The sequence below is a fragment of the Shewanella sp. 4_MG-2023 genome (genome assembly GCF_030548015.1).
GTDB lineage: Bacteria > Pseudomonadota > Gammaproteobacteria > Enterobacterales > Shewanellaceae > Shewanella.
This window is the reverse complement of record NZ_JAUORL010000002.1, coordinates 115,343-219,990: the sequence shown is the minus strand read 5'-3', so window position 1 is coordinate 219,990 and position 104,648 is coordinate 115,343. Positions and strand designations below refer to the sequence as shown.

The following is a 104,648-nucleotide window of genomic DNA, read 5'->3' as shown; positions in this document are numbered from 1 at the left end:
TTGGGATATCGCCAAGTGGTAAGGCACCGGGTTTTGATCTCGGCATCCCCAGGTTCGAATCCTGGTATCCCAGCCATTTTAAAGTAAGTAGACAAGATTATTGGGATATCGCCAAGTGGTAAGGCACCGGGTTTTGATCTCGGCATCCCCAGGTTCGAATCCTGGTATCCCAGCCATCTTAGGCAATGTAGCTCAGCTGGTTAGAGCACAGCATTCATAATGCTGGGGTCGCAGGTTCAAGTCCCGCCATTGCTACCATGTTTAAAGGTAGATTAGTGGGTAACGCTATGCTACTTAGTTAGAAAAGAGCAACAACAGAGTTTACACTATATATAATTAGTGTATATTCTGAGAAAGATTTGATGCGGGAGTGGTGGAATTGGTAGACACGCCAGATTTAGGTTCTGGTGCCGTAAGGTGTGAGAGTTCAAGTCTCTCTTCCCGTACCATCAAATTTTTTCAATATGTAAACCTTCCTTTATGAAAAGTTATACATAACCAATTTTGGGATATCGCCAAGTGGTAAGGCACCGGGTTTTGATCTCGGCATCCCCAGGTTCGAATCCTGGTATCCCAGCCAAATTTAGCCTCACGGTTAAAGCAAGAGCCCGTCTTATGACGGGCTTTTTGTTGCCTGAAATTTATGATTTATCTTCTTATATTTATCCATTATCACTTATCGATTGAGGCATATGATTATTTTTGTATGATGGATAAGTCATACGTTCCAAATTATTACTTTCTAAATTATTACATTCAGAGTCTGCCCAAAATGCCAATTAATCCAATTACAGAGTCAATGTGGCCTGAAATCTATAAACTCCAATCGCAAGTGTATGTGGATATTGAACCAGAGCCGCTCGAAGTCCTTCGGGATAAATGGCAGCATTCTGCTCACTGCTGTTTTGTCTATCAAAATGAAGAGCAAAAGGTAATGGCTTATCTATTGGCTCATGTTTGGGCTAATGAAACTCCTCCTAAGCTCTATCAGACACTTTCTGAGAAAAAGGAGGGTAATAAATTGTTTCTACATGATTTAGCGGTATCTGCTCTATTAAAAGGCTCAGGAGTCGGTAAGCAAATGGTTGAGCAGTTAAAATTAATTGCTAAGCAATACAATTACTCACAAATACAACTTGTGGCAATACAAGGCTCAGTCCCTTTTTGGCAAAAAATGGGCTTTGAGATTGATCATGAGCAGGCGGCTAACGCAAGTTATGGCCCTGATGCTAAGATTATGAAGCAAGTGCTTTAATCAGTTTTACTTTCTAAGCCTTAAGCAAATAAAAAAATACGGCCAATTGGCCGTATTGTTAACTGATAAAAATTAATTAATCATTTATCGCTTACTTCTGTCTAGCTGGGTAAGAAGTCGATCGCCCAAATGGTTGTCATTGTTGCAACATCTTCTGCTGGGAAGGTGATTGAACGTAACACAACCTTTAGTTGGCGCTCTAATTTGGCATTGTTAAGCTGGCTTGATTGAATATCAACCCGACTAATGCTGCCATTAGGCAGGATCTCAATCTCAAACATGACTTTACCTTTGAGGAAAGGGTCTTTACGCAGAGCTCGATTATACAAGGCATATAAACGTGCTTTGTTCGCCTCAAGTGTGCGGCGTAATGCTGCCTCTGAACGTTGGCTTCCCGCAGAAGCCAGTTGCTCTTCCTCGGCAATTGCCCCTTGAGTAGCTAACACCTCCTCTTCTGCCAACCTAATTTGTTGGGTGTTTTTAGTGCTTAAAGCATCTGACACAACGGTTTGATTGACGGTAGAGGTGGTTAAACTCTCACTTTGGGTATTGGCCGAAGCTGCTAACATCTTACGTTTGACTTTCACTTCTTGCGCCTGCGTTTGTTCAAGGGCACTTTGAGATGCCGGCTTGATATCAAACGCTTCACGCATTGAAAAAAGCTCATCTTTCATGGCTGCTAGCCCTGAAGTTTGTGCTTTTTCTTTTGCGGCCTCACGGGTCATTGTCGGCTGTACTATTGGCTTTTCAACAGGTTTATCGATAGGCTTCTCTTCAACCTTTTCCGGTTCTTTTTCAAGTTCTGGCTCAGGTTCAGGAATAACTTCTGGCTTTTCAGGCACTGGAAGTTGTTTTTCTTTAAGCATTATTTTCGCTAACTGCGGTGGTAATTGCTCTTTAACTTCTCTTGGCACTTCAACTTGCTCAAGTAAAGGCACACCGATGCCGAACACAGCGTAAATGACCAGTAGTAACACTAAGATCTGTTTAAATAACCTATCTTGTTTACTGGGCTTAAATAAATCACCTATGTCGTTAAAGCTATTACCATTTGGGCTACTGCCATTAAACGAATGGGATAAGCTTGCTGCTGTCATGCTAACTCTCCTCAGCCGTTTTACTGGCTTGGCGTTCCACGGCTAATGACATATTTCTATATCCCGTTTCAGCACAAGCAGCCATAATTTGCTTTAACGCCATATAAGGTGTGCTGCTATCGCCAATAATGGTGACGGCACGGCCTTTTTCCTTTTCTGACTCTGTTAACTCAGTACGTTTACTCGCTTGGTATGTAAGCTCAGTAGTCATCGCTTCGATAAACTCAAGGTTTTCTTGTTCACTGAAGTTAGGCTTATCAGCACTATTTTGCCAAACAGCTCGCTCTTGGATAAGCACTGTATCTTTAAGTACTGTGATAACCAGGTTTTCAACTGGCAGTTCTTCAGCAATAGAGACAGGTAACTTTATCTTTTCGATATTTTGTAGAACGCGTACTTCAGATTGATTCACAATCAAGAAGAATACCAAAATCGTAAAGATATCCATCAAGGCAACTAAGTTAAGTTTGCCACCTGATTTAAAGCGCTTATGGTGCTTAGCAAGTCGTTTAGCTCTGGGTGATTGCTTCATGATTTGCCTCCTGTGGTTTCACTTACTTGTGTTTCAGCAAGTGATTCTTCAGGTGCATCGCCTAATGAGATAAGCGGAAACAGTTCAGCATCGACTAGATTAGCCGCAACCACTGCTTTGTATGAACGCACGGTATCCATTGCAGTCACAATGGTCTGATAATCGATATTAGATTCAAGCAAAAGCACTATGTCATTTTTATCGATTTCTTGTTGTTGAAAAGTCAGTTTAAGGTCTTGTAAGTACACAGACAAAGCCTTGAAATCATAACCTTGTTCTGTTGTTTCAAAACGTTTAAGTAATATGCCCGCAGGGTAGTTGAGCTCAAGACTTTGCTGAGTAATGACCAGTTCCAATACTTTAGGTTCTTGATCATCTTCAGCTTGTTGAGATTCTGACATAACAGGCAATTGCAGATTTAGTATCCGTACTTGTGAAAATACCAAACTCAGTAATAACACAGGCACGAGCACGATCATCAAATTCATAAATGAAGTGATATCGAGTTCTGCATCTTCGGTATTAGGGCGACGACGGCGTCTCATAATTATTAGCCTCGGTCCGAATCCGCTTGCTTAGAAAATGACAGTGAATTAAGTAATTTAATGCCAGCCATTTCAATTGAATCAACAATAGTCGCAGTTTTAGTTTGCAGTGTTGAGTGAAATAGAATTAGCGGAATAGCGGTAATAAGACCAAATGCAGTGGTGTTCATTGCAACAGAAATACTGGAAGACAGCAGGTTAGCTTTTTCAGCTGGATCTGCACTGGCTACCGCAGAGAACGCTGCAATCAGCCCCATAATGGTACCCAGTAGACCAAGTAACGTAGCAATATTGGCTAAGGTAGCAATAAATGGCGTGCGCTTTTCAAGTCTCAACATGTACTCCATGATGGTTTCTTCCATGGCGTATTCCACATCTTCACGGCGATTAGCTTGTGAAATTCTGACGATACCAGATTGCAATACATCAAATACAGGGGCTTTATTATTTTGCGCATGTTGACTGATTGTCGCGACATCACCGCTTTTAAGTGCTTCTTTGATTAACGAGAATGCTTTTTGGTTAGTGCGATGAGCTGAACTGAGATATAACCAGCGTTCGATAGTGATGGCCAAACCGACGACTAATACTAGGGCGATAGGGTATATGAACGGGCCACCATTTTGTAAAAATGCAATAATATGGTCGGTAAAACTCATGATATTTTCCTTTTTATAGAGTCGAACGAAGTTGTTTTTGACTCGTCCTAAATGTAGTTATTTTTTGTTACTGCTTTTTTGTTACTGCTTCGGGTTAAACTTTTATCTTGGTGAATACACCCTTTATTGTTTTGATGAAGTATTCACACTGAAATCACGTACCTCTTGTTGGAACTTTTTAGGGTTAATCGGTTTGAATTGCGGCAAGATGATTTGCATATTGTTATCTTGTATTGCTACAGGGTTGGTTATGCCTTGCCAAGGCATGATGTAAAGCACTTTGGGTTGCTCTTGCGTGCCGGTCACTTTACTTTCAATTAATACGGGTTTGTTTGCTGTGCTGACGGTTTCAGCGGCATTAAGCTGGCCAATGCTAATGACTGATAGCAGCAAGAGTGTCATAACAGCAATAACCGCTGCGTTTACACGGTATGTTGTCATCGGGGTTAATGAACTAACCATCTTATCCTTCTCCTTCTTGCAAATTGAGCCCAGCGCGCTGAATTTTTATTTCAACGCCAGCCAACCATCGCTGGGCTTGAACATCATCAGGTTTTAGCAATAAATAGGATTGATAATAACGTCTCGAATCTAATAGTTTTCCTCGGTATAGCTCGAGCAAAATAGCCAGGTTAACTTGTGCTTCTGGATAATTAGGCCAAATAGATAATGCGGTTAAATAATCTTTTTCTGCCTGTTCAAATTGACCTTGCTTTCTTGCTACAAGGGCCTTCAACTGAAAGGCGTAAGGGTTTTTATGGTTAACGGCAATGGCTTGATTTAACAAAGATTCAGCCTGACTAAAGTCACTTTTATTAATGGCGATTAAGGCTTTGTTTACTAATGCACCTGATAGGGTTGGCTGCGCCAAGAGTACTTGATCGAATAATACATCAGCTTGATCAAATTGCTGTTGTTTCATCAGAGCAAGCGCATCTTGATACTGAGTTAACACCGTACTGGGTACATTGGCTAAACGTTGCTGTGCTTGCTCAGCATATAAGTTGTAATTGTTGGCTGTTATGTCATTTAAAGCGCCATTACTTGCCGTTTGCTTGTTCGAGCTGTTCCCTACAGAGCCATTTGCCACAGAGCTAGCATTGCCATCATCTGTGTTAACCATATCCACCATACTGCTATCTAGGGCATCAATACCGTTAGCTTCGGCGTTTTCACTCGCTTGATCATTAGTCATCGTTGAGCATGCAGACAAGATCATTAGGCTGAAACCCATTAATAACTTGATGGTGACATGAGCTGAGGAAAGTGTGTTATTCACTTTATTATTCACCCGACTGTTTACTCTCTTACTTAAAGGTTTAGTGAATTGATTCAACGACATCATGTGTCACCTCCTGTTTGTTATATAACGCAGGTGACAGTTCAGTTAAGGTTGTGAAACTTTTGCCAATCCATTGGTCATAGATATTTTGCCAAGCTCGCTCAGTGTTACTGATATGAATTTCAATAGCCTTTTCCTCAAATGGATAGGCGAGCTCTTCAAGCAATATTTCGTACTCTTCCAGCGCTAATTCATCTAGGTCACTAGGGCGCTCAGAGTCCATAACATCAGCCGCTAACTGGCGATACATTTCAGCTAAGTTAAAGGTTGCTTGCGGCACATATTGTGCTCGTTGAAAGTCCAACACTTGCTGGTAATAACCAATAGCTTGTTTCATCGCGTCTTGTTTACGCTTCAAGGTTTTATTTAATGGCGCGGTTAGCTTAATCGCGATAAATGTTTGCTGGTGTGCTTGGGCTAATTCAGAAGCTGCAATAGAGGCAATTTCAATTTCTCGCCCAGCAAAGGTATTCGCTTTAGCTTGCTGCTTGGCGTGGAAGGTTAATATCTGGCGATACCAGTAATATTCCTTGTTGGGCTCGTTAGAAACTTGATAAAACTCGCTCATTTTAAGGCGTACTTCTTGTGCTACATCAAAAGGCTCAGGGTAATCTTTAGCGTATGTTCGATAGGTTAAGCGGGCTTTTTCGGTTTCGCCTGCTTTGAGGTAGTACTCCGCAGCAGTATATTGCGCCTCACGCTTTAGCGCTCCTTTGGGTTCATTGGCAACAATAATCAACAGTTGCTCAGCAGCCAATTCCCATTGTTCTAATGCTTCATATGACTGAGCAAGTTTTGCTGGGATTGATGCACTGAATTGATGTTTAGGGTAACGCTTTTGAAATGGCACCAATACCGTAATAGCTTGTTGCCATTGCTGTTGCGAAAGCAAGATATTCGCCGCTTCAAACTCGCCACTGACTGCATATTTTGATTCAGGCACAGCTTTGCTAATCCGTAATAAATCGACAACAGCAAGTTGCGGATTGTCGTTCTTGTTAGCCTGTGCTTGGAAGTAAATGCTTGATGCTAATAAATCGCGCATTTCAACTCGTGATGTCGCTTGCTGCGCTGTCGGTGTTTGACTGACACTTAAATATTTTAACGCCAGATTATAAGATTGCTCAGCAAGGGCATATTGGCTTTGCTGATATAACCCGTGAGCATATAACTGAGTCACAAGTTGTACTTGTTTTAATTGAGTTTTAGGCAGCTGTTTACCGTGCTCTACTGGATTGATAACACTTGATTTATCTAGGGCGATATAAGCCTGAGGTTTTTGTACACTGGCTAATTCATCAGGTGTTTGTCGCGCTACTACCGCTATTTGTTCTGCACTTTTCTCAGAGGGTTGATTAATGACACCGTGAGTCACTAATACAAATTCGCTGAACTGGGCTAAATCCAGGTAATTTTTCGATGCAAATGAATATTGGGCGCCGTGAGTTGCAAGCTCTAGAGCGCGTTTATCATCTGGATAGTTGGCGATAAACTGTTTATCTAAGGCGACCCTCTCTTGGACAACGACCTGAGTGCTATCCAAATTTGCATTAGCTTGATTTTGCAGTGGCGTTAGGATTTCTCGAATTGTGATTGTGGTTGCATAAGCAGCCTGCTTTTTGAGGGCTATCTGCTCTTGGTTTAGCTGCTTATTTGGTTGGCTTAAGTGATCAGCTTGTTGGTTTGGCTGGTCTGCTTGAACCGAATCATCAATAGAACTGATTTCACCATAAGCGATAGTTTTATAACTGTTAAGTGCTTGTCTAAATTGCTTGGCTTCAAAATTAGCATCAGCAAACAGGTATTCATCAGTGTGAATATCTTTGCTGAGTAAGCTGCTTGCCTGTGGCAATTTTGCGAGTTGTAAGTAAGTACTTAATGCATTTGCAGCCGCTTTAAAAGCGCTTACTCGGCCAATGCCTGCAGGCTGATTTTGCGCGTTGGCGTAAACTCTGCGGCTATGCTCATCACTAAATGCCAGTAAATGAGGCAGTAACTCTTGTTGATGCTTTGCACTTGCTTGACTCCAAAAAGTGCTATTTAACCCGTACTGGTTAATATAATCATTTTTGAGTTTATGCATTGAAGCAAATTTACCTTGGCGCTGATAAAGCTCAAGTAAAGCCAATGAGTAACGAGCAGACCAAATGTTATCTTGTGCCAAATCGATATAGGCTTGATAGGCCAGCTCTGCATCATGTTGCAGCTCTTGTTTCAGTAAGAATTTTGCTAAGTTATCAAATAGAATATGTTGATAAATAGGTAAGTAACGCGTGTCTTGTTTTGATGTCACCAGTGCAACTAAGGATACGGATTGTTGCTGCTGACTGAGTGAAATACTTAAAACTCGCTGCGCATCAATTGCTAGGTTTTGCTCGCGACTGCTCAAACTGGCAAAACTGAAATCCGTTGCGGTTAACTCATTTTGCTTTGGTTTATGGTTAGCTAAAATCGTATCGAACACGGCTAAAAAGGTACTATCAGCCTCAGGTAAGCGATTCAGTTTAAACAGTGACCAGCCAGACATATAAATGCTGTTGAGTAAATATTTATCATTGTTATCAGCTGATTGAACCTGTTTATAAGCGCTTATCGCAGCAGGGTAATCTTGCAAGTTGTAATAGATTTCGCCGCGCCTAAAGTTAAGCTCCGCTAAATATTGAGTGTTAGGGTAGCGGGATAATAACGATTCCATCTCGATTAAGCTTTCATCTAGCTGGCCTTGCAAATCTAGCGCTTTTGCCAGTTGATACTGCAGATGCTCGTTATCAGCGCGATTAGGGTAGCGCTGTAATAGTGTTTGATACTCAGCGATTAATTTTACTAGCTGTTGATCGTTTTGCTTGAATTGTTGCAAAGCTTTTTGCTCTGCAGCTAACGGGTTAACCCCTGTATCTTCATCAAGAACTGTGGTTTCAAGCTCACCAAACATTTGCTCTTCAAGATTTTCAGTCTTAATTTGAACCAGACGATATTCAACGTGTGTTCTGACTTCTGGGTTGGGTTCTAATGTCAGTAATTGCTGATAAATTTGCGCAAGTTTTTGGCTTCGCTGCGCTTTTGTCAGAGCAAGTGAGTCCAATGAAACTTGGGGTTGTTGTTTGGCTAAATCAGTTAATGTCGCTCTTTTGGGATTGTTATTAGCTTGAGTATCTAGGGTGCTTTTACAACCGCTGACGCCAGCAATGATCATGCAGCTAACGAGTAGAGATAGCGTTGGTTTTGATGGGGTCATTATAATTTCTCCCCATTTATAACAGGTTGGGACATTTGCTCTAATACAGCCGCCATTTCATGGCGAGAGGCCAGTAATAACTGTTCAAGCTGAATTTGTTGCTCAGAAACAAAGGCTGAGATTTTTTGTTGAATTTGAGCTTTGGTTGAGGATTCAAGTGCTGCGATATTTTGAATTGTTGTAACCAGTCTCGTTTCTGCTTGAGCTTGGCGCTGCTCAAACGCAGTGGTTTGTTGCTGAGAATTGGCTAACTGAGCAAAGCGTTGTTGCTGCAGACTTACCAGTACGAGTTGTTGGTCGACTTGTTTAAGTAATTTTTTATGTTGCCATAATCTTTGAGGAAATTGCTGTTGCAACTCCCAGTTAAGGACTGCTTTAACGCGGTTTAGTCTTTGTTGATACTCTTCAGTGCTGCGCTGACCACGAATAGCCTTGATAACGTTTTCACTTTCATTGACGCGTTTAAGCCATGCTTGCTCTGCGTCATTGGCAAAAATATCTGCGTTTTCTTGTGCCTCAGCCTCAGTAATCATTTGTGCTAACAGCTGCTTTTGATTGGTTAACTGCTGAATCAATTCAGGATACTGGGTTTGGCTTTGCTGTTCGATGATGCGAGCTTGACGCTGTTTATTGAGTGTTAAGCTCTCTTTTATCCAGGCATTTTTTTGCTGCTGACGGTCAATACTGCTCGTTAACCGTGATAACTCAGATAAGGTATCAATATCGTGTTTCAGCTCTGGATTTTCTAAGGCTTTTTGCAGCCATTGACTATTAGCTCCCGTTTGAGCGTTTACATTACTGTTGAACAATAATGGCGTTAATTCGGTTTGCTTAATATCAGTATGAAAGCGTGCTAAGTCAGCTAATTGTTCAACATAGAGTTGCTCGGCTTGTTGATAGCTATACAGGCTCTCAGAAAGCGTGTTTTGCTGTTTAATTTGAGCAGAAATGAGTAATGCTGATTGCCAACCGAGCTGGGAGTATTGATAGTCACGTTTTAATAAATCAAGCAATGCCAGTGAAGTGTCATATTGCTTGACCTGTTGAGCTGAAAAGGCAAATAGAAATAGTGCAGACTCAGTGTAAGGACTGTGCTCAGGAAAATCTTGTAATTGATCGAATGCTGCTTGGTATAGACCTTGTTTAACATACAGTTGGGCTAACAATAATTGAGCATAATCATTAATGGCTTGCTGCTGGATTTGTTTGTCTGCCTTTAATTCATCAGCTGTCATTATGCTTATGTCAGTGATTTCTTTATTAACATTTTTACTAGAAACTTGAGCTCGTTGTTGTGGACTCTTTTCGGTAAATAAGCTTTGCCAGAAATTCGTTTCAGTTGCTGCTAAGTTTATGTTTTTAATGCGTACCAGCAGTGTTTCTGCGCGTTGATAATCCTTTGCTTGCATCAATTGCAGTGCTTGGTTAAGCATGACGTAAGCAGATAATGCTGACTTTGCAGTTAATTCAGTATCTGCTTGGTTTGATCCCGCGGCTGACTCATCAAGTATTTTCGCTGAAGGAGTCACAGATGCAGGCCAATATGCCAATTGATGTAGGATCTGATATTGCTCAGCATATGAAGCAGGCAGTTGAGTGATATTAGCGAGGGTTTGCTGGGCAGCACTGTGTTTACCTTGCTCTATTTGTTGTTCTGACAACTGTAGTAGCGCGATAAGCTTTAGCTCATCAGCAGAGGTGGCAGTTTTATTGCCTTGTTTATCTTCGGTTGGTGGCTCAATACCTGCCAACTTATCGTCTGCTTGTTGTTGAATTAATGCTTGCTCGAACGTGGCCAACGTCTCAGTAGCTTGATGATGTAAACCGATGGATACCTGTAAGCCAGCTTCAAACAAATGGCTTTTTGCGGTATCAGCATCAAAGCGCTGTCTGTTTAGGCTAACTTGGCTTAATGCGGCGTTGTAATCACCTTCAAAATAAAAGTATAAGGCTTGGCGATAAAGTTTATTGCGCAGGTTAGCTTGCTGAGCAAGGGTTAAATTAGTTGCAGCCGTTGCATTAGCAACTTCAATTGGTTGCTTATTTAGCTCATCAGTTGAGACGTCAGTGGGCATATCAGCACTGATAACTGCAGTTGAAAAACAGCCGCTAACGATAAGCAGTATTATCGCTTTTAGCTGAGGCGTTGCTACTGCATAGCGGCTAAAGTCACGGAAAGCTTGGTTAATATTAACTGGCATAACCGTTATAAAACCCACTCTTCAACTTTCACATCTGCACGATAACTGGATTCATTATCTTCAAGTTTCAATTCCACCATCACGGTTTCATCTGTCTTTTCAAATTGATGAGTCACTGCTCTTTGTACGGTGCGACCTTCTGCATCAACACCGGTAAAAATAGCGGTAAGCTGATGCTGTCCCATTTTCAAATTGCCCATATAGACTTTTTGAATGCCGCCTTTTTCCAGTGCTCGACGTTGGCGTTGGGTATATAAAAAACCGGCTACATTTTGCTGATTAATTTTTAGCTCGACACTGTCTAGGGTAAAAAAACGTCCAATATCCACTGACACAAATACAGCTATTTGAGTGCTTGCGGGGAACAATAAGTCTTCTTCAAGAATGAATAAATCACGATTTAATTTAATGACTTGGCTTTTAATATTTTCAAGTTCGCTTGCTACCTGACTCTGACTATCAGCGCTACTATTACCATTAGTAATTGCATTAGCACTCGCGTCATTATCAGTATTGGCTAACGCGGCACTTGGCTGCATCGCACTCCAGAATACGGCTATAAATATTCCCAAAGTGAGCCATATTTTAAAATTTGTAGATGACTTAACAGTGTTACCCTGCGCTGTACCTTGTCCAGTACCTTGATCTGTGTTGTTCATATTCCTACCTTGAAAATGGGCTAAATCGCTAACATTACGCAAAATGATTAAAAGTAAACGCTATAAAAAGCGCGGATGACGTTAGCGGAAAAATTGTAAAACGGTTCGTTACCTACGCCACCATCAGCAGTGGGATCTCTAAAGTTGTTGTAGTCGAAGGTGATGTAGTCCCATTGAATACTGGCTTCTGAACGAGTATCTACAAAAGATAAGCTTTCTGGCATTAAATAAGTGACACCTAGGCCTAAGGTTAAGTCATTAAAGTCACTTAACTCTTTATCGCGGGCTAGGTAGTTTTGTGCATCTTGATAAGGGAATAAGTCACTATAAAATTCAGCTTGAGTTTGCTGGTAGTAACGCACTTTAAATTCAAGTTCTAAGAAGTCACCAATAGGGTGGCGGTATCCGAGTTCGACATCATTAGCATCAATTTCCCAGCTGTCGTTGAAGTAGCGATAATGAAAAAATAACGCCGCGCGATAGGGCAGAAAGTAGCTTGCCGATAATTTGGTTGAAAACGAGTTACGAGTCTCTGGATAGATTTCAGACTGATAGCCAACACCGGATGGGTTAGTTGTATCTATGTAGCGTACCGTACGGTATGGGTTATTGAGGTAACCTTCGTCAGCAATGGCTTCAAAGTTAAGTTGCGCGGTTAAGTTGCGAGTTAAAATTTGACTTATGCCTGCGCGAATACGGTACTGCTGGCTTTGTTCTTCAAATTGGTCATCGCCATTGCGGCGTATTTCATTATCACCATATGACACACCAAGACTTAAATTGGTTAAATCGCCAAAGGTATCTTGAGATACATTAACACTAAAGGATTGTGCGAGGTAATCGTCTTCATCACTCTGGCGGGCATTAAAGGTCATTAAGGTCTTATCGTTGAGGTATTCGACCCCAATTTGGCCTTCATGGCGCTTTTCGCTATATGGACTTGCTGTACTGAGCACATCTACAGAGGCCGAAGAAATGCTATCGAGGTAGTAGTAGCCAGTAAACGCCAATGATTCTGAGGTCTTTTTTCGAAGCAATACCGAAGGACCGTCAATTTTCATCCCGCCGCCTTCATAGCTGTGATAAAGCACATCAGCGCGATCAGGCTCTAGCACTGCTGCTAGGCTGAGTGGCGAGCAGAGAATTAATCCTGTCAGTGTGGCTGTCTTTAATAAGCACTTGAGCATCTTAGTTACAACCACAGCCACCGCCTCCAGTTCCTTCTGCTCCGCGAGCAGACTCACGGGCCTCCAATACATGCGCTACGTGCATATTGGCAATGGGGTGCCTACCAAATCGCATAATAGGATCGGCAAGGTTTTGGCGTTCATAAGGTTTTACCCAAGGTTCTATGTCTAAACTTGAGCAGCCGGATATTATGAATAGTGACGACAGGGCCGTTATGAGCATGAGCATTTTTTTGATTGGATTCATCATAGGGTTACTCTCTGATCAGCTTTTTAATCGCAGCGGCGTATTTTTTCTCGTAACCGTCTTGATAACCTAAGAACACATATCGCACTTTGCCGTCGCGATCGACAATCACAGTCGTTGGCATGGCTTTTACATCGTAGGTCTCAGATAGGCTGTTTGTTTCGTCAAAAAAGATGTCAAAACTTAAATTAAGATCGGCTAGAAAGTCTTTACCTGCTTGGTTTTCTTGCTCAACATTGACGCCCCAAACGGCAACGCCTAAATCTCGATATTTGTCTTCAAGCTTTTGCAGTACTGGCATCTCTTTTCTACAAGGTCCACACCAAGATGCCCAGAAGTTAATCAGGATGATATTGCCGCGCTGCTCAGAGAGTTTAAGGTTCTCACCTTGCATGTTTTTTAAGGTGAAATCTGGTGCCATATCGCCTTCTGATAACGCATTGGCTTGAATCGATACACTTAAAGTAAATAGGGTAAACAGGGCAATGAACCCACGCTTAAATAACATCATTGATAATCCTTTTTTTCTTACTATTTAATTTTTGTTTAACTCTTTTTCGAGCTAGGTTGTGACCAACGGCTATAGATTAAAAATAAACAGCAATACCGGTAGAAAAGGTTAAATTGTGCGTCGTTTTTGATGAGCCTGTTATTTGAGTGTCAAAGATGTAGTCACTCATCGCCAGATCCCATGCAACCCAGTCATTGAGAAAAACACGGTAGTTAGCGGTTAAGTTCACCGTAAATTGTTCATCACCGGCAAACTCAGTGTTACCACCACCGACTTCAATGGAGAACACACTGTTAAAGACTAAATCTTCACTGAAAAATATTTCACCAGGCAGAAGGTTATAACCAATATTGAGGCCGTAGTAGGTCATTTCGCGCTCTTCATCTGTCAGTAAAGGCGCGGTATGAGCAAGCTTCTCAAAACTGGTATATCCGCCTTCAGCGACTGCATATCTGCCTTTGACATAAAAGTGTTCACTGATGTGATACCCCAGATGTGCACTAATCCAAGGGCTATTTTCAAAGTCCTCAATTGACATCAAGCCACCTTGAATACCGACCTCGAAATTTTCGGTATCCAATACATCATCGAGTACTTCGCGGCGCTCAACATCGGCTTTAACTCCGACGGTATTTGATTGGCTAGCTTCAGCTGAAAGTGCAATGGCGCTATAGCCCATGCCTAAAGTGACGATACTTAGGGTTAAACAAGATTTAATTGCGTTTTTTACCATGGTATTAATGCTTATTTTTGTTGTTATCGCTGTTTTCATCATTGCCTTCATTATTCCCATGCCCATTAGAAAAAGACGCTAAAGCCGACTTTCCAAGATTGAAGTTGTTCATTTTCATCTCTGTCGGTTAAGGCCAACGAGAGTTTATATTCGGCGCGTAAGATAAAGTTACGTGCGAGATGGTATTTAACCCCAGCCGCTGCACTCATTAAGGTGCTTTGACGTGATTCAGAATCCGCGATAACACTGTGAGGCTTAGTGTTGATAATGCCGCCACCTATGCCAATGTAAGGGACCAAGGTAAATTCAGGAAAAGGATGGCTGTTAAGCATGGCTTCAAATAAGTCACTATCAGAAATGCTACCTAAGGCTTTACCTGCAGATATTTCAGCACTAAAAACAGGGGTGAAAACATAGCCTAAGTGCACGTTATAAAAGTTAGCGCCTTCAAGGTCGCCATACATTACGCCCGATTCCCAGTCTCTTTGCATAAAGGCTTCAGTGCCAATGACATGCTGGTTAACCGCTTCACCATGTTGGCTGAGTCCGCGTAAGTCATCTTCATGAAACCAACCTTCAATGCCACGCTTATCACGGACTTTGAGCCAAGATGTTCGTTTGAGTAGTACACTGACCTGTTCATGTTGCTCAACAACATGTACGACGGGATAGCCTGCACTTGGGCCTGAATGAAGCTCAACAAAGGGAACATCAATGGTTAACTGCGCCGCCGAGGATTCAGCGTGAGCAAGGTTGGAGTTCAATAACGTTAAACAGAGTAATGTACCTGCCAACATGAATTTGAATGGGCAGGCGAAATTAAACATAGTTTCCTTTTTGTAACATCATCAGTCCTTGTTTATTGTTGTTTTTATTTGGCTTTTAACTTTGTTGTTATCAAGGTTTTTCTTATCAAGCCGTCTCTTACCAAGGTTGCTCTTATTATGGCGGCTGTTATCAAAAGTCTTTTCGACTAATCTTGAGCGTAAAAAGGGGTGTTGTAATACTGAGCCCCAATATCTATCCATTCGCTTAATAATTTAAGTTCGTCGGCTGTCAGCATATTTTGATGGGTTTCATCATTCATGGTATTAAAAAACCTGCTACTGGCTCTGGCACCATTAGTCGAGATAATTGCTGGTACATTCACTGTGGTTAATACAGGAATTGGATTACCTTCGGCATCGAGTATCAATTCACCATCGGCATCCAGTTGATAAACCACGTTACCATCGGCATCTAGCACTTCGACTAGTTTGTCGATAACGATCCCATCCACTTCTTCTTGTTCGACATCATTAAAAAATAACTCACGATAACTCGTTAGGTGAGCGATTTGATCTATTGATGGAGCTGCAATCAATTCAAGCTGACCAGCTGGCACCTGGGCAAGGTTATTATCATCGACATTGCTATGGCACACGGTGCAAGTGTTATCCGCAAGGACCTCTAAGGTGTCTTCGTCTATGGCTAAACGAGGTAAATCCCAAAGGGGCTGAATATGTTCTTCATAGTTGATTTGAATGCGGCAATATGGGGTCCAATTATTAAAACATTCACTGCCATTTGGTGCAGGGGTTGTTAAGTTTTCATAACTCAGATTCATACTCGGGTTTGGCGCTGAGATAGCTGGATTAGTCCAAATATCATCGTAACGTAGGCTCGCTGATAGCTCTGCAATGCCATTGACCATGGCATCGGCCTGCGCCATGGTTTGACCTTGTATTGGAATAATATTGCTGCTGGCATTAGGGTATGCAGAGCCACCAATCGCCCCTGTGTTAATGCTGTCTGCTTGGGCATCATAACGGCCATGAGGTAATTGGCTGTTAGCCGTGTGACAACCCATACATTGCAGGGTTTCACCGGCTTGTAAACTTATCCATTGGCTGTGGCGACCACCAATGCGTTGGCCGTTGCTATCTAAGACACTGATGGCCAATGGCACATTTGCAGGGACTTTAATTTTCACTGAGCCGTCTGGCTGAATTGGGGTGTAGCCAATAACTTCGCGCATTAATTGATTTCGGCTGCGGCCAAAATCGGTATTGGCAATATCTCGAACTTCATCAGGTGGCATAGGTACGCCGCGGACGACTTTTAAAAAGCGCGCTGGTAATTCACTGGCTGGGGTTAATGAAGGATCGCTTAATCGACTAATACCGCCTTGATTACTGCTGCTGTCTTGACCATCAAAATCATATACGCTGCGAATGTGAATTGCCGCAGCGAGTTCTTGGTGCAACTGTGGATCAAGTTCATTACCAATCACTTGATCGGCGATAAAGGCTTTAGGTTGCGATGAAGGCTGCATCACTAACGCTTCAGTAATCACTTTACCTTCTTCGCTATTGGCGACTAACTGCTGAGTACCGTCGGCATCGTTAAGTAGCCAAAGCTCATATAAGGGATCGGCAAGTGTTAAAGTTTGATCCAGTAACTGTTCATCAGTTAATTGACCACATGCACGGATTTGTTCTTCAACAACAACCCGACAAAGATCCCAACTCAATAAATAACGTTGGCTGTTATCAGGTAATGGATATAAATGAGTTAAGCGCCCAGAAGGAGATAGCGCGTCTGCGAAGTTAAATTTAAAATCAAAACTGAGCGGTAAATCGCTTATGGCATTGTTAGTTGTGTTGTCGGTTTCGCCCGATACCGCAGTGGCTTGCTGGTTATCAATATACTCATCGATATTGATTGTCACAGGCCTTTTTTGATAACTAATTTCATCCTGTGATGACAGCAGCATTAGTATATTGCCATTTGGTAATTGCTGCGGTTTAACAAACTCAATTTGTTCATCTTGCTCATCGAGAGTCATTTGATGAGAATGCCAGCCGAACATTAATTCATTCTCAGTGCCATCTGGATTCATTTTGTAGAGGTTAATACCATGGTCGCTACCCATGTCATCCCAACGGCTATAGAGGATTTGTCCATCTTGCAATACCAGTGGGTAGAAATCATGACTAAGATTGAAGGTCAGTTGCTCAATACCGCTACCATCATCGTTCATTAAATGGATGTTGAACGTTTCGTTATCGCGGCTTTCATCGAGAGCGGTGTATTGCGGTTTACCTTCATCGAGTAAAATGGCTCGTGATAAGCGCTGGCGGGTTGAGGCAAATATAATCCGTCCATCAGGGAGAAAGGATGCCATCAAGTCATCACCTTGTTCGGCAGTCGTATCACTGTCTATTAATCGGGTCAGTGATTGGTCAGATAATTGGTAACGCCATATATTCCAACTTGGTTGTTCATCTTCGTCGGCATCAGCAATTTCTGGCGCGCGAATAGAGACTAAAAATTGTTGACCATCATCAGAGACTGATAAATCACGAATATCTATGCGTTGGATAGTGTCAGGATCTTCGGTGATTAAATCGGCAAAAAGTTCGGCGGTGATATTGGTAACGGGTGAGTCAGTAAACGCATTTCGTTTTACAAATAATTGTGCGCCAGGATTAAATTGGCTTGGGTTTCTACTTTGAAAACTAGCGGATTCTGGGTTGTCATCACTGGGCTGGGTAATGAGATCGCGCTGAATGTAAACCACAGGGTATTCAACTAAAACAGGATCAGGCTGTTCATCCTTAAGCGCGGTATCCGTGTTACAACCGCTAACAAGAAGAAACGCCATTAATGCTTGATAACTAAAAGCTTTATAGCCTAAAACTTTATTGTCAAAAGTTTTACGGCCTAATCCCTTTAAGCCGAAAAATGGCTTCATTTATTACCCTTAATATATAATTGTTATTATTGTTATCGTTACATGGTTAAAACGTAATAACTCTTGACATTATTGCCGCCTAGTCTCAGTGTTTCAATACTTTTTAATAAAAATTATTTTGCCAAGTAAAAAATAAAGTTAACAAAAATAAAAACAACAAGCTTTATGATTCCCGAAATACTTATCATTGTCTGCGTTTTTATAACTCTGCCGCTTAAGGCGTTTGTTGGCTGAAATAACGACAAGGAGACAGTATGAAGAGGCAACTTTGTACGGTGAAAAGTCAACGATTTTCAAATAAATTCAATGTGCTAAGAACGCAATTAAGACTGAATAAAACCCGAGCCTTTTTGCATAAATTAACACTAGGTTCAATAATTGTTTTTGCTCCTTTGTCTCATGCTGGGACGTTAGAGCAAGCAAAGCAATTACATGATCGTATCGCCGGTGTTCCCGCATCTGAACAAACCCTCAATGATATAGCGCAATTACTCGACGATAGTAAACCGATAGAAGCGGCTTATTTAGCAATGGAAACCCCAGCTTTTTATTCCACGACTTTAAAATTGTTCGCCACCCCCTGGACTAATATCGATCAAGACAGTTTTGCACCACTAAATGATTACAGTGCAACTGTAATTGGTGCGGTACGAGATGACGTTGATTTCAGGCAGGTACTGCAAGCCGATATGGTGTATGTGGGGAAGAACAGCCTTAATTTACCAGCCTATAGCACCAGTAATAACCAACATTACCAATCATTAGAAGATCAGTTTATTGATTTAAAAGATGGCTTGGAGCGAACCAGTCAGTCTAGCTTAAATGGTTTGCCAAGTGATGCTACAGCAGGCGTTCTAACCAGTAGAGCGGCTGCCAAAGCATTCTTTTATTTAGGTACAAACAGAGCCATGGTGCGTTTTACCTTAATGAATCATTTGTGCACTGATTTAGAGCCCCTAAAAGATAATACCCGTTCACCCGATAGAATCCGCCAAGATGTTAGCCGCAGCCCTGGTGGCGATAGTCGCTTATTTATCAATAACTGTTTAGGTTGCCACAGTGGCATGGATCCATTAGCTCAAGCGTTTGCATTTTATCAATATGATTTTAACCTTGAAGCCGATCCGGTTGGTGATAATGGGGCTATTGCTTACAACCAAAGTGGCCAAGTTGATCCCGATACAGGCACCAGGGTGCAAGGTAAATACCATATTAACTCGACCAGTTTCCCTTACGGTTATGTCACTGAAGATGATGAATGGCATAACTATTGGCGTGAGGGGGTTAACCAAAAGCTTGGCTGGGATGAAACCCTTGAAGGTAAAGGCTTTGGTGCTAAGTCATTAGGTGAGGAGTTTGCTAATAGCCAAGCTTTCGCTCAATGCCAAGTAAAGAAAGTATTTAAAACCGTGTGCTTACGAGATGCAGAGTCCAATGAGGATATTAACCAAATTGCGGCGACCACTGAGTCTTTTCAACAAAACTCATATCAACTTAAGCGTGTATTCGCTGAAGTTGGCAGCTACTGCATGGGAGAGTAACGGTGAAATTATCTCAAAAAACCTTATCTAGCCTCTCGGTGCTGAGTTTATGTTTAACCCTCACGGCATGTGGCGGCGGTGACGTAGAAAGTAATCCGCCTCAACAGCAAGAACCAGACTCTGGCGTGTATACCGGTCCTGCACCTGCCACTGAAGACATTCAAAAATATAAAGTCTCATTGTGGGATAATATCTCAACCCAAAATCGCTGTGGAGCCTGTCATACAGAAGGAAATCAAGCGCCATATTTTGCCAGTCGAGAAGACGTTAACGACGCGTATGCAGCGACGAATCCGCTGGTTGACTTAACTGATCCTGCTTCATCTCGCTTAGTTGAAAAAGTGGCTGGTGGCCATAATTGTTGGCTAGACAGTGATAGTGCCTGTGGTGAAACCATGACTTCGTGGATCAAATTGTGGTCAGATGAACGGGTCAGTAGCGCCAATACAATTGAGTTAACTGCGCCAGTCATTCGAGAGCCAGGTTCAAGCAAAAGTTTCCCAGATGACAGTGCGCTATTTAGCCAACATGTTTACCCCATTGTTAGTCAGTACTGCGTTGATTGTCATAACGAAGGAGCGACTTTTGCTCAGTCACCTTTCTTTGCAAGTAACGATATAACTCAAGCTTACGAGTCGGCTAAAAATGTCATCAACATCGATGAGCCATCTCAGTCTAGATTAGTGGTTCGTTTAGGCAGTGAGTTTCATAACTGTTGGACAAATTGCCAAGAAAATAGCAATGAAATGCTTGCTGCTGTTACAGCGATGAGTGATGCAATTGCTGTCGATGAAATTTCACCAGAAATGGTGGTGTCTAAATCACTACGATTAACGGATGGTATTACCGCTTCAAGTGGTGGTCGATTTGAAACGGATGTCATTGCCTTATACCAGTTCAAAACTGGCGAGGGTTCTACTGCATACGATACCTCTGGTATCGCGCCAGAAGCGAATTTATCGCTGACGGGTGATGTTGAATGGCTCGGCAGTTGGGGCTTATCTTTTACTAATGGTAAAGCGCAGGCCAGTACCGCCAACAGTAAGAAACTCCATGATTTAATCACCTCTACTGGTGAGTTTTCAGTTGAAGCTTGGGTAACACCAAATAATGTCACCCAAGAAGGGCCTGCAAGAATCGTCACTTATTCAGCAGGTGATGATGCACGTAACTTCACATTAGGCCAGAGCCAATATAACTATGACTTTATGCTGCGCACTGAAGCTTCAAGCACCAATGGCGAACCAGCCTTAAGTTCGCCAGATGCCGATGAAGTGTTGCAAGCGACACTGCAGCATGTGGTATTAACTTATAACGCTACAGAAGGGCGAAAAATTTACGTCAATGGTAACTTAATTGAAGTGGCTGATGAAGATATTGCGCCGTTGGCATCTTGGGATGACAGCTTTGCGTTGATTTTAGGACGAGAGGCTTCAAACCAACATGTCTGGCAGGGTGATATTCGTTTGTTGGCGATTTATAACCGCGTACTAGAGCAAGAACAAATCAGCCAAAACTATGATGTTGGTGTAGGTGAGAAATTCTTCTTGCTGTTCTCGGTAAGTCATTTAATTGATTTACCCAATACCTATGTGATGTTTGAAGTCAGCCAATTTGATAATTACAGCTATTTATTTACTGGCGCTTCATTGGTGAATATCGATGGTACGCCAGTGGCTGAAGCATTTGATATGCGTTCAGTTCGTATCGGGATTAATGGTAAAGAAAGTGCCCAAGGACAAGCTTATTCTAACGTCGATTTAGCCATTGAAAGCGGTCAGGCGTTAGCTGAACCTATGTCGCTGTCTGCATTAGGCACTATTATTGGTCTCGAAAAAGGTGCCAGTCAGGATGAGTTTTTCCTCACTTTTGAGCAAATCGGTGAACATGAAAATGTGGTTGTGCCTGGCGTGATAATCACACCTGATGAGTTACCAGCAAATACCGAAACCGCGCAAATAGGCTTAAGAAACTTTGCTGAAATTAACCACTCAATGAGTGAGTTAACTGGTGTACCTCAGCAAACAACCAAAGTGTTTGATACCTATGGGCTAGTAAAAAGCCAACTGCCGAGTGTCGAAAATATCGATACCTTTATTTCTGCACAGCAAATGGGGGTGACGCAACTGGCAATTGCCTATTGCGATGTCGCCATTGATGACGATAGCTTACGCAGCGCTTGGTTCCCTGATATTGACTTCACGCAAGAGCCAAACGTGGCATTAAGCAGCGCAGAAAGACCTAACTTGCTCAACCCGTTAATTGGTCAACTTATGCCGCTGAATTTATCGAGTCAGCCTGATGCTAACTTGGTTTATAACGAGCTGGATTCACTAGTCAGTAATTTGTCTGTGTGTGGCACAAACTGTAATGCAGAGCGAACCCAAACTATTGCTAAAGCCTCATGTGCAGCAGTGTTGGCAAGTGCTGTGATGTTGATTCAATAGGAGCGTAATGATGATAAAAATACCCACACAGATCACCACGTTTCCAATATTGAATATCGACAATCAAGCGGCGGCAAAAAAGAGTTTAAAAGGACTTCAACATGACTAAACGTACTCATCTTCACCCTGACAGTCCTTTATTGTTTTCCGATCATCGTAAACCCATGACTCGGCGTGAGTTTATCTCAACGGGCCTGGCAAAAGGTGGCCAAGCGGTCGCGGGTTTATCATTAATGAGCATGTTTGCTAACCCAAACCAAGCCAATGCTGCGTTGTCTTCTGACCTAGAAGCACTGCGAGACTCATGCGGTATTAGCGTACAAGGGGCGGGTAAAATTCCGTTTATTAGTTTCGATTTAGCGGGCGGCGCCAATATTGCTGGCTCAAATGTGCTGGTTGGTGGCGCAGGAGGTCAGCAAGATTTCTTATCGACAGCTGGCTATAACAAGCTGGGTTTACCTGGTGATATGGCACCATCGATTGCAAACCCTGATGTTGGTATATCTGATTTTATTAACACTGATTTAGGGCTCGCGTTCCACTCTGATTCAGCGTTTTTACGTGGCATATTGGAAAAGGTTTCAGCCGATACCGCATCACGGATTAATGGTGCGGTGATCCCTTGTCGTTCTGATAACGATACAGGTAATAACCCACATAATCCTATGTATGCTATTGCGGCGGCTGGTGCTAACGGCTCGCTGATGCCACTCATTGGCTCGCGCAGCACTGACTCTGGTGGCAACTCAATGGCAGCGGCTAATTTTGTCGATTTGAGCATGCGACCAACTAAAATCGATCGACCGTCTGATGTGACTGGGCTTGTGGATGTGGGTGATTTGTTTAACTTGTTATCTCAGCGCGATGCCGTAACCGTAATGGAAAGCATCCAGCGCATTAGCGCCCAGAAAATGGCTTCGGTGAACACTCAAGTAACTCGTGATGATGTGATTAAAGACTTAGTCAATTGTGGCTATGTGAAAAGTGCTGATTTAGCCGATCGTTTTGGTGATCCTTCGACGCTTAACCCTGTGTTAGATCCTGACATTGTGGGCCCAAGCGGTATCTTTACCATTAATGAATTTGATTCAGAATCAGAGTTCCAAAAAACCGCTTCTATTATGAAGTTGGTGGTCAATGGATTCTCTGGTGCTGGCACTGTCACTATGGGTGGTTTTGACTATCACACAGGTGAGCGTGGTACCGGTGAGTTACGAGATTTACGCGCAGGGCGTTGTATGGGCGCATGTTTGGAATATGCCGCTCGTCGCAATCAACCTTTGATGATGTATGTATTCAGTGATGGCTCGGTTGCCAGTAATGGCCGCATCGATGACTCAATGGAAGGACGAGGCAAGGGCGAATGGACGGGAGATAACTCGTCAACAGGTGCATCTTTCTTCTTGGTGTATAACCCAGCGGGTAAGCCACAATTAATGGGCGCAAGTGCTGATCAAATGGCACAAAACCAACAAATCGGCTTTATGCGCTCTGATGCCTCAGTGGATACCGCATCAGCTCCATCGGCAAATAACGTGAACTTGCTGGTGGATACGGTGTTGCTTAACTACATGGCACTGCATGGTGAACAAGGCCAGTTCAATATGGTGGCACCAAGACAAGGTTTGGGGAACAGTGCGATGTTAGATTCGCTAACAGCGTTTCAGCCGATAGTTTGATTAAAATATAAGTTTATTTTGCTGGTTAAATTGAAAGGCTCAGAGGTTTTCTCTGAGCTTTTTTGTTTTTATATTTGTTTTTATATTTGTTTTTAAATTTAACTAAAATCAGAATCAAAGTCGTGGCGCTTCGCCCACACCCGACGAAAGGGAAACAACAGCATTTCCCTTCTCGACATCCCTTGCCGCCCCAACGAAATTACTCTTTCAAAGCGAGTAAGCTTCATGCTTATTCGAAAATAGCTAACGCTTCCGATAGGCCATCCATGGCCAAACGAAAGCTAGCCTGACGTCCTGTCAGGCTTACGCCATTTTCTTCAACACATTTCAGCAATTTCAATGGGGAACATCAAGCCTGCAACTTCGGTTGTAGTTCCAAATTTTTTTGAAGTTAATTTTATTTGTTTTTTAATGCTTTTGATCTCCTTTGAATATTCAATTCGAATTGAGGTAAGTAAGAAAATCGCGTGAGTCCAGACAGGGATGTCTGGCTAGCTTTCGAGGGGAAGGGACGCCCCATCGGAAGCGTTAGCGATTTTTGCAGCTTAGTGAGGCAGGCTCAAAATATAGGCTAAAGCTGGATGATTCTCCGTTGGAAATTTTGCTTTTTAAATTTCGCCGGAGCGGCGAGGGTGATGCAAGAGGGAGTTGCCGTCCACTCCCTTTTGCTCTGGTGTGGGCGAAGCGCCACGATGTTGAACTTAACCCAAACGAAGTTTGGAAATTAAGCAATCAAATATGGATACTCGTTTATTTAATATAACTTTGATAGAGTGCTTATTAATCAATAGCTTTGCTTTAGTAAGCTATAAATGTTTAGTTCAATAAATGTGTACAATACAAATGTTAGTAATACAAGGAAGTGTATGAAGTTAATCGACTATTCTCAATATTCAATTGATGAGCTATTAGACGTAAAAAGGAGCATTGACCCTAATAGTGAAAATTTTGAGTCTTTGCTGAATGAGTTATCTAGCAGAAAGGAAGAAGTTGCAGCTCATCAAGTTAAAGCAAAACAGAAAGAGCTTAATATTGCTGAAAATAGAGTGCTAATCATTGGCTACCTTCAAGTGATAGCTGCACTTGCAATTACAATAACCTATTTTTTGTCAGTATTTGATGGTACTGCATCCCTATTAAGTACTATGGTTACGGTAGTCTTAGTCGTTCTAAATATTGTGGCTGGTATAACTGCAATCAGAGAAAAGTATAAGTACTATTGGCTTTCAATTCTCAATCAAGCTCTACAAATTCCCAATATTGCAATTGGAACCATTTCTGCTAAATACTCAGGCCTTGGCGGAGCATATGTTTCAATCCATTTAGCCCCTCAGGTTTCCCTTGGTGTTGATGCATCATTCAGTCCAGGCTTCGCTCTTTATCAATATACAGCCTCAATGCAATCACAATTCATATCTATAGATATACTGGCAATTATCTTTCTAGGTGCATTGATAACCGTCAGTGAAGGCAAAAGTACTGCTGACACACATGAGCCTCCTGCCGCACAGTAGCCGAGGCTAACTGATTTGACCGCTGCAGCATTCAAATTCAAATCAAGTAAGATTTGTCCCTACAAATAAGTAGGGGCAGAAAAACTAAGCAAATGCCATTAACCCATCACTTATCTAATCCTGTTGTAGTCCCTCTGATACATGTAACGTCTGTTGATTATCAATAATAATCGCTTCGTATTCTGGCAATTGGTTAATCAGCGTCATGCCTTGTTGTAAGCCTTTTACAAATACGGCTGTTGATAAGGCATCAACGTAAGTTGAGTCTTTACCAATGATGGACACGCTGACCACTTTTCTGGCCGAGTCGCCGGTTTTAGGATTAATGATGTGGTGGTAGCGCACGCCATCTTCGATGAAGTAACGCTCGTAATCACCTGATGTTGAAATTGACTCGTTAGCCAGTGGTAATTGCACCGCTGTTTTTTCAGCGGCTCTAGGGTGCTTAATACCGACAAACCATGGGCGGCCGCGTCTGTCACCGAGCAGTCCTGTATCACCACCTGCGCTGACTAAGGCGTGCTTAATACCTGCAGCTTGTAAAATGGCTAAGCATTGCTTAACGGCATGTCCTTTAGCTATTCCGCCTAAATCAATCCGTACATCTTGGTTTTTAAAACGAACACTAGATTGTGATTTGTCTAAGGTTACTGCGCGGTAATCTATAGCTTCGAGGGCTTGGTTTATCTCGGGTTTCGCTGGCTTTTGTCCTTGGCGGTAATCGTATTGATAACCAATTGAGGCGTAAGTGATATCAAATGTACCGTTTGTCAGCTCAGCAATCTTGTGTGAATCAAGCAGCAAATCAAACAGTTCTTGATTAATGACAACTGCCTCTTTCCCTGCCAGTTGGTTGATTTTGCTTAATTCGCTGTCTGCTTTATAAGGACTCATTAATCGGTCGATGCGATGCATTTCTTGTTCGACAGCGATGATGAGGTTATCTGCAGTTTGTTTTTCATTTGACTCTGTATTCTTCTCTGCTTCTGAAAGCCAAAATTCAACATGAGCTTGGGTCCCCATGACTTCAAAGCTCTTTTGATGCCACTGCGCAGTGACTTGAGTGGATAAGATTAGGCCAACAAAACACAGTGAGATTAATGAGAAAGGCTTAAACATGGGTAATGACTTATTGTTGAATTATTTTTATAGCCAATAGGGTACTGAGTTATGGGTTATTAATCTAGATTGATTTATGCCAAATAACAGCCAATAAAAAACGCACTCGATTGAGTGCGCTTTTTCGATGTCGGTGCTAAGTCGAAGACCTAACTCAAAGACCTAAGCCAGATACCTTAAGTCAGCGACTAATTCAAATAATTGATTAGTGACGGAACATCGCAGAAATAGACTCTTCATTGCTAACACGACGGATCGCTTCAGCAAGTACTGCTGACATTGTTAGCTGAGTTACCTTTTCAAGTTTAGCGATCTCAGGGCTTAATGGCACAGTATCGGTAACGATAACTTCATCGATAACTGATTCAGCGATATTTTTCGCAGCATTGCCAGAAAATACCGGGTGAGTTGCATAAGCGAATACACGGTTAGCACCATGTTCTTTTAACGCTTCTGCCGCTTTACATAAAGTACCACCAGTATCGATCATGTCATCAACAATAATACAGTCACGGCCTTGAACATCACCAATGATATGCATTACTTGAGCTACGTTCGCTTGTGGGCGACGCTTATCGATAATTGCTAAGTCAGAATCATCAAGTAGTTTAGCTACAGCGCGAGCACGTACTACACCACCAATGTCTGGAGAAACAACAACTGGGTTATCAAGTTGCTTGCCTAACATATCTTCTAGCAGTACTGGGCTACCGAAAACGTTATCAACAGGCACATCAAAGAAACCTTGAATTTGCTCAGCGTGAAGATCGCAAGTTAATACGCGGTCAACCCCAACACTTGATAAGAAGTCTGCAACAACTTTAGCAGTAATAGGTACACGAGCACTACGAACACGACGATCTTGACGAGCGTAACCGAAGTATGGAATTACTGCGGTAATACGACCAGCAGATGCACGGCGAAGCGCATCAACCATAACGATAAGTTCCATTAGGTTGTCGTTGGTCGGTGCACAAGTCGATTGGATGATGAATACATCAGCACCACGTACGTTCTCATTGATTTGAACACTGATTTCACCGTCGCTGAAACGGCCTACTACTGCATCGCCAAGTTTGCAAAATAAACGGTCGGCTATTTTTTTGGCTAGTTTAGGGGTAGCGTTACCAGCAAAGAGCTTGATATCGGGCACTTTATGAACCTCAGGTGTTGGCTTTAAGTTAGTGGCTAAAAATGTGACTTAAGGATGTTGTCATCAATAAGCAAAAAACATTTCTAGAAGGTATTTGTTAATCTTGGTTTAAACGTGTCATCAAAGGTGACAGGTTTAAGCCTTTAGCAACAAAGCCGCTCATGGTCGTTGGCAGGTGTGCCAACGCGTCTAGCGCCGATTGTTGCTGTTCGAATTCACCGAAGACGCATGCGCCAGTTCCGGTCATTCTTGACGGCGCATATTCTACCAGCCAGCTTAAGGCATTGGCAACTTGGGGGTGCTTTTCTGTGACAAGTTTTTGGCAATCATTTGACCAATTTTGCTGCATTAAAGTATCGATTGCTAATTTAGGTGTATCGCGAGTTAAGTCTGGCGCTTGGAAAATTGCTTGGGTTGACACATGGACTTCAGGCACTATGACTAGGTAGTATAACTCTGCTGGTTGCACTGCAATAAGCTGTTCACCAATACCTTCAGCGAAAGCAGCAAAACCATTAATAAAAACAGGGACATCCGCGCCAAGTTCTAGGCCGATTTTTACTAGGGTTGCATGGGGTAAATCAAGCCCCCACAACTTATTTAATGCCACTAATGTGGTGGCCGCATCAGATGAACCACCACCTAAACCGCCACCCATAGGCAAGTTTTTACGTAACCAAATTTGTGCGCCGCCCTGATAATTGCAATATTCTTGTAAAGATTTTGCGGCCTTTAGAATTAAGTTATCTTTTTCTGCGACAACTTTTGATAATTCTGAATGCAAGCTTATTTGTTTCGACTCAGTCGTCTGAAAATCTAAATAGTCACATTGGTCAATAAACTGAAACAGGGTTTGAAGCTCGTGGTAACCATCGGCTCGTTGGCCGGTAATATGCAAAAATAAATTGAGCTTTGCAGGAGCTGGCCATTCAGTGGAGATTGCCAAATTGTCTTTATTTGTTGTCATGTAAAAGCCATTCAAGTGGTTTTGTCATTTTGAGTCGAAGTGCCTATATAAGTACTTATATAACAGCGCATCATCAATAGCCGATAAACCAATATCGATTAGTTATTGGTTTGTGCTAGATTGGTTGTTAGCGCTTGCCATTGATTTATCTGTATTTTTATTTGTACATCAGCGCGATTGATTTGCAGTAATCTGGGCAGCTTAGCACCGCTTTGTTGCTGATAACTCATAAAGCTTACCAGCCAATCCCCGCCATTATCAGCACTGCTAAAACGTTTGATGCTGCCATCTGGATTATATTCTAGCACTTCATCATCAGGGGCGACTTGACCTGTGATCCAAAGCGGTAATTTATTAATGGGAATGGTCATGCCGCTGACGCGGTAGATTAGCCGCTCAGGGTTGTTGTCTGTGTAAGTTTTATCTTGAATGTCTAAACTGGCTAGGCCATTTTCAGACTTAAGTGACAATACAGTTGTGCCAATCATGGTGGTAAGGGTCAATTCATCGCGATCATATTGGCTGCTTTGATCGTGCAACCAAAATAAGTTGGTGCTAAATTTATCGCTGCTAGAACGAAAAGCCAGTTTACCTTGTAATTCCCATGCTTGGGCGTCACTGGGGTGCTTTACCTGTGTTTCTGAAAGCGTGTGCGGCGGACGAATAGAACAAGCCGTTAACAATAAACAGCTCATCAACAGTAAGTGTTTTAGGTAAGTTGTTAAAATTCGCAAAGGGACTCACTGGGATAAAAAAGCGATAAGGCATGATACTGGGCAATAAGCTGATTGTAAAAATGCTTTTATAAATAAAACTGATTTGATTAATTATTACTCCTATACTAGACAATATTAGCTAATGTAGATATACATAGCCCTGTTTTTCTTGGTGTATTTTGTCAAATGATGGATGATTTTGTTAACAAGATAGAATTATTAGAAAAAAAATAGATAATTATTCCGTTTTGTTAAGCCAATTGTGTTTTTAGTTTTACCAATTAAGTAGAATGACCTAATTAATGATCCTGCGAAGAACTTAAAACGAGTCACATGAGCCTAGTAGCAATCGGAATAAATCATAAAACCGCCACGGTCGATCTTCGAGAGAAAGTCGCCTTTTCACCGGATAAGATTCACGATGCGATGAAGAGTCTAGCTAGTCGAACTAGCTCGGGTGAATCCGTGATCGTGTCAACCTGTAACCGTACAGAACTTTATTGCAACAACGGCACTAAAGAAGACATAATCGAATGGCTAGAGGATTATCACAATCTTAGTCATGATGATCTCATGCCTTGTATTTATAGCTATGAGGATCAGGAATGCGTTAAACACTTAATGCGCGTGTCTTCAGGCCTAGATTCTCTAGTATTAGGTGAGCCACAAATTCTTGGGCAAGTTAAACAAGCCTTTGCGAAAGCTAAAGAGGCAGGCACAACGGCAGTTACTATTGACCGTTTGTTTCAAAACACCTTTTCAGTGGCTAAAAAAGTGCGTACTGAAACCGAAATTGGCGCCGCCGCGGTGTCAGTGGCGTTTGCCGCTGTCAGCATGGCCAAACATATTTTCTCATCACTAAGTACCACCAATGTATTATTGATTGGCGCTGGAGAAACCATTGAATTAGTTGCCAAGCATTTAAAAGACAATGAGGTTGCCGGTATTGTGGTGGCTAACCGAACGGTTGAGCGTGCACAGGCGATGTGTGAAGAGTTTGATGCAACGGCAATTACGCTGCAACAAATACCAGACTATCTACCTAAAGCCGATATCGTGATATCCTCTACCGCCAGTCCATTGCCTATATTAGGTAAGGGCATGGTCGAAAAGGCACTGAAACAACGTCGTCATCAACCCATGCTATTGGTTGATATTGCAGTTCCTCGTGATATAGAAGCAGAAGTTGGCGAATTAGACGATGCTTTCCTTTATACTGTGGACGATTTACACAGCATCATTGAACAGAACATGGCTTCACGTAAAGAAGCCGCCGAGCAGGCAGAAGTAATTGCCGATGAACAATCTCATATCTTTATGGAATGGGTGCGTTCGTTAGAGTCTGTAGACAGTATTCGAGAATACCGAAGCCAAAGTTTGGCAATTAAAGATGAATTAGTAGAGCGCGCCTTGAACAAATTAACTCAAGGTGGTGACAATGAACAAGTGATTTTAGAGCTAGCCAATAGGCTAACCAATCGCTTAATCCATGCACCGACACAAGCGTTAACTTCTGCTAGTCGTCAAGGGGACTTGAATACCTTAGGCCAATTACGTGTCACGCTTGGTTTGGATAAAAATTAAGGTAATAAAGCTAAATGAAAGAGTCGGTTATTCGCAAGCTGGAAGGCTTGCTTGAACGTAATGAAGAAGTATTGGCATTACTGAGTGATGCACAAGTTATTGCGGATCAAGACCGCTTTCGCGGCTTATCAAAAGAATATTCTCAGTTAGAAGATATTGTAAAAAGCTTTAAAGCGTTTCAAGAGGCTCAAGCCGATCTTGAGTCAGCGCAAGAAATGCTTACTGAAGATGACGCAGAAATGCGTGAAATGGCTCAAGAAGAAATTAAAGCAGCCAAAAAAGCCATTGCAGAACTTGAAGATGAATTACAAATCTTATTGCTTCCAAAAGATCCAAATGACGACCGTAATGCCTTCGTAGAAATCCGTGCCGGCGCCGGTGGTGATGAAGCCGCTATATTCGCGGGTGACTTATTCCGCATGTATTCACGTTTTTGTGAGTCGAATAAGTGGCAAATGGAAATCATGAACGCCAACGAAGGTGAGCATGGTGGCTTTAAAGAATTAATCGTTCACGTAACTGGTGAAGGCGTTTACGGTAAATTGAAATTTGAATCTGGCGGACACCGTGTTCAACGTGTACCAGAAACTGAATCCCAAGGTCGTGTACATACCTCAGCCGTTACCGTGGTTGTATTACCAGAAGTGCCAGAAGCAGAGCAGATTTCAATTAATCCAGCAGATTTAAAAGTCGATACCTTCCGCGCATCTGGCGCAGGTGGTCAGCACGTCAACAAAACCGATTCAGCCATTCGTATTACTCACGTACCGTCAGGTATTGTGGTGGAATGTCAGGATCAACGCTCGCAACATAAAAACCGTGCCCAAGCCATGAGTGTGCTTTCAGCGCGCTTACAAGCGGTTGAAGATGAAAAGCGTCGTAGCGAAGAAGAATCAACCCGCCGTAATCTAGTGGCAAGTGGTGACCGTTCTGAACGTATTCGAACTTACAACTTCCCACAAGGTCGTATGAGTGAGCACCGCATTAATTTAACGCTATACCGCTTAAATGAAATCATGGAAGGCGACTTAAACGCTATTATTGAGCCATTAATGCAAGAGGAACAAGCGGACTTGCTTGCTGCATTAGCTGACGACTAAGGAGTAACCTTGTCACAGTCTTCTTTCTCTACCATTGCGGAGTCTTTGCAATGGGCTTACAGTTTATTGGTCGATTCATCTGAATCGGCCAATATCGATGCAGAAGCCTTGCTTCTGCATTGCATCAATAAGCAGCGTAGCTTCATTTATACTTGGCCTGAAAAAGTCCTCACCACAGATCAATTCAAAGCTTATAAAGCCATGGTCGAAAAGCGCCAGCAAGGTGTGCCTGTGGCACATATTATTGGTGAACGTGAATTTTGGTCATTGCCATTTATTGTTAACGCCACCACCTTGATCCCGCGTCCTGATACTGAAATTTTAGTAGAAACAGCGTTAAATTTGCCTGTAGCGGAAACGGCTAAGGTACTGGATTTAGGTACGGGAACAGGCGCGATAGCATTGTCATTGGCATCTGAGCGACCACAATGGCAAGTCACAGCCGTTGATAAAGTCACTGATGCGGTAGAACTTGCTAAAGCCAACCGGCAAAACTTAAATCTCACTCAAGTTGAAATTTTACAATCAGATTGGTTTAGTGCAATTGAAGGCCGGCAATTTCAATTAATTGTCTCAAACCCTCCTTATATTGACGAAGCCGATGAGCATTTAGCCATGGGTGATGTGCGCTTTGAACCATCAAGTGCATTGACCGCAGGTGACGCAGGTTTTGCTGATTTATTTCATATCGCAACCTATGCGCGGGCTTACTTATCTGAAGGTGGCTATTTACTGCTGGAGCACGGCTTTGAACAGGCGCTGGTCGTAAGACAAAAGCTCATTGAACTTGGTTATGACAATGTCGCAACCGTGCGAGACTTTGGCAGTAATGACCGTTGCACCTTAGGTCAATGGAACAAGGTTTAAGCCACTTGCAACCGCCATTTTTTCGTTCGTTAATCATTGGCAGTGATCCATCGCGTTAATTGCCCAGTTAATACTGAGTTAGTTGCTGATTTACTCATGTAGTGACTGGCCTAATGGGGCGATTTTCACAACATTGCTAATAAGCCGCCAGATCGAGTAAACTAGCGGCCATTTTATCGGTAGCTCAAAGAGAAAAACAATAATGGAAACCTTTTACAGTTTATATCCAGCTGTTAAACACACGCACTTAACCTTCATCTTTTTAAGTGTGGTCTTTTTTGTCACTCGCTTTGTACTACACATGCGCAAGTCGCCAATCATGGATAAAAAGTTTGTTAAAGTTGCCCCTCATGTCATTGATACCTTCTTATTGTTATCAGGGCTAATCTTGTGCTTCATGATCAAACAATATCCATTTGTCGATGAGTGGATGACTGAAAAATTAATTGCAGTTTTAGCCTACATTGGATTGGGCGTTATGGCACTTAAAGGTAACCGTAACAATTTATTCAAAATCTTCGCCTTTTTAGGTGCTATCGGATGGCTCGTATTAGCTGCCAGGCTGGCTCATTTTAAACAAGTTGTATTAATGGGTTAATAGAGTTTAATGGCAAAACATCAAATGAAAGATGCAGTTAAGATCCCTGAAACTGCATTTGAAATAACACAACATCTTGGCTTTTCTCAAGAGAAGAAAGCGCTTTGGGCTTGGTATGAAATTGCCGGCTCAGTGATGAGCTTATATGTCGAAGATCAGCAACAGCGCTTTGAAGGTTTATTGCACTGGTTTTATGATGATTTAGGCTTTTGTGTGCGTGATGATTACTTTAGTGTTGATGCTGCCGATCTTGGTCGCTGCATTATGACCCGTCAAGGTAACAGCACCACCTTAGCCACGGTATTAATTTTACTGGCTAAGCAGCTTGATATTAGCTTAGAAGCGGTATTATTACCGGGGCACACCGTAGTGAGAAGCCATATAAATGATAATGTCATTTATATCGATCCGCTAACGGGGCAGCAATTAAGCCGCCACCAATTGCATATACTGGTGCGTGGTGAGTTAGGTAATTCGGCCATGCTTAAGCCTAAGTACTTAAAAACAGCCAGCCTAAAACGCTTAATAACTCGTATGTTACATGAGCTAAAAGCGGGTTGCATCGTAACCCAGAAATTTGAACAAGCGATGGAATGCTGCAATTTATTGCTGCAGTGGCATCCTGATGATGTGAGCTTAAATCGAGAGCGCGCTTTTATTGCCCAGCAACTGGGGTGCATTAAAGTGGCCATTTCAGATTTACAGCACTTTATCGACAGCAGTCCACACGACCCGGTGACGGAAATTGTCAAAATCCAGCTGAAAGAGTTAAGTCAACAACCACAGACTTATCACTAAGTGGTTAATATAATATTCAAATTCAGGCTCATTTATGAGCCTGAATTGTTTATCGCAAAGCAGTTAATCTGTCAGTAACTTCGCCAATTTAAAATAATAAGTACTTTAAAGTACATTCATAACAATAATAAATTCACTATGAAATGCATTTGCAAGGGAGCTTTTTCATGACCACCACACCCATGGTAACCAATGACGCAACAGCACTGGGATTACTTGCCGTCATTCTCGGCTTTGTTTTCTATACCAGTTCGTCAGCACACCCATTTTGGCAAAAATTCTATAAGTTTATCCCAGCCTTATTGCTGTGTTACTTCTTACCATCACTACTGAATACCTTTGGTATCGTCGATGGTGACACCTCAAAATTATATTATGTTGCCTCGCGTTACTTATTACCTGCTTGTTTGGTGTTATTGATTTTAAGTGTCGATTTAAAAGCGATTTTAAGTTTAGGCCCTAAAGCCATTGTGATGTTTTTAACCGGCACCGTGGGCATTGTGATTGGCGGTCCCATTGCGTTATTGATTATCTCAGCCATTAACCCTGACGTATTAGGCGGCAATGGCCCTGATGCAGTATGGCGCGGAATGACCACTCTTGCGGGCAGTTGGATTGGCGGCGGCGCTAACCAAGCCTCAATGAAAGAAATTTATGAAGTGGGCGGCGATATCTTTTCCGTGATGGTGACTGTAGATGTAATTGTCGCTAACCTGTGGATGGCAGTATTACTGCTGATGGCATCTCGTGCTAAAGAGATTGATGCTAAAACAGGCGCAGACACCACCGCCCTTGAAGCCCTTAAAGCCAAAGTTGAAAAGTACCATGCAGAAAATGCCCGTATACCTTCACTGCGTGACTTAATGCTGATTGTGGCCATAGGTTTTGGTGTTACCGGGTTAGCGCATTTTGCGGCAGACTTTTTAGGACCATTTTTTGAAGTTAATTACCCTTGGACTCAAGACTACAGCTTAACCTCCAAGTTCTTCTGGCTGGTTGTTATCGCCACTACTATTGGTTTAGCTTTATCCTTTAGTCCAGTAAAGCAGATAGAAGCTGCGGGCGCCTCGAAAGTGGCATCGGCATTTTTATATATCCTTGTTGCGACCATTGGTTTGCATATGGATGTATCCAAACTCGCTGATGAGCAAAACCTGTGGTATTTCGCCATTGGTATTATTTGGATGCTGGTACACGCAAGCTTTATGCTTATCGTGGCTAAAATTATTAAAGCGCCGCTGTTTTATATGGCGGTGGGCAGTCAGGCTAACGTTGGCGGCGCAGCGTCAGCCCCTGTGGTTGCAGCAGCGTTTCATCCAGCACTTGCGCCAGTTGGCGTATTGTTGGCGGTATTGGGCTATGCTGTAGGCACATATATGGCTTGGATGTGTGGCCAGTTACTGCAGATACTTGCGGTATAACATTATTTTTTAATGGGGTTAGCAGCGGCTAATCCCATGGTATTGATTAAAGAGAAATGACTATGGATCATAAAATCATTGGTTTAAATGAGCTAGAAATTGCGAATGATAAACCGTTTGTTTTATTTGGTGGCATGAATGTGCTTGAGTCTCGCGATCTAGCAATGAAAATTGCAGAGCATTACGTAGAAGTAACCCAAAAACTGGGTATTCCTTACGTATTTAAAGCGTCATTTGATAAAGCAAATCGCTCATCTGTGAACTCATATCGTGGTCCAGGTATGGAAGAAGGCTTAAAGATTTTCGAAGAGATTAAGTCGACCTTTAATGTACCTATTATCACCGATGTGCATGAAATTCATCAATGCCAGCCAGTGGCTGATGTGGTTGATATTATTCAGTTGCCAGCATTTTTAGCCCGTCAAACGGACCTAGTAGTTGCTATGGCAGCAACGGGTTCAATCATTAACGTGAAAAAGCCGCAATTCTTAGCGCCCCATGAAATGCGTCATATCATTAAGAAGTTTAATGAAGCCGGTAATGACAACATTATTCTGTGTGAACGTGGTTCAAGCTTTGGCTATAACAACCTAGTAGTGGATATGCTGGGTATGGATGAAATGAAGCAGTCTGGTTACCCAGTCATCTTTGATGCAACTCATGCACTGCAGCGCCCAGGTGGTCGTACTGATAGTGCAGGCGGACGCCGCGCTCAAGCAACTGAGCTTGCACGTAGCGGTATGGCATTAGGTTTAGCGGGTTTGTTCATTGAAGCGCATCCAGATCCTGATAATGCCAAATGTGATGGCCCATGTGCATTGCCACTTAACCAGCTTGAAAACTACTTAACTCAAATGAAAGCGGTAGATGATTTGGTCAAGTCGTTTGAACCAATTGATACCAGTAAGTAGATAAGAGATTTTTTAAAAGCCCTGAACTTATGATTAAGTTCAGGGCTTTTTTTTGCTTGAACTTAACGTTGTTTGGATAGGTTAAGAAATCGTTTTGATACTCTAGTTGGTAATAAGATCAAGGTCGTGGTGCTTCGCCCACACCAGACCAAAAGGGTATCAACAGCAATACTCTCTTGGAACACCCAGCTGCCCCAACGAAAAATGCTGAAAAGTGTCTGCCATTATTAAAATCATTACCCTCCCCAGCAGCTGCATAAAATGCGGTAACTGTGACTGGCCCGATACCTGGAATACTTTCTAAACGCCAACAAACTTGACTACTTTTTGCCTCTTGTTGTACCTGCTTATCACAAGATTTAATCTTTTCCTCAATACCAATTTGTGGTTAGCTTTGGTATCGACATTTAAGCGGTTAAAAATGACTTAATCAAAGACAGTTATTTATGGATTTTTTGTGCCCGCAATTGGGGCAAGGCAATAATGACTCACCAACTGACTTATCAATACTCCTAGTACCGCCCCTGCCAGTAAGTCACCTAAGTAATGGTAGTTTTGCCCTAATTGACCGATAAAAACGCTTACCATGGCTGTTAACCACAACCAGTAAAGCTTTGGGCTGTATTGCCAAAATAAACTGGCGAAGGCAAAGGTAAATAGCGCATGCCCTGAAGGAAACGAATGATAGCTTTGCGACAGTGAAAATGGCGCAAACATCTCCACGCCATGCTCAATCCAAGAGGGGTTATTATTAACCCAAGTTTCTGGCCAGGTGCGGCCGCTGATAATTTTAGCCCCAAAACGGACCACTGTGGCGCTAATAGCGACCAAGACAATGGGCTTAACTAAATGAATGAATGCGTTATTACGACCTAATAAGCCAATTAAAACAAGCACGCCTGCCAATACTTCTAAGGCTAATGGGGTATTTGCCAGTAGTTTAAATACTGAGGTTAATCCAAAGTCGCTTTGCTTACTATCATGTAAAAGCTGTGCCAAAGGTCGATCAATGTAGCTTACGCTTACCAGTATGGCGATAACGGCAACAAGGTAGAATAAACCGACTCGAGCACTAAACGGCAGAGCTTGAGGCTGTAATAAGGCTTTGGGCTGCAATAACATAAGTTTAGCGGCTTGTTTTTTCATAGCTATGGTTTTTCATCTATTGGGTTTATAGCGCACTTTCTAGCGCGGTTATTTCAGTTAGCATGCTTTGATTTATCGCAGCTGTTAAACCGTGATGGGCTGCGCGGGCGACCACGTAACCGTTAATTTGCAGTATCTCGGTTTTGCGATTGTGATGAATATCTTGATGCATAGACGAAAAGTTGTTGGCTGTGAGTTTAATTACCTGATTGATGATGGCAACAGAATCAAGCAGCGAAAGGTTAACCCCATCAGCTTTGGCGACCATGATGCACTCTTGCGTTATCGCCTCGATTTGCTGCTGAAATTGCGGCTGGGCCAATTCACCATTAGCACATTGGGCTAATGCCGTCAGTGGGTTAATGGCGCAATTAACCGTAAGCTTTTGCCATAAGCTAGTGAGAATATCATCGCCTACCGACATATCTTCTACAGCAGCCAGTAATTGTTTTTGTATTGCTAAAGGCATTACTGGGCCAGATAAATGGCCAATAATGCTTTTACCTTTACCAGTATGGCGCACCTGCATCGGGCCAAGTTTTAGCGCCGCCTGAGATGTCGTGCCTAAAGATAACCCTAGTTTAAGTTGAGGATGTTGCTTTAGAAGGGCTAATACCTCTAAATGTGGCCCCATACCATTATGCAGCAGCAGAATATGACAACCCTGTGGAATAAGCGCCAACATAGCGCTAATGGCATCGGTTACTTGATAAGCCTTTACGCAAATTATGAGTAATTTAATATTGACTAACTCAGCCTTGGTGAGCTGATTAATGCAAGCTTGGATACAAGGTTGATGCAAACAGTCACCGTTAAGAGTTTCAAGAGTGATTGTAGAGCAATCATCATGGCTTGTAGCGCCTACAGAGCGACTGCGTGTGAGTAGTAATGGCTGCTTGATTGCTGCTAACTGGCAGTACAGCAAGCTGCCAATAGCGCCAGCCCCAATAATCGCAATATCAGTCTGGTACACATGATTATCGTTAACATGATTGTCGTTAACATCAGAAACTGGTTTTTGGGCAATGTTAAGGGGATTGCGGTTGCTGTTAGTGCGCTGTGGCATGTGGTTTCTCTTGAGTGCTATAGGGCAGATTTGAGCGGTCCCTTTTTGAATAATTTTGCCGCTTGATATTTTCTAAACACAAATAGCAATAAGTAAAATAATACCACCCCAATTAAATCTGCAACTACATCAGCAATAGAGGCGCTACGATAGGGGATCTGCGATTGTATCAGTTCAATTAATACCGCATAGGCAGTCATTATCAGCCCCATCCAGTACCATTTAGGCTTGAAGGCAAAATAAGCTAAAAACGTTAAGCCCAAAAAACTGACGGTATGGCCGACTTTATCCATATTAGAAAACGTCATTGGATAGTTAGGCTTAGAAAAAACCAAGTAACTGATGATGATGACAGCGAAAGCAAAAGCGGCGCTAAAAAACAATTTCATTTTCATGCTGTACATATCTTAGCTGGATGCAATGTCGTTTGAGTAAATCAATAATAAAAAAAGCAGCGCTCAAAGTCATTAAATTCCAACTATTAATTGTTTTCTCTTTAGTCTAGGCTTTGCCTACAGGCTTAGAGTGTTAAAATAACCCTAAATAATTTATTGGAGAATGACTATGCCATCTATGGATGTCGTATCAGAAGTTGACGAAGTTGAATTACGTAATGCCGTTGAAAACTCTCGCCGTGAATTGGCGGGACGATTTGATTTTCGCGGTAAAGATGCCGAAATCGAATACAAAGATCATGTGGTGACTTTAAAAGCCGAAGATGATTTCCAATGTCAGCAGTTGGTGGATATTTTACGCATTCAGCTTAGTAAGCGTAATGTTGACCCATCAGCCATGGATGTGGATGACAAGACGGTACATAGCGGTAAAACCTTCAGTCTAAAAGTGAAGTTTAAAGAAGGCATTGAAACACTTATCGCCAAAAAGTTAGTCAAAGCGATTAAAGATAGCAAGCTTAAAGTGCAAGCCGCGATTCAAGGTGACTCGGTTCGAGTGACAGGTAAAAAGCGTGACGACTTACAAGCGGTCATGCGCCTTGCTAAAGAAGCTGACTTAGGGCAACCGTTTCAATTTAATAACTTTAGAGATTAATCCGTCTTCATTTGAGCGTTATGGGTTATAAGCCACTTTAGCGGATAAATAACGAATTATTTTTAATGCTGCAACAGCTTGCTGTTGCAGCTTTTTTTATGTTTTATTCGTAGTATTTCATCTAATACTTATCCTTTTACAAAAAAAGACCAAATAAAATTAAAGTTATACTCTAAAGTTGTCGCCTTATGGCTGCATACCTCCATTTAGTGACTTTAAAGATTCGTGTTATGCAGACTGTAAAAATGAAATTTGCCATTGATGATGGCTCAACCAATGTAAAAATTAGCTGGATTAAAGATGAAAAGGTGCATTGTGTTACATCACCTAACTCATTTAGAAAAGATTGGAAAAGTGCTGCATTACTCAATGGAAAGAAAATATTTAATTATCAGATTGGCTCAACGAAATACACTTTCGATGCCACTTCAGATAGAGCATTATCAACTACCCACGTCGCGTTTCAATATGATGATTTAAACTTATTGTCAGTGCACCATGCTCTACTGCAAACAGGCATTAAACCTTGTCCTGTCAGCATTTTAGTTACTCTGCCTATCACTGAATACTATAACGCTGATGATTGCCAAAAAAATGAAGCAAACATTGCAAGGAAAAAAGCCAACTTACTGCGTGAGATATCACTAAACAAAGGCGATTTGTTTGAAATCGTCGATGTTGAAGTTCTACCAGAAAGTTTACCTGCAGTACTGACGACCTTGGTGGATTCTGGCATTAATGCTTTCACTAAATCCTTAGTTATCGATGTTGGCGGAACTACCTTAGATATGGGGGTCATTGTTGGCGAGTTTGATGATGTATCAAGCGTATATGGCAATGCGACCATAGGGGTTTCTATGGTGACCGATGCGGCGAGAAAGGCGCTTGCCGCAGCAGACAGTGATGCAAGTTATTTAGTGGCAAATGAATTAATTAAACAACGCCATAATCGTGAGTTTGCCAGTGAAGTCATTAATGATCTCAGTAAGCTTGATTGGGTGTTAGAGCGGATTGAGCACAAAATTGAAGAGCTAGGCAATGCGATTGCGTACGAAGCCAAAACCTTTATGCGTAATCCTAATCGCGTTTATCTGGTTGGGGGTGGAGCAACCTTGATTGAAAGCGCTATTCAAGCTGCATATCCAAGTTTAGGCGACAAAATTGTGTTGTTAAAAGATCCACAAGAAGCCTTATCCCGTGAAATCTGCTGCTACCATGCTGCTGATAGTGAACAAGACTCTGCTGCGTAAATAGGGGCTGGTATGCGTATTCAATGTACTTTCAATTTAGCGCCTGAGTTACACGAGCAACATCGTTTTGCGATTGAAAACCTCAGAGCTTGGCAGATAAACGAGAAGCAGCGTAATGACGACAAAGATATTTCGCAGCAGCGGCGAAGTATGTTTCATCGTGACATCTATCTGTCAGGTTTGTATCTATATCAACTGTCAGCAGAGCTGCCAAAGCTGGTTAGTGAGCAATACACAGCTGATAGCGTCAATGTCGGCCGTTTGATAAAGCAGCTAGCATTATTTGATAGTCAAATTGATGAGCAAGATCAGCTTGAAGCTCAAGAGATGTCATTGGCTGAAAACCAATGGCAGAAGATGGAGCAGCTATTTACTGCTCAACTTGCAGTTCAACAAGATAAAATATTAGCTGAGCAAAAAAGCACTTTTGAAAGCATGCTTGAACAGCAAGCTCGAAAAGAGGCAGAGAAACAAGCTGAAGTAACCAGTGCCTATCAGGCTGAAAAAGAAGATGAACTGCGTCAAAGTCAACAGCAGACCTTAGCGCAGTTTGACCGTCAGAATGATCTGTTACAGGTTTCATCTGACACGTTAGCAGCGCAATTATCGGCAATGCAGCAGCAACAAGCTGACTTAATTGCCGCAGTTGAATTGATTACAAACTCTGCAATGCCATCTGCAGCAGTCGCATCAAGTGATAATCAAATTGATGCTGTTGAACCTGTGTTGGAGCAAAACAAGGTAGAGCTATTACAGGCTATTGAGGTTAACCAGCAACAGTTAATGCAGGCTTTTAATCTATTAAAGCTGCAGGTGGGAAAAATGGGTGACTTATCAACTCAAGGCGCTGATGCTTTAAGCGCTGATGACATTGAAAAAGCAGCATTATCATCGCAACTTCAGCGAGCACGGAAAATTAAATCGAAGGGGTTGTGGTAGCCAAAATCTCATTACGTTAAAAAGCCCAACACCGTTGGGCTTTTTTGTGGGTGAATATTGAAGCTAGTTAATGGTTTTAAGATTTAGCTGTCTTATCTGCCTCTGTTGTCGGCGATAACTCATCTGCTCCTTGAGTCACTGTCGGCGAGTGCCGTTGCAACATGCTGATTAAAATCAATACCGGAAAGCCAATTAAACTGGCGGCGATAAAGAAATTTACATAGCCAAAGGCATCAACATAAACCCCAGAAAACCCAGCGATAAACTTAGGGAATAGCAACATGATAGAGGAGAGTAGGGCATATTGAGTTGCGCTGTAACCGCTACTAGTTAGGCTTGATAAGTAAGCAATAAATGCCGCAGTAGCAATACCAGCGCTGAAGTTATCCACTGAAATAGCAAAGGTCAAAAATGGCATGTTGTAGCCAATGTAAGCTTGCCAAGCAAATAACAGGTTAGTAATGGCCACTAATAATGCACCTAAGAAAAGGATCTTCATGGTGCCATAACGCACTAATAATACTCCGCCAAATGCTGCGCCAACTAAGGTCATGATTAAACCATAGACTTTACTAACAAAAGCAATTTCCTCTTTACTAAAGCCCATGTCGACATAGAACACATTGGCCATAATTCCCATAACAATGTCTGAGATGCGGTAGCAAGATATAAGTAATAAAATCAGTATCGCGGTTTTACCATATCGCTTAAAAAAGTCGATAAAGGGCAATACGCTGGCGCTATACAACCAAGCCAATGGCGCTGCAAGTTTAGGCGGATACTTTTGTGCAAAGCGTTGTTTAAGTTGTAACTCTTGTTCATCAGCGCTTTTGGTGTCAACTTCAGGCTCTTTACTGCAAAGAGTGGTAATAATACCCACTGACATTAATAACGCCATCACAAAGTAAGCGGTTTGCCATGATTCAAGATTGTAGCCATCATTGCCAGGGTCAACCCAAGCGGCAATGGTTAACGCCCCTGCTGTGGCGACAATCATTGCGCCGCGATAACCTACTTGATATGCCGCAGCTAAGGCTGCTTGCATTTTTTCTGGAGCAGATTCAATACGAAATGCATCAATGACAATGTCTTGGGTGGCTGAGGCTAAGGCGAGTAAGAAAGCGCAAATGGCAAGCCGCTCTAAATCCACTAAGGGATCGCTAAATGACATGCCGGCAATGGCGCCCACCAGACATAACTGCGCAAATAGCATCCAGCCACGGCGGCGGCCAAAAAATCGGGTAAAAATAGGCAAAGACATGCGGTCAACCAGTGGTGACCAGGCCCATTTGAAGGCGTAGGTGAGGGCTATCCAACTAAAGTAACCAATGGCGGCGCGGTCAACGCCAGCTTCTCTTAACCAAAAGCTTAAGGTTGAAAATACTAACATTAACGGCAGGCCAGCCGAGAACCCGAGTAACAATAAAATAACCACGCGCTTATGATAATAAACTGACAGCGCTTCTCGAGTTCGACTAAATAATTCTGACATAAGACAACAGATAAGAGGAGAATGGCTCTAGCTTAAGCGGGCTCGCTAGATGGTTCAAGTTATTATCAAGTTATTAATAGTACAGCAATTTGAGCTTGGTCAATAAACAAGGGTATTTGTAATACTCAGGTTTGTTAAACCATGAGTTTAAGCTCAACGCTGCTATGAGTGAGCATTGGTTATATTGATGATTCAAATAATAAAAAAGTAATTAGCATAGCGCTTATAACAAGCTGTGTTGTAACTAAAAAGACCCACTACATAGTGGGTCTAATGCCAACACAACCTTGAGGTACTTCACCACCGCTATTAATGTAATCACAGCAATCGTGAACTTGTTGACGTAAATATTGATTACCGCGGATAACCATTGCTGGCCATTCATGAAAACAGTGCAATAAATGCCAAAATACTTTTTCAGTATCAGTTGGAGTCATAGTTTCAGGAGGGTTATCTAAGTCGACGGCTTGCCACTCTTCCAATACATCCCACATGTAGAGCTTGATTTCATGGTGATCTAGTTGGTTATCTAAGAAGGCTTTTCCATAATACGCCAGTTGAGGGGCTTTGGTTTCTATAAAATCATTGGGCGTCATCGTCTTTGGCGTTGTTATCTTAATTGGCATGAGAAGCGTCCTTATAATTCCATTTATTGACCAATAAGGTTTGTTACAAGATAGACTAAAGTATAGTTGGTTATCTTGAACATTCACTCGGATTTACAAAGTAAAATGAAATTCAGTATTTATGACTAGATAATCATCGCTAGGCATTGTAAAAAACTACAAAAAAGCGGCGTTAAATGTATATTTAACGCCGCTTTTTTAAATAATTGATGAATTTACGTAACGTAAATGAGTCACCTATAACCATGAAATTTATAAGGTTTATCGTTTCAGTAGTGTCGCTTTATTCAATTTCACTTCTTTAACGGGCACATCAGGCCAATTGAGTTGGGCATTATGGCCAGTTGGAACATATGACATGGCTTCCAGTACTGCCATTCCTTCTACGACTTCGCCAAATACCGCATAACCCCAACGGCGCTTGGAAGGATTGAGGTTTTTATTATCGCCTACATTGAAGTAAAACTGACGCGTGGCAGAGTGGGGGTCGTTATCGCGAGCCATAGCAATGGTGCCCATAGCATTGGATAAACCATTACCGGATTCATTAACGATAGGGTCTAGCGATGGAAGTTCTTCAAACTCCGAGGTTAATCCGCCACCTTGAACCACAAAATCGGCAATGACGCGATGAAAAATCGTATTGTCATAATCGCCTTTGACCACATAGGTCAAAAAATTATCCACAGTGAGTGGCGCACGGGTTCTATCTAGCTCAACCACGACCTTGCCCATGCTGGTATCAAACTCAACTTTTGGGTAAAGCGTATCGGGCTGAATATCCACGGCTGCTTGAGCAACCATGGTTGATAATGCAAGTACGCTGGCTAACATCCACTTAAGCATGGCTTCTTCCTGGGTTATTGTTGTAAGAAATGGTGCAGTTCAGCATCATTAATAATTTTGCTGGTCAGTTCATCGATGAGCTTATTCATATCCAGCTCAAGGGTGGCGTAATCTGGGCTAAATGGGCCCTTTAATAAACCTTTAGCGTTATATATCTTAGTAAATTCTTGGGTTTGATTTTTAGCGACCACATTGATGGTTAATGTCGTCTTTGCCTCAAAACCGAAAGTCGACTCGGTGACATCTGTCAGTAAATAATCTAATTGAAATTCAGCCGAATTGGTCGCTGCAGGGTCAACTTGATAGCCCGCCTTGGTCATGGCTTGCTTAAATACATTGTCCAGTTGCTGCCTGATAGGTTCACTTGGGCTAATTAATTCTGCTGCTTCACCTTCTTTATTAAAGCGAACAATAAAGTTAGCTTTGCGGACATCAATGGTGTTTACCGCAACAGTGGCATATTGGTCGATTTGATTCAGTGGTTGGGGGACACTGGGGTTAAGCGCAATATGGGTCGGGGTGTAACTGGCGCAAGCTGAAAGAAATAACGAGCTGCATAACAACAAAGGTAATGATTTCATGTCACAAAACGGTAAAAAATGATGGCCTCAGAATAACAGATTTTTACTGCCTTGCCAGCCCAATAACCTGAGTTAATCAGTTTCACTGGTTCATTTATTAGTCTGGATTATTTCGCCATGATGATGAGAGATTAGTGGTGATATCCCATGGTAACAAACCATTGACTTTAGCCCTGAAAGTATAGAGGTTAGAGTCTAATCATATTATTCATTGGATGCTAAATGGCTTTACATCATCGACAACCCACTTCGGCATTAGCGCCAGAATCGTTAATTAAAAATGACGGCCAACCTATATATGGGCATTTTGATGGCATTGTCGCAGATCTTGGTGTTAAGCAATTTAGTTACTTTACTGACATGGATAAGCCCAGTTCATGGTTTGCAAAACATGTCGATTTTAAGCAATTTCAATTTATTAATATTACTACCCCTCGTTATATCATTGGGGTGGCTATTGCCGATATTCGCTATGTTGGCAGCAGTTTTTGTTACCTCTATGACATAGAAAAAAATCGCTTAACACAGACGCAAACCTTAAAACCGTTAGCGCTGGGTATGTCACTGTCTCAGTCACCTAAAAATGGTCAGTCGCGCATTAAGCATCGCCAATCTCAGATTGAATTTGTTATTAAAGACGGTGTCTGGCAGTTATATATCGCCGCAGACAATATTCAGGCTGAGCTTACATTAACAGCGCCCATGTTAAGTTTGCCGATGAGTTTATGCACGCCAACCGGCTATAACGGTTGGACCTATACCCAAAAACACAATGGTTTAAAAGTATCAGGCAGTTTAACGGTCAATGATGAACCGCAGCCGCTGAATCAGGCTTTAGCGAGTTATGATTTTTCTGCCGGATACATGCGCCGAGAAACCAGCTGGCGCTGGGCGTCAATCAATACTCAAGTAGAGTCTGGTGTGTTGGGGCTTAACTTAGCCGCGGGCGTTAATGAAACAGGCGCCACTGAGAACGTGTTATGGATTAATGGTGAACGCCATTTTATGCCAGCGGTAAGGTTTGAGTTTAATCGCCAGCGCAGTGACGATGATTGGTACATCACCGGGGGCGACAACCAAATTGATTTAAGCTTTCGCGCATTAAAGTGTCGCAGTGAGAAGATTAACCTTGGGTTTCTTAAAAGTAATTTCAGGCAGTATATTGGTTATTTTAGTGGCCAGATAACCGACAATAATGGCCGAGTGCATCAGTTACAAAATCAACTTGGATTAACCGAAGATCATTTTGCAAAGTGGTAATGAACCTAAGCCTGTTAGCGCCAATGGGTTAATGCATTTATAAATAGATTCATAAAATACAATAATAAAAAATAAAGAAGGTTTTCAATGGATTTGAATACACTGATCACTCACCCCGAGATCTTGCTACTGGTGCTGGCGCCGCTATTTTTCCTGTGCATTTTACTGGAGTGGTATCTAGGCACTAGAGCCAATAAGTTACCCGAATCAGCCAAGTACGCCCCTATGGAAGTTGCGTGTAATTTTTGCCTTGCCGCAATGCATCAACTAACTGACATTTTAGCCGGATTATTTATCGCAAAATTATACCTGATGGTATTTGATTGGAAGCTACTTGATATTCAAATGGGAATTGGCAGTTTTATTGCGTTGATGATCGCCCAAGATTTCTGTTATTACTGGTTTCACCGCGCAAGCCACCGTGTGCGCTGGATGTGGGCGGCTCATGTTGTTCACCATAGCTCTGAAAATATGAATTTCAGCACTGCTTTTAGGCAGAGTTTGATGTACCCCTTAGCGGGAATGTGGCTGTTTTGGCTGCCATTGGTGGTGATTGGGTTTGACCCCAATTGGGTGGTATTTGTAGTACTGCTTAATTTGGGGTTACAGTTTTTTGTGCATACCCAAGCGATTAAATCTCTTGGCCCGCTTGAGCTTATTTTTAATACGCCGTCACATCATCGGGTGCACCATGGCCGTAACCCACAATATATTGATAAAAATTATGCAGGCGTGCTGATCATTTGGGATAAGTTATTTAACACCTTTGAGCCTGAAAATGACACGGTGATTTATGGTATTACCAAGCCGGTTAATAGTTTTAATCCTATAATCGTGAGCTTTGCTGAGTGGCGAGACATGTTTAAGGAAGTGACTATGGCGGGGTTAACATTAAAGCAAAGATTAGCGGTGTTATTGTCGCCGCCGGCTCAAGTTGATTTGAAGCTCAATACTAAGGTTGATAGCGTAAAAACCTTGAGCGAAGAGTATCATAATCACTAAAGGTAATAGCCAATAACGAAGGTTTAACCTACTTAACAGATACTCGGAAGGGGTTGAGTACATGAAAAGTAGGTCTCACCAAATAAAAAAGGGCTATTTGGGTTCAGCCCCAGCGACAATTAACTAGTCACTTTATGTTTGCTCAGAACATAAGGTTTATTGCTAGATAATGTAATGCTAAATCGTTGTTAATCTATCTTGAGCTGAGGCTATTTGCTTTTGGGGCTAACAGGCTCAATTCTGGGGATCAATATCCACACCGCAGCAATGGCAATGAGAGCTAAAGATGCACCAATAACAAATGCTGGCGTGTAGTTACCGTCAGCCGTTAAATAGGGCACTAACGCTGTTAACCCTAATGCCCCTAGCTTGGCAGCCATTCCTGAAACCCCTGCTAGTGTACCCACAGCTTTTTTCCCAAATAAATCACTGGGCAGTGTTTGTACATTACCAATAGCCGTTTGAAAGCCGAACAAGATCACCGCCATGATCATTACCGCGGTCGTTGGCCCACCTGGGTTTGCCATAGATAAAAGCGATGGCAACATAATCAAACAACCTAAGGTAATCGTCAGCTTACGGGTTTTATTGGTATCCCAACCTGCTTTTAAACGGTTTTGTGCCAGTAAGCCACCAAACCATGCCCCAAGCATTGCTCCCACATAAGGCACCCAGCCGTATATCCCAATAGACTTAACATCCATGGCGTACACTTCATTGAGGTAAATAGGGATCCAGAAAACAAACAACCACCAGATAGGATCGATTGCTGCAGACGCAATAATCACTCCCCAACTTTGCTTATGAGAAAGTAGCTCTGTGGTGGTCGGGTTATATTCTTTTGCATCAACTTCATCGTCAGCGTTAGTGCATTTCTGACCTGTTAAAATGTATTGTCGCTCCTCCTCGGTAATCCAAGGGTGAGACTTAGGCGGTGCTTTAACTAAGATAATCCAAGGGATTAACCATAATAAACCAACCAAACCAATGACAACGAAGACCATTTGCCAGCTAAAATAAACGGTCATATAAGCGATAAGTGGAATCGATATAATGCCGCCAATCGCAGCGCCTGAGTTAAAAATGCCTTGAGCTAAAGCACGCTCTTTTGTAGGAAACCAATCAGCATTACTTTTAGCTGCGCCTGGCCAGTTACCAGCCTCAGCCAGACCCAGAATTGCTCTAAAGATACTGAAGCTCAGCATGCCTTGTGCGAATGCATGCGCAGCTGTTGCAATCGACCACACCCCAATTGAGAGCACAAAGCCTAGTCGGGTACCAATCCAGTCAAATATTTTACCAAATATCGCCTGACCAAAGGCATAAGATAATATGAATACAATAGAAATATTGGCATAGATCTGTTTGCGCTCTAGTGCGGTTTCATTAGGGAATATATCTTCAACAATATCAGGCCAAAGCACGCTTAGCGCTGAACGGTCGATATAATTAATTACCGTAGCTAATGCGATGAGTAGAATCACCCACCAGCGTAAGTTTCTTATTTTCATTTTAGTCCCTCAATGAAATCTTCTCTTGCGGGACTAAAGGTATCAATTAAAATACCGCCAGTTGGGCAAGTGGCCCCATGGTCTGCATGAGGCGGGATCATACAGCTATCACCCGCTCTTAGAATTTTAGTGACGCCATCGATATTAAAGTGAAATTCACCTTCCACAACGTATGAAACTTGTGAGTGTCTGTGGGCATGATTGTAACCAATGGCGCCTTTCTCAAACCAAATTTTTACTGCCATTAGCTCTTGATTAAACCCAAGCATTTGACGCTTTAAACCGCCGCCAATGTCTTCAATTTCTGTTTCATTTCCAAATGAAAAATGTTCGCTCTGTTTCATTGTGACTCCTACTGCTTATTTTTAGTTATTGGTTTTTATGGATAAATTTAGGGTTTTCATAAAGCGCGCTAATGGTTGGTAGTAGCGTATGAGTAAATTGGTTATGACTGAGTTGAGTGACGGGGTCACCTGTGGTGTGTTCTATTTTGACTGCGGCACTGTCAGTAAATTGATTATTAGCCATATCGGTCACTTGCACGCCATGAAGGTATAAGCTGGCTTTGAAGGGATTACGTTTTCCAAGGCCAACCTGATTGATGTGATTATTCACAAAAGTAAGGTGAGGGCCGAAGGTACTTTCGTCTTTACCGCCGCGATATAAATTAACCAGTGAGCCTTGAATATGCTCAAACTGATTGTTGTTTACTTGTACATACTCAGCGTTATAAATGCCTTTATCATCAGTCTCTTTATTGAGCCTTAAAATATCACCGCTGATATTGATAAAGTGATTATTGCTAATGACAATATTATTGGCAAAAGCTCGCGCACCTGAGTCAAAAAAGTGAAATGAAGGCTGGTTATCAAGTTGTTTGATTTCACTATTTAATAAGCTGAATCGATAATTGGTTAACATGCCGGAGCTGGTGGTTTTTACCACACTGTTTTCTGCAACATCGTTAGCTGCAATATCGTTACCTGCAATATTGGTACTATTTTTACCGCTAATGACTAAACCATCGAGCTTTAAACTGCCGTTATTTTGAATTTCAAATAGGCTGGATTGGCTAAAACTCAGTTTGGCTTGTTGCTTTACTCGTGCCTTGATGGTGAGCGGCTTATTGATAAGTAACACTTGTTCAAGCTGATATTCGCCGTTATTGAGTGCGATAACATCGCCAGCGCTTGCATGGTTAACGGCTTGCTTAAGCTCTTGCGCGGTTGAAACTGCGATTTGGTTACCTGAATCAAAGGCGATTTCTGGTTCTGTTTTCGGATACCAACTCACGCCAGTTGCGTTTTTTAAAGTGGGAGTGAGTGAGGTCGATATGCCATAGGCGCTTAAGGCGTTATTGCTTGGATATAACAGGCCATTTTCAGCCCGCACGAGTTTAATCGATTGCGCATCAATGCCTTGAGTAATGCTGTTATTGTTAAGCTTATTAGAAACGTTGTTAGTAAAGCTTATCCCTGAAATATCATCAAATATGGCGAATGGTGATAGTTGATTGCGATTAACTAACAGGTTTTTTGAAAACTTAGTTTCTAGCGGCGCAGCAGAGCGTTCAGCATCACTACCTGCAGCTAAATGAATATGGTTTACATCAATAAAACTGTTGTGATTAATATTGGCATTAACCACTTGGTGATAACGATTTAAAGGCGAGTTAGGTACGCCATTCATAATGGTGAAGCCACTGCCAAAGCGATAACCCGTTAAGCCTTCAAAGTAGTTGTTGGTGACGATTTGATCGCGATTGATCACCCGAACGCCGCCAGTGTGCTCTACGCCATTACCTAAAAATACATTGCTGCTTATTTGGTTAGCATTACCATGACGTAGGGTTAAGGTGCCGCGGGATGCAAAAAAGGTGTTGTTACGAATGGTGTTGTTGCCGGACTTAACGGAGATGATTTCTACTTCGCCATCACAGCGGTCAAAGTAGTTATTTTCGATGACAGTTTGCGATGCCGACATGGAATGATGGCTAGTGCCAATGCGGATTGTTTCACCGCCATTGGATCCCAAGGTTGGCCGAGGACCAAAGTAGTTATGATCAATCTGATGATTATTTTGCTGACTTAACGGCGATTTTAATCGCACCGTTAAGGTCACGCCTTTATTACGCTTACCCACTAAATGATTGTGGTCGAAGCGGTTATTTTTACCATACAGCGCCACCCACTGATCAGAATCAAATCGCTCTGGCTTATTGAAGTTGTCGATGACCACTTCAGATACTCGCGAATGATTAGCAAAATCATCATCACTGCTTCTAAAGGCAATCACTTCACGGCTTGGACTGTAGCCATTTTTAAATACTAAGCCGCTTACATGTAAATACTGGCCAGATAAACGCAAATTAGATTGGCCTGATAATATGACTTTGCCTTTGGTTTGCGCTGACAGTGTGATGGGGGCCGCTTTTGTGCCTTGACCGCTAAAGTTGATTTCAAAGTCTTGCCAAATACCGTCAGCCAAGATGATTTCATCACCTGCGACAATATTTTTTATTGTTTGGTTATATTCCACAGGCGTCTTCACTGTGTAAGTGGCTGCATTGAGCGATAAGAAAGGGCTTAATGCCGATAGACACAGCATAAGAGCAATATGTTTTAAGTTTTTATCCTTGCTAGGTAAATATTGATATTGCATTAGTACGCTCATTGTTATTTTTATACTGAGTTTTAGTGTTGTTTTAATCGTAAATAAACTCCTAGCTCAATAGTGGGGTAGGAGTGGCAATGCTAAGTTTCTAATGCGGATTAAAACTTAACTTTCGCGCCAAGGAAATACTTAGGCCCTGAACGAGAGTAGTCAGAAACTGTGGTGTCATTACCACGAGTCATGATTTGTGGCTCGTCTAGCAGGTTTAGCGCTTTAAGTGATACAGATAAGTAATCAGAGTCTTGCACATAACGGTTTGAACAATCTGGAAACGGCAAGTTATTAGGTTGGAAATAGGACTCACGGTACTTATAAAGCACTGGCAATGCAGCCCAATCACCTTCCCAATACACTGACGCAGATGCCACTTGTGGTGAGAAACCAAATAGATTTGCATCAGGCACAATATTTTGGCTGCCAGTTAAGCTTACTTAACCTTAATGCGTCGCTTATTTTATTAAGTTTCACGTTTATCTCCCCAGATAAAATATTGTATTTAAATGCGAACACAATCCTTTAAACATGATCTTTAAATACAACCTTTCGCTGCATAGAAACTAACCAATGGTCATGGTGCGTGTCAACCATTTTGTGTTACCAATATTAAATTAACTTTACTTTATTGTTATTACCAATAACATTAAAGTGACAATAATTACTGCTTGTATGATTGCTGAATTGCAATCTAAACTGATAAATAGGCTTTGCGTTGAATGACTAAATCGATATGATGTAGGTTATGCAAATTGTTATTTTTTAAAATATTGAAGGACCAAACATGAAAAATAGACGTATGTTTTGGCGCATCGTAGAAGAGATTGAAGCGTCTATTACTCGCGGCGAATATGTACCTGGTAGTCGTTTACCTCCAGAAAGGGAGCTAGCTGAAAAGTTTGATGTTAGCCGTCCAACCATTCGTGAGGCGATTATTGCACTGGAAGTGCGAGAGAAAATTGAAGTTAAAACGGGTTCGGGTGTTTACGTCTTACAATCAGTCAATCAGTCCCAGCTAAAAAACAAAATAAACGCCTTTGAATTAACCCAGGCTAGAGCACTTGTTGAAGGTGAGATAGCGGCACTTGCTGCAAATACTATTACCGAAGAAGAATTGGTAGAGTTAAATAAGACGTTGGTTATGATGGAAAATAAGTCTTATGTAGAAGAAGCAGATCAAATGTTTCATAACATCATTGCTAACTCCACTCGTAACGGTGCATTAATAAAAATGTTTGAAAGCTTGTGGGCATTGCGGGCATCAAGTCCAAAAATTATTGACGACTACGATAGCGTTTGTAGTAAAGACAACCAGAAGACCTTAGATGAACATACTGCCATTTATGAGGCTCTCGCTGCAGCAGATGCTTCAGAGGCGCGTGCAGCTATGCACAAACACTTTAATCGCTTGATTAATGTATTGTTTGATACTGTTGAGGCTAAATCACTTGAAGAAGTGAAACGTAAAAACAGTGAGAAGCGTGATTTATATTCAATTGATAACTTGGTTAACAGATTAAGTTAACCATCAATACACACTTTAAAGGACGCTAAGCGTCCTTTTTTTATGGTTGTAGAGAATTCTGTTTGTTTTTTTGTACAAAATCAGCGGCCAAAGCAAGGGCTGCGGTTAAAGGTTGTCTTTTTAACTCTTATCGCTAATTCAAATCGCTAATTCAAATCACTAATTTAATGACTTAAGCCGAGTTGGTCTAGAGTCTAACCCTGGTGATATTTTACCTTATCAATTAACAAGGATTGTCAGTTTATTGGACATTATATTAAACCTTCGGGATAAGCTTTTATTGATTTACAGTGAAAAAGTGATGATAGGTGCTTAAAAAGCATGTAATTACCTTACTATCTTAAAAGTTTTTTTATTACTAAATTGTAACAAATTTTCTGAGAATGATATTTGTTTGTATTTTTGGCGTTGGTTACGAAGATCATCTAGCTGGTCTATTGGTATACCAATTTTTTCTGTTGTTATTACCAATTCAATTGCCTTATCTAAGCTTTTATTTAGGGGCTGGTGGCAGCTTATTAGCTTGAATAATAGCGTCTCGGGTTAGTTAATAGCGTTATAATTTGCTATAGGGTGTCATATCAATATCGATTTATTAGGCGCTTTATTTTATAGCCAGTCTTCGATCATTAGCCGTTATGGTAAGCTCGATTGTTACAGCTGGTAATAAACTTACATGAGTAACAACTTAAGTGGTAATGCTCGTCTTGGCGGTTAACTGTTTTGACTCGGCCGAGTAAAGTATCTGTGGGGGAGAAGTATTGAAACTAGGGCCTGATATGACTAACACAGATTAGCGGCACAGATTAACTGCACTGATTAGCCACAATGAGTCGTTTAACTGTTAGCGCGATTAAGCCTTTAAGTTAAAGGCTTAATCGAAGCTTGAACAAAGGTTGAGTCTGGCAGGGTTTACTTAATTGCTTGTAAAATAACAAACTTACCATTTGACGCCACAGTGTTGCAGTTTTTAAATAAACGCTTCAATTTTACATGGTAAGCCAAATGCCGATTGCCCACGACTTGTAACATGCCGCCAGGGGCTAAACGTTTACGGGCATCAACAAACATCTGCCATGCAATGTGATCGGTTATTGCTTCCCCCTGGTGAAAAGGAGGGTTACACAACACCAAATCAGCCACCATTTCAGCATCTAAGTGGGTTAAACAATCATCCCAATGAAACTGCGCTTTTTCACGAGCAAAGCCATTTGCTTGCCAATTGTGACGACTCGATGCAACGGCCATTTCTGAGTCGTCTACAAAGTGGATAGTTGCTTGCGGGTAAAGTTGTCCGGCTCGCAGGCCTAAAATACCATTACCACAACCAAGATCTATAACGGTATTAAACTCACCTTCTGGCAAGTTATCTAGCATGATACGAGCACCAATATCGAGCTTGTTAGCGGCAAATACATTGCTTAAGTTACTGATGTTAAGTGATAACTCATCAACAGGCCAGTTGACAGCTTGTGGAAGTTGGCGTTTATTACCGTCAGCAATACAAGTGATTACGCGGGTTTTCTTCCAAGTTAAGCTAGCATTAGCAGCGCCTAAATTTTTCTCAATGACGGCTAAAATCGCTTTATTGATGGTTTTTGCTTTAGCGCCAATGAGTACCTGAGTACCTTTTGGTAAAACCTGAGATAAGCGCTGCAATTGATGAGCAAAATAACTGAGGTTTTTTGGCAGCTTCATTAACACTAGCTGCAAGGTGTCAGGTAATAGCTCACGGCTATGAAAACGCTGGATATTATCTGATGGCAGTTGATTGGCTGCTAAGTTTAACTCAGCCCCCAGTAAACTGGTTTTCGCGTCGGTTTCCACAAATAAAGGCCAGCTTGGCTCAATCGCAACAAGGCCGCATTGCAGCGCCCCAAAATTATCATTAATGATGGCGGTATTAACTGGGCTCGTGTTTGACTGAATCTGGCTTGACTCAATAATATGTTTTATCAGGTGTTCATCGGCGGCATCCCAAGCTTGCAGGTTGGACTCTTGCTGCTTTGGATAGCGAAAAAGTGTTAACTCAATTCCTTCACATGAGAATTGGTTTGCCGTCATTATAATTACCTGTCATCAACATCATCAAAATAGCCGATAATTATCGCAGATAAGCGTTTATTGTGCGAGAGGAACTCAGGGCTTATCTGCAGTTAATCGCCCCGTTTAATCGCCATATCTAGAATGATGACGCCTTACACCCAAATTGCCCTGTGGCGTATTTGTTCGACATAGGCTGATAAGGTTTGCAGCGCCAAGGTGACTGATGCTAGATTACATAGGCAATAGATTAAGCTCAACGCGCTAATAACATTAACATTTACAAAGGAATTGTATGAAAGGTGCAGGTGGAACGTCAGGTGGAATTGGGTCATTTTTTATTGGTTTGATTATGATGTGCGGTGGTTTTTATATGCTACTGAATGCCATTAAAATCACCAGTTCATTTGGTATGGGGCATAGTCTATACAGAATGGGCGGTATGAACCTGACCAGTGGCATGATCATGATCCCATTTATGTTTGGAGTAGGTTTGATGTTTTACAATGCCAAAAATATTTTCGGCTGGATCCTAACCTTTGGCTCACTGGTTGCGCTTATCTTCGGCGTGATTAGCTCAATTAATTTTCGCTTTACCCAAATGAGCGCGTTCGAATTAATTGTTATCTTAGTGCTGAGTGTTGGCGGCTTAGGGATATTTTTACGCTCACTGAAAACCATCGACAGTAACAGCTTGAGCTAATCTACTGTTTTGTTTTACTGCAAGCAATAGTAAAACCCTGCACCATTTTGCAACAATGCTGAGTTCAATAATTGGCTCAGTATTGTCAATGCTATATTTATCTTCATCTGCTTGATTGTTTATTGGTACTATTTGGCTACTTAGTTTTTATTGGTATCTATTTTGACTACTGACTCGCCTTCACAGCCACTTGAACAAAAGCCATCGTCTAAACAAGCATTTCCAGTATTGCCGTGGATTATGACATTTCTTAAGCCTTATCGAATGAGAGTGGTAGCGGCAATTATCTTTTTATTTATCGGCTCATTTGCTTGGTTATCATTAGGCCAAGGAGTGAAGATGATGGTCGATGAAGGCTTTGTGGCTGATAACGCTGGCCGGCTCAATGAAATCGTCTTGTTTATATTAGTGATAACCGCAGTAAGTGGCACGGCGGTCTTTTGTCGCTTTTACTTAATGACTTGGCTAGGTGAGCGGGTTATCGCTGATATTCGCTTGAAAGTATATAACCATTTATTGTCATTATCGCCGGCATTTTTTGCCGAGCAGCGCACTGGTGAAGTGATTTCACGCTTTACCGCTGACAGCACGTTATTGCAAAGTGTGGTGGGCAGTAGTTTGTCGATGGCGTTTCGCTCAAGTGTTACCGTGCTCGGCGCTATAGTGATGATGGCGCTGACCAGTATTAAGTTAACGGGCTTAGTGTTACTGGCTGTGCCTATGGTGTTTGTTCCGGTTATTTTTCTTGGTAAAAAAGTGCGTCAGTATTCACGTACCAGCCAAGATAAAGTGGGCGATCTGGGGGCGTATATCGATGAAACCCTCCATGAAATTCATACCGTGCAAGCCTACGGCCATGAAAGTAAAGATCGCTACGTGTTCAATGAGCAAGTTGAAGCTGTGATGACCGCGGCTAAAAGCCGTATTCTCTATCGCTCTATTTTAATATCTTCAGTAATGTTTTTAAGTATTGCCGCTATTGCCTTGGTGCTGTGGGTTGGGGCGCAAGATGTGATGGCGCAAAATATTACCGCTGGTGAATTATCCGCCTTTATGTTTTATGCGGTAATGGCAGCAGGTGCAGTGGCCACCATTAGTGAAGTGTTCAGTGAAATTCAGCGCGCCTCAGGCGCTGCAGAGCGATTAGTTGAGTTAGTGAACACTCCTATTGATTTACCACAAGTTACAACGCCTCAGATGCTACCTGATGAGGTTAAAGGCCAACTGAGTCTAGAGCAGTTACGTTTTGCTTACCCTAGTGTTGCCGATGATGTCATTAAAGGCATTGATTTACAGATTAAGGCGGGTGAAAGAGTTGCGTTGGTAGGAGAAAGCGGCGCCGGTAAAAGTACCTTATTTGAATTGCTGCTACGTTTTTATCAACCTCGCTCAGGCGCTGTTAAGTTAGATGGATTTGATATCTCGCAGTTGAGCTTAAACCAATTACGCGAGCAGTATGCATTAGTGCCACAAGACTCAGTTATTTTCGCCACTAACGTACTTGAAAATGTTCGCTATGGCCGGGTTGATGCCAGCGAAGATGAGGTTATTAACGCTTGTAAAACAGCTAAAGCTGATGAATTTATTAATGAGTTACCTGACGGCTATCATACCTATTTAGGTGAGAGAGGCGTTAAGCTCTCAGGTGGTCAAAAACAGCGCATTGCCATTGCCAGAGCCATATTGGCAGACAGACCTATTCTATTATTAGATGAAGCCACCAGTGCCCTAGATGCGGTGAGTGAAGTGTATGTAAAGCAAGGTTTAGATAATCTGATGCAGGGCAGAACCACCTTGATCATTGCCCATCGATTAGCCACAGTGATTAATGCCGACAGAATTGTGGTGTTAGAAAAAGGCCAAGTCGTTGCTGTGGGCACACACCAAGAGCTAATGCATACAAGTGAAATTTATAACGCGTTTGCCAGCTTGCAATTACTCGCTGACATTGACATAGGGCAAGAATCTGCTTAGCGCTGACTATTTTCAGTTTAGCCAGCGATAAAAAAATGCCTTCAATTGTGAAGGCATTTTTGATGTTGTTACGAATGATATTTCTTTTAAATCATATACCGTGGACTGCTACTTTCTTAACTCGCGGCGTAAGATTTTACCCACAGTGCTTTTCGGCAGTTGCTCGGTAAACTCAATAATGCGTGGAATTTTATAGGCTGTTAATTGGCTGCGGCAATAATCTGAAATTTGCTGTTTGGTTTGCGCTTCATCAATTGAGGGATCTTTTAAAACGATCACTGCTTTAACTGCTTCACCGGATTTTTCATCTTCGACACCGACTACCGCGCACTCAAGCACTAATTCGTTTTGGGATAAAATATCTTCCACTTCATTGGGATAAACATTAAAACCTGAAACGATAATCATGTCTTTTTTGCGATCGACTATTTTGTGAAAACCATCTTCAGTAGCGACTGCAATATCGCCGGTTTTAAAATAACCGTTACGGGTCATGACTTTGGCGGTTTCTTCAGGCTTTTGCCAATAGCCTTGCATCACTTGTGGGCCTTTAACTGCAAGTTCGCCAGCTTCACCTAATGGCACTTCTTCATCGTTTATATCTAATATTTTAACCTCGGTGGCCAATACAGGTTTACCAATAGTGCCTAACTTTTGGTAACCCGGCGCATTTAAGCTCACTACCGGGGCGGTTTCTGATAAGCCATAACCCTCAGATATCATACTGCCAGTAGTTTTTTGCCAAATATTTGCCGCAGCACTTGTCAGTGCTGTGCCGCCAGAGAGCGTAATGGTTAACTTACTAAAATCCAATGCTTGAAATTCTGGTTGGTGGCATAGGCCAACAAATAAAGTATTAAGCCCTGCAAAGCCAGTAAACGGATAACTGGCCATAGTCTTTATTAAGCCTGCAATATCGCGTGGGTTAGGGATTAGCACTGAGCAGCTGCCAGATTCAAAATACAGGACTAAATTCACCATAAAGGCATAGATATGATAAATCGGTAACGGTGCGACAAAAATGTCCTTGCCTTCAGTCATAGTGCTGGCAATACGCGATTTTACTTGGCCTGAGTTAGCCAACATATTGCGATGACTTAGCATGGCACCTTTTGATAAGCCCGTGGTGCCGCCAGTGTATTGCAGCGCGGCTAGATCTTCTTGCTGAGGTTTGTAAGGACTAAAGCTTGATTGTTCACCTAAGGCGAGCATGTGGTTAAATTCGACTTTTGCAAAAGGGGTGTCGGCTTGAGGCTGAGGATTAATTAAATCCAGTGCATGGGTGCTGATGACTAATTCAATATCAGTTTTCGCAACTATATTATTTAATGTGGGTAATAAGTCAGATAACACCACCAAGGCTTTTGCGCCGGAATCATTAAACTGATGGATTAGCTCACGTTCAGTATACAGCGGGTTAGTGTTGACTATGATTAGCCCCGCACGAATTGCACCGTATGCGGCAATCACAAATTGAGTGATATTTGGCAACTGAATCGCGATGCGATCCCCAGGTTTTAGCTGACTATGGTTTTGCATGTAGGCGGCAAACTGACGTGAAGCGAGTTCGAGTTCTTTAAAGGTGGTTTGTTTCCCCAAACAAGCATAAGCCACATTATCCCCATAACGTTGGCAAGTTTGTTCGATCAAATCTACCAATGAATCATATTGTTGTAGATTGAGTTCTTTATCTGCGTCATACCCCATGCTTATCCCCTTTGTTGTTTTTTTTGCTGCATTTCAAACAGGCGTTTAGATTAGAGTGGTTTTAGTTAACAGGTCAACAACATTCTATAGCTTTGTAAAATTATAGTATTAAAAAGTATGGAGTTTTTGCTCTATAATGGCTGATGGTTAGCATTATCTATTCGTTCAGTTTTGATGGTTTTTTGAACTAGAAAGGTGTTCTTGAGCCTCATGGTTAATTGGTTTGTAAGTATAAGGTCAGCGTTATCAACTGCCTTGCTATTCATTTAGTTAGTGTTTTAGTCTTTTACTCTGTTATTACCTCGAAATGCGTAGATTATTTTGAGAGGTAATCGAAATTGTTCGCAATTAGCTTGCATTTGTTATAGAAATGTAACCGAGATGATGTATTTCATTTTGGGAGAGACGATTTTTAATCATATGTTTATGAATAAAAATGAGTCACAAGCAAAAATATAATAAATAAAGAGACCACATGATGACCAATCTAAAGAAAACAACCAAGTTTGGCTTTAGCTCATTAAGCCTCGCAATTACAGTAGCATTGACTGGTTCAGTCATGTCTACTCAAGTCGCAGCTGCGGAAGAAGTTGCAGACAATGTAGAAAAAATTGCTGTTGTAGGTAGCCGCGCTGCACCTCGTTCAGTGGGTGAGTCCCCTGTACCTATCGATATCATTAGCGCTGATGATTTAAGGAAGAATGGCTCTACCGACATGATTGATATGTTGGTCACCTCAGTACCATCATTTAACTCGCGCGCTCAGCCGATTAGTGATGCTGCAACCCTTGTACGCCCAGTCAATTTACGTGGATTGCCTTCAGACAGTACTTTAATCCTTGTTAATGGTAAGCGACGTCATCGTGCGTCTGTCATTGCATTCCAAGGAGGTGGCATAAATGATGGTGCTCAAGGGCCTGACATTTCGGTGATTCCAAGTATTGCGTTAAAGCAAGTTGAAGTGCTGCGTGATGGCGCCGCGGCGCAATATGGTTCTGATGCCATTGCAGGTGTAATGAACTTCCAATTAAAAGATAGCGCTGAAGGTGGCTCTGTCTCTGTTTCTCACGGTGAATATTATGAAGGTGATGGTGCAACGACAACCGTGGATGGCAACATCGGATTGCCGTTAACAGATGCTGGCTTCGTTAATATTAGTGCGCAATACAAAACTGCTGATGCAACCAGTCGCAGTGTACAGCGCCCTGATGCTGCGGGTTTAATTGCGGGAGGAAACACATTCGTTAATGATCCTGCCCAAATATGGGGTAACCCAGAAATTAAAGATGATTACACTGTATTTGCGAATCTTGGCTTTGACTTTAATGACAAGCACAGCCTTTATGCATTTGGTAACGTATCGTCAAGAGATGCTGTGGGTGGCTTCTATTACCGTAACCCCCATAACCGTGGCAATGTTTACTCCCTTGATGGCGGCGAAACCTTGCTAGTGGGGGCAGTAAATGGCGATCCATCAACATGTGATGTTGTGCCTGCAAATGTACCTAATGTACTTGATACCCCTGAATATGCAGCAATGGTTGCAGATCCTAACTGTTTCTCAATGAACCAAGTGCGCCCAGGTGGTTATACCCCTCAATTTGCTGGGACCATTGAAGATATGTCTTTCTTCTTAGGTTTTGAAGGCGAATTTGGTGAGTGGGCTTATGATGCCAGTGCAGGTACCGGTGCCAACAAAGCAAGTTTTAGCTTAAGGAACTCGCTTAACCCTTCTTTAGGTTTAGTGGCTAACCCTGAAGATACTCAAACTGATTTTGATACCGGTGCTTACGAGCAAGTTGAAACCACAGTCAACCTCGACTTCTCGCGTTATTTCACCATTGGCTCAATTGAAGATATTAGCTTTGCAACGGGTTTTGAGTGGCGTGAAGAGTCATTTGAAATTACTCAAGGTGAAGAAGCTTCTTGGTTAGCTGGCCCATACGCAGATCAAGGTTTCAATATTGGTTCCCATGGCTTTAAAGGTTTTGGTCCTGAAGCTGCGGGTAAAAACTCTCGAACCAATATTGGTATTTATGCCGATGTTGAAGCGTATTTAACTGATGATTGGTTATTGGGTTTAGCGCTGCGTTATGAGGACTTTTCTACTTTCGGCGATACCTTAAATTATAAGATTTCAACCCAATACTCAGTGAATGATTACTTGTCAATTCGTGGCTCACACAGCACTGGGTTTAGAGCGCCAACAGTCGGTCAAGAGAATGTGGTTAACACTCAAACCTCGATTGTAAACGGTGATTTGATCCAGACATTTATTGCTCCACCAACGGATCCATTAGCGGCATTTTATGGTGGTGAAGTTTTAGAACCGGAAGAATCCATCAGCTATGCGTTAGGTACGGTATTTGAGTATGAAGACTTTTTCTTAACGGTTGATTACTACAATATTGAAGTGACAGGTCGTCTGGCGCAGTCAAGTCAAATTGAAGTACAAGCGGATGATTATGATGCGTTAAGAGCTGCGGGAGTAGAGTTTCCTGAGTTAATTTCGGCGGTTACTTATTATACCAATGACTTTGATACTACAACTCAAGGTATTGATATTGTGGGTTCGTATGAAACAGAGCTGATGTCTGGTGACTCAATGTTCAGTCTTGCCTATGGCTGGACGGATACAAACGTTGATAAGTTTGATCCAGATACTACTGACGAAGGTAAAGTGCGTCGTTTAGAAGATGGTATTCCTGCTCATCGTGCGACCTTAACGTGGAATCAAACCTGGGACGATTTAAACGTATCGTTACGTGGTAATTACTTTGGTGAATACTATGCAACCCATGCTGATGATACGTCTGATTGGGGTTCTGAAACGGCAGATTCTGCTTTCACTGTTGACCTTGAAGTGAGTTATACGGTAGTTGATGCATTAACTATTTCAGTGGGTGCGAATAATATCTTCGACCAAGAAGCTCAAAAGCTTAAAGACGGTACTTTAGGTGCTCTAGGTGCAGTTTACTATGAAAGTGGTCCATTCGATTATAACGGTGGCTTCTACTACGGTAAGTTAACTTACAGCTTTTAAGCGTTTAACTTGAACAAGAAAGACTGCATCTGCAGTCTTTTTTTTGCGATAAATTTATTGAGTTGAACTTGCTAAACACTAATCGAATCAGTTAACCGCATCTAAAGTATCAAACAATGATTCAATGGTGAGCACTGTTGGCAGCTTAACCCCTTGTGGGTACTTAGGGCCGTAAACTTTATTGAATGGCGTACCCATGCCGCCTTCATTGGTTACATAGGTTTCGATAAGTGCATTAGGTTCAGTCCAATTGCCTTGCATTAAAATGATATTATCTGCAGTAAGTACATTAACGACTTTTTCTCTATGGGTGACATTGGCTTGGTTGGTTCGACAAGGCAAGCACCAGTCCGCGTATACATCCACAAATACAGTATAGCCTTGCTCAACTAAAGGCGCTATTTGGCTTGGGTTAAGCGTTTGCCACTGCAAGCGTTTATAAGCATTGTAATCTTCATCTTTTTGTAAAAAAGCATACACCCCGCCAAAACATAAGGTCATAAAACTAAGTAACACGATGATCGCAGTAGGAATATTATTCCCTTTTATTTTTAGGATAATCAGTAAACCGATACCGGTTAGTAGTAATCCAAGTAATATTGGCAGCAATAAGGCCATAGGATGTGTTCTCAGTTAATTATGCAGAAGATATAGGCGACTATATCAAGTTTTACTTAATTTGAGGTTAAACCCATGTTGTCAGTGGTCATTCATGGTAACGTTACGCCTTTATTAAACTGCAGATAATTAAATGAATATAATCATCTGTATTTAATTGTAAGAATATTCACTCATTAATGATTTGGGAAATAAAATGGCGTTTAGTACGTGGTTAGGTCTATTGGCTATCTGTTGTTTAGGGGCCATGTCTCCAGGTCCTAGTTTAGCTATGGTGTTAAAACATACTTTATCTGGTGGGCGATTACATGGTGTTGTTTGTGCCTGGGCACATTCAATAGGTATTGGTGTTTATGCTTTGGTGACCTTATTAGGGCTTGCAGTGGTGCTAGAAAAGTCGCCAATTGTGTTTAACGGTATTGCGATTCTGGGGGCGCTTTATTTGGCCTGGATGGGGTTTCAAGCACTAAACTCTAAAGGTGGTATGGAGCAAAAGCTACAAGCAGGAGTGCCAGCATCTTTACTTGAGGCTGCAAGAGACGGTTTAGCGATATCATTATTTAACCCAAAGATTTTATTATTCTTTTTAGCATTATTTAGTCAGTTTGTGCTTGCAGCTGAAACCATGGCAGGTCAAACCGTTATTGTGCTAACGCCCTTGGTTGTTGATGGGCTTTGGTACACCCTTATTGCCGTGGTGTTATCCCATGGGCCGATCTTAAATCGGTTACGAAACAAAGCGGCATTGATTGATAAGTTATCGGGTGTGGTACTTATCTTGCTGGCAGTTCGGGTGTTGATAAATCTATTTTAAATAGTATTTATTACAGATAGAGAGAACAAAAAAGCCATCTTGCGATGGCTTTTTTTGGTTAAAGCAGTTGTTAGTTCTTAAATACTTGTACTGAATCGTCTTTCTCTACAACGTCCTCTTCTGATGCCTGCTGGCTTCCTGGTGGGTTCTTTATATGGTCATTTAAGTTTTCACTTAACATTCCTTTGAACTCCTCAGAAAACCACTCTAAGGCATTATCTTTTTCAGCTTCTAAATTTGAAGACTTAATTGCAGCTTCAAATGCATTGTAACGTGCTGCAGCAAAGCGAAGGGCAGTACCGACTTTGCCAATATCGTTTTCTTGCTGGCTAAGTTGGTTTGCTAGCGCGATAAATTGATCAGCAATTTGGTACATTGTTGTTTCAGTTTTTTCTTCTGACATATTTTCCACTTTTTAGTACTGGTTTAATTGCAATTAGTTTACCCACTTTAAAACTTAAATTCAGGTAAAAAACCATTGAGTTTGCGGATTCGATCCAATTATTAAGCAATAACGTCATTTTAACTGTCTGGGTCAGAGTCAGTGATCACTTGACCATTTCGAGAGTCATAGTAAATAGATAAAGTCGTTAGAGAGTTATAAAAATAGCGACATTGATCAGGATTTATATAGGTGGCTTGGTAATCTGATACGTTTTCATCGGCAGTGGTGGAAACACTGGGGGCATCTTGTAGTACGGTTTCCCATACCGATATACAATCAGCGACGTTGTTTAGCCTTGGTGATGGCTCAAACGGAGGCCAGTTTTGTGCTGGATATCCCCACTCATTAATATCTAATTGGCCATCAGTACCGGCATTTTCAAATATTGGCAGATTATCAGCAGGGCCTGAATGGCCTAACGCAGCCCATTTTATATGCGCGAGGCTGATACCGGTTGCGAAGCTGCCGCCAGTGGCTTTTACATTTGCCACATGCGCATCTTGTTGAAGGTTGATAAACTTAGGCAAAGCGATGACGGCTAAAATAGCCAGTATAATAATGACGACAACCAGTTCAATAAGCGTAAACCCAGTTTGAGTTATTTTGAGCTTTTCAATTTGCATTTAGGCATCTTTAGTAATGTGTTGTTAAATAATTGTAGATTGGTTTAGGGGTTATAGGTAGGTATGAGATGAAATATGCGAATTGGCAGCAGCTGTTTAATGAGCAACAACAGCAAGGCTATTATCTTGAATTAATGAATTTTTTAGCGACAGAGCGCCAGCAAGGCAAGGTGATATACCCTCCAGAAAATGAGACCTTTGCAGCTTTTGAACTAACGCCATTGAAGCAGGTAAAAGTGGTTGTATTAGGGCAAGATCCTTATCATGGGGCAGGGCAAGCTCACGGTTTATGTTTTTCGGTACAAGCTGGAGTGAAAACGCCGCCTTCTTTGGTAAATATCTACAAAGAGCTTAAGCAAGATATCAGTGGTTTTATCATTCCCGAACATGGCAACCTAACGGCTTGGGCTAAACAAGGGGTGTTATTGCTTAATACGGTATTAACCGTTGAAGAAAGTAAGGCTCATTCGCACTCAAAAGCGGGCTGGGAGCATTTTACTGACCAAGTAATGCAATGCCTTAATCAACAAATTGAACCTATTATATTTGTGCTGTGGGGCGCTCACGCGATAAAAAAAGGCCGCTGGATAACCTCACCTCAGCATCATATTCTTTCAGGGCCGCACCCGTCGCCGTTATCGGCTTATCGTGGGTTCTTTGGCTGCAAACATTTTTCAATTATTAATCAATTATTAGTGGCAAAAAATAGTGCGCCAATTGATTGGCAAGTGTAGGTCTTAGCAATAAAAAATGCACTTGATAGCAATCAAGTGCATTTTAATATTCAGTAACAGCTTAGTTTAGTGGTTTTTAGTTATTACGCTGAACTGAAATCTTAGCTAATGAGATAAGCGCGGTTTTGTATTCGCTATCAGCAATTGGCGCTAATGCCGCAATGGCTTTATCCGCTTCTTCATCGGCTTTTTGCTTGGTGTACTCTAATGCACCTGAATCTTTTAAGGCTGCGACGATTTCGTCGATAGCTTTGGTGCCATCTCCATTTTCAATTGCGTCTTTGATCAGCGCTTTAGCTTCATCATTACCGTGTGCCATGGCATAGATTAGCGGTAAGGTAGGTTTCCCTTCGGCTAAGTCGTCACCAATATTTTTACCTAGCTCATCAGCATCTGCAGTGTAATCAAGCAAGTCATCGGTTAGTTGGAATGCGGTACCTAAAAATTTACCGTATTCACCTAATGCGTGTTGTTGCTCTTTGCTCACATCTGCAATAACACCTGTGAGTAAGGTCGCGGCTTCGAATAATTTAGCTGTTTTGCAGTAAATCACTCGCATATAATTCTCTTCGGTGGTTTCAGGGTCATTACAATTCATTAATTGTAAAACCTCGCCTTCGGCAAGAATGTTAGTGGTGTCAGCCAGTACGCGCAGTACTTTCATGCTATCTAACTCAGTCATCATCTGGAATGAGCGAGTGTATAAGAAGTCACCAACAAGCACGCTAGCGCTATTGCCAAAAAGGGCATTAGCGGTTTTACGGCCACGTCGTAAGGTTGATTCATCAACAACATCATCATGTAGTAGTGATGCCGTATGAATAAACTCTATAATGGCAGCTAACTTTAGGTGTTCTTCACCTTTATAGTCGATAGCACGAGCGGCTAAAACTGAAAGCAATGGACGTAGTCGTTTACCACCGCCATTGATAATGTAAAAACCGAGTTGGTTTATTAATGCAACATCAGACTCAAGTTGTTTGTAAATTAACTGATTTACGGCTTGCATGTCGTTATCAGCTAGTTGACGAATGGCGTTTAAATCCATAATGGTCTCTAGTTATTAGGCTACCGGACAAAATTATATTGCCCACTATATAAGGTTCAAATTGTATATTAACAAATTTTACCGAATTTTCATGCTTTAGGCAGCTTTTGTTCTTAGATAGTGGGAGTTAAGCCGAGCTTTTTTTATTGATTCAAATTTAACGCTTGCCAGAATGCAAATCTTGCCGTAGAATCCGCGCCCATTGTCATTAAAAGTTTTTAGCACCCGGTATCAACATAACAATGAACCGGAGTGTTAGTCCATTTGGAGTGAAATAGCTATGTACGCTGTTTTTCAAAGTGGCGGAAAGCAACATCGTGTTGCTGAAGGTCATACAGTTCGTTTAGAAAAAATTGAAGTTGCTACTGGTGAAACTGTAGAGTTTGATCAAGTATTATTGGTTGCTGATGGTGAGAACGTTCACGTTGGTGCACCTCTAGTTGCAACTGGTAAAGTTGTTGCTGAAGTGGTTAGCCACGGTCGCGGTGAGAAAGTAACTATTCAAAAGTTCAATCGTCGTAAGCATCACGAAAAGAAAATGGGCCATCGTCAATGGTTCACTGAAGTTAAAATCACAGCGATCAGCGCATAATTTAGGAGTCTAACTCATGGCACATAAAAAAGCTGGCGGTTCTACTCGTAACGGCCGCGATTCGGAAAGTAAACGTCTTGGTGTTAAGCGTTTTGGTGGTGAATCAGTTGTAGCTGGTAACATCATCGTTCGTCAACGTGGTACTAAATTCCACGCTGGTGTAAACGTAGGTATTGGTCGTGACCATACTTTGTTTGCATTAACAGACGGTAAAGTTAAGTTTCAAGTAAAAGGTCCTAATAACCGTAAGTTTATTAGCATCGAAGCTTAATCTAGACTCTAATCAGTCTTTGAAAGCCCCGCCTTCTGGCGGGGCTTTTGTGTTTTTTTACTTCATTGTTGATTTAGTTAGCTAGACTTTAGTTTATTAAAAATTAGTGGATTAAATTTACGTGCGGTATTTGCGATGTTTTGCATCGTTGATTATTTATTTTGCAGTAAGCGATTTATGGTGATTGTATCTTCTACGCTTCCCTGCACATCTCAATCTTTTGAGGTTATAATTGACACATTAAGTGGTGTCAGGAGTATGTATGAAGTTTATTGATGAGGCTAAAATCAGAGTTGAAGCGGGTGACGGTGGCAGTGGCTGCGTTAGCTTCAGACGTGAAAAATATGTGCCAGACGGCGGCCCTGATGGTGGTGACGGCGGTGATGGTGGTAGTGTATTTTTAGTCGCAGATGAAAACATGAACACGCTTATTGATTTCCGTTTTGTCAGCTCGCATATTGCTGAGCGTGGTAAAAATGGACGTGGCCGTGATTGTACCGGTCATGGCGGTGAAGATTTAATGCTTAAAGTACCTGTGGGTACGCGTGCTGTTGATTTCGATACTGAAGAATTATTAGGTGATTTGACTACCCATGGCCAAAAGTTACTTGTGGCTAAAGGTGGTTTCCACGGTTTAGGTAATACGCGCTTTAAAAGCAGTACCAACCGTGCGCCGAGACAGAAAACATTAGGTACGCCTGGTGAAGTACGTTTCTTAAAACTGGAATTATTGTTACTTGCTGATGTCGGCCTATTGGGCTTACCAAATGCAGGTAAATCAACCTTTATTCGTGCGGTATCTCGTGCAACACCAAAAGTTGCTGATTATCCGTTTACGACACTAGTACCAAACCTTGGTGTGGTAAGTCCACGACCTGGGCAAAACTTCGTTATCGCCGATATTCCTGGCTTGATTGAAGGTGCCTCAGATGGTGCTGGTCTTGGTATTCGTTTCTTGAAGCATTTGGAACGTTGTCGTGTGTTATTACACATCATCGATATCGATCCTATTGATGGCAGTGATCCGGTTGAATCTGCGCGTTCAATTGTGGCTGAACTTGAAAAGTATTCACCAAAGCTTGCAGCTAAGCCACGTTGGTTAGTCTTTAACAAAATCGATTTATTGCATGAAGATGAACTTGCAGAAAGAATGGATCGCATTGTTAAGGAAATGGATTGGAAGGGTGACATTTACACTATGTCAGCATTCAACCGAACGAACACTAAAGACATTAGCTTAAAACTATTAGATTTCATCAATTCACTTCCTCCTGAAGATGAAGGCACTAGCCCAGATGATGAAGTTGAGTTTAAATGGGATAACTACCATGAAGCTAGCGTTGAATCGGTAAATGAAAATTACGACGACGACTTTGATGATGACTTCGATGACGATGACTACGATGTGGAAATCATTTACCAACGTTAATAGTCGAGAGACAAGTGTACGCAGAAACTCAAAATGATATCACTCGTCTTGTTGTACGAAGTGCACAATTACTTCTAGCCTATGGCGCTGAGTCTGATCTTGTTGAAGAGATCAGTCAGCGCTTAGGTAAAGCGCTGGGTCTTGCCAGCGTTGAACTTTCAATTTCCTCCAACTCCCTTGTACTGACCAGTTTAGTCCATGGCCGCTGTATAACTACAACCCGACGCATTCGAGAGCATGGCATCAATATGAAGGTGGTGTGTGAAGTACAACGCATTTGCCTCTTGGCAGAGCGCGGAGTGTGCAATGCCAAACAAGTTAAACGCCGCTTAGAGATCATTGAGCCTAAGAGTTATCCGGCAAAATATTTGATCCCGATGATTGGGCTATCTTGTGCGAGTTTTTGTCACTTGTTTGGTGGTGATATTACCGCGTGTCTTATTACATTCTGTGCTTCAGCTATTGGTATGTCAGTGCGATTATCATTAGTCAAAAAGCACTTTAATGCACTCATTATCTTTGCCATTACCGCTTTTATCACCACAATCATTGCCCAAATCGGCTTCATCACTGATTTAACCTCAACCCCTAAAACCCCAATGGCTGCCAGTGTGCTGATGTTAGTGCCCGGTTTTCCGTTAATTAATGCGATATCAGATATGGTTAAAGGCCATATGAATGTGGGTATATCTCGCTGGGGCCACGCGACACTCTTAACACTGGCTACTGTCATTGGGATTACACTTTCAATGGCATTGGGTGGGATTTTGTTTATATGAATCTTATTTTAGAATTGCTGCATGATGGACTTTTTTCAGCAATACCAGCGCTAGGCTTTGCGATGTTGTTTAATGTCCCGAAGCGATACTTACCTTTTTGTGCGGTAGCTGGCGCCATAGGGCATAGTTCAAGAAGCCTACTTATGCATTTTGATATGCCCATAGAGTGGGCGACATTTGCAGCTGCAGCCATCGTTGGTATTATTACGATACGCTTTGCTAAGCGTCACCTCGCGCCGCCGCTAATGTATGCTGTTGCAGCTATCATACCCATGGTACCGGGTACCTATGCATACAATACCTTGATAGCTTTGGTACAACTGAGTGTTCAAGAGCAAGTCAGCAGTGATTTAACTTCGATAGTCATTCTTAATGGCCTGAAAACCGTATTCATTCTTGGGGCATTATCAGTCGGCTTAGCAATGCCCTCATTAGTGTATTATCGAACCAGACCTATTATTTAACCCCCGTTTTAGCATCAAATAAGGATTTTTATATGCGCATCGCAATGATAGCCGCCATGGCCAATAATCGTGTCATTGGTAAAGATAATAAAATGCCTTGGCACTTACCTGAAGATTTAAAGCATTTTAAGGCGATGACCTTAGGTAAGCCTGTGGTGATGGGGCGTAAAACCTTTGAATCTATTGGTAGACCGCTTCCAGGTAGACATAATATTGTCATCAGCCGCCAAGCAGATTATCACATTGAAGGCGTTTCATGTGTGAGTTCATTTGAGCAAGCTAAACAACTTGTTACAGATTGTGATGAATTAGTTGTCATTGGTGGTGGGCAGCTCTATAAAGAAATTTTACCGCTGGCCGATATATTATATCTAACCTTCATTGAGCTAACTGTTGATGGCGATACTTTTTTCCCCGAGTGGGATGATGATAGCTGGACGTTACAAGATAAGGTTAATCAGGTTAATGCAGCACAATTGCAATATAGCTTTAACACTTTTGTGAAAAAATGTTAAATTACAAGCTGTTTTACCCTGAATAGAGGTTTACCCTTGATGGTAAGCTGAAAATAATAATACCTACAAAGGAGTATCGGATGCGTTTAATGCCTGTGGCCGTCGCCGTCCTAATTGCAGCATCTTCAGTTTCAACCCCAGCAGTCGCTGATACCGATCAACTTGTGGCAAGTATTTGTGATTACGTTAAATCGAATGATAAAAATCGACTACGTAAAAAACTCAAAGAAAGTCGTGTTAAATTACGTAATATCTATACCGGTGTTTCTTGTGATGGCGCAAGCTTATTAAGAACCGCTTATAATGCAAATTCATTTGAAGTGGGTGAGTACATCGCTAAACGTCTTCCTGCTGGTGATTTAAGTTCACCAGAAGCCGACGGGAAAAGCATTCTTGATTGGGCTAATAGCAATGGCCATAGTGGTAGTGCTATTACTGCTGCAGTTCAAGATCGCATTAATAGTGGTGAGTAAAGCGCATTGATTAATTTGGTGATAGCAATTGTGAATTATCAAATATAATCTTATGCATAAATAAAGTTGATAGCTTTGACTGCCAAAACCGCCTTAGGGCGGTTTTTTGTTGCTTATGGTTTTTATTGCCGCAAATCATTGCTAAGTCATGGCGCTATTAGGCTTTAAAGGCAATAAAAAAGGCTCTAAAGAGCCTTTTCTACATTTAGATACTGTGAGTCGTTAAACTTTAAATTCCTTCACAGAGCTTTGTAGCTCTTCAGACAGCATTGCTACTTGCTGACTTGATTGTGCTGTTTGATCTGCGCCTATGGCGGTTTCTTCTGAAATAGCAGCAATGTGCTCTAGCATTTCAGAGACTTGCTGACTGACCAAGTTTTGCTCTTGAGCGGCTTGGGCAATGTGATTACCAGAGTCGTAAGCTTTATGTACTGACTGACTAATGGTTTCTAAGGCCAAGTTAGCTTGTTCTGTTTTATCGACACAGCTGGTTGCTTGTGTGCGGCCTAATTCCATGACCGTCACTGCTTGTTGTGCACCTTGTTGTAACACTTCAATCATTTGCTGAATTTCGCTAGTCGATTCTTGGGTTCTAGAAGCAAGACTGCGCACTTCATCGGCGACAACAGCAAAACCACGGCCTTGCTCACCCGCGCGGGCAGCTTCAATCGCAGCGTTTAATGCCAGTAAGTTAGTTTGCTCTGCAATACCACGAATTACATCAAGAATAGAGCCGATTGATGCGCTATCAGTATGGACCTTATTGATCACCACGCCCGCTTTAGCGACTTCTTCTGCTAAGGCAAGAATAGTGACTTTATTCTCTTCAGCAAGTGTGCGCATATGCTGAGTTTCTTGATCGGCTTGCTTAATTTGTTCAAGGGCTTGATCGGCGCTCATTGAAACTTGTTGGGCGCTAGAGCTTAGCTCAGTAGTTGCAGTGGCCACTTGATCCACTTGATTTTTTTGCTCTTGAATACCAGATGTAGTTTGGGTGGTTATTGCTGACGTTTCTTCTGCTGCAGCAGCCAACTGATTCGAGCGGTCTAAAATGCCGACGATTAAGTCACTTAAACTATCCACTAAGCTGTTACAGTTTTTAGCTAGTAGCGCGAACTCGTCATGGCCTGAATCATCTAATTTATGAGTTAAATCTCCAGAGGCAAGAATATTTAGCGCCTGGTTTACTTTTTCTAATGAGCGAGTTAATGGTTTCACTACGGCGTAACTGACGATAATTGCCACCACAATGGCCAGAATAACTACCAGCATTGTTTGGATAGTAGCCGAATCGATATTTTTAATTGCATCGTCACTTATTTTAGCTGTGAAGTTTTCAATTTTATTAGCTAGCTCGTTCATTCTAGCATTAACGTCTAAACGGTCTTTATCGGTTGCAGCTAACATTTCGGCAGCGGTTTGATCATGCTTTAGTTGCTGGCCTTTCAAGGTAACTATGGAGTTATTACCTGTCACTAGGGCAAATACAGCATCACTTTCTACGTTTAAATCATTAAGAGTGCTATCGCTAATAATACCGCGGCCTTGTAAATTGATATGCTCAATCTTTGTGCGGGTATCGTTGAGCATGTACTCTAGCTCATTCACTATTACTTCATATTTAGCGTTTTCTTTAGCGGCAACTAAATCATAAATGGTGGTAATAATATTGATGAAATTACTATCAACGACTCCCGCTGCAGCTGCAATACTTTGTTTAGTGGTATCTTCACTCAACTCTAGATCTATCAGGTCTAATAAAATCGATGATGCATCATCTGCGCTGTCTTCTAAATTATCTCGAAGTTGTAATAGTTGTTCATGTTTTAATAATGCATTTTCATGCTCTATTAGCATTAAAGCGCTATTTTTTTCAAAATTATGGTAGCTGTTTTTAAGCTGAGAAAGGTTACTGGAAAACTCTTGTCTACCAGAAATTAACCCAGTCAAGTTATTGAGTTTTTTGTTAAATTCCACTGATTCAGTGTTTATATTTTTTTTGACTGCTGGAATTTGAGCTGATTGATCAGTGTAGTAACCGAATAGAATGTGAATTTGCTGGGCGCTTAAGTTTTGCGTTAATTCACCGGTAGCAGTAAGGGCAGGCAAACTAACTTGTTGTAAGGTGCTAGTACTGTCCTTGATGCTATTGTTGGTGAGCAAAGACACGCCACCTAAAACTATCAAAAGGAGAGTCACAACGGTAAAACCGCCAATCACTCTGGTGGCAACATTAATTTTCATAGCATACTCCGGCTGTTATTATTTTATCCCGAATTTATCTCTTTGATCACTCAGGGCTGTATGATCATTGGAGATCCAATAACTGTATCGGCTTTGTTACTGGAAAGTTTAATTATTTATTTATGATTTTATTTTGTGCTGTTGTATTTTTTCGTTGGTTTCTAAATGCCATAGGGTTAAATGCTCTCCCCAGCAACATCCTGTATCCAGTGCTTGCATATTAGGTTGGTTAACCACGCCCATTAACGCCGCCCAATGACCAAATACCAAAGTGTGGCTTTGTTTTAACGGGGAGTTGAATTCGAACCAAGGCGTGAGTTGTGGTGGTTTGTCTTGAATGGGGGATTTACATTTAAAGTCTAAACTGCCATCAGCAAACAAATAGCGCATTCGCGTTAGGGCATTGATGCAATATCGCAGTCTTGGCAAGCCTATGGCTGTAATGTCCCAGCGCTCTGCATCATCGGTGTACATTTTTGCAATTAGTGAATCGATATAATCATCTTGCTGTAATGCTTGGCTCACCGCATTAGCTTCTGTGAGTAAGGTCGCTAAGTCCCACTGCGGTGGAATGCCTGCATGGCTCATGATGATATTGTGGGAGGGCAGTGTCTGCACCAAGGGTTGCTTTCTTATCCAAGTAATTAAGTCGGGTAAATCATCAGCGCTTAGCAATTCAGCAAGCTTATCTTTGGGGTTGGGTCTTTTAATGTTGCCGTTAAGGGCTAATAGATGCAAGTCGTGATTACCCAAAGTTATTTTGGCACTGGCCTCTAATGATTTTAAATAGCGTAAAGTTTGTAAGGAGCCATTACCTCTGGCGACTAAATCGCCGACAGCCCATAGTTCATCCTTTGAAGGGTTAAAGTCCACTTTAGCGAGGATCAGTTGTAATTCTTCAAAACAGCCTTGTATATCGCCAACAAAATAATGTGCCATAGGATTATTGTAAAATCCCTGGGACGGCTAATCTAAATGTTGGGATTACAGCTTTAAAAGCTTCACCTTGGGCGCTGCTCATGCCGTATGAGCCTTCCATAAAGCCAACGGGTGTTTCTAATACTGTGCCACTTGAGTATTGGTAAGCTGTATTAGGCTCGATAGTCGGTGTTTCTCCGACCACGCCAGGGCCTCGCACTTCACTTTTTTCACCGTTTGAGTCAGTAATAATCCAGTGGCGATCTTTGAGTGTCACTACAATGTCGCTCAGATTAATGATGGTAATGGTATAACTGAATAAATATTTTGATTCTGCTGCTGATGACTGCTCTTCTAAATAGTTAGTCTCAACTTTTATTTTAATTTTGGGGGCTACAGAGGACATTAAACTTCCTAAAAACGAAAGGGCACTTTCAATGAAAAGTGCCCTTAGAATTATAGATTTTTATCGCAAACTAAATTTGCAAGTGCCACATACTGCTCGACAGTTATTTGCTCCGGTCGAAGAGTCGAATCAATGTTCAGCGCGCTGAACTCATCATCTGTTATCATGTGCTTTAAGTTATTCCGTAGTGTTTTACGGCGCATATTAAAGGCTGTGGTACATAGATGACGTAAAACGGTGACATCTTTACACGGGAATGGTTTTACATCGTATGGCAACAAACGTACCACTGCAGAGTCGACCTTTGGCGCCGGAGTAAAGCTTTGTGGCGGCACTTCAAGTACAGGTACCACTTTACAGTAGTACTGCGCCATCACAGTTAGGCGGCCGTAAGCTTTAGTGCCTGGACTTGCAGAAAGGCGCAAAACCACTTCTTTTTGTAGCATAAAGTGCATGGTTTCAATTATTTCAGCGAACTCAAATAAGTGAAACATTAACGGCGTTGAGATGTTGTACGGTAAATTACCAAATACTTTCATCTTTTTGCCGTCTTGTTGCAACTGGCTAAAGTCGAAGTTCAGTGCATCACCCTGATTGATATTAAGCTTATGCTTTAATACTGGGTGGTTTTCTAAACGCTCGACTAAGTCTCTATCTAATTCGACTACAGTTAAGCAATCAACTGATTCAGCAACAGGTTCAGTTAATGCGCCAAGGCCTGGGCCAATTTCAACCATAACATGGTCATTATCTGGCGAGATGGCGCCCACGATCCGACTGATCACACTTTCATCAGTTAAAAAGTTTTGCCCAAAACGTTTTCTGGCCGTGTGGCCTAAATGTACTTTATTGCTCATTAAAATTTAACTACTTACTTTTGAGGCCAATTCAATGGCTTTATTTAATGCACAGGTAAAACTACCACTATCAGCTTCACCGGTTCCGGCTAGCTCTAAAGCTGTGCCATGATCGACAGAGGTTCTGATATACGGAAGACCTAAGGTAATGTTAACCGATTTTCCAAAACCTAAAGATTTAAGTACTGGAAGTCCTTGGTCGTGATACATAGCAAGAACCACATCTGCTTCTTGTAAGTATTTAGGCTGGAATAAAGTATCTGCAGGTAATGGACCTACAATATCAATACCTTGCTCTCTAAGTTCATTCAGAGCAGGGATCATGATATCGATCTCTTCTCGGCCTAAGTGTCCATCTTCACCAGCATGCGGATTAAGGCCGCAGACGAATATTTTAGGTGAAGTAATGCCAAACTTTTGCACTAACTCACTGTGCAAGATTTGTATTATATGATGTAAACGCTCGCGTGTAATGGCTTTTGCAACATAAGCCAGTGGAATGTGGGTGGTCATTAACGCCACCTGCAGACCTGGCGCTGCCAGCATCATTACCACATCTTGGCAATTTGCTTGTAATGCAAAAAATTCAGTATGGCCGCTAAAAGGTATACCCGCTTGATTAATAATGCCTTTATGAACAGGGCCCGTTACCACAGCTTCAAATTCATTGGTCATGTTTTTCTCACCCGCATAACGCAAGGTGTCGACCACATATTCACTGTTAAGCTCATTTAATTTGCCGCATTCAACTTCTGCAGCAAGAGTAAATGGCGCAATGGTTAAGGTGCCAGCTTCCTGAGCCTTAGCAGGTAACGTTGGCTGGTAAGGTCTTAATGTCAGCGGCAAGCCAAGCATTTTTGCTCGGCTAGTTAATAATTCTGGGTCGGCGCAAACAACTAACTCAGCAGGCCATGGCTGCTGAGCAAGTTTAATAACAAGATCTGGGCCGATACTCGCCGGTTCACCCGGCGTAATCGCAATACGTATTGTCATTAAGTTAGCTTAACCTCGAGTACTCTCAGGTTCAAAAACTTCAATATAGGCTTCTGAACGCATTTCATCTAACCAGTTTTGTAGCTCTTCATTGAACTTACGACGATAAATCAACTGGTGAGCACGATTGCTATTAAACTGAGCAGTAGCATCAGTTTTACGTTTTTCTTCAAGTTGAACGATGTGCCATCCATGGGTTGTTCTAAAGGGTTCACTATACTCATTAATTTCTAAGCTTGATAATGTTTGAGCAAACTCAGGTACATATACAGTCGGTTCTGCCCAGCCTAATTCACCACCTTTTGCCCCAGAACCTGGATCTTCAGAGTATTGGCGGGCAAGTGCTGCAAAATCAGCTTCGCCTGAACGAACTTGAGCTAAAAAGCTTTCTAGCATTGCTTTAGCACGATCTTCTGAAAGGATCGGTGATGGTTTCAGCAGAATATGTCGTGATCTTACTTCATTGATTTCTTTGGTTTGCAGGCCGCGAGCGTCCATGATTTTAATAATATGGAAACCTGAGGCACTTTTAATTGGGCCAATGACATCACCAGTTTTAGCGTCAGTTACTACCTCAGCAAACAAGGTTGGCATTTCGTTCACGCTCATGTAATCCCAGATACCACCTTCAAGCGCTTTAGGCCCTGATGAAGATGCGATAGCTGTACGGCGAAAATCTTCACCTTCATTTAAGCGGTCTAATACGATATTCGCCCGTTTGCTCGATGCTTCTAGTTGTTCACTGCTTGGGTTATTTGGCACTTCAATTAAGATATGTCCAACTTGGAACTCGACATCTTTTAAACCTTGCTCTTGGATCATTTTAACTAAGTTACTGATCTCTTGAGGTGAGACTTGAATACGACGCTGAACTTGAATACGTTGGATTTCACCTAGGGTGATTTCTTCACGTAATTGCTCACGGTATTGCGCATAGCTCATGCCTTCGCTTTCAATTTGTTGTTGCATTTGAGAAACCGTTAGCTTTTGCTCTTTAGCAATATTCTCAATGGTTTGATCAAGCTGTAGGTCACCAATAGATAGACCAATACGTTCTGCCATTTGTAATTGCAAGTGAGTCAAAATTAAACGTTCAATAACTTGAGTGCGAAGTGCATTATCTGACGGTAAGCCTTGGCCTGCTTTTAGCGCATTGGCTTTTACCGACGCCACCATATGAGTGATTTCACTTTCAAGAATAATACCCTCATTAATTTGTACTGATACGCGGTCGAGGGGAACTGGCGCCGCGATGGTTACTTGGCTCATTGCCAAAGTAAATAAAGCAAAAATCATTTTCTTACAGTGTTTCATCCACGAAATCCTTGGCACTTTTAGTTTTAATTGCAGTGGAATATATACCACATACAGTGTTGTTATCTTTTATTAGGACTGTTTGTTTTCCAGTAGGTTCAGCAATCTACCACAAATGATGGCTAATTCCTCAAGTAAAGTGGTTTACGATAGTTAAATAATCCGTCATCAAGCATGTCTTCGACACCTAGGGGGCCAGAACCACCTAAGCCTTTAATGATAAAGTTAAGGTATACACCACTTTCAAACTCTTCTCGGGTATCTAAACTTGGATTTAAATCATCATCGTAATTAGTTTTAATGCGGTAATGGTAACTTAAGCGCAATGCCCAGCAGCAAGATTCGTATTGGACACCGGTATAGGTTTCAATATTTCTTGATTCATTTAAGTCGTAATAAAAGTTACCGACAAAATATAAATCATCACTTATTGGCCATGAGGTGCGCATGCCTATTTGAGATATGTTCACTCTGTCATTAGTGTTGGTGTTAAGCAAATCAGGCACATAGCGATAGCTAAACTGTAATAATTTGTCATTACTGGGCCTAAAATCTAAGGTGACTTCACTTTTCTTATTCTCACCGTTTTCAGTATCAAATTGCACAGCACCACTAATAAACCAATCTTGATACATATTGGCATCGATTTCAGCGGCAAGCACAGAGGTTGATGCGTCCGCTTCTATGTCGTTGTAACTATTTATTTTACTATCTTCAATAAACACAATTTGACCTATGCTGAATTTAAATTTTTCAACATTGGACTCATCAAAGAGGCGCGTTGTAACCCCTAAGGTTATTTGATTGGTGTCTGCAATTCTATCTAAACCAGAAAAGCGGCGGTCTCTAAATAAGCCAAAGTAATCTTCTTGTAACTGGGCAGTATCATAAACCCCAATATTAGATTGGTCTTCGTAGCCGACATATAAATATTGAAATTGTGGCTCTAAGGTTTGTTTGTAATTACTGCCAAGCATGGCTAACTGACGTTCAAAATTAATTTGTCCGTGAATTCGCACTTGAGGAATGGTTCGGTTAACCGTGTCATCCAGTTCATCATTGCTGTTATTGTTGTCTTGCCAGTATTGGGTTTGCAGTAATTTAACTTCACTGGTCACAGAACCTGCAGGCCCCTGTATCGGCCAGCTTATACTTGGCTCCATATGAAAACGTGTCGCCGTGGCATACTCATTTTCTGTATGTTGAAAATTGGTTAGCTCAGAATTGAATTTAAAATCTAACCCATTCCAAAAATCATTAGTCTGATAGTTAAAGTTCAGCTGAGGCATAACCTGATAAGGGCTCTCTTCTTCGCCGAGAACTTTAATGTCTTGTACCCGCATGCCGAGGTTCCAATCTCGTTCAAAGTAGCTAATTTCACCAATACGTGAAAGCTGATTATCCGTTGATCGATTAACATCAGAACTGAGATCATTGAAATAGTTATTGTCTGAGACATCTGTAAAGTTAGCTTGTACACGCCAATTGTCATTTATTGCGCCTTGATGGCGCCAATGGTACAGGTAACGGTCAGGGCTATTATCTAACTTGTCGTCATTAGCGAGGAATTCAAAGTTGAATTGACCATTTTGTTGTTCACCGGCTAAGTATCGAAATTCTGTTTTACTGTAAAACCCACGGGCTGACATATAGGTTGGGGTAAAGGTTAAGTCGTATTCTGGGGCGATATTCCAATAATAAGGCACACTGACTTCAACGCCATTGGTGGTACTGGTGCTAAAACTGGGAAATAAGAAGCCTGACTTTCTTTTATCTGAAACCGGAATGGTCATATAGGGGATGTACATAATCGGTACATCGGCTATGCGTAATTTAGCATCCCAGATCTCACCCCATTCTTCACTGCTGTCGATGCGTATTTCTTTGGCTTCAAGGCGCCAAGAGTTATCGCCAGGGGGGCAGGTGGTGAAATTGGTGTTACTGAGCTCTAAATTGTTTTGTTCGGTAATTTTTAATTGCTGAGCATCGCCGTTAATTTGTTGGCCATTAAGCCAATACTTAGCCCCAGTAAGGGTGGCGCTGTTGGTCAGCATTTGCGCATTTAATGAATCTGCGGTTACGGTAAATTGCTCATCACTGAAAATCAGATTGCCATTAGCATCTAATTGTTCATTTTTTTGATCTAAGATGGCTTCGTCAGCACTGATATGGCGACTACCTTGGCTGAAACTGACATTACCAGAAAAATGGGCTTTATCGCCCATGGCTGCTTCAGAGCGATCGGAAATAATGACAATATCTTCAGCTGAAATATTGCTAATGCTATCACGGTCGTTTATTGACGGTGAAACGGGGGCCTGCACTGCACACTGAAGCTGAGCCTCTTCAATTTCAGGAGACTCTTGTGCCAAGACTAGGTTTGGTAACAGGCTTAATGCCAGGAAATAACGGATCTGCATGTTAATAATTGATTATGAATTCTTAGTCTAGACAAAATGAATTGAAAAAAGAGCCACAGCTAACATTTTATCTTTAGCTGTTTCCAAATGTTATGTTGGCTATAATAAAGCAATTTTTACATAAGAGCCATTGAGATGAGTTTATCTGATACAAGATTTATTTTACTGAGTAAGTGGTTAAGTCAACATTTCAACACAGATATCACCCCAACACTCATTTGTGGTGATGCCAGTTTTCGTCGTTATTTTCGCGTTCAGCATTTAGCAAATACGTATATCGTCTCTGATTCGCCTATTGAACTGGTACCCATAGCGCCCTTTATTGAGCTAGCAGCTGCATACGCACAATTAGGATTAAAGGTACCTGAAGTTATAGCACAAGATGATATTAACGGCTTTGTATTGCAGTCAGATTTAGGCGATGAGCAACTCATAACACGCCTGAATGACCAATCTGTGATTGATTTTTATCAGCAAGCGTTAGGGTTATTGCCGCAAGTGGCACAGGTTAAGTCCACCATTAAGGGGGATTTACCGCAATACGATGCCGCTTTTGTGCAGCGAGAGTTAGCCATTTTTACCGAGTGGCTGTTATTGAAGCATTTGCAATTAACCCTGAGTGAAGATGAGCATGGCATTATCGAGAATGCTTTTGGGGTGTTAACCGCCAATGCAATTGAGCAGCCTAGTGTCGGAATGCACCGTGACTTTCATTGCCGCAATATTCTCATAAATCAGCAACAATTAGCCTTAATTGATTTTCAAGATGCGGTGATTGGCCCTGTTACCTATGATGCGGTGTCATTACTGCGAGACTGTTATGTGAGATGGCCAGATGCTGTGGTTAATCAGCTTCAAATGGGTCATTTTAATTTATGTATTCAGCATGGATTAATTGATGATGGTGTAAGCTTTAGCCAATATCAGCGCTGGTTTGATTTAATGGGAATGCAGCGCCACATAAAAGCCGCCGGCATTTTTGTACGGCTGAATTTGCGTGATGGCAAAGCCGGTTATTTGAAGGATATTCCACTTACCCTTAGTTACATCGTTGATATTGCCGCTTTATACCCAGAGCTACAAGACTTTGGTCAATGGTTGCAACAAAAGGTGCTAACGCATTTCACTGCAGATGCGACAGATCAATGATATTCGTGCGGCTACCGTTAATATACACAGATAAGCTTAACCTTATGGACATTAAAATATGAAAGCCATGATTTTGGCTGCGGGTCGTGGTGAGCGATTACGACCGCTTACAGATTCACTTCCCAAACCTTTGGTTGCAGCAGCGGGTAAACCGCTAATTGTTTACCATTTAGAAAAGTTAGCCGCCGCTGGCATCAAAGAAGTTGTCATCAACCATGCTTGGTTAGGGCATAAATTAGTACAAGCGCTAGGCAATGGCAGTCAGTGGGGGCTCACTATTAACTATAGTGCTGAAGAGAACGCCTTAGAAACTGCTGGCGGTATTAAACAAGCCCTAAGCCTATTAGGTGACGAAGCTTTTTTGGTTATCAATGGCGATATATATATCGATGAACTGCCTGATATCACCCAGGCAATGGCACAATTAAAAGCAGAACCCGCATTAGAGGCTTTTTTATGGTTAGTTGATAATCCTCAGCATAACCCAGAAGGTGATTTTGCGATTATTGGAGCGCAATTAGCGCAAGCGGGTGCCAATAAGCTAACCTATTCAGGCATGGGGATTTATCATCCCAAAATGTTTGCTGACATTGGCGCAGGTAAGCAAGCCTTAGGGCCATTATTACGTCACAAAATGGCTGATAAAAAGATTATCGGTAGTCGTACCAGTACTTACTGGTGTGATGTAGGTACCATTGAGCGGTTAGACTTGTTAACAAACTACTTGGCAACAGGCACCATATCGGCAGAAACGTAAATTGTAAGCAAGCCGCAGTAAGCACATGACGACATGCGCCATAAATAACCAGTCGACATAGACTGTGATGAGCTCAGCAGTAAGACAAATTAACAACAGGAAGATGAATGCGTATTTGGGGTAAGGTTTTCGGTTTTATTATCGGCTACATGTTTGGTAAAGGTTTCGGCGCCCTATTAGGGCTTTGGCTTGGGCATATGTACGATAAACGCAGTGGTTTTGCCGAGATGCTGCGTAAGGGGCATCAGCGTCAAGCTGAGTTTTTTAATACAACCTTTACAGTTATGGGCCATGTTGCCAAAGCTTCTGGCCATGTGACGGATGTGGATATTCGTATTGCCACTATGCTGATGGATCAAATGAAGTTAACTGGCGATGCAAGACGTGATGCGCAAACAGCATTTAGAAATGGACGCGATGCCAATTTCGACTTAGTCAAAACCCTGCGCGAATTTCGAGTGATGACCCAAGGTCGCCGTGAAATATTACAAATGTTTCTTGAAATTCAAATTCAAACCGCACTGTCTGATGGCGAATTACATAGCAAAGAAAAGCAGATTTTATCAACCATAGCCAAAGAGTTAGGGTTAGGCCAAGCTCATTTGGATGCGCTACTTAATCGTTGGCAGGCAGAGTTTCACCATCATCAAACGGCTAATGGCAGCCACATGCAGCTTGAAGACGCTTATTCACTATTGGGTAAGCAGGAGTCTTCCAGCGACCAAGAAATCAAACGTGCTTATCGAAAACTCATGAATGAGCATCATCCAGATAAACTGGTCGCTAAAGGTTTGCCACAAGAAATGATGGAGCTGGCAAAAAGTAAAGCTCAAGACATTCAATCTGCTTATGAAACAGTTAAAACATCTCGAGGAATGAAATAAGCGCAGGGGTGGTAAACACAATAATCATCATTAAGAAGTGATGTTAATGGGAGTTTTCTATGCAATATAAAGCGACTGTGAGTCTAGTAAGTTTGGCGTTGTTAGCAACCTCTGTTCAAGCTGAGGTGTTTGTTGCTCCTTTTGGCGGTTATAGTTTTGGCAGTACAGAATTTGACATTGGCGATCTGAATAGTCAGCAAACAGATAAGCTAAAAATAACCGAATCTGAGCATTATGGCTTTATGGCAGGAGTCACGACCAAAGACCCAGGTAATATCTACTTTCTGTATAGCACGCAAAAAACTGATTTGAGAAGCAATGCTTTTAGTGCGGATGTCTTTACTGATCTTGATGTTGATTATTTCCATGTCGGTGGAAGTTTATTTTTCCCCAATGGCCGCGTTAAACCTTACGTTACCGTCACTGCCGGTGTCACGCACATGCGACCGAGCAATGACTTTTCAACTGAAACCCGTTTTTCAATGGGATTTGGCGGCGGCGTAGCCTATGACATTACCTCTCAAGTGGCCTTATTTGCCGATGTAAGAGGCTACGCTACATTCGTTAACTCAAACAATAGCTTTTTCTGCGGCCCCAATGAATGTGTGTGGAATATTTCTGCCGATATCATGTGGCAAGGGCAGGGCAATATTGGTTTAGAGGTTAAATTTTAATTAGGTGACCGAACATGAAAATTGTTGTACTTGATGGCCATACATTAAATCCGGGTGATTTAGATTGGTCATCGTTAGCTGCGCTGGGTGAGCTTAGCGTTTATGAACACACTATGGCGGCAGATATTATCTCCCGTAGCAAAGATGCCGATATAATTTTAACCAATAAAGCGGTAATCAATGCTGAGGTGATAAGCCAATGTCCACAGCTTAAATACATAGGTGTGACGGCAACAGGTACCAATGTGGTTGATATCGCAGCGGCTAGCGCGCAGCAGATAGTTGTAACCAATGTGCCTGCTTATGGCCCTGATGCTGTGGCGCAAATGGTATTTGCTTTAATACTGCAACATACCCAGCAGGTGGATTTACATGATAAAGCAGTAAAAAAAGGTCAGTGGAGTCAATCAAGAGACTTTTGTTTTACGCTTTCACCTTTAGCATCGCTAAAAGGTAAAACCATAGGCATTGTTGGCTATGGTGATATTGGTCAACAAGTGGCAAGGTTAGCGCTGGCATTTAATATGAATGTGTTAATTAACACATCGACACCCAAAACGGATTTACCTGCAGGTGTTCAATGGCAGACGCTCAATAAGTTATTAAGCCAGTCAGATATCGTGTCGTTGCATTGTCCGCTTAATCAAGCCACTGATAAAATGATCAATGCTCAAAGTCTTGAGTTGTTTAAGCCTAACGCTTTATTGGTTAATACCGCTCGAGGCGGTTTAGTGGATGAAGTAGCATTGGCAGATGCGTTAAATGACAACCGCCTTAGCGCTGCACTTGATGTGCTTTCAAGCGAACCGCCAATGGCTGATAACCCGTTATTAGCGGCTAAAAATACCATTATTACCCCTCACATCGCTTGGGCAACAACAGAGGCAAGGCAAAATCTGTTAAATATTGCCGTGGATAATGTGGCGCAATTTTTAAAAAACAGCCCATGTAATCAGGTTACTTAGCCAGAAAAACAAATAAGGATATTTGTGCAATATGAGTTTATGGAAAGCGCTTTACGATGTATTTGAAAAAGAGCATGCGCGGGTTGAGAAGCATAAAGGCCAGCAACGCGCGCTGTTATTTGAAATTGAAGCCAATATCAATTTTATCGCTGTAGGGCTAAAACAGGGTCTTAGTGCTGATCAAATCGTGGCAGGAATTGATGTCGATGTGTTTAAGCAATCAATGATACAAGGTTATGACTTTAATCGTTTAACTGCTAATAGCTTATTGGCCAAGGCCATTATTGATTACCCTGAGTTTGATAAATATATCGGTAAAAGCTCTGATGAGCTGGTTGCCAATGTTTACGGTAAAATATTTGTTTTGCAAAAGTTGATGATAGCGGGGCGTTTCGAGCAAGGTGGTAAACTTAAATCCTTATTAAGGATGTTAATTTTAGTGTTATTTCATTTGCAAGGTAGAGCACTGCCTAAAAGAAAAAGCAGCTAACTGCTTCATAAGCCCTTCAAGGTGATGTTAATACCACATCGAATTTATCCAATAAAAAGCCTAACCTTAGTACTTTATGTGCTTGAGGTTAGGCGTTTATGTCTACAGCGAGCAATCATTAACCTAGGTCACAAAGCGTAATTATGACGTGGTAATAGGCGAGTTATCATAGTGTAAAGCTAAAATATAACCTTAACTTTTGCCGCCGATGCTATGGCTTTCGTTATGGCATTATCAATATTGTTATCACGGGCTAAGGCAACACCCAGACGGCGTCTACCATCAATATCAGGTTTACCAAACAGCTTAATTTGGGTATCCGTTTGCACTAATGCTTCAGCAACGCCTTGATAGCGAATATTTTCAGACTTTCCTTCAGCCAGAATAACCGCAGAGGCACTTGCGCCATGTTGCTTAATTTCGGTAATAGGCAGGCCTAAAATAGCCCGAACATGCAAAGCAAACTCAGATAAATCTTGGCTGATAAGCGTGACTAAACCAGTATCATGGGGTCTTGGTGATACTTCTGAAAAGTAAACATCATCACCTTTGATAAACAGCTCAACACCGAATAAACCATAGCCGCCTAACGCGGTTACTACTTGCTCACCAATTTGCTGCGCTTTGGTAAGTGCAGCTGCTGACATTGCTTGAGGCTGCCAAGACTCACGGTAATCACCGTCTTCTTGTCTGTGGCCAATGGCATCACAATAATGAATGCCATTGACAGCACTAATGGTCAGCAAGGTGATTTCATAATCAAAATCAATAAAGCCTTCCACAATCACTCGCCCACCACCCGCGCGGCCACCTTCTTGAGCGTATTGCCAAGCTTGTTCAATTTGCGCATTGGTTTTTATCACGCTTTGACCTTTACCTGATGAACTCATTACAGGTTTAACCACACAGGGCTGACCAATTTGCTCAATTGCGGCAGTAAACTCAGCGAATGTATCGCAAAAGAAATAAGGCGATGTTGGAATACCTAAGGTTTCAGCGGCTAGGCGGCGAATGCCTTCTCTATCCATGGTTAACTGAGTCGCTTTAGCTGTTGGAATGATATTGATGCCGCCTTTTTCTAACTCAACTAGGGTTTGAGTAGCGATAGCTTCAATTTCTGGGATCACTAGATGCGGTTGTTCTAATTCAATAACGTCTCGTAATGCTTTTTCGTCCAACATGTTTACCACATGAAAACGATGTGCAATTTGCATGGCTGGAGCATTAGGGTAGCGATCTACGCCAATAACTTCGATGCCAAAGCGTTGTAATTCGATAGCGACTTCTTTACCAAGCTCACCACAACCTAGCAGCATGGCTTTAACTGCACCGTCAGTTTCAGCGGTACCAAAGGTGAAAGGGACATTGTTATTCATTATTTAACCTTGTAGGGGGAAAAAATAGCCGAGGCAGTTTACCTTTTATTCGTATTTGATTGATTAGCTAAACCGATAAGTGTGTAAAAGATCACGTGAAAACTCTTATTTTTATAGCGAATAAAGCACTTTAATTGGTTATTTTAGCTATTGCCTTGTGTTATCTTGAGGTTGCCAGTTTGTTGATTTTGGTTGTTATTTCTTTTGCTTTGATTGTGATAGGAGTGTCATATGTTTTTGGATTATTTTGCTCTAGGACTGCTGTTTTTTGTAGCATTAGTTATTTTTTACGGTGTTATCGCGATTCATGATATCCCCTATGAAATTGCTAAAAAGCGTAATCACCCACAGCAGGATGCTTTGCATATCGCTGGTTGGGTCAGTTTATTTACCCTACACGCTATTTGGCCATTCTTATGGATTTGGGCAACCTTATACCGCGAAGATAGAGGCTGGGGCTTTAGTGATGGTAAGAAGCGAGAGCTTATGTTGGAAGGTGAAGTGAAAGAATTGTTAGATAAGGTTAATGACCTAAATGAGCGTTTAATCTCTATTGAGTCGCCATCGGAACAAGCAAGTGTCACCGATGCTGTTAAACCTCAACCGCAGCCAGAACAAGGAGCGTAGCGATGGATCTGTTACTGATATTAACCTATACCGCTTTATGTGTGGCGATATTCAAAATTTTTAAAATCCCACTCAACAAATGGACTGTGCCAACGGCGGTGTTAGGCGGAATAGTATTAATTGGTACTTTATTAATACTGATGAACTATAACCATCCTTATACTAAGTTTGCCCGTGAATATTTCGTTTCAATCCCAATCAATCCTGCAGTAAAAGGCTTAGTGGTTGAAGTCAATGTTAAGCCCAATGTCCCTGTCAAAAAAGGTGAAGTGCTATTTAGAATCGACCCAACCCCTTTCATTGCTGTCGTTAAACAAAAAGAAGCGGCACTGGAAGATGCACTGCAAGCCGTGCCACAATTAAAAGCCTCATGGGATAGTGCGATTGCCCGCGCAGCGCAAGCAGAGGCTAATCGTGACAGAACCAAATCTGCCTTTGAGCGTTATGATGAAGGTCGCCGTAAAGGTGGTAGAAACTCGCCATTTTCTGAAATTGAGTTAGATAATAAACGCCAATCATATTTAGCAGCAGAAGCTGCTTTTAAATCGGCGTTAGCGGAAGAAATCCGTTTTAGACTGGCATTTGAGTCAAACATCGACGGGGTAAATACTGATGTAGCTGTGGTTAAAGCCGAACTTGATGCCGCTATCTTTAATTTAGAACAAACCGAAGTGAAAGCACCAGTTGATGGCATAGTCACTCAAATGGCGTTGCGTCCGGGGGTGATGGCTGTGCCTATTCCGCTGCGACCCACTATGACATTTATACCTGATGAAGACCGCTACTTTGCTGGTGCATTTTGGCAAAATTCATTACTGCGCTTAAAAGAAGGTGATGAAGCGGAAATTATCCTTGATGCTATGCCTGGCCAAGTACATAAAGGTAAAGTCGTTAAGGTATTACCTGCAATGTCAGAAGGTGAGCTGCAATTTGGCGGTGCGCTGCGCTCTTCAAATGAGTTATTTAAGCGTGGCCGGGTGTTAGTATTAATCGAGTTAGCTGACGATGAACTACGCACCAGCTTGCCTGCAGGTGTAGCTGGGCAAGCGGCAATTTATACCGAGCATTTCACTCATGTTTCGATTATTCGTAAAGTGTTATTGCGGATGCAAGGTTGGCTCAATTATCTGTTTGCTGAAGGGCATTAGTGATAATGTGATTATTCTTTTATAAAAAAGTCCGCGATTGCGGACTTTTTATTTTAGCAACTTATAAAGAATAAGATTAATTGTTATTTTACAGCAGCCTGAGGCGGGAACTGAGCCAGAATGGTATTAATGGTTTTGGTCGTTTCAGTGACTTTTTCATTACCACCAGATTCAAAGTCATATTCATCAGTGCCGCGCCAGATGAGTCGGTTATCTTTTAAATCTATAATATCAATTTGAATCACTTGGATTTTAGCGCTGTCACTGCCGATGGGGATTCCCATGCTAGTACCAATCCCAATACCACCATTACTGCCACTAGTACCAGTACCTAGACCAATAGAAAGCCCTGAGCTTTTTGGTTTGTCCTTGGTTAAAAAGGCGTAGCTGACGCCAAAGTCACCAGTTATGTCATTACCAGTGGCTTCACCACTCACGGCTAAGTCATTTTCTACTTGCTCGATAAAGTTTTTGGCTAATAAATTGGCACGTATACTGGCTCTGATCCGCTCGGCGCTAAGTTGATCCCCTTGATTTGACACTTCAATAAAATGAAATCGTTTTAACTGACTAAAGTCATATTTGGTATCAAAGTCTGACTTTCCTGTGGTGCTTTGGCAGGCGCTTAATCCTAGTAGAAGTAACATTGTAAATAACGCACGAAATAGCATAAGTGGCTCCGGTTAATCAATGAATCTGTTTGTTATAGGATGTTTTCTTGAGCGAATTAATAATCAGCTTAAATCAAAAGCCTGCAGTAAACCAATCTTACACAGAATTCGTCGGTCAAATAACCAGCGCTGAACATGGCTTTTTGGTTAATTAATGCTAAGTTAGAAGCATAAAACTTCAATTTTGTCGGAGAGAAACGTCAGTTAAATATGGAACAGTTAAGTTTTTTTTCCGTCCCAAGCCCTTGCATAGGTGTGTGTCAAACTGATGCGCGCGGATATTGTAATGGCTGTTTGAGAAATCGAGATGAGCGTTTTAACTGGCTGCATTTTTCTGATGCACAAAAGCATAATATTATTCGCTTATGCCAGCAGCGAAAGCGCCGCCGACAATATGCCAAATTTAAAGCCCATCAAATAGCGATAAAGCAGCAGCAAGCTCAGGCTAATCCACAATTTGACTTTGATGAACAAACTGATGATGACAACATTGATTTGGCTGATTTTAGCTTAGATTAGTGATTGCAACCTTGTGGTTTTAGGTAGGCTTTAGCTGTAATTAATATTATTGAGTTTGATGTGGTGGGTCTATTACAGCCTGCGCCGCTAACGGCCAATCTCCATTATTTCTATCGTCAGCTTCAGCGTTAAGCTAACCATTGAGATTAATGTGCGCTTTCTGCAGCTAGTTCGCGTTTACTTTTTGGCCACATTAAAGTGAAACAAGTGTTGTCATCATCACTGGTTAATGTGACATCGCCTTTGTGGCGCAACATGATGCGTTTGATAATGGCTAAGCCTAAACCATGGCCTTTATTGCCTTGGTGCTGTGACTTACTGCGATAAAAAGGCTCAAATAATCTTTCATGATCTTCTTCAGGGATCGCGGGACCATCATTAGATACTGTTAGGAGCAGGTGTTGGTCATCTTCAGACAAAGACACAACAATTTCATTATGGGTGTAGCGTTGGGAGTTAGTAACAAGATTTTGAATCGCACGCTCAATCAGCAGTGGTTCTGCCATCACATATAACTCACTATACATATGCTTAAATTTAATCGGTTTATCGCTTAATGGGGTTAAACGCGTGATCAGCTCTTCTGTAATGGACACTAAGCCGCAGCGCTCTAATGTGGGCTCTTGTTGCACTTCTAAGCTGGCATAGGTCAATAGCTCTTGCAGTAAGGTTTCCATTTCTTTGATATCAATTTGCATGTCATCAAGAAATTGCTGGCGTCGTTGCTCATCGCTATTGGGCAAACAATATTGTGGTAGTAAGGCTAAAGCAAACTTTAACCGTGCTAGCGGGGTTCTGATTTCGTGTGATACGGCATTAGAGAGGTGTTTTTGGTTTTCAATTAAATCACTGATATGCCGCGCCATGTCATTAAAGGTGTTGGCTAACGGTGCGACTTGAGAGCCGGGATTGAGCTCAATACGGGTATCCCATTTGGCTTCACCAAAGTTTTGCGTGGCTTTTTTAAGGGTTTTGAGATCTTTGGATAATGGCCATACCCAAATTAAGGCGACAAAGGCCAGCATCAAATAAAAGAATATCGTAAAAATATTACGCAGCAACCCGCGGGGATCGATATCTACTGGGCCTGCCATTAACACTTGATCACCCACGGCAATAAATTGCAATTCGTGGCTGCTATCAGTGGTGGTGGTGACTATTTCATTGGCCAAGAATTCGACATTGCCACTTAAAGCAATTTCATCTTTTTCAAATAAAGCTAACGGGTAGGGGTGTTGCTTTTGAATGATTTTAAGCTGCGCTAAGCGCTGCTCTTTAGGTTGCAAAGACAATAATAATGCAAAGGCGATTAATGGCGAGTCAATGTTCTCGTATTCATCGACTTGCTGTTGCCAGAGGCTATCTAATGTCCAGCCTATACCTAAAAAGCTTAAGCTAAGTAATAGGTATAGGCTGATGAAGAGTCTTTTCAAAGTCTTCTATGACCTAATTAGTTATTCCACGCTTCAGGCGCGAATAAATAACCTTGTCCCCAAACAGTTTTTATTCTGAATGGTGTTTCGATACTATCTCCAAGCTTTTTACGTAAGCGAGATATGCGCACATCAATTTTTCTGTCTTTACCATCAAAATCGATATTGAGTAAGTATTGGTAGATGTATTGTCTACTTAATACTTGCCCCGCTTGTGACGCCAGTAACCACAATAATTCAAACTCATGGCTAGTTAAATCAACCTCGGTATTGCCTAAGCGAATCGCTTGGGTATGCGGGTCGATGCTTAACTTACCAAAGCTTAAACAATGAGATTCTGGTTTTGGCGGTTGTGCCTGACGGCGTAATAGGTTGTTTATACGTGCCACTAACAAGCTTGGGTCGACAGGTTTGACAACATAATCATCAGCGCCTAATTCTAGGCCTTTGATTTGGTCTTCTGGAGAGCCAAGCGCACTCATTAACAATATAGGGCCTGAGAAGTAGTCAGGTAATTTTTCACACAGGCTTAATCCATCAAGTCCAGGCAGCATAATATCAAGTAGTATGATATCAGGCTTGTAACTAATCAATCGTGTTAAAACGGTATCGCCACGTCGTTCAACTTCAACGTGCATATCGTGTGATTTTAGGTAGTCCACAATTAAGTTGGCAAGACGAATATCATCTTCTACCAACAGAACTCTATGAGTTGATGGGGGGGTTGCCATTAAAATAAACTCCAAGGATTTCGGTAACGTCTGCGAACTTTAGGTTCGGACATTGTGGTGACTTTTAGGATTACGTCCGCCAATTCATTATTATTATTTTTACTTACCAAGACAAAGTGAATGTCTTTATTGGTTTTTACTGAAAATTGCAATGAATGATCATCAGTAGAATCACTACACCAGCGACTCATTGCTTGATAGTTAGATTCAATACAAATGAGTTGGTCAGTTTTCAGTTGCCAATTTAGCTCAATATCCATCTCGCAATGTTTGTTTTGAGCGTCTTTGAGGCATAAATGAGGCGTAGCCGAAAGCTGTGCTTGCGTTTCAAGCGTATCAGCTTTGACGCAGAAAGCACTAAATATCAGTATTAATATACCGAAAAAGTGATAGAGGTTATATTCTTGTTTACTGAACAAGATTAGAACCTATATGCAGCTCCAATGAAGTAGGAGCGAGAGTAATTTTCATTAATAATTGGACTGTCAATAATTTCATCAGCTAACCGGGTGTAACGTGCCGCTAAAAGTAAATCCCAGCGTTGTGAAAGACTATAACGTGTCGTTAGCTCAATCGCTTTATTCCAGCCAGAACCTGGCTGATATTGCGTGTTCCAGTATAGATTTTCAGTTGATCTAATACCATAGTAATAAGCAATAACTTGCGAACTTTTCCAATCAGCTTCTAATGATAAATCAAAGCGGAATTTATCAAGAGCTAAAGAGTACGACCAACTGGCACTGGCTTCTTGTCCATTATGAACATTAAGTAAATCATGGGCTGCGGTGAGTCTTAATATACCTAATTTGCCGTACCAAAAAAATTCCACACCACCATATACAGTGAAGTGTCTGGTTTCAAGCTCATTTAAAACCTCAGGTTGTGATATACCTCTAGATTCTGTGAGATCCGCTGCAGGGAGTTCAACCGTCTCATCAAAGCTACTGGCTTGGGGTAAAAAAATGTTTGATGGGTCCCAGCGATAAAAGAAAGCACGCTCATCGCTATAACTGCTCGCGAGATTAAGGGTAAAACTTTCTTGCTCTACCAGGGTGTAGCCAAAATTGAAGTTGTCAAAAAACCAGCTTTCACCATAATAGGCGACGGAGGGTATGACATAGATAGGTATATCTTTATAGGTACTTACTGGGTTGGTTTTATTGCCCCAGCCCAAAGCTAGACTGACATCCCATTGACCAACCACAATGCAGTCGCCATCAATTTGACAGGTGTCTTCAGCTTGCGCTGGCTTGATACCAGCAATAACAATGGTAAGTATGAGCAATAATCGATACATCTAAGGCTGCTACCTAATCAATAAAACTTCAATAAACATAATGTTAACATTGTTCATTATTTAGCTACACTGATTTTACCTTAATGATACAAACTGATACTGGTGTGATTAATTTACATTAAGCCGTTTTTAACCAAAGGCGTCACGGCGTTAATTTAATTCTTGCTCAACTGGTTCAGTATTTGATTGTTCAATCTCTAGCGGTGCTTGCCTTTGATAGCCCATTTCAATTAACTGAGCATTGATGCAGTCGGTAATAAATTGCTGTTTTTCGATGGCTTCAATTTGTTCTTCAGCGGCCATATTTTCACAGGCCGCCGTTAATGATTTTACGGTATCCTCAGGGGCTGGTATTCCATTGGCATTGGTATCTGTGCTGAAAAAACTGCAGATAACAAGGCTTACGACAATACTTAAACTTAATGATGGTTTAGTCATAAATGTTCCTCTAAGTGTTAACACGTTATGTAAACAGATGCTTAGTTCATTTTTTTGCGAATAAAATCACTGCAAGTGTCATCTAAGCAGCGCTTAGAAACATAATGCTTGGTTAATTGGGTTGTGAGTAAAAAACCTTGGCTTGTTTCTGCAATGCGATAAACATCATCCCAAGCTAAATGATGATCAATATAAGTCGACTTTGAATGAATACCGTTATCGTCAATGGTTAAATTTACTGGGTTATTCGCTGACTTACTTATTAGTTGCCTCATTAACCACCAAGCGCGATTAAACCTAACTTGCAGTGCTTCAACTGCCCCTAAACCAATAAAGAAGTAAGCAACATAGGGGCTTAACTCGGTGATGGTCATTAAAAATCCAGCGACTAAAAATGCCACAGATTTTAAGTAACGCTTTGGACTGGTATTAATGACAACTGACTCATCGAAGGTTTCTTCAAAATGAGATCGATCTAAAATATATTCAACACTATAGCTATAAGCTGTTGTTTTTGTTTCGCTGGTAGACATGTATCGCTCATTGACAACATTAATTGAGATAATTATAAGGTTGAAGTGATCGATTTCACTAATTTTTCCTGTAAATCGGTTTGTTCTTCTTCTGAAAGCTGTGCACCGTATTGGTTGGAAAGGGTAAACACGTTATCAGCTCGCTCACCGACTGTGCTGATGGCTGCAGAATGAATTGTAAGCTCTAGTGCTCTGAATGCACTGGCTATTTGCCCCATAAACTCATGGGTTTCTAGCGCTAAAATATGCACTAAGGTGCGGTTAGCTTTTTTAGAGTGAATAAATTCAATGGTGGGTTTGTTATCAAAACTTTGGGTGTGTCTTAAAGGGCGCTTTTTCGGCGGCATTACATTATTGTCTATCACTTGACGTAGCTTGCTGGTGACTTGTTTGCGGCGCTGAGCACTGAAAATCGGTTTACCGTCAAAGTCGAGTACTTTAAAAGCTTCAACCACGTAACCGTCTTTAGTTTGTGAAATCTGTGCTTGCTTCACTGATATCTTCAAGGTTGATAGGGTATTAAACAGAGAAATAAACAAGCCTGCTCTGTCTTTGGTATACACAAAAACATCACTACAGCCTTTGACATTACTATCATCAACAATAATTAACGATTCAGAATCTGCTTGAGCTTGTTGCTGATGCGAAAGTATTCCTAGGGTGTATTTTGCTATTTCACTGGATTCTGCATTACCGAAAAAGGATAACGGCAGGTTTTTCCATAGTTTTTGAATAGCAGCAGATTGAGCCTGTATTTGGTGTTCATCTGTTAATTGTGAATCGGCATTGATGATATTAAGGGCTTCTTGTTTGTGCTCCCTAACCACGCTGCGCAGTTGCAATACATTTTCAAGACCATTCCTGAGGGCTTTACGGGTGCCAAAGTAGAGGTCGGTTAATAAACTGGCTTTCCAATCATTCCATAGATCATCATTGGTGGCTTGAATATCGGCCACCGTTAAACAATATAAAGCATCAAGTTTAGTGAGGCTGCCCACGGATTTTGCAAAAGCAGTAATGACATCAGGATCTTGAATATCCATACGCTGGGAGGTGATGGACATTAATAGATGTTGTTCCACTAACCAGCTAATTAATTGCTGCTGTGAGTTTTTTAAACCATGGAATTTGGCAAATAATTTGGCATCTACTGCGCCGAGTTCACTGTGATCACCACCACGTCCTTTAGCAAGATCATGAAATAGTGCGGCAAATAAAATGGTTTCTTTGGCTTGGAACCGAGCATAGATATCAGCGGCCAATTTGTGATCGTGACTAATGTCATCATGGGTTAGTGCATATAAGTTTTTTAGCAGTTTATGAGTGTGTTCATCCACAGTATAAGCATGAAATAAATCAAACTGCATCTGGCCAACCACTTCACGCCATTGGGGTAAATATGAGGTAAGGATGCCATGTTGATGCATTAAGGTAATTGCCAGCCCCATGCCTTGTGGGTGCTTGAATAGTTTGACAAACAGTTCACGGCAGACATGAAAGTCTTGTAAATCACCCATTAAACGACGACGTACTTGCCTGATCAATCTTAAGGTCTCAGGGGTAATGCCTTTTACTTGTTGATGGTATTCGGCAATATAATAAAACATCCACATGATCTGCGGTCTATCAATAAACACATCTTGATTTTTTGCATTTATTTGGCCATTTAAGATCTCAAAATTGTCATTGATATCGATACAATTATTGTGTTTCAGTGGCGATATCTCGCGTTGGAAATAAGCCATCAACATCAGGTTTAATTCACGAATACGCTTCATTGCTCTAAACAATTGGCGCATCATTTTTTCAATGGTGATATTACCGCTGTCACCAAATCCCAGTAGGCGAGCGACTTCAGCTTGATGTTGCAATAAAAGTCTATTTTCAGAGCGGTTTGACGCTTGATGCAATGAGAATCGCACTCGCCAAATAAAGTTTTGGCACTCCATTAGTTCTGCGTATTCATCAGCAGTTAAAAAATTAAGACGACGAAGATCTTTAAGATCGTCAATGGAGAAATGTTTGCGAGCTATCCAAGTAATCGTTTGAATATCACGCATGCCGCCAGGGCTATTTTTTAAATTGGGCTCAATATTAAAGGCGGTGCCTTGGGCTTTATGATGCCTGACTTGTTGCTCATTAAACTTGGCTTCAAAAAAGGCTGCGCTACTCCAAATACTTTCGCCATAGAGTTTGCTGATAACTTGGTGTTGATGGTTTTCATGGCCACAAATATTGCGAATTTCAAGTAAAGTGGTGGCGATGGTGACATCTTCTTTACAGGCGACAAAAGTATCATCTAGGCGCCTTACTGCATGGCCTAAATCTAAACCCAAGTCCCATAATTGAGTCAGAAAATCACTGAGTTTATTGGCATCATCGGTGGATAAGTTGTGGTCATGAATAATACAAATATCGATATCAGAAAAAGGGTGTAGAGTTTGCCTGCCGTAGCCACCGACAGCATTGAGAGAGATTTCTTTTGTATCAAAAGTAAACTTTTGCCAAATATGACTGAGAAGTTTATCAAAAAATTGAGCGCGAAATGTCAGGATCTCGGTAATTGGGCTACAACTAATCTGTTGCTCTAGCCAAATATCAAAATCAGTAATGGCTTGTTTTAGCTCTACAATACTCATATTTGGCTGTAAAATCGGATAGACTGGCTGCAAAAACATATCACTCCCTTTTAGATTCGCTCTCAAATAGGGTATGCGATTTAGTTTGCCAACTCAAACTATCCACTAAATTGATTAGTAATAAGTTAATTCTTTTAACTAGTTAAATAAGAATAAATCACTTAAATTGAGCTTATAAATGCAAAGTAAACGAAGTCGTTTAGATCAGTTTTTAGCTAAAAAATTACAGCTACCTAAAAAGGCGGTAAGGCTAATTTTACTGGCTGGGCGGGTCAATGTTGATGGTGAGACTTGTAAAGAGATGGACCATCAAATTAATGAGTTTACCGCTATTATGCTTGATGGTGACTTTATTCAGAACCAGCAAAAACAATACTATATGTTACACAAGCCTGTGGGTGTGGTGAGCGCGACAAAAGATGATATTCATCCCACGGCCTTGTCGCTATTAACTGGCGTCAATATTGAAATGATGCATATTGCTGGTAGGCTTGATTTAAATTCTACTGGCTTACTGTTAATTACCAATGACAGCCAATGGTCGCAAGCTTTGATGTCGCCTGAAACCAAAGTAAACAAACAGTATTTGGTGACGTTAGAAAATCCCATTGATGACTCATATATCAGCGCTTTTAATCAAGGGATGTATTTTGGTTTTGAAGATATCACCACTTTACCGGCGCAACTTGAAATCATCTCAGAGTATCAAGCACGGGTGACGTTACAAGAGGGTAAGTACCATCAAATTAAGCGTATGTTTGGCCGCTTCAGGAATCCGGTGATTGGTTTACATCGTGAGTCGGTGGGCAATATTAACTTGGATAAGCAATTGTTAGTCGGGGAGTTTCGCTCGCTCACTCAAACTGAAATCAATCTTAAGTAAATCTTATAAAACCTTAAAAAAACTTAAATTAATTCTATAAGGTTGGGCTTGATCAAGTTTTGCTTGTTACAACTATGTTAGATTAAGCCTAATATTAACAAGGTTATTACTAGGTAATTGCATGGATTTCAAAGCGCTTAAGAAAATCAGCGAATTAGACGTGTTCTGTTTGTTGGTCTTTAAAACTATTTATGAAACAGGCTTTGCTAACCTTGCAGCGAAAGAATTAAACGTTTCAGCTCCTAAAATAAGCCGTTGTTTAACGGCGTTACGGTTAACCTTTGATGATGAGTTATTTTATCGACGTCAACAAGGGTTAAGACCTACCGCGCTAGCAGAGCACCTTTATAAGCCCATATGTAGTTTTTGCGAGTCAGCCTCAAATATTGAACGCATCGTACATGAAGGTAACTGTACTAATTCATCAACCGTGCTCAATATTGCGGTAACTCCCATCATTATGACTTCACTTTCAATGGCGCTTGGCAGCGACGACATAATGGATAAGTTAGGTAAAGTCAGAATGCATATATGGAATGAGCATTCTGAAGAGTTGATCCACCAAGGTGACATTGATTTAGGGATTAACCTTGGCCCAGCCAGCGCCAGCGATTTATTATCTGAAAGCCTCGGTCATAGTGATTCCACTTCGATTGTGGCTAGAACGAATCATCCTATTTGGGGCTATGATGCTATAAGTTTAGATGACATAGCTAACTATCCCTTTTTGCTGCTCGATACCAAGGGGTTTAATGATAAATTAGATTTCTTCCAAATTTACTGCCGTCAATCAGGGATTGAGCCGCTTAATATCAGTCGAGTTAGTTCCATTGAAGAGTGGTTTTGTCACTTGTTGACCATGCGAAGTTTCAGCTTTATAGCCACATCAGAAGCTGCAGTGTTAAATCACTTTAATGCACTACGTGTTGAAAGCTTACCGGAAACCGAAAGAGAAAAATTGCTTGGCCATGGCGCCGCGCCGCAATACCACCTTATTGAAAGAACCTCCTCATACCGCCGCTATTGTGATGACAGCAGAAAGATTATTATTAATTCAGTGCTTAAGTTAATCGCTGCCTAAATCGCTTATGTGCTATTTAGCCATTTCCCTGTGCTGGGGGAGCTGCCGCTGAATATCATTTTAATGGGCTAGAGAAGCGCTATGGCTGTCGAGTCATTCACCTTGAACTGTGCATTTTTTATGCTTGTTTCCACCATTCTTTTAGCGCAAATCTGTTTCGTTAATAACAATCATTATCAGTATAAAACTCAATAACCTATACAAATTTCATATATCGAAATTGCCAACTTCGATTTGTAAAATTGCAAGATCTAAATCTTTAAATTTCAGTCACATATATGAAACTCTTTTGATACATCTAAAGGGGTATCTTTTATATTAAAGTTACTGCAAAGCAGAATTTAATACCTATAAAGGGGATCTGATAATGAGAACATATAAAAAATCGATTCTAGCGGCGGCGTTAATCGCTGCTATCGGACTAACAGGTTGTAGTGATGGAGATGATGGTAAAGATGGCGCCCCTGGAGAACCCGGCGCGCCAGGAGAACCAGGTGCACCAGCGGGAAATGTTGTTGATACAGTAGCGGGTGCTGCTGATTTTGTGTTGAGCTTAGCCCCTGCAGATATCGTGGTAGTAGGAGGTGATGATTTTGCTATCAAATTTACGGTAACAGGCAAAACAGCTAAAGGCGAAGATGTGCCCTTTAGTGGCTTAGACAAAGTAGCGCTTTATGTGATGAATCAAGCGGCCAATACCACGGATACTGGCGCGCCACTATTGTGGGAAAGCCATACCCTAACCAATGAATTTGGTTCAAGTATGTATTGTACGCCAACAGGTATGGCAGAAGCCCGCGGCGGCGCAGAAGTTGAAGCTTGTACCTTAGTTGAAGATGAAGCAAACCCTGGCACTTACACTGGTACTTGGGAACATGAAGGCAATGCACCGGTTGTGCTTGCAGATGGCGATGCCAATAACTTACATCGCGTTATGGTTCGTAGCTATGATGTTGTAGACAGCACTGGTGAAGGCATTGCAGACAAGCTTCTTTCTACTCCGGTTGATTTTATTCCAGCAACAGGTGAGCTAGCTGTATCTGAAAAAGATTCAGTGTCTAACGCCTCTTGTATTAAGTGTCATACTCAAATGGATGGGTATGAAGCCACTGATATTCGAATTGCCAATATTGGTGCCCACCATAATTATCAAAAAGTTGAAAATTGCGTAGCCTGTCATAATCCTGCTTATGCGGGTGGAGAGGATGATCCAGAAAAAGGCTTTAACGCTAATTGGAATGCAATGATTCACACATTACACGCTGGTCATCATATTGACGATCTAGAAGGTGAAGCTGCAGAGATGTTTGGCGAAATTGGCTTCCCATCAGAAATAAATCAATGTACCGCATGTCATGATAACGGTATGCAATGGAATGATAATGTTTACGCAGAAGCATGTGTGTCATGTCATACCGATGTAGATTTAGCCACTGGTGAAAACCACCTAGGTATCGTACCTGAAAGTGATGCAGCCTGTTCTGGTTGTCATGGCGCAGGTAGCTTAAGCCCAATGCAAGCACATAATGTTGCAGCGAGAGCGATTGCCACTGATTCAATTGAAATTGCTTTAAATAGTGTGAGTTACACTGAAAGCGCAACAGTTGACATGGATGAAATGGTGATTACATTTGATGTCACTATTGATGGTGTTGCCGTTGAAGATGGTTTCGAGTTCACTAACTTTACTAAATACGATGAAATGAAAACCGGCTGGATAGACACTGATGGTACTTACTACGGTAGTGCTTCGGTTAAACTAAATGGTGTTGTTGCATCCGCTGGTCAGTTAATGGTGACTCAATTCGGTGAGTTTAATCTAGACGGAAAGAGTATTTCTGTAACGCCACGCTTCTCAGTATGTGCCGATTCAGAAGGCATGCTCATTGAGTGTTTAGATTCAAGCGGCGAAGCGCAATATGATGTTGGTTATGTAGCAGTCACTATGGCGCCAGCTTACTGGAATCTCGCCAATGCTGATGGTAGCAGTGCAACGATATCTCGCTTTAGTGACCCAGCACGGGTAACCGCTGATGAAGCTAAATGTAATACTTGTCATACTTCATTAGGTATTGCTAAGCATTACGGTAACGAACGTTTCGACCAATGTGTAGGTTGTCATAACGACACTTGGGGTGGTTCTTATCATGCGACTGTTGAATATAAAACAGATGCAGTTGATGAAAATGGCGACCCAGTATTTGAAACAATTGAAGGCTTAACCTATAGCAACCGTGACTTATTCACTGTCGCTCACCGTTTCCATTCAGGTCTTTGGGATGATAACCGTGGCTTCCCTGCAATACACTTAAATTCTGATATGGAAACACAAGGTTACCCAGCAGTGGCTACCGAATGTGCAGCTTGTCATAAAGATGATGTGAGTTTATTCGCAGCAGATGGTGGTCTTACTTCAGGTAAACGCGCAATTGCAGTAGATGCTGGTGCAACAATGTTCATTAGCCCAACCGCTGAAGCATGTCGTACTTGTCACGCTCACTCAAGTGCCTCAGCAATGGCTCACTTCAAGAGTAATGGTGCGATAGTTGAGGGCAATCCAGCTTCAATTGCTAATCTGCCGGTTGAATCTTGTGCAACTTGTCATGCTGAAGGTAAGACTTACGGTATTGATATAATGCATGCTGGAGGGGCACACTAGTTAGCAATAATAGATGTTTCATCAGCTATGAGATCCCCTGCTTCTCATAGCAAATAAACCACTGGGAGCCTTCGGGCTCCCTTTTTTTTCCTCAGTGTTTGCATTAACCCTTTTATTGATCCCAATGGCGTTATTATTCATTTTTGTGAGTCAGTGCAATTTTTAAACGTTCTAGCGTGTTTTAGTTTACTTATAAGCAGGCTTTAATGCTGATTTATTGTGAGTTAGATCGGTAGTTGGCAATATTTGTGAGCTGGCAAGCCTTCAAGTGTTCACTTGAGGGGTTAATGCCACTTTTTTATTTAACAAGCTGAAAAGCAACACTAATTAATCGCATTGTTTAGTGTGCTTATTCCTCAGCTCCCTTGGTTGCTAGTTTGATTGCCTCCTGCGGTTACATTATTATGCGCGGCGCTAAGATTAACCAAAGTTAATCTAGTGTGACGACACTATCGTCACTACTTACTTAATTGATTACTTCCTGTAGGGGAACTCAATGTCGACACCGCAGACAAATTCATACGCAAACCCAGCGCCACTTGGTTTAATGGGCTTCGGTATGACCACCATTTTGCTTAATATTCATAATGCTGGTTTTTTTCCAATTGATTCAATGATCCTTGCTATGGGTATTTTTTACGGCGGCATTGGCCAAGTGATTGTCGGCATCATGTGCTTTAAACGTGGCGATACCTTTGGCACTACAGCATTTACTTCTTATGGGCTATTTTGGTTAACCTTAGTTGGTCTACTTGTCATGCCTAAAATGGGTTTTGCGGCAAGTCCTGCAAGCTTTATGGGTTGGTACCTAGCGCTTTGGGGCATGTTTACTGGCTTTATGTTTATTGGCTCTATGCGTTACCCATTAGCCAAGCAAATTGTCTTTGGCTTGCTAACTATTTTATTCTTCCTATTAGCTGCGCGAGATTTTACCGGCAGCGAGCTAATTGGCACCATTGCTGGCTTTGAAGGTATTTTATGTGGCTTAAGCGCCATTTACTTTGCCATGGCGCAAGTGCTGAATGCTGAATATGGCCGGGTGATTTTGCCTGTTGGAAAAGTCAGATTTGCAGCAAGTAAAGCTGAAACCACTGCAGCACCAGCGTCGTTAAAAGCAGCGTAATACTAAATTAGCGCCATAAAAAAGCTGACAATGCTATGAATAGCCTTGTCAGCTTTTTTGTTTAAATTTACTTTAGCTCTGTTGCAGTTTAAACAACCACTTACCGTAAAGATAAATTCCTACTGCCGAAATTGTTCCCACCGCAGCGATAATATACCAAGCATTGCCGATACTGTGGGTGTTATACAGCAGCGTTGTTAGCTGCTGTGCAGGCTCACCGGTATAAGTCACTAAGGTTGAAAATGCTTCGCCTTGGGGGATTGCATCAACATCTGTTTGACTCATGCCACGCTCTGCAAGAAGCTGCAGTGAGAAAATCTCTTTTGAGGCATACATCTCATACAGTTTAGGCCCAAAGTAGCCTTCCAGAGTCCAGCCTATCCCTTGAGGTAACATCACAAAGCCTAAGTACATGGCTTTTTTACCTTCAGGGGCAATATTGCCCATAAACTCATTTTTCTTCGGGCTAATCATCATTTCGCCGAATGAGAACATTGCAATAGCCAGTACAATCATCCATGCAGCATTGGTTGCGCCAATGAGCACGAATGCCAAAATACTCAGTAAACAACCACCTAACATGGCAGTGGTAATACGATACTTAGCGGTAAGTGCAGCAACCAAGAAACAACTGGTCATGATCATACCAGCATTGAGGTTGAGCATACCTTCAGGCATCACCTTAGTACCAGTATTATCTAGGCCTAACCAAAACTGGAAAAAGCCGTTAGAGGTGCCTTCAGGGCCAAATAGAGAGGTGACAATCACGCTGGTATCAACCCATTCAGCAATATGAATAGGTAATACATCAAATAAGGCATTAAATAAGAACCAGAAACCAGCAAATACCAACATGTAATAGATAACAACGGGCTTTTTAAGCTCATGAAGCGCATCACGCCATAATGCTTCTTGTTTAATTTCGCCTGATTTGACTTTGCGGGCCCGCTCAAGTCGCTCTTCTTTACCTGGTTCTTTATAAGCTAGTAAAAATAGGAAGTTAAAAGAGATGATGGCAGCACAAGCGTAAAACACATTATCCCATGATAACTGACGCATATGTACAGCCACTAAAGGCCCAAGGAAGCCACCAATATTGACCACTTGATAGAATATGCCCCACGCCATTGAGGTGTTTTGCCGTCCGGTTGAAAGCACTAAGGTGCCTTGAATACCGGGTTTAAAGATCCCTGTCCCTGCGGCCAATAATATTGCACCAATCAAGAAGCCATAAAAGCTTGGAAACATCGCCATCACCAAGTAACCCATGATCTTGATTACTGTTGAGGCAAAGATGGTTTCTTTGTAGCCTACGCGATCAGATATCCCGCCAGTAAATACTGGAATGAAGGTTTGCATAAATGCCCAAATGGCAATAATGACACCGTAATCACTAAGGCTAATACCCAGCCCGCCTTCCGAGGTTGGTGTTTTAGCATATAAACCGGCACTGGCTTTTACCCCATAGTAGGCAATACGTTCCACCAGCTCCATGCCGCCGACAATCCAAAATATATAACTTAAGCTGGCAATAGATGCCCACATGCCCAGCTGTTTCACTTCTCTTAGGTCGTTGCCTGAGTGTGAACTTTCACTCATAAATCACCCTTATGATTATTATTATTAACAATAGGTCGGCAGACACTTTACCTAAATTAACCAAATTTACCAAAGTTACTGAGCAGGAATGTGATAATTGCGTTTCGGAGGGGGATTTTTTATACAAAAAAGCGAGCTAATCGCTCGCTTTAATTAATCTGATGTCACTTAAAGGACTTAGCCACAGCACTTTTTATATTTCTTACCGCTACCACAAGTACAAGGGTCAT

At 41.7% G+C, this 104,648-nt stretch carries 97 protein-coding genes, 5 tRNA genes and 1 pseudogene (1 of these 103 cut by a window edge); 48 read left to right on the top strand and 55 right to left on the bottom strand.

Features of this window, described 5'->3' with window-relative positions:
* Position 1: 1 nt before the first annotated feature.
* The 6 genes from Q4546_RS01995 to Q4546_RS01970 all read left to right on the top strand — a co-directional run bounded on the left by Q4546_RS01995 (position 2) and on the right by Q4546_RS01970 (position 1,255).
* Positions 2-76 (top strand) — tRNA-Gln (locus Q4546_RS01995).
* Between the two features lie 25 nt (positions 77-101).
* Positions 102-176 (top strand) — tRNA-Gln (locus tag Q4546_RS01990).
* A 5-nt stretch (positions 177-181) separates the two neighbouring features.
* Positions 182-258: transfer RNA gene (locus tag Q4546_RS01985), tRNA-Met, on the top strand.
* A gap of 106 nt (positions 259-364) precedes the next feature.
* Positions 365-449, top strand: a tRNA-Leu gene (locus Q4546_RS01980).
* A gap of 56 nt (positions 450-505) precedes the next feature.
* A tRNA-Gln gene (locus tag Q4546_RS01975) sits at positions 506-580 on the top strand.
* Between the two features lie 192 nt (positions 581-772).
* Entirely contained in the window at positions 773-1,255 is a 483-nt protein-coding gene (locus Q4546_RS01970; RefSeq protein WP_102477092.1) for a GNAT family N-acetyltransferase, read from the top strand.
* Positions 1,256-1,356: 101 nt separating this feature from the next.
* On the opposite strand, the gene Q4546_RS01965 is transcribed toward Q4546_RS01970, so the two are convergent.
* The 15 genes from Q4546_RS01965 to Q4546_RS01895 form a co-directional block, all read right to left on the bottom strand.
* A complete protein-coding gene (locus Q4546_RS01965; protein ID WP_102532057.1) occupies positions 1,357-2,352 on the bottom strand; it encodes an AgmX/PglI C-terminal domain-containing protein in 996 nt (331 codons plus the stop codon).
* Between the two features lies 1 nt (position 2,353).
* Positions 2,354-2,884 carry a biopolymer transporter ExbD gene (locus tag Q4546_RS01960; RefSeq protein ID WP_102438967.1) on the bottom strand — a complete coding sequence of 177 codons (531 nt, stop codon included), beginning with the start codon at positions 2,882-2,884 and terminating at the stop codon, positions 2,354-2,356.
* Entirely contained in the window at positions 2,881-3,429 is a 549-nt protein-coding gene (locus Q4546_RS01955) for a biopolymer transporter ExbD (RefSeq protein ID WP_303445583.1), read from the bottom strand. The genes Q4546_RS01960 and Q4546_RS01955 overlap by 4 nt, the downstream gene beginning before the upstream one ends.
* Before the next feature lie 5 nt (positions 3,430-3,434).
* Entirely contained in the window at positions 3,435-4,088 is a 654-nt protein-coding gene (locus tag Q4546_RS01950; RefSeq protein ID WP_102438963.1) for a MotA/TolQ/ExbB proton channel family protein, read from the bottom strand.
* Between the two features lie 123 nt (positions 4,089-4,211).
* Positions 4,212-4,550 (bottom strand): hypothetical protein, encoded by a 339-nt coding sequence (locus tag Q4546_RS01945; protein ID WP_102477096.1) that lies wholly within the window; start codon positions 4,548-4,550, stop codon positions 4,212-4,214.
* A 1-nt stretch (position 4,551) separates the two neighbouring features.
* Positions 4,552-5,433 (bottom strand): tetratricopeptide repeat protein, encoded by an 882-nt coding sequence (locus Q4546_RS01940; RefSeq protein WP_102477097.1) that lies wholly within the window; start codon positions 5,431-5,433, stop codon positions 4,552-4,554.
* On the bottom strand, positions 5,408-8,665 hold the full coding sequence (locus Q4546_RS01935; RefSeq protein ID WP_303445582.1) for a tetratricopeptide repeat protein: 3,258 nt from the start codon (positions 8,663-8,665) through the stop codon (positions 5,408-5,410). Before Q4546_RS01935 ends, Q4546_RS01940 begins: the two co-directional genes overlap by 26 nt.
* Positions 8,665-10,866, bottom strand: a complete 2,202-nt coding sequence (locus Q4546_RS01930) for a hypothetical protein (RefSeq protein ID WP_303445581.1) — start codon at positions 10,864-10,866, stop codon at positions 8,665-8,667. The genes Q4546_RS01935 and Q4546_RS01930 overlap by 1 nt, the downstream gene beginning before the upstream one ends.
* 5 nt (positions 10,867-10,871) lie before the next feature.
* Entirely contained in the window at positions 10,872-11,525 is a 654-nt protein-coding gene (locus tag Q4546_RS01925) for an AraC family transcriptional regulator (RefSeq protein WP_303445580.1), read from the bottom strand.
* Between the two features lie 47 nt (positions 11,526-11,572).
* Positions 11,573-12,769: a DUF3570 domain-containing protein gene (locus Q4546_RS01920; protein ID WP_303445579.1), complete on the bottom strand. Its 1,197-nt coding sequence runs from the start codon at positions 12,767-12,769 to the stop codon at positions 11,573-11,575.
* Entirely contained in the window at positions 12,714-12,935 is a 222-nt protein-coding gene (locus Q4546_RS01915; protein ID WP_368506495.1) for a DUF4266 domain-containing protein, read from the bottom strand. The genes Q4546_RS01920 and Q4546_RS01915 overlap by 56 nt, the downstream gene beginning before the upstream one ends.
* Before the next feature lie 31 nt (positions 12,936-12,966).
* Entirely contained in the window at positions 12,967-13,470 is a 504-nt protein-coding gene (locus Q4546_RS01910) for a TlpA disulfide reductase family protein (RefSeq protein WP_102528065.1), read from the bottom strand.
* A 76-nt stretch (positions 13,471-13,546) separates the two neighbouring features.
* Entirely contained in the window at positions 13,547-14,203 is a 657-nt protein-coding gene (locus tag Q4546_RS01905) for an outer membrane beta-barrel domain-containing protein (RefSeq protein ID WP_241904112.1), read from the bottom strand.
* 65 nt (positions 14,204-14,268) lie between these two features.
* The gene (locus Q4546_RS01900; RefSeq protein WP_303445578.1) at positions 14,269-15,030 is read right to left on the bottom strand and encodes an SH3 domain-containing protein; all 762 of its coding nucleotides are present in this window, start codon (positions 15,028-15,030) and stop codon (positions 14,269-14,271) included.
* Between the two features lie 146 nt (positions 15,031-15,176).
* A complete protein-coding gene (locus Q4546_RS01895; RefSeq protein ID WP_303445577.1) occupies positions 15,177-17,939 on the bottom strand; it encodes a hypothetical protein in 2,763 nt (920 codons plus the stop codon).
* Positions 17,940-18,193: 254 nt separating this feature from the next.
* On the opposite strand from Q4546_RS01895, the gene Q4546_RS01890 reads away from it, so the two are divergent.
* The 4 genes from Q4546_RS01890 to Q4546_RS01875 all read left to right on the top strand — a co-directional run bounded on the left by Q4546_RS01890 (position 18,194) and on the right by Q4546_RS01875 (position 25,120).
* Positions 18,194-19,480 (top strand): hypothetical protein, encoded by a 1,287-nt coding sequence (locus Q4546_RS01890; protein WP_303445576.1) that lies wholly within the window; start codon positions 18,194-18,196, stop codon positions 19,478-19,480.
* A 2-nt stretch (positions 19,481-19,482) separates the two neighbouring features.
* Positions 19,483-21,927, top strand: a complete 2,445-nt coding sequence (locus tag Q4546_RS01885; RefSeq protein WP_303445575.1) for a LamG domain-containing protein — start codon at positions 19,483-19,485, stop codon at positions 21,925-21,927.
* Between the two features lie 101 nt (positions 21,928-22,028).
* Complete coding sequence (locus tag Q4546_RS01880) at positions 22,029-23,606, top strand: general secretion pathway protein GspF (protein ID WP_303445574.1); 1,578 nt, start codon at positions 22,029-22,031, stop codon at positions 23,604-23,606.
* An 866-nt stretch (positions 23,607-24,472) separates the two neighbouring features.
* On the top strand, positions 24,473-25,120 hold the full coding sequence (locus tag Q4546_RS01875; RefSeq protein ID WP_303445573.1) for a hypothetical protein: 648 nt from the start codon (positions 24,473-24,475) through the stop codon (positions 25,118-25,120).
* A gap of 114 nt (positions 25,121-25,234) precedes the next feature.
* Here the strand turns inward: Q4546_RS01875 and Q4546_RS01870 are convergent, their stop codons facing one another.
* The 4 genes from Q4546_RS01870 to lolB form a co-directional block, all read right to left on the bottom strand.
* On the bottom strand, positions 25,235-26,239 hold the full coding sequence (locus tag Q4546_RS01870) for an FAD:protein FMN transferase (RefSeq protein WP_303445572.1): 1,005 nt from the start codon (positions 26,237-26,239) through the stop codon (positions 25,235-25,237).
* A gap of 205 nt (positions 26,240-26,444) precedes the next feature.
* Positions 26,445-27,392: a ribose-phosphate pyrophosphokinase gene (locus tag Q4546_RS01865; RefSeq protein WP_076543115.1), complete on the bottom strand. Its 948-nt coding sequence runs from the start codon at positions 27,390-27,392 to the stop codon at positions 26,445-26,447.
* Between the two features lie 97 nt (positions 27,393-27,489).
* The gene (ispE, locus tag Q4546_RS01860) at positions 27,490-28,359 is read right to left on the bottom strand and encodes a 4-(cytidine 5'-diphospho)-2-C-methyl-D-erythritol kinase (protein WP_303445571.1); all 870 of its coding nucleotides are present in this window, start codon (positions 28,357-28,359) and stop codon (positions 27,490-27,492) included.
* Positions 28,360-28,457: 98 nt separating this feature from the next.
* On the bottom strand, positions 28,458-29,093 hold the full coding sequence (gene lolB / locus Q4546_RS01855; protein WP_241900962.1) for a lipoprotein insertase outer membrane protein LolB: 636 nt from the start codon (positions 29,091-29,093) through the stop codon (positions 28,458-28,460).
* A 315-nt stretch (positions 29,094-29,408) separates the two neighbouring features.
* Between lolB and hemA the strand changes: the two genes are divergently transcribed.
* From hemA to kdsA, 7 genes are all read left to right on the top strand, one after another.
* Positions 29,409-30,659, top strand: a complete 1,251-nt coding sequence (gene hemA, locus Q4546_RS01850) for a glutamyl-tRNA reductase (RefSeq protein WP_102438932.1) — start codon at positions 29,409-29,411, stop codon at positions 30,657-30,659.
* A gap of 14 nt (positions 30,660-30,673) precedes the next feature.
* Positions 30,674-31,759: a peptide chain release factor 1 gene (gene prfA / locus Q4546_RS01845; RefSeq protein WP_076543119.1), complete on the top strand. Its 1,086-nt coding sequence runs from the start codon at positions 30,674-30,676 to the stop codon at positions 31,757-31,759.
* Between the two features lie 9 nt (positions 31,760-31,768).
* Positions 31,769-32,626: a peptide chain release factor N(5)-glutamine methyltransferase gene (gene prmC, locus Q4546_RS01840; RefSeq protein WP_102438929.1), complete on the top strand. Its 858-nt coding sequence runs from the start codon at positions 31,769-31,771 to the stop codon at positions 32,624-32,626.
* A gap of 202 nt (positions 32,627-32,828) precedes the next feature.
* Positions 32,829-33,224, top strand: a complete 396-nt coding sequence (locus Q4546_RS01835) for a SirB2 family protein (RefSeq protein WP_076543121.1) — start codon at positions 32,829-32,831, stop codon at positions 33,222-33,224.
* A gap of 9 nt (positions 33,225-33,233) precedes the next feature.
* A complete protein-coding gene (locus Q4546_RS01830) occupies positions 33,234-34,022 on the top strand; it encodes a SirB1 family protein (protein WP_102438925.1) in 789 nt (262 codons plus the stop codon).
* A 167-nt stretch (positions 34,023-34,189) separates the two neighbouring features.
* A complete protein-coding gene (locus Q4546_RS01825; RefSeq protein WP_076543123.1) occupies positions 34,190-35,443 on the top strand; it encodes a DUF819 domain-containing protein in 1,254 nt (417 codons plus the stop codon).
* A 62-nt stretch (positions 35,444-35,505) separates the two neighbouring features.
* Complete coding sequence (gene kdsA, locus Q4546_RS01820) at positions 35,506-36,354, top strand: 3-deoxy-8-phosphooctulonate synthase (RefSeq protein WP_102438923.1); 849 nt, start codon at positions 35,506-35,508, stop codon at positions 36,352-36,354.
* 202 nt (positions 36,355-36,556) lie between these two features.
* Here kdsA and Q4546_RS01815 read toward each other — a convergent pair.
* The 4 genes and pseudogenes from Q4546_RS01815 to Q4546_RS01800 form a co-directional block, all read right to left on the bottom strand.
* Positions 36,557-36,730 (bottom strand): annotated as a pseudogene (locus Q4546_RS01815) (transposase); the annotation flags it as partial.
* A 68-nt stretch (positions 36,731-36,798) separates the two neighbouring features.
* The gene (locus Q4546_RS01810; protein WP_303445570.1) at positions 36,799-37,500 is read right to left on the bottom strand and encodes a phosphatase PAP2 family protein; all 702 of its coding nucleotides are present in this window, start codon (positions 37,498-37,500) and stop codon (positions 36,799-36,801) included.
* 25 nt (positions 37,501-37,525) lie between these two features.
* The gene (locus Q4546_RS01805; protein WP_303445569.1) at positions 37,526-38,566 is read right to left on the bottom strand and encodes a ketopantoate reductase family protein; all 1,041 of its coding nucleotides are present in this window, start codon (positions 38,564-38,566) and stop codon (positions 37,526-37,528) included.
* A gap of 17 nt (positions 38,567-38,583) precedes the next feature.
* Entirely contained in the window at positions 38,584-38,961 is a 378-nt protein-coding gene (locus Q4546_RS01800) for a VanZ family protein (protein ID WP_102438911.1), read from the bottom strand.
* A gap of 169 nt (positions 38,962-39,130) precedes the next feature.
* Between Q4546_RS01800 and Q4546_RS01795 the strand changes: the two genes are divergently transcribed.
* From Q4546_RS01795 to Q4546_RS01785, 3 genes are all read left to right on the top strand, one after another.
* Positions 39,131-39,616 carry a YajQ family cyclic di-GMP-binding protein gene (locus Q4546_RS01795; RefSeq protein WP_303445568.1) on the top strand — a complete coding sequence of 162 codons (486 nt, stop codon included), beginning with the start codon at positions 39,131-39,133 and terminating at the stop codon, positions 39,614-39,616.
* A 230-nt stretch (positions 39,617-39,846) separates the two neighbouring features.
* Positions 39,847-40,866, top strand: a complete 1,020-nt coding sequence (gene parM / locus Q4546_RS01790; protein ID WP_102519368.1) for a plasmid segregation protein ParM domain-containing protein — start codon at positions 39,847-39,849, stop codon at positions 40,864-40,866.
* Between the two features lie 12 nt (positions 40,867-40,878).
* Complete coding sequence (locus Q4546_RS01785) at positions 40,879-41,805, top strand: hypothetical protein (protein ID WP_303445567.1); 927 nt, start codon at positions 40,879-40,881, stop codon at positions 41,803-41,805.
* A gap of 76 nt (positions 41,806-41,881) precedes the next feature.
* Here the strand turns inward: Q4546_RS01785 and Q4546_RS01780 are convergent, their stop codons facing one another.
* From Q4546_RS01780 to Q4546_RS01765, 4 genes are all read right to left on the bottom strand, one after another.
* Positions 41,882-43,297: an MFS transporter gene (locus tag Q4546_RS01780; RefSeq protein WP_102519366.1), complete on the bottom strand. Its 1,416-nt coding sequence runs from the start codon at positions 43,295-43,297 to the stop codon at positions 41,882-41,884.
* A gap of 257 nt (positions 43,298-43,554) precedes the next feature.
* Positions 43,555-43,893 (bottom strand): hypothetical protein, encoded by a 339-nt coding sequence (locus Q4546_RS01775; protein ID WP_102439155.1) that lies wholly within the window; start codon positions 43,891-43,893, stop codon positions 43,555-43,557.
* A 291-nt stretch (positions 43,894-44,184) separates the two neighbouring features.
* Positions 44,185-44,769 (bottom strand): peptidylprolyl isomerase, encoded by a 585-nt coding sequence (locus Q4546_RS01770; RefSeq protein WP_102475580.1) that lies wholly within the window; start codon positions 44,767-44,769, stop codon positions 44,185-44,187.
* Positions 44,770-44,783: 14 nt separating this feature from the next.
* Positions 44,784-45,350, bottom strand: a complete 567-nt coding sequence (locus Q4546_RS01765) for a YajG family lipoprotein (RefSeq protein WP_102438903.1) — start codon at positions 45,348-45,350, stop codon at positions 44,784-44,786.
* A 222-nt stretch (positions 45,351-45,572) separates the two neighbouring features.
* Between Q4546_RS01765 and Q4546_RS01760 the strand changes: the two genes are divergently transcribed.
* Positions 45,573-46,610 (top strand): DUF2804 domain-containing protein, encoded by a 1,038-nt coding sequence (locus tag Q4546_RS01760; protein WP_102438901.1) that lies wholly within the window; start codon positions 45,573-45,575, stop codon positions 46,608-46,610.
* Positions 46,611-46,697: 87 nt separating this feature from the next.
* Positions 46,698-47,612, top strand: a complete 915-nt coding sequence (locus Q4546_RS01755) for a sterol desaturase family protein (protein WP_303445566.1) — start codon at positions 46,698-46,700, stop codon at positions 47,610-47,612.
* Between the two features lie 209 nt (positions 47,613-47,821).
* On the opposite strand, the gene Q4546_RS01750 is transcribed toward Q4546_RS01755, so the two are convergent.
* The 4 genes from Q4546_RS01750 to Q4546_RS01735 form a co-directional block, all read right to left on the bottom strand.
* Complete coding sequence (locus tag Q4546_RS01750; RefSeq protein WP_102475577.1) at positions 47,822-49,123, bottom strand: MFS transporter; 1,302 nt, start codon at positions 49,121-49,123, stop codon at positions 47,822-47,824.
* Complete coding sequence (locus Q4546_RS01745) at positions 49,120-49,467, bottom strand: cupin domain-containing protein (protein ID WP_102438895.1); 348 nt, start codon at positions 49,465-49,467, stop codon at positions 49,120-49,122. The genes Q4546_RS01750 and Q4546_RS01745 overlap by 4 nt, the downstream gene beginning before the upstream one ends.
* A 25-nt stretch (positions 49,468-49,492) precedes the next feature.
* Entirely contained in the window at positions 49,493-51,784 is a 2,292-nt protein-coding gene (locus tag Q4546_RS01740) for a polysaccharide lyase 6 family protein (protein ID WP_303445565.1), read from the bottom strand.
* A gap of 110 nt (positions 51,785-51,894) precedes the next feature.
* Positions 51,895-52,200 carry a hypothetical protein gene (locus Q4546_RS01735; RefSeq protein WP_102475576.1) on the bottom strand — a complete coding sequence of 102 codons (306 nt, stop codon included), beginning with the start codon at positions 52,198-52,200 and terminating at the stop codon, positions 51,895-51,897.
* A 374-nt stretch (positions 52,201-52,574) separates the two neighbouring features.
* Here Q4546_RS01735 and Q4546_RS01730 point away from each other — a divergent pair, with 374 nt between their 5' ends.
* Complete coding sequence (locus Q4546_RS01730) at positions 52,575-53,315, top strand: FadR/GntR family transcriptional regulator (RefSeq protein ID WP_102519360.1); 741 nt, start codon at positions 52,575-52,577, stop codon at positions 53,313-53,315.
* A gap of 912 nt (positions 53,316-54,227) precedes the next feature.
* Here Q4546_RS01730 and Q4546_RS01725 read toward each other — a convergent pair.
* Entirely contained in the window at positions 54,228-55,379 is a 1,152-nt protein-coding gene (locus tag Q4546_RS01725) for a methyltransferase (protein WP_102532196.1), read from the bottom strand.
* Between the two features lie 274 nt (positions 55,380-55,653).
* Between Q4546_RS01725 and Q4546_RS01720 the strand changes: the two genes are divergently transcribed.
* Entirely contained in the window at positions 55,654-56,061 is a 408-nt protein-coding gene (locus tag Q4546_RS01720; protein WP_102475573.1) for a hypothetical protein, read from the top strand.
* A gap of 228 nt (positions 56,062-56,289) precedes the next feature.
* Positions 56,290-58,035: an ABC transporter transmembrane domain-containing protein gene (locus Q4546_RS01715; protein ID WP_277870005.1), complete on the top strand. Its 1,746-nt coding sequence runs from the start codon at positions 56,290-56,292 to the stop codon at positions 58,033-58,035.
* 108 nt (positions 58,036-58,143) lie between these two features.
* Here Q4546_RS01715 and Q4546_RS01710 read toward each other — a convergent pair whose 3' ends face one another.
* Positions 58,144-59,742 carry an AMP-binding protein gene (locus Q4546_RS01710; protein ID WP_303445564.1) on the bottom strand — a complete coding sequence of 533 codons (1,599 nt, stop codon included), beginning with the start codon at positions 59,740-59,742 and terminating at the stop codon, positions 58,144-58,146.
* A gap of 475 nt (positions 59,743-60,217) precedes the next feature.
* Between Q4546_RS01710 and Q4546_RS01705 the strand changes: the two genes are divergently transcribed.
* Entirely contained in the window at positions 60,218-62,785 is a 2,568-nt protein-coding gene (locus tag Q4546_RS01705) for a TonB-dependent siderophore receptor (RefSeq protein ID WP_303445563.1), read from the top strand.
* A gap of 87 nt (positions 62,786-62,872) precedes the next feature.
* On the opposite strand, the gene Q4546_RS01700 is transcribed toward Q4546_RS01705, so the two are convergent.
* Positions 62,873-63,403 carry a thioredoxin family protein gene (locus Q4546_RS01700; protein ID WP_102519357.1) on the bottom strand — a complete coding sequence of 177 codons (531 nt, stop codon included), beginning with the start codon at positions 63,401-63,403 and terminating at the stop codon, positions 62,873-62,875.
* Between the two features lie 196 nt (positions 63,404-63,599).
* On the opposite strand from Q4546_RS01700, the gene Q4546_RS01695 reads away from it, so the two are divergent.
* Positions 63,600-64,217, top strand: a complete 618-nt coding sequence (locus Q4546_RS01695; RefSeq protein ID WP_102438877.1) for a LysE family translocator — start codon at positions 63,600-63,602, stop codon at positions 64,215-64,217.
* A 70-nt stretch (positions 64,218-64,287) separates the two neighbouring features.
* Here the strand turns inward: Q4546_RS01695 and Q4546_RS01690 are convergent, their stop codons facing one another.
* Both Q4546_RS01690 and Q4546_RS01685 read right to left on the bottom strand, forming a co-directional pair.
* Positions 64,288-64,620: a DUF3144 domain-containing protein gene (locus tag Q4546_RS01690; protein WP_303413759.1), complete on the bottom strand. Its 333-nt coding sequence runs from the start codon at positions 64,618-64,620 to the stop codon at positions 64,288-64,290.
* A gap of 119 nt (positions 64,621-64,739) precedes the next feature.
* Positions 64,740-65,285 carry a prepilin-type N-terminal cleavage/methylation domain-containing protein gene (locus tag Q4546_RS01685; RefSeq protein WP_102438873.1) on the bottom strand — a complete coding sequence of 182 codons (546 nt, stop codon included), beginning with the start codon at positions 65,283-65,285 and terminating at the stop codon, positions 64,740-64,742.
* 68 nt (positions 65,286-65,353) lie between these two features.
* Between Q4546_RS01685 and ung the strand changes: the two genes are divergently transcribed.
* Positions 65,354-66,019: a uracil-DNA glycosylase gene (gene ung, locus Q4546_RS01680; protein WP_303445562.1), complete on the top strand. Its 666-nt coding sequence runs from the start codon at positions 65,354-65,356 to the stop codon at positions 66,017-66,019.
* A gap of 76 nt (positions 66,020-66,095) precedes the next feature.
* Here ung and ispB read toward each other — a convergent pair whose 3' ends face one another.
* Positions 66,096-67,067: an octaprenyl diphosphate synthase gene (ispB, locus tag Q4546_RS01675; protein WP_102438869.1), complete on the bottom strand. Its 972-nt coding sequence runs from the start codon at positions 67,065-67,067 to the stop codon at positions 66,096-66,098.
* Positions 67,068-67,347: 280 nt separating this feature from the next.
* On the opposite strand from ispB, the gene rplU reads away from it, so the two are divergent.
* The 7 genes from rplU to Q4546_RS01640 all read left to right on the top strand — a co-directional run bounded on the left by rplU (position 67,348) and on the right by Q4546_RS01640 (position 71,590).
* Positions 67,348-67,659, top strand: coding sequence for a 50S ribosomal protein L21 (rplU, locus tag Q4546_RS01670; RefSeq protein WP_076541221.1), 312 nt, complete (start codon positions 67,348-67,350; stop codon positions 67,657-67,659).
* 16 nt (positions 67,660-67,675) lie between these two features.
* Positions 67,676-67,930, top strand: coding sequence for a 50S ribosomal protein L27 (rpmA, locus tag Q4546_RS01665; RefSeq protein WP_055024328.1), 255 nt, complete (start codon positions 67,676-67,678; stop codon positions 67,928-67,930).
* 262 nt (positions 67,931-68,192) lie between these two features.
* On the top strand, positions 68,193-69,359 hold the full coding sequence (gene cgtA, locus Q4546_RS01660; protein WP_076541219.1) for an Obg family GTPase CgtA: 1,167 nt from the start codon (positions 68,193-68,195) through the stop codon (positions 69,357-69,359).
* 14 nt (positions 69,360-69,373) lie between these two features.
* On the top strand, positions 69,374-70,138 hold the full coding sequence (locus Q4546_RS01655) for a threonine/serine exporter ThrE family protein (protein WP_102438865.1): 765 nt from the start codon (positions 69,374-69,376) through the stop codon (positions 70,136-70,138).
* Entirely contained in the window at positions 70,135-70,602 is a 468-nt protein-coding gene (locus tag Q4546_RS01650; RefSeq protein ID WP_102438863.1) for a threonine/serine exporter family protein, read from the top strand. The genes Q4546_RS01655 and Q4546_RS01650 overlap by 4 nt, the downstream gene beginning before the upstream one ends.
* Before the next feature lie 32 nt (positions 70,603-70,634).
* Positions 70,635-71,117 (top strand): type 3 dihydrofolate reductase, encoded by a 483-nt coding sequence (gene folA / locus Q4546_RS01645; protein WP_102475568.1) that lies wholly within the window; start codon positions 70,635-70,637, stop codon positions 71,115-71,117.
* An 80-nt stretch (positions 71,118-71,197) separates the two neighbouring features.
* Positions 71,198-71,590 carry a DUF3718 domain-containing protein gene (locus Q4546_RS01640; RefSeq protein WP_102438859.1) on the top strand — a complete coding sequence of 131 codons (393 nt, stop codon included), beginning with the start codon at positions 71,198-71,200 and terminating at the stop codon, positions 71,588-71,590.
* A 222-nt stretch (positions 71,591-71,812) separates the two neighbouring features.
* Here Q4546_RS01640 and Q4546_RS01635 read toward each other — a convergent pair whose 3' ends face one another.
* From Q4546_RS01635 to lptD, 7 genes are all read right to left on the bottom strand, one after another.
* On the bottom strand, positions 71,813-73,834 hold the full coding sequence (locus tag Q4546_RS01635) for a methyl-accepting chemotaxis protein (RefSeq protein ID WP_102438857.1): 2,022 nt from the start codon (positions 73,832-73,834) through the stop codon (positions 71,813-71,815).
* 120 nt (positions 73,835-73,954) lie between these two features.
* Complete coding sequence (locus Q4546_RS01630; protein ID WP_303445561.1) at positions 73,955-74,773, bottom strand: symmetrical bis(5'-nucleosyl)-tetraphosphatase; 819 nt, start codon at positions 74,771-74,773, stop codon at positions 73,955-73,957.
* A 4-nt stretch (positions 74,774-74,777) separates the two neighbouring features.
* Positions 74,778-75,158: a Co2+/Mg2+ efflux protein ApaG gene (apaG, locus tag Q4546_RS01625; RefSeq protein WP_303445560.1), complete on the bottom strand. Its 381-nt coding sequence runs from the start codon at positions 75,156-75,158 to the stop codon at positions 74,778-74,780.
* 50 nt (positions 75,159-75,208) lie between these two features.
* Positions 75,209-76,015 carry a 16S rRNA (adenine(1518)-N(6)/adenine(1519)-N(6))-dimethyltransferase RsmA gene (rsmA, locus tag Q4546_RS01620; RefSeq protein ID WP_076541204.1) on the bottom strand — a complete coding sequence of 269 codons (807 nt, stop codon included), beginning with the start codon at positions 76,013-76,015 and terminating at the stop codon, positions 75,209-75,211.
* A 6-nt stretch (positions 76,016-76,021) separates the two neighbouring features.
* Positions 76,022-77,008 (bottom strand): 4-hydroxythreonine-4-phosphate dehydrogenase PdxA, encoded by a 987-nt coding sequence (pdxA, locus tag Q4546_RS01615; RefSeq protein WP_102438852.1) that lies wholly within the window; start codon positions 77,006-77,008, stop codon positions 76,022-76,024.
* 9 nt (positions 77,009-77,017) lie between these two features.
* The gene (surA, locus tag Q4546_RS01610) at positions 77,018-78,322 is read right to left on the bottom strand and encodes a peptidylprolyl isomerase SurA (RefSeq protein WP_102438850.1); all 1,305 of its coding nucleotides are present in this window, start codon (positions 78,320-78,322) and stop codon (positions 77,018-77,020) included.
* A gap of 122 nt (positions 78,323-78,444) precedes the next feature.
* On the bottom strand, positions 78,445-80,742 hold the full coding sequence (gene lptD, locus Q4546_RS01605; protein ID WP_303445559.1) for an LPS assembly protein LptD: 2,298 nt from the start codon (positions 80,740-80,742) through the stop codon (positions 78,445-78,447).
* A gap of 135 nt (positions 80,743-80,877) precedes the next feature.
* On the opposite strand from lptD, the gene Q4546_RS01600 reads away from it, so the two are divergent.
* From Q4546_RS01600 to Q4546_RS01575, 6 genes are all read left to right on the top strand, one after another.
* Entirely contained in the window at positions 80,878-81,891 is a 1,014-nt protein-coding gene (locus Q4546_RS01600) for an aminoglycoside phosphotransferase family protein (protein WP_303445558.1), read from the top strand.
* Positions 81,892-81,949: 58 nt separating this feature from the next.
* The gene (gene murU, locus Q4546_RS01595; RefSeq protein WP_102475564.1) at positions 81,950-82,648 is read left to right on the top strand and encodes an N-acetylmuramate alpha-1-phosphate uridylyltransferase MurU; all 699 of its coding nucleotides are present in this window, start codon (positions 81,950-81,952) and stop codon (positions 82,646-82,648) included.
* Between the two features lie 107 nt (positions 82,649-82,755).
* Positions 82,756-83,532, top strand: a complete 777-nt coding sequence (djlA, locus tag Q4546_RS01590; RefSeq protein ID WP_303445557.1) for a co-chaperone DjlA — start codon at positions 82,756-82,758, stop codon at positions 83,530-83,532.
* 59 nt (positions 83,533-83,591) lie between these two features.
* Positions 83,592-84,206 (top strand): outer membrane beta-barrel protein, encoded by a 615-nt coding sequence (locus tag Q4546_RS01585; protein ID WP_102475563.1) that lies wholly within the window; start codon positions 83,592-83,594, stop codon positions 84,204-84,206.
* A 14-nt stretch (positions 84,207-84,220) separates the two neighbouring features.
* Positions 84,221-85,171, top strand: coding sequence for a D-2-hydroxyacid dehydrogenase (locus Q4546_RS01580; protein ID WP_303445556.1), 951 nt, complete (start codon positions 84,221-84,223; stop codon positions 85,169-85,171).
* Positions 85,172-85,202: 31 nt separating this feature from the next.
* A complete protein-coding gene (locus Q4546_RS01575) occupies positions 85,203-85,661 on the top strand; it encodes a hypothetical protein (RefSeq protein WP_102438840.1) in 459 nt (152 codons plus the stop codon).
* Between the two features lie 179 nt (positions 85,662-85,840).
* Here the strand turns inward: Q4546_RS01575 and purT are convergent, their stop codons facing one another.
* A complete protein-coding gene (gene purT / locus Q4546_RS01570) occupies positions 85,841-87,037 on the bottom strand; it encodes a formate-dependent phosphoribosylglycinamide formyltransferase (protein ID WP_102438838.1) in 1,197 nt (398 codons plus the stop codon).
* Between the two features lie 231 nt (positions 87,038-87,268).
* Between purT and Q4546_RS01565 the strand changes: the two genes are divergently transcribed.
* Together Q4546_RS01565 and Q4546_RS01560 are read left to right on the top strand one after the other, a co-directional pair.
* Positions 87,269-87,664 carry a DUF3302 domain-containing protein gene (locus tag Q4546_RS01565; RefSeq protein WP_241900959.1) on the top strand — a complete coding sequence of 132 codons (396 nt, stop codon included), beginning with the start codon at positions 87,269-87,271 and terminating at the stop codon, positions 87,662-87,664.
* Between the two features lie 2 nt (positions 87,665-87,666).
* The gene (locus Q4546_RS01560; RefSeq protein ID WP_303445555.1) at positions 87,667-88,812 is read left to right on the top strand and encodes an HlyD family secretion protein; all 1,146 of its coding nucleotides are present in this window, start codon (positions 87,667-87,669) and stop codon (positions 88,810-88,812) included.
* Between the two features lie 83 nt (positions 88,813-88,895).
* Here Q4546_RS01560 and Q4546_RS01555 read toward each other — a convergent pair whose 3' ends face one another.
* Positions 88,896-89,483, bottom strand: a complete 588-nt coding sequence (locus Q4546_RS01555; RefSeq protein WP_102438834.1) for a DUF4136 domain-containing protein — start codon at positions 89,481-89,483, stop codon at positions 88,896-88,898.
* Positions 89,484-89,693: 210 nt separating this feature from the next.
* On the opposite strand from Q4546_RS01555, the gene Q4546_RS01550 reads away from it, so the two are divergent.
* A complete protein-coding gene (locus Q4546_RS01550) occupies positions 89,694-90,002 on the top strand; it encodes a DUF1289 domain-containing protein (RefSeq protein WP_102438832.1) in 309 nt (102 codons plus the stop codon).
* A 146-nt stretch (positions 90,003-90,148) separates the two neighbouring features.
* Here the strand turns inward: Q4546_RS01550 and Q4546_RS01545 are convergent, their stop codons facing one another.
* The 7 genes from Q4546_RS01545 to glnD all read right to left on the bottom strand — a co-directional run bounded on the left by Q4546_RS01545 (position 90,149) and on the right by glnD (position 97,112).
* Complete coding sequence (locus tag Q4546_RS01545; protein WP_102475561.1) at positions 90,149-91,435, bottom strand: ATP-binding protein; 1,287 nt, start codon at positions 91,433-91,435, stop codon at positions 90,149-90,151.
* A 17-nt stretch (positions 91,436-91,452) separates the two neighbouring features.
* Positions 91,453-92,166 carry a winged helix-turn-helix domain-containing protein gene (locus tag Q4546_RS01540; protein ID WP_076541172.1) on the bottom strand — a complete coding sequence of 238 codons (714 nt, stop codon included), beginning with the start codon at positions 92,164-92,166 and terminating at the stop codon, positions 91,453-91,455.
* Positions 92,166-92,585 (bottom strand): DUF3019 domain-containing protein, encoded by a 420-nt coding sequence (locus Q4546_RS01535; protein ID WP_076541170.1) that lies wholly within the window; start codon positions 92,583-92,585, stop codon positions 92,166-92,168. The genes Q4546_RS01540 and Q4546_RS01535 overlap by 1 nt, the downstream gene beginning before the upstream one ends.
* Positions 92,586-92,587: 2 nt before the next feature.
* Positions 92,588-93,463 carry a MipA/OmpV family protein gene (locus Q4546_RS01530; RefSeq protein ID WP_102475560.1) on the bottom strand — a complete coding sequence of 292 codons (876 nt, stop codon included), beginning with the start codon at positions 93,461-93,463 and terminating at the stop codon, positions 92,588-92,590.
* A 150-nt stretch (positions 93,464-93,613) separates the two neighbouring features.
* Positions 93,614-93,901 (bottom strand): hypothetical protein, encoded by a 288-nt coding sequence (locus Q4546_RS01525; protein WP_102475559.1) that lies wholly within the window; start codon positions 93,899-93,901, stop codon positions 93,614-93,616.
* 41 nt (positions 93,902-93,942) lie between these two features.
* Positions 93,943-94,434 carry a YcxB family protein gene (locus Q4546_RS01520; RefSeq protein WP_102519350.1) on the bottom strand — a complete coding sequence of 164 codons (492 nt, stop codon included), beginning with the start codon at positions 94,432-94,434 and terminating at the stop codon, positions 93,943-93,945.
* A 32-nt stretch (positions 94,435-94,466) separates the two neighbouring features.
* Positions 94,467-97,112: a [protein-PII] uridylyltransferase gene (gene glnD, locus Q4546_RS01515; RefSeq protein WP_303445554.1), complete on the bottom strand. Its 2,646-nt coding sequence runs from the start codon at positions 97,110-97,112 to the stop codon at positions 94,467-94,469.
* 139 nt (positions 97,113-97,251) lie between these two features.
* Here glnD and Q4546_RS01510 point away from each other — a divergent pair, with 139 nt between their 5' ends.
* The 4 genes from Q4546_RS01510 (at position 97,252) to Q4546_RS01495 (ending at position 102,819) form a co-directional block, all read left to right on the top strand.
* Positions 97,252-97,956, top strand: a complete 705-nt coding sequence (locus Q4546_RS01510; protein WP_102438817.1) for a 16S rRNA pseudouridine(516) synthase — start codon at positions 97,252-97,254, stop codon at positions 97,954-97,956.
* Positions 97,957-98,077: 121 nt separating this feature from the next.
* Positions 98,078-99,037 (top strand): LysR family transcriptional regulator, encoded by a 960-nt coding sequence (locus tag Q4546_RS01505; protein WP_303445553.1) that lies wholly within the window; start codon positions 98,078-98,080, stop codon positions 99,035-99,037.
* 367 nt (positions 99,038-99,404) lie between these two features.
* Positions 99,405-101,696: an OmcA/MtrC family decaheme c-type cytochrome gene (locus Q4546_RS01500; RefSeq protein ID WP_303445552.1), complete on the top strand. Its 2,292-nt coding sequence runs from the start codon at positions 99,405-99,407 to the stop codon at positions 101,694-101,696.
* A 496-nt stretch (positions 101,697-102,192) separates the two neighbouring features.
* A complete protein-coding gene (locus tag Q4546_RS01495) occupies positions 102,193-102,819 on the top strand; it encodes a GPR1/FUN34/YaaH family transporter (RefSeq protein WP_102438811.1) in 627 nt (208 codons plus the stop codon).
* Between the two features lie 72 nt (positions 102,820-102,891).
* Here Q4546_RS01495 and Q4546_RS01490 read toward each other — a convergent pair whose 3' ends face one another.
* Both Q4546_RS01490 and Q4546_RS01485 read right to left on the bottom strand, forming a co-directional pair.
* On the bottom strand, positions 102,892-104,418 hold the full coding sequence (locus Q4546_RS01490; protein WP_102438809.1) for an MFS transporter: 1,527 nt from the start codon (positions 104,416-104,418) through the stop codon (positions 102,892-102,894).
* A 177-nt stretch (positions 104,419-104,595) separates the two neighbouring features.
* On the bottom strand, positions 104,596-104,648 hold the final stretch of the coding sequence (locus Q4546_RS01485) for a PBPRA1643 family SWIM/SEC-C metal-binding motif protein (RefSeq protein ID WP_102438807.1). The gene runs 283 nt beyond the window's last position; only the last 53 of its 336 coding nucleotides appear in the window; its start codon lies off the right edge, out of view; it ends in the stop codon at positions 104,596-104,598.

Coding starts and splice junctions, on each gene's coding strand:
- Q4546_RS01970 (WP_102477092.1), top strand. CDS start 773: ATGCCAATTAATCCAATTACAGAGTCAATGTGGCCTGAAATCTATAAA.
- Q4546_RS01965 (WP_102532057.1), bottom strand. CDS start 2,352: ATGACAGCAGCAAGCTTATCCCATTCGTTTAATGGCAGTAGCCCAAAT.
- Q4546_RS01960 (WP_102438967.1), bottom strand. CDS start 2,884: ATGAAGCAATCACCCAGAGCTAAACGACTTGCTAAGCACCATAAGCGC.
- Q4546_RS01955 (WP_303445583.1), bottom strand. CDS start 3,429: ATGAGACGCCGTCGTCGCCCTAATACCGAAGATGCAGAACTCGATATC.
- Q4546_RS01950 (WP_102438963.1), bottom strand. CDS start 4,088: ATGAGTTTTACCGACCATATTATTGCATTTTTACAAAATGGTGGCCCG.
- Q4546_RS01945 (WP_102477096.1), bottom strand. CDS start 4,550: ATGGTTAGTTCATTAACCCCGATGACAACATACCGTGTAAACGCAGCG.
- Q4546_RS01940 (WP_102477097.1), bottom strand. CDS start 5,433: ATGATGTCGTTGAATCAATTCACTAAACCTTTAAGTAAGAGAGTAAAC.
- Q4546_RS01935 (WP_303445582.1), bottom strand. CDS start 8,665: ATGACCCCATCAAAACCAACGCTATCTCTACTCGTTAGCTGCATGATC.
- Q4546_RS01930 (WP_303445581.1), bottom strand. CDS start 10,866: ATGCCAGTTAATATTAACCAAGCTTTCCGTGACTTTAGCCGCTATGCA.
- Q4546_RS01925 (WP_303445580.1), bottom strand. CDS start 11,525: ATGAACAACACAGATCAAGGTACTGGACAAGGTACAGCGCAGGGTAAC.
- Q4546_RS01915 (WP_368506495.1), bottom strand. CDS start 12,935: ATGCTCATAACGGCCCTGTCGTCACTATTCATAATATCCGGCTGCTCA.
- Q4546_RS01910 (WP_102528065.1), bottom strand. CDS start 13,470: ATGATGTTATTTAAGCGTGGGTTCATTGCCCTGTTTACCCTATTTACT.
- Q4546_RS01905 (WP_241904112.1), bottom strand. CDS start 14,203: ATGGTAAAAAACGCAATTAAATCTTGTTTAACCCTAAGTATCGTCACT.
- Q4546_RS01900 (WP_303445578.1), bottom strand. CDS start 15,030: ATGTTTAATTTCGCCTGCCCATTCAAATTCATGTTGGCAGGTACATTA.
- Q4546_RS01895 (WP_303445577.1), bottom strand. CDS start 17,939: ATGAAGCCATTTTTCGGCTTAAAGGGATTAGGCCGTAAAACTTTTGAC.
- Q4546_RS01890 (WP_303445576.1), top strand. CDS start 18,194: ATGAAGAGGCAACTTTGTACGGTGAAAAGTCAACGATTTTCAAATAAA.
- Q4546_RS01880 (WP_303445574.1), top strand. CDS start 22,029: ATGACTAAACGTACTCATCTTCACCCTGACAGTCCTTTATTGTTTTCC.
- Q4546_RS01875 (WP_303445573.1), top strand. CDS start 24,473: ATGAAGTTAATCGACTATTCTCAATATTCAATTGATGAGCTATTAGAC.
- Q4546_RS01870 (WP_303445572.1), bottom strand. CDS start 26,239: ATGTTTAAGCCTTTCTCATTAATCTCACTGTGTTTTGTTGGCCTAATC.
- ispE (WP_303445571.1), bottom strand. CDS start 28,359: ATGACAACAAATAAAGACAATTTGGCAATCTCCACTGAATGGCCAGCT.
- hemA (WP_102438932.1), top strand. CDS start 29,409: ATGAGCCTAGTAGCAATCGGAATAAATCATAAAACCGCCACGGTCGAT.
- prfA (WP_076543119.1), top strand. CDS start 30,674: ATGAAAGAGTCGGTTATTCGCAAGCTGGAAGGCTTGCTTGAACGTAAT.
- Q4546_RS01835 (WP_076543121.1), top strand. CDS start 32,829: ATGGAAACCTTTTACAGTTTATATCCAGCTGTTAAACACACGCACTTA.
- Q4546_RS01830 (WP_102438925.1), top strand. CDS start 33,234: ATGGCAAAACATCAAATGAAAGATGCAGTTAAGATCCCTGAAACTGCA.
- Q4546_RS01825 (WP_076543123.1), top strand. CDS start 34,190: ATGACCACCACACCCATGGTAACCAATGACGCAACAGCACTGGGATTA.
- kdsA (WP_102438923.1), top strand. CDS start 35,506: ATGGATCATAAAATCATTGGTTTAAATGAGCTAGAAATTGCGAATGAT.
- Q4546_RS01810 (WP_303445570.1), bottom strand. CDS start 37,500: ATGAAAAAACAAGCCGCTAAACTTATGTTATTGCAGCCCAAAGCCTTA.
- Q4546_RS01805 (WP_303445569.1), bottom strand. CDS start 38,566: ATGCCACAGCGCACTAACAGCAACCGCAATCCCCTTAACATTGCCCAA.
- Q4546_RS01800 (WP_102438911.1), bottom strand. CDS start 38,961: ATGAAAATGAAATTGTTTTTTAGCGCCGCTTTTGCTTTCGCTGTCATC.
- Q4546_RS01795 (WP_303445568.1), top strand. CDS start 39,131: ATGCCATCTATGGATGTCGTATCAGAAGTTGACGAAGTTGAATTACGT.
- parM (WP_102519368.1), top strand. CDS start 39,847: ATGCAGACTGTAAAAATGAAATTTGCCATTGATGATGGCTCAACCAAT.
- Q4546_RS01785 (WP_303445567.1), top strand. CDS start 40,879: ATGCGTATTCAATGTACTTTCAATTTAGCGCCTGAGTTACACGAGCAA.
- Q4546_RS01780 (WP_102519366.1), bottom strand. CDS start 43,297: ATGTCAGAATTATTTAGTCGAACTCGAGAAGCGCTGTCAGTTTATTAT.
- Q4546_RS01775 (WP_102439155.1), bottom strand. CDS start 43,893: ATGACGCCCAATGATTTTATAGAAACCAAAGCCCCTCAACTGGCGTAT.
- Q4546_RS01770 (WP_102475580.1), bottom strand. CDS start 44,769: ATGCTTAAGTGGATGTTAGCCAGCGTACTTGCATTATCAACCATGGTT.
- Q4546_RS01765 (WP_102438903.1), bottom strand. CDS start 45,350: ATGAAATCATTACCTTTGTTGTTATGCAGCTCGTTATTTCTTTCAGCT.
- Q4546_RS01760 (WP_102438901.1), top strand. CDS start 45,573: ATGGCTTTACATCATCGACAACCCACTTCGGCATTAGCGCCAGAATCG.
- Q4546_RS01755 (WP_303445566.1), top strand. CDS start 46,698: ATGGATTTGAATACACTGATCACTCACCCCGAGATCTTGCTACTGGTG.
- Q4546_RS01750 (WP_102475577.1), bottom strand. CDS start 49,123: ATGAAAATAAGAAACTTACGCTGGTGGGTGATTCTACTCATCGCATTA.
- Q4546_RS01745 (WP_102438895.1), bottom strand. CDS start 49,467: ATGAAACAGAGCGAACATTTTTCATTTGGAAATGAAACAGAAATTGAA.
- Q4546_RS01740 (WP_303445565.1), bottom strand. CDS start 51,784: ATGCAATATCAATATTTACCTAGCAAGGATAAAAACTTAAAACATATT.
- Q4546_RS01730 (WP_102519360.1), top strand. CDS start 52,575: ATGAAAAATAGACGTATGTTTTGGCGCATCGTAGAAGAGATTGAAGCG.
- Q4546_RS01725 (WP_102532196.1), bottom strand. CDS start 55,379: ATGACGGCAAACCAATTCTCATGTGAAGGAATTGAGTTAACACTTTTT.
- Q4546_RS01720 (WP_102475573.1), top strand. CDS start 55,654: ATGAAAGGTGCAGGTGGAACGTCAGGTGGAATTGGGTCATTTTTTATT.
- Q4546_RS01710 (WP_303445564.1), bottom strand. CDS start 59,742: ATGGGGTATGACGCAGATAAAGAACTCAATCTACAACAATATGATTCA.
- Q4546_RS01705 (WP_303445563.1), top strand. CDS start 60,218: ATGATGACCAATCTAAAGAAAACAACCAAGTTTGGCTTTAGCTCATTA.
- Q4546_RS01700 (WP_102519357.1), bottom strand. CDS start 63,403: ATGGCCTTATTGCTGCCAATATTACTTGGATTACTACTAACCGGTATC.
- Q4546_RS01695 (WP_102438877.1), top strand. CDS start 63,600: ATGGCGTTTAGTACGTGGTTAGGTCTATTGGCTATCTGTTGTTTAGGG.
- Q4546_RS01690 (WP_303413759.1), bottom strand. CDS start 64,620: ATGTCAGAAGAAAAAACTGAAACAACAATGTACCAAATTGCTGATCAA.
- Q4546_RS01685 (WP_102438873.1), bottom strand. CDS start 65,285: ATGCAAATTGAAAAGCTCAAAATAACTCAAACTGGGTTTACGCTTATT.
- ung (WP_303445562.1), top strand. CDS start 65,354: ATGAAATATGCGAATTGGCAGCAGCTGTTTAATGAGCAACAACAGCAA.
- ispB (WP_102438869.1), bottom strand. CDS start 67,067: ATGGATTTAAACGCCATTCGTCAACTAGCTGATAACGACATGCAAGCC.
- rplU (WP_076541221.1), top strand. CDS start 67,348: ATGTACGCTGTTTTTCAAAGTGGCGGAAAGCAACATCGTGTTGCTGAA.
- rpmA (WP_055024328.1), top strand. CDS start 67,676: ATGGCACATAAAAAAGCTGGCGGTTCTACTCGTAACGGCCGCGATTCG.
- cgtA (WP_076541219.1), top strand. CDS start 68,193: ATGAAGTTTATTGATGAGGCTAAAATCAGAGTTGAAGCGGGTGACGGT.
- Q4546_RS01650 (WP_102438863.1), top strand. CDS start 70,135: ATGAATCTTATTTTAGAATTGCTGCATGATGGACTTTTTTCAGCAATA.
- folA (WP_102475568.1), top strand. CDS start 70,635: ATGCGCATCGCAATGATAGCCGCCATGGCCAATAATCGTGTCATTGGT.
- Q4546_RS01640 (WP_102438859.1), top strand. CDS start 71,198: ATGCGTTTAATGCCTGTGGCCGTCGCCGTCCTAATTGCAGCATCTTCA.
- Q4546_RS01635 (WP_102438857.1), bottom strand. CDS start 73,834: ATGAAAATTAATGTTGCCACCAGAGTGATTGGCGGTTTTACCGTTGTG.
- Q4546_RS01630 (WP_303445561.1), bottom strand. CDS start 74,773: ATGGCACATTATTTTGTTGGCGATATACAAGGCTGTTTTGAAGAATTA.
- apaG (WP_303445560.1), bottom strand. CDS start 75,158: ATGTCCTCTGTAGCCCCCAAAATTAAAATAAAAGTTGAGACTAACTAT.
- rsmA (WP_076541204.1), bottom strand. CDS start 76,015: ATGAGCAATAAAGTACATTTAGGCCACACGGCCAGAAAACGTTTTGGG.
- pdxA (WP_102438852.1), bottom strand. CDS start 77,008: ATGACAATACGTATTGCGATTACGCCGGGTGAACCGGCGAGTATCGGC.
- surA (WP_102438850.1), bottom strand. CDS start 78,322: ATGAAACACTGTAAGAAAATGATTTTTGCTTTATTTACTTTGGCAATG.
- lptD (WP_303445559.1), bottom strand. CDS start 80,742: ATGCAGATCCGTTATTTCCTGGCATTAAGCCTGTTACCAAACCTAGTC.
- Q4546_RS01600 (WP_303445558.1), top strand. CDS start 80,878: ATGAGTTTATCTGATACAAGATTTATTTTACTGAGTAAGTGGTTAAGT.
- murU (WP_102475564.1), top strand. CDS start 81,950: ATGAAAGCCATGATTTTGGCTGCGGGTCGTGGTGAGCGATTACGACCG.
- djlA (WP_303445557.1), top strand. CDS start 82,756: ATGCGTATTTGGGGTAAGGTTTTCGGTTTTATTATCGGCTACATGTTT.
- Q4546_RS01585 (WP_102475563.1), top strand. CDS start 83,592: ATGCAATATAAAGCGACTGTGAGTCTAGTAAGTTTGGCGTTGTTAGCA.
- Q4546_RS01580 (WP_303445556.1), top strand. CDS start 84,221: ATGAAAATTGTTGTACTTGATGGCCATACATTAAATCCGGGTGATTTA.
- Q4546_RS01575 (WP_102438840.1), top strand. CDS start 85,203: ATGAGTTTATGGAAAGCGCTTTACGATGTATTTGAAAAAGAGCATGCG.
- purT (WP_102438838.1), bottom strand. CDS start 87,037: ATGAATAACAATGTCCCTTTCACCTTTGGTACCGCTGAAACTGACGGT.
- Q4546_RS01565 (WP_241900959.1), top strand. CDS start 87,269: ATGTTTTTGGATTATTTTGCTCTAGGACTGCTGTTTTTTGTAGCATTA.
- Q4546_RS01560 (WP_303445555.1), top strand. CDS start 87,667: ATGGATCTGTTACTGATATTAACCTATACCGCTTTATGTGTGGCGATA.
- Q4546_RS01555 (WP_102438834.1), bottom strand. CDS start 89,483: ATGCTATTTCGTGCGTTATTTACAATGTTACTTCTACTAGGATTAAGC.
- Q4546_RS01550 (WP_102438832.1), top strand. CDS start 89,694: ATGGAACAGTTAAGTTTTTTTTCCGTCCCAAGCCCTTGCATAGGTGTG.
- Q4546_RS01540 (WP_076541172.1), bottom strand. CDS start 92,166: ATGGCAACCCCCCCATCAACTCATAGAGTTCTGTTGGTAGAAGATGAT.
- Q4546_RS01530 (WP_102475560.1), bottom strand. CDS start 93,463: ATGTATCGATTATTGCTCATACTTACCATTGTTATTGCTGGTATCAAG.
- Q4546_RS01525 (WP_102475559.1), bottom strand. CDS start 93,901: ATGACTAAACCATCATTAAGTTTAAGTATTGTCGTAAGCCTTGTTATC.
- Q4546_RS01520 (WP_102519350.1), bottom strand. CDS start 94,434: ATGTCTACCAGCGAAACAAAAACAACAGCTTATAGCTATAGTGTTGAA.
- glnD (WP_303445554.1), bottom strand. CDS start 97,112: ATGTTTTTGCAGCCAGTCTATCCGATTTTACAGCCAAATATGAGTATT.
- Q4546_RS01510 (WP_102438817.1), top strand. CDS start 97,252: ATGCAAAGTAAACGAAGTCGTTTAGATCAGTTTTTAGCTAAAAAATTA.
- Q4546_RS01505 (WP_303445553.1), top strand. CDS start 98,078: ATGGATTTCAAAGCGCTTAAGAAAATCAGCGAATTAGACGTGTTCTGT.
- Q4546_RS01500 (WP_303445552.1), top strand. CDS start 99,405: ATGAGAACATATAAAAAATCGATTCTAGCGGCGGCGTTAATCGCTGCT.
- Q4546_RS01495 (WP_102438811.1), top strand. CDS start 102,193: ATGTCGACACCGCAGACAAATTCATACGCAAACCCAGCGCCACTTGGT.
- Q4546_RS01490 (WP_102438809.1), bottom strand. CDS start 104,418: ATGAGTGAAAGTTCACACTCAGGCAACGACCTAAGAGAAGTGAAACAG.